General features: G+C 55.6%; 105 protein-coding genes and 1 riboswitch (1 of these 106 running past the window's edge). Of the genes, 54 read left to right on the forward strand and 51 right to left on the reverse strand.

Features of this window, described 5'->3' with window-relative positions; genetic code table 11:
• Window positions 1–1,577: the final stretch of a pyruvate carboxylase gene (locus EJ361_RS02740; RefSeq protein WP_126243804.1), read on the forward strand. 1,876 nt of this gene lie to the left of the window's left edge; the window shows 1,577 of its 3,453 coding nt (coding positions 1,877–3,453); its start codon lies off the left edge, out of view; the stop codon is at window positions 1,575–1,577.
• 455 nt (window positions 1,578–2,032) lie between these two features.
• Here the strand turns inward: EJ361_RS02740 and EJ361_RS02745 are convergent, their stop codons facing one another.
• Window positions 2,033–2,449, reverse strand: coding sequence for a nucleoside-diphosphate kinase (locus tag EJ361_RS02745; RefSeq protein ID WP_126243805.1), 417 nt, complete (start codon window positions 2,447–2,449; stop codon window positions 2,033–2,035).
• 182 nt (window positions 2,450–2,631) lie between these two features.
• On the opposite strand from EJ361_RS02745, the gene EJ361_RS02750 reads away from it, so the two are divergent.
• Window positions 2,632–3,636, forward strand: coding sequence for a DHH family phosphoesterase (locus tag EJ361_RS02750; RefSeq protein ID WP_126243806.1), 1,005 nt, complete (start codon window positions 2,632–2,634; stop codon window positions 3,634–3,636).
• A gap of 67 nt (window positions 3,637–3,703) precedes the next feature.
• Window positions 3,704–4,567: an FKBP-type peptidyl-prolyl cis-trans isomerase gene (locus tag EJ361_RS02755; protein ID WP_126243807.1), complete on the forward strand. Its 864-nt coding sequence runs from the start codon at window positions 3,704–3,706 to the stop codon at window positions 4,565–4,567.
• Between the two features lie 147 nt (window positions 4,568–4,714).
• On the opposite strand, the gene EJ361_RS02760 is transcribed toward EJ361_RS02755, so the two are convergent.
• Window positions 4,715–5,113: a thiol-disulfide oxidoreductase DCC family protein gene (locus EJ361_RS02760; protein ID WP_126243808.1), complete on the reverse strand. Its 399-nt coding sequence runs from the start codon at window positions 5,111–5,113 to the stop codon at window positions 4,715–4,717.
• Entirely contained in the window at window positions 5,113–6,453 is a 1,341-nt protein-coding gene (gene purB, locus EJ361_RS02765; protein WP_240646529.1) for an adenylosuccinate lyase, read from the reverse strand. The genes EJ361_RS02760 and purB overlap by 1 nt, the downstream gene beginning before the upstream one ends.
• A 92-nt stretch (window positions 6,454–6,545) precedes the next feature.
• Here purB and EJ361_RS02770 point away from each other — a divergent pair, with 92 nt between their 5' ends.
• Window positions 6,546–7,283 (forward strand): menaquinone biosynthetic enzyme MqnA/MqnD family protein, encoded by a 738-nt coding sequence (locus EJ361_RS02770; protein WP_126243809.1) that lies wholly within the window; start codon window positions 6,546–6,548, stop codon window positions 7,281–7,283.
• A 46-nt stretch (window positions 7,284–7,329) separates the two neighbouring features.
• Complete coding sequence (locus EJ361_RS02775; RefSeq protein ID WP_126243810.1) at window positions 7,330–7,983, forward strand: NADPH-dependent F420 reductase; 654 nt, start codon at window positions 7,330–7,332, stop codon at window positions 7,981–7,983.
• 2 nt (window positions 7,984–7,985) lie between these two features.
• Here the strand turns inward: EJ361_RS02775 and EJ361_RS02780 are convergent, their stop codons facing one another.
• The gene (locus tag EJ361_RS02780; protein WP_126243811.1) at window positions 7,986–9,212 is read right to left on the reverse strand and encodes a TCR/Tet family MFS transporter; all 1,227 of its coding nucleotides are present in this window, start codon (window positions 9,210–9,212) and stop codon (window positions 7,986–7,988) included.
• Window positions 9,213–9,345: 133 nt separating this feature from the next.
• On the opposite strand from EJ361_RS02780, the gene EJ361_RS02785 reads away from it, so the two are divergent.
• The gene (locus tag EJ361_RS02785) at window positions 9,346–9,507 is read left to right on the forward strand and encodes a DUF1328 domain-containing protein (protein WP_126243812.1); all 162 of its coding nucleotides are present in this window, start codon (window positions 9,346–9,348) and stop codon (window positions 9,505–9,507) included.
• Between the two features lie 2 nt (window positions 9,508–9,509).
• On the opposite strand, the gene recF is transcribed toward EJ361_RS02785, so the two are convergent.
• Window positions 9,510–10,598, reverse strand: coding sequence for a DNA replication/repair protein RecF (gene recF / locus EJ361_RS02790; protein ID WP_126243813.1), 1,089 nt, complete (start codon window positions 10,596–10,598; stop codon window positions 9,510–9,512).
• A gap of 120 nt (window positions 10,599–10,718) precedes the next feature.
• Here recF and pdhA point away from each other — a divergent pair, with 120 nt between their 5' ends.
• The 6 genes from pdhA (at window position 10,719) to EJ361_RS02820 (ending at window position 14,926) form a co-directional block, all read left to right on the forward strand.
• Window positions 10,719–11,729: a pyruvate dehydrogenase (acetyl-transferring) E1 component subunit alpha gene (gene pdhA / locus EJ361_RS02795; RefSeq protein ID WP_240646530.1), complete on the forward strand. Its 1,011-nt coding sequence runs from the start codon at window positions 10,719–10,721 to the stop codon at window positions 11,727–11,729.
• Between the two features lie 43 nt (window positions 11,730–11,772).
• Window positions 11,773–12,471: a tetratricopeptide repeat protein gene (locus EJ361_RS02800; protein ID WP_164714056.1), complete on the forward strand. Its 699-nt coding sequence runs from the start codon at window positions 11,773–11,775 to the stop codon at window positions 12,469–12,471.
• Window positions 12,472–12,479: 8 nt separating this feature from the next.
• The gene (ribH, locus tag EJ361_RS02805) at window positions 12,480–12,983 is read left to right on the forward strand and encodes a 6,7-dimethyl-8-ribityllumazine synthase (RefSeq protein ID WP_126243815.1); all 504 of its coding nucleotides are present in this window, start codon (window positions 12,480–12,482) and stop codon (window positions 12,981–12,983) included.
• A gap of 77 nt (window positions 12,984–13,060) precedes the next feature.
• Window positions 13,061–13,780: a (Fe-S)-binding protein gene (locus EJ361_RS02810; RefSeq protein WP_126243816.1), complete on the forward strand. Its 720-nt coding sequence runs from the start codon at window positions 13,061–13,063 to the stop codon at window positions 13,778–13,780.
• 24 nt (window positions 13,781–13,804) lie between these two features.
• Window positions 13,805–14,212 (forward strand): EVE domain-containing protein, encoded by a 408-nt coding sequence (locus EJ361_RS02815; protein WP_126243817.1) that lies wholly within the window; start codon window positions 13,805–13,807, stop codon window positions 14,210–14,212.
• Window positions 14,213–14,242: 30 nt separating this feature from the next.
• A complete protein-coding gene (locus tag EJ361_RS02820) occupies window positions 14,243–14,926 on the forward strand; it encodes an SIR2 family NAD-dependent protein deacylase (protein WP_126243818.1) in 684 nt (227 codons plus the stop codon).
• A gap of 145 nt (window positions 14,927–15,071) precedes the next feature.
• Here the strand turns inward: EJ361_RS02820 and EJ361_RS02825 are convergent, their stop codons facing one another.
• Complete coding sequence (locus EJ361_RS02825) at window positions 15,072–16,397, reverse strand: saccharopine dehydrogenase C-terminal domain-containing protein (RefSeq protein WP_126243819.1); 1,326 nt, start codon at window positions 16,395–16,397, stop codon at window positions 15,072–15,074.
• A 334-nt stretch (window positions 16,398–16,731) separates the two neighbouring features.
• Here EJ361_RS02825 and gyrA point away from each other — a divergent pair, with 334 nt between their 5' ends.
• From gyrA to EJ361_RS02845, 4 genes are all read left to right on the forward strand, one after another.
• Window positions 16,732–19,356 carry a DNA gyrase subunit A gene (gyrA, locus tag EJ361_RS02830; protein WP_126243820.1) on the forward strand — a complete coding sequence of 875 codons (2,625 nt, stop codon included), beginning with the start codon at window positions 16,732–16,734 and terminating at the stop codon, window positions 19,354–19,356.
• A 42-nt stretch (window positions 19,357–19,398) separates the two neighbouring features.
• On the forward strand, window positions 19,399–20,652 hold the full coding sequence (locus tag EJ361_RS02835) for a tetratricopeptide repeat protein (protein WP_126243821.1): 1,254 nt from the start codon (window positions 19,399–19,401) through the stop codon (window positions 20,650–20,652).
• Between the two features lie 307 nt (window positions 20,653–20,959).
• Window positions 20,960–21,277 carry a KGG domain-containing protein gene (locus EJ361_RS25720; protein ID WP_205686909.1) on the forward strand — a complete coding sequence of 106 codons (318 nt, stop codon included), beginning with the start codon at window positions 20,960–20,962 and terminating at the stop codon, window positions 21,275–21,277.
• Window positions 21,278–21,376: 99 nt separating this feature from the next.
• Window positions 21,377–22,333, forward strand: a complete 957-nt coding sequence (locus EJ361_RS02845) for an NADP-dependent oxidoreductase (RefSeq protein ID WP_126243822.1) — start codon at window positions 21,377–21,379, stop codon at window positions 22,331–22,333.
• 60 nt (window positions 22,334–22,393) lie between these two features.
• Here EJ361_RS02845 and EJ361_RS02850 read toward each other — a convergent pair whose 3' ends face one another.
• The gene (locus EJ361_RS02850) at window positions 22,394–22,741 is read right to left on the reverse strand and encodes an MmcQ/YjbR family DNA-binding protein (protein ID WP_126243823.1); all 348 of its coding nucleotides are present in this window, start codon (window positions 22,739–22,741) and stop codon (window positions 22,394–22,396) included.
• A gap of 473 nt (window positions 22,742–23,214) precedes the next feature.
• Between EJ361_RS02850 and EJ361_RS02855 the strand changes: the two genes are divergently transcribed.
• Genes EJ361_RS02855 through EJ361_RS02870 form a run of 4 tightly spaced genes read left to right on the forward strand, consistent with a single transcriptional unit; the run spans window position 23,215 to window position 25,934 of the window.
• Window positions 23,215–23,859: a flagellar basal body-associated FliL family protein gene (locus tag EJ361_RS02855; RefSeq protein ID WP_126243824.1), complete on the forward strand. Its 645-nt coding sequence runs from the start codon at window positions 23,215–23,217 to the stop codon at window positions 23,857–23,859.
• Entirely contained in the window at window positions 23,859–24,512 is a 654-nt protein-coding gene (locus EJ361_RS02860; protein ID WP_126243825.1) for a hypothetical protein, read from the forward strand. Before EJ361_RS02855 ends, EJ361_RS02860 begins: the two co-directional genes overlap by 1 nt.
• Window positions 24,485–25,291, forward strand: a complete 807-nt coding sequence (locus EJ361_RS02865) for a sensor histidine kinase (protein ID WP_126243826.1) — start codon at window positions 24,485–24,487, stop codon at window positions 25,289–25,291. The genes EJ361_RS02860 and EJ361_RS02865 overlap by 28 nt, the downstream gene beginning before the upstream one ends.
• Window positions 25,281–25,934, forward strand: coding sequence for a response regulator transcription factor (locus tag EJ361_RS02870; protein ID WP_126243827.1), 654 nt, complete (start codon window positions 25,281–25,283; stop codon window positions 25,932–25,934). Before EJ361_RS02865 ends, EJ361_RS02870 begins: the two co-directional genes overlap by 11 nt.
• A 193-nt stretch (window positions 25,935–26,127) precedes the next feature.
• Here the strand turns inward: EJ361_RS02870 and EJ361_RS02875 are convergent, their stop codons facing one another.
• From EJ361_RS02875 to EJ361_RS02885, 3 genes are all read right to left on the reverse strand, one after another.
• Window positions 26,128–26,580, reverse strand: a complete 453-nt coding sequence (locus EJ361_RS02875) for a DUF1842 domain-containing protein (protein WP_126243828.1) — start codon at window positions 26,578–26,580, stop codon at window positions 26,128–26,130.
• Between the two features lie 1,283 nt (window positions 26,581–27,863).
• Window positions 27,864–28,646 carry an acyl-CoA desaturase gene (locus EJ361_RS02880; protein ID WP_126243829.1) on the reverse strand — a complete coding sequence of 261 codons (783 nt, stop codon included), beginning with the start codon at window positions 28,644–28,646 and terminating at the stop codon, window positions 27,864–27,866.
• Window positions 28,647–28,779: 133 nt separating this feature from the next.
• Entirely contained in the window at window positions 28,780–30,396 is a 1,617-nt protein-coding gene (locus tag EJ361_RS02885; protein WP_126243830.1) for an ABC transporter substrate-binding protein, read from the reverse strand.
• 120 nt (window positions 30,397–30,516) lie between these two features.
• Between EJ361_RS02885 and EJ361_RS02890 the strand changes: the two genes are divergently transcribed.
• On the forward strand, window positions 30,517–32,148 hold the full coding sequence (locus tag EJ361_RS02890; RefSeq protein WP_164714057.1) for a M1 family metallopeptidase: 1,632 nt from the start codon (window positions 30,517–30,519) through the stop codon (window positions 32,146–32,148).
• 65 nt (window positions 32,149–32,213) lie between these two features.
• On the opposite strand, the gene EJ361_RS02895 is transcribed toward EJ361_RS02890, so the two are convergent.
• The 7 genes from EJ361_RS02895 to EJ361_RS02935 form a co-directional block, all read right to left on the reverse strand.
• The gene (locus EJ361_RS02895; RefSeq protein WP_205686910.1) at window positions 32,214–33,977 is read right to left on the reverse strand and encodes a RagB/SusD family nutrient uptake outer membrane protein; all 1,764 of its coding nucleotides are present in this window, start codon (window positions 33,975–33,977) and stop codon (window positions 32,214–32,216) included.
• A gap of 14 nt (window positions 33,978–33,991) precedes the next feature.
• The gene (locus EJ361_RS02900; protein ID WP_126243832.1) at window positions 33,992–37,273 is read right to left on the reverse strand and encodes a SusC/RagA family TonB-linked outer membrane protein; all 3,282 of its coding nucleotides are present in this window, start codon (window positions 37,271–37,273) and stop codon (window positions 33,992–33,994) included.
• Between the two features lie 727 nt (window positions 37,274–38,000).
• The gene (locus EJ361_RS02905) at window positions 38,001–39,182 is read right to left on the reverse strand and encodes an exo-beta-N-acetylmuramidase NamZ family protein (RefSeq protein ID WP_126243833.1); all 1,182 of its coding nucleotides are present in this window, start codon (window positions 39,180–39,182) and stop codon (window positions 38,001–38,003) included.
• Between the two features lie 74 nt (window positions 39,183–39,256).
• Entirely contained in the window at window positions 39,257–40,030 is a 774-nt protein-coding gene (locus tag EJ361_RS02910; protein WP_126243834.1) for a hypothetical protein, read from the reverse strand.
• Between the two features lie 683 nt (window positions 40,031–40,713).
• Complete coding sequence (locus EJ361_RS02920) at window positions 40,714–41,325, reverse strand: hypothetical protein (RefSeq protein WP_126243835.1); 612 nt, start codon at window positions 41,323–41,325, stop codon at window positions 40,714–40,716.
• A gap of 174 nt (window positions 41,326–41,499) precedes the next feature.
• Complete coding sequence (locus EJ361_RS25725) at window positions 41,500–42,561, reverse strand: response regulator transcription factor (RefSeq protein WP_240646531.1); 1,062 nt, start codon at window positions 42,559–42,561, stop codon at window positions 41,500–41,502.
• Window positions 42,558–44,057 (reverse strand): sensor histidine kinase, encoded by a 1,500-nt coding sequence (locus EJ361_RS02935; protein ID WP_126243836.1) that lies wholly within the window; start codon window positions 44,055–44,057, stop codon window positions 42,558–42,560. The genes EJ361_RS25725 and EJ361_RS02935 overlap by 4 nt, the downstream gene beginning before the upstream one ends.
• Before the next feature lie 197 nt (window positions 44,058–44,254).
• On the opposite strand from EJ361_RS02935, the gene EJ361_RS02940 reads away from it, so the two are divergent.
• Window positions 44,255–45,154 (forward strand): ABC transporter ATP-binding protein, encoded by a 900-nt coding sequence (locus EJ361_RS02940; protein ID WP_126243837.1) that lies wholly within the window; start codon window positions 44,255–44,257, stop codon window positions 45,152–45,154.
• A complete protein-coding gene (locus EJ361_RS02945) occupies window positions 45,148–48,312 on the forward strand; it encodes an ABC transporter permease/M1 family aminopeptidase (protein ID WP_126243838.1) in 3,165 nt (1,054 codons plus the stop codon). The genes EJ361_RS02940 and EJ361_RS02945 overlap by 7 nt, the downstream gene beginning before the upstream one ends.
• A 72-nt stretch (window positions 48,313–48,384) precedes the next feature.
• Here EJ361_RS02945 and EJ361_RS02950 read toward each other — a convergent pair whose 3' ends face one another.
• The gene (locus EJ361_RS02950) at window positions 48,385–48,654 is read right to left on the reverse strand and encodes a hypothetical protein (protein ID WP_126243839.1); all 270 of its coding nucleotides are present in this window, start codon (window positions 48,652–48,654) and stop codon (window positions 48,385–48,387) included.
• A 126-nt stretch (window positions 48,655–48,780) separates the two neighbouring features.
• Window positions 48,781–49,116, reverse strand: coding sequence for a hypothetical protein (locus EJ361_RS02955; RefSeq protein WP_126243840.1), 336 nt, complete (start codon window positions 49,114–49,116; stop codon window positions 48,781–48,783).
• 346 nt (window positions 49,117–49,462) lie between these two features.
• Between EJ361_RS02955 and leuC the strand changes: the two genes are divergently transcribed.
• From leuC to leuB, 4 genes are read left to right on the forward strand one after another with little or no spacing between them, the layout of a single operon-like run.
• Window positions 49,463–50,869, forward strand: a complete 1,407-nt coding sequence (leuC, locus tag EJ361_RS02960; RefSeq protein WP_126243841.1) for a 3-isopropylmalate dehydratase large subunit — start codon at window positions 49,463–49,465, stop codon at window positions 50,867–50,869.
• 31 nt (window positions 50,870–50,900) lie between these two features.
• Window positions 50,901–51,497, forward strand: coding sequence for a 3-isopropylmalate dehydratase small subunit (gene leuD, locus EJ361_RS02965; RefSeq protein ID WP_126243842.1), 597 nt, complete (start codon window positions 50,901–50,903; stop codon window positions 51,495–51,497).
• 29 nt (window positions 51,498–51,526) lie between these two features.
• On the forward strand, window positions 51,527–53,023 hold the full coding sequence (locus EJ361_RS02970; protein ID WP_164714058.1) for an alpha-isopropylmalate synthase regulatory domain-containing protein: 1,497 nt from the start codon (window positions 51,527–51,529) through the stop codon (window positions 53,021–53,023).
• A 15-nt stretch (window positions 53,024–53,038) separates the two neighbouring features.
• A complete protein-coding gene (leuB, locus tag EJ361_RS02975) occupies window positions 53,039–54,112 on the forward strand; it encodes a 3-isopropylmalate dehydrogenase (protein WP_126243844.1) in 1,074 nt (357 codons plus the stop codon).
• Window positions 54,113–54,184: 72 nt separating this feature from the next.
• On the opposite strand, the gene EJ361_RS02980 is transcribed toward leuB, so the two are convergent.
• The 5 genes from EJ361_RS02980 to EJ361_RS03000 all read right to left on the reverse strand — a co-directional run bounded on the left by EJ361_RS02980 (window position 54,185) and on the right by EJ361_RS03000 (window position 63,434).
• On the reverse strand, window positions 54,185–56,095 hold the full coding sequence (locus EJ361_RS02980; RefSeq protein ID WP_126243845.1) for a sensor histidine kinase: 1,911 nt from the start codon (window positions 56,093–56,095) through the stop codon (window positions 54,185–54,187).
• Between the two features lie 292 nt (window positions 56,096–56,387).
• A complete protein-coding gene (locus EJ361_RS02985; RefSeq protein WP_126243846.1) occupies window positions 56,388–57,191 on the reverse strand; it encodes an endonuclease/exonuclease/phosphatase family protein in 804 nt (267 codons plus the stop codon).
• A gap of 27 nt (window positions 57,192–57,218) precedes the next feature.
• Window positions 57,219–58,877, reverse strand: coding sequence for a RagB/SusD family nutrient uptake outer membrane protein (locus EJ361_RS02990; protein ID WP_205686911.1), 1,659 nt, complete (start codon window positions 58,875–58,877; stop codon window positions 57,219–57,221).
• 2 nt (window positions 58,878–58,879) lie between these two features.
• On the reverse strand, window positions 58,880–62,239 hold the full coding sequence (locus EJ361_RS02995; RefSeq protein WP_126243848.1) for a TonB-dependent receptor: 3,360 nt from the start codon (window positions 62,237–62,239) through the stop codon (window positions 58,880–58,882).
• A 58-nt stretch (window positions 62,240–62,297) separates the two neighbouring features.
• Window positions 62,298–63,434, reverse strand: coding sequence for a FecR family protein (locus EJ361_RS03000; protein ID WP_126243849.1), 1,137 nt, complete (start codon window positions 63,432–63,434; stop codon window positions 62,298–62,300).
• Window positions 63,435–63,608: 174 nt separating this feature from the next.
• On the opposite strand from EJ361_RS03000, the gene EJ361_RS03005 reads away from it, so the two are divergent.
• The gene (locus tag EJ361_RS03005) at window positions 63,609–64,199 is read left to right on the forward strand and encodes an RNA polymerase sigma factor (protein WP_126243850.1); all 591 of its coding nucleotides are present in this window, start codon (window positions 63,609–63,611) and stop codon (window positions 64,197–64,199) included.
• 13 nt (window positions 64,200–64,212) lie between these two features.
• On the opposite strand, the gene EJ361_RS03010 is transcribed toward EJ361_RS03005, so the two are convergent.
• Both EJ361_RS03010 and EJ361_RS03015 read right to left on the reverse strand, forming a co-directional pair.
• Window positions 64,213–65,922 carry an ArnT family glycosyltransferase gene (locus EJ361_RS03010; RefSeq protein ID WP_126243851.1) on the reverse strand — a complete coding sequence of 570 codons (1,710 nt, stop codon included), beginning with the start codon at window positions 65,920–65,922 and terminating at the stop codon, window positions 64,213–64,215.
• A complete protein-coding gene (locus tag EJ361_RS03015) occupies window positions 65,912–66,523 on the reverse strand; it encodes a phosphatase PAP2 family protein (RefSeq protein WP_126243852.1) in 612 nt (203 codons plus the stop codon). The genes EJ361_RS03010 and EJ361_RS03015 overlap by 11 nt, the downstream gene beginning before the upstream one ends.
• 209 nt (window positions 66,524–66,732) lie before the next feature.
• On the opposite strand from EJ361_RS03015, the gene EJ361_RS03020 reads away from it, so the two are divergent.
• Entirely contained in the window at window positions 66,733–67,215 is a 483-nt protein-coding gene (locus tag EJ361_RS03020) for a VOC family protein (protein ID WP_126243853.1), read from the forward strand.
• A gap of 133 nt (window positions 67,216–67,348) precedes the next feature.
• Here EJ361_RS03020 and EJ361_RS03025 read toward each other — a convergent pair whose 3' ends face one another.
• The 3 genes from EJ361_RS03025 to EJ361_RS03035 form a co-directional block, all read right to left on the reverse strand.
• Window positions 67,349–67,834 (reverse strand): MarR family winged helix-turn-helix transcriptional regulator, encoded by a 486-nt coding sequence (locus tag EJ361_RS03025; protein WP_126243854.1) that lies wholly within the window; start codon window positions 67,832–67,834, stop codon window positions 67,349–67,351.
• A 215-nt stretch (window positions 67,835–68,049) separates the two neighbouring features.
• Window positions 68,050–70,491, reverse strand: coding sequence for an outer membrane beta-barrel protein (locus tag EJ361_RS03030; RefSeq protein WP_126243855.1), 2,442 nt, complete (start codon window positions 70,489–70,491; stop codon window positions 68,050–68,052).
• A 463-nt stretch (window positions 70,492–70,954) separates the two neighbouring features.
• The gene (locus EJ361_RS03035) at window positions 70,955–72,088 is read right to left on the reverse strand and encodes an NAD(P)-dependent oxidoreductase (protein WP_317126918.1); all 1,134 of its coding nucleotides are present in this window, start codon (window positions 72,086–72,088) and stop codon (window positions 70,955–70,957) included.
• Between EJ361_RS03035 and EJ361_RS03040 the strand changes: the two genes are divergently transcribed.
• From EJ361_RS03040 to EJ361_RS03050, 3 genes are read left to right on the forward strand one after another with little or no spacing between them, the layout of a single operon-like run.
• Window positions 71,979–72,356: a winged helix-turn-helix transcriptional regulator gene (locus tag EJ361_RS03040; protein ID WP_126243857.1), complete on the forward strand. Its 378-nt coding sequence runs from the start codon at window positions 71,979–71,981 to the stop codon at window positions 72,354–72,356. The genes EJ361_RS03035 and EJ361_RS03040 overlap by 110 nt on opposite strands.
• On the forward strand, window positions 72,353–72,934 hold the full coding sequence (locus tag EJ361_RS03045; RefSeq protein ID WP_126243858.1) for a GrpB family protein: 582 nt from the start codon (window positions 72,353–72,355) through the stop codon (window positions 72,932–72,934). Before EJ361_RS03040 ends, EJ361_RS03045 begins: the two co-directional genes overlap by 4 nt.
• Before the next feature lie 60 nt (window positions 72,935–72,994).
• On the forward strand, window positions 72,995–73,807 hold the full coding sequence (locus EJ361_RS03050; protein WP_126243859.1) for a phytanoyl-CoA dioxygenase family protein: 813 nt from the start codon (window positions 72,995–72,997) through the stop codon (window positions 73,805–73,807).
• Between the two features lie 181 nt (window positions 73,808–73,988).
• Here the strand turns inward: EJ361_RS03050 and EJ361_RS03055 are convergent, their stop codons facing one another.
• Window positions 73,989–74,831 (reverse strand): AraC family transcriptional regulator, encoded by an 843-nt coding sequence (locus tag EJ361_RS03055; RefSeq protein WP_164714059.1) that lies wholly within the window; start codon window positions 74,829–74,831, stop codon window positions 73,989–73,991.
• An 85-nt stretch (window positions 74,832–74,916) separates the two neighbouring features.
• Between EJ361_RS03055 and EJ361_RS03060 the strand changes: the two genes are divergently transcribed.
• The 6 genes from EJ361_RS03060 (at window position 74,917) to EJ361_RS03085 (ending at window position 83,858) form a co-directional block, all read left to right on the forward strand.
• On the forward strand, window positions 74,917–75,852 hold the full coding sequence (locus tag EJ361_RS03060; RefSeq protein ID WP_126243861.1) for an NAD-dependent epimerase/dehydratase family protein: 936 nt from the start codon (window positions 74,917–74,919) through the stop codon (window positions 75,850–75,852).
• Between the two features lie 132 nt (window positions 75,853–75,984).
• The gene (locus EJ361_RS03065; RefSeq protein ID WP_126243862.1) at window positions 75,985–76,407 is read left to right on the forward strand and encodes a secondary thiamine-phosphate synthase enzyme YjbQ; all 423 of its coding nucleotides are present in this window, start codon (window positions 75,985–75,987) and stop codon (window positions 76,405–76,407) included.
• 15 nt (window positions 76,408–76,422) lie between these two features.
• On the forward strand, window positions 76,423–77,322 hold the full coding sequence (locus EJ361_RS03070; protein WP_126243863.1) for a DUF6929 family protein: 900 nt from the start codon (window positions 76,423–76,425) through the stop codon (window positions 77,320–77,322).
• 60 nt (window positions 77,323–77,382) lie between these two features.
• Window positions 77,383–77,799 carry a hypothetical protein gene (locus tag EJ361_RS03075; RefSeq protein ID WP_126243864.1) on the forward strand — a complete coding sequence of 139 codons (417 nt, stop codon included), beginning with the start codon at window positions 77,383–77,385 and terminating at the stop codon, window positions 77,797–77,799.
• A gap of 14 nt (window positions 77,800–77,813) precedes the next feature.
• Window positions 77,814–78,212 carry a VOC family protein gene (locus EJ361_RS03080; protein WP_126243865.1) on the forward strand — a complete coding sequence of 133 codons (399 nt, stop codon included), beginning with the start codon at window positions 77,814–77,816 and terminating at the stop codon, window positions 78,210–78,212.
• 354 nt (window positions 78,213–78,566) lie between these two features.
• A complete protein-coding gene (locus EJ361_RS03085; protein WP_126243866.1) occupies window positions 78,567–83,858 on the forward strand; it encodes a DUF7379 domain-containing protein in 5,292 nt (1,763 codons plus the stop codon).
• Here the strand turns inward: EJ361_RS03085 and EJ361_RS03090 are convergent.
• The 5 genes from EJ361_RS03090 to EJ361_RS03110 all read right to left on the reverse strand — a co-directional run bounded on the left by EJ361_RS03090 (window position 83,855) and on the right by EJ361_RS03110 (window position 87,802).
• Entirely contained in the window at window positions 83,855–84,271 is a 417-nt protein-coding gene (locus tag EJ361_RS03090; protein WP_126243867.1) for a DUF6157 family protein, read from the reverse strand. The genes EJ361_RS03085 and EJ361_RS03090 overlap by 4 nt on opposite strands.
• A gap of 87 nt (window positions 84,272–84,358) precedes the next feature.
• Complete coding sequence (locus EJ361_RS03095; RefSeq protein ID WP_126243868.1) at window positions 84,359–85,633, reverse strand: voltage-gated chloride channel family protein; 1,275 nt, start codon at window positions 85,631–85,633, stop codon at window positions 84,359–84,361.
• Window positions 85,634–85,669: 36 nt separating this feature from the next.
• A riboswitch (Fluoride riboswitch) is annotated at window positions 85,670–85,737 on the reverse strand.
• A gap of 93 nt (window positions 85,738–85,830) precedes the next feature.
• On the reverse strand, window positions 85,831–86,874 hold the full coding sequence (locus EJ361_RS03100; RefSeq protein ID WP_126243869.1) for an LLM class flavin-dependent oxidoreductase: 1,044 nt from the start codon (window positions 86,872–86,874) through the stop codon (window positions 85,831–85,833).
• Window positions 86,875–87,112: 238 nt separating this feature from the next.
• Window positions 87,113–87,547 carry a VOC family protein gene (locus EJ361_RS03105; RefSeq protein ID WP_126243870.1) on the reverse strand — a complete coding sequence of 145 codons (435 nt, stop codon included), beginning with the start codon at window positions 87,545–87,547 and terminating at the stop codon, window positions 87,113–87,115.
• Window positions 87,548–87,559: 12 nt separating this feature from the next.
• Window positions 87,560–87,802, reverse strand: coding sequence for a hypothetical protein (locus tag EJ361_RS03110; protein WP_126243871.1), 243 nt, complete (start codon window positions 87,800–87,802; stop codon window positions 87,560–87,562).
• Between the two features lie 109 nt (window positions 87,803–87,911).
• On the opposite strand from EJ361_RS03110, the gene EJ361_RS03115 reads away from it, so the two are divergent.
• Both EJ361_RS03115 and EJ361_RS03120 read left to right on the forward strand, forming a co-directional pair.
• Window positions 87,912–88,904: a GlxA family transcriptional regulator gene (locus EJ361_RS03115; RefSeq protein ID WP_126243872.1), complete on the forward strand. Its 993-nt coding sequence runs from the start codon at window positions 87,912–87,914 to the stop codon at window positions 88,902–88,904.
• 301 nt (window positions 88,905–89,205) lie between these two features.
• Window positions 89,206–90,096: an EamA family transporter gene (locus tag EJ361_RS03120; protein ID WP_126243873.1), complete on the forward strand. Its 891-nt coding sequence runs from the start codon at window positions 89,206–89,208 to the stop codon at window positions 90,094–90,096.
• Between the two features lie 109 nt (window positions 90,097–90,205).
• Here EJ361_RS03120 and EJ361_RS03125 read toward each other — a convergent pair whose 3' ends face one another.
• From EJ361_RS03125 to EJ361_RS03140, 4 genes are all read right to left on the reverse strand, one after another.
• A complete protein-coding gene (locus tag EJ361_RS03125; RefSeq protein WP_126243874.1) occupies window positions 90,206–91,249 on the reverse strand; it encodes an MlaD family protein in 1,044 nt (347 codons plus the stop codon).
• A gap of 3 nt (window positions 91,250–91,252) precedes the next feature.
• On the reverse strand, window positions 91,253–92,029 hold the full coding sequence (locus EJ361_RS03130; protein WP_126243875.1) for an ABC transporter ATP-binding protein: 777 nt from the start codon (window positions 92,027–92,029) through the stop codon (window positions 91,253–91,255).
• A 9-nt stretch (window positions 92,030–92,038) separates the two neighbouring features.
• On the reverse strand, window positions 92,039–92,830 hold the full coding sequence (locus EJ361_RS03135; protein ID WP_126243876.1) for an MlaE family ABC transporter permease: 792 nt from the start codon (window positions 92,828–92,830) through the stop codon (window positions 92,039–92,041).
• Window positions 92,831–92,915: 85 nt separating this feature from the next.
• Window positions 92,916–94,013, reverse strand: coding sequence for a Gfo/Idh/MocA family protein (locus tag EJ361_RS03140; protein ID WP_126243877.1), 1,098 nt, complete (start codon window positions 94,011–94,013; stop codon window positions 92,916–92,918).
• Between the two features lie 515 nt (window positions 94,014–94,528).
• On the opposite strand from EJ361_RS03140, the gene EJ361_RS03145 reads away from it, so the two are divergent.
• Window positions 94,529–95,149 (forward strand): peptidase associated/transthyretin-like domain-containing protein, encoded by a 621-nt coding sequence (locus EJ361_RS03145; protein ID WP_126243878.1) that lies wholly within the window; start codon window positions 94,529–94,531, stop codon window positions 95,147–95,149.
• A 20-nt stretch (window positions 95,150–95,169) separates the two neighbouring features.
• Window positions 95,170–95,859: a peptidase associated/transthyretin-like domain-containing protein gene (locus tag EJ361_RS03150; protein WP_126243879.1), complete on the forward strand. Its 690-nt coding sequence runs from the start codon at window positions 95,170–95,172 to the stop codon at window positions 95,857–95,859.
• 83 nt (window positions 95,860–95,942) lie between these two features.
• On the opposite strand, the gene EJ361_RS03155 is transcribed toward EJ361_RS03150, so the two are convergent.
• On the reverse strand, window positions 95,943–96,464 hold the full coding sequence (locus tag EJ361_RS03155) for a DinB family protein (RefSeq protein ID WP_126243880.1): 522 nt from the start codon (window positions 96,462–96,464) through the stop codon (window positions 95,943–95,945).
• A 157-nt stretch (window positions 96,465–96,621) separates the two neighbouring features.
• Between EJ361_RS03155 and EJ361_RS03160 the strand changes: the two genes are divergently transcribed.
• Window positions 96,622–97,146: a DinB family protein gene (locus EJ361_RS03160; RefSeq protein ID WP_126243881.1), complete on the forward strand. Its 525-nt coding sequence runs from the start codon at window positions 96,622–96,624 to the stop codon at window positions 97,144–97,146.
• Between the two features lie 274 nt (window positions 97,147–97,420).
• Window positions 97,421–98,398, forward strand: coding sequence for a GlxA family transcriptional regulator (locus tag EJ361_RS03165; RefSeq protein WP_126243882.1), 978 nt, complete (start codon window positions 97,421–97,423; stop codon window positions 98,396–98,398).
• On the opposite strand, the gene EJ361_RS03170 is transcribed toward EJ361_RS03165, so the two are convergent.
• Window positions 98,399–99,106, reverse strand: coding sequence for an HD domain-containing protein (locus EJ361_RS03170; RefSeq protein ID WP_126243883.1), 708 nt, complete (start codon window positions 99,104–99,106; stop codon window positions 98,399–98,401).
• A gap of 14 nt (window positions 99,107–99,120) precedes the next feature.
• Window positions 99,121–99,603: a hypothetical protein gene (locus EJ361_RS03175; RefSeq protein ID WP_126243884.1), complete on the reverse strand. Its 483-nt coding sequence runs from the start codon at window positions 99,601–99,603 to the stop codon at window positions 99,121–99,123.
• Window positions 99,604–99,971: 368 nt separating this feature from the next.
• Between EJ361_RS03175 and EJ361_RS03180 the strand changes: the two genes are divergently transcribed.
• The 8 genes from EJ361_RS03180 to EJ361_RS03215 all read left to right on the forward strand — a co-directional run bounded on the left by EJ361_RS03180 (window position 99,972) and on the right by EJ361_RS03215 (window position 108,098).
• Window positions 99,972–100,346: an HYC_CC_PP family protein gene (locus EJ361_RS03180; RefSeq protein WP_126243885.1), complete on the forward strand. Its 375-nt coding sequence runs from the start codon at window positions 99,972–99,974 to the stop codon at window positions 100,344–100,346.
• 70 nt (window positions 100,347–100,416) lie between these two features.
• Complete coding sequence (locus tag EJ361_RS03185) at window positions 100,417–100,752, forward strand: heavy-metal-associated domain-containing protein (protein ID WP_126243886.1); 336 nt, start codon at window positions 100,417–100,419, stop codon at window positions 100,750–100,752.
• Between the two features lie 16 nt (window positions 100,753–100,768).
• Window positions 100,769–102,064 (forward strand): efflux RND transporter permease subunit, encoded by a 1,296-nt coding sequence (locus EJ361_RS25980; RefSeq protein ID WP_126243887.1) that lies wholly within the window; start codon window positions 100,769–100,771, stop codon window positions 102,062–102,064.
• Entirely contained in the window at window positions 102,061–103,995 is a 1,935-nt protein-coding gene (locus tag EJ361_RS25985; protein WP_126243888.1) for an efflux RND transporter permease subunit, read from the forward strand. The genes EJ361_RS25980 and EJ361_RS25985 overlap by 4 nt, the downstream gene beginning before the upstream one ends.
• Window positions 103,946–105,205, forward strand: a complete 1,260-nt coding sequence (locus tag EJ361_RS03200; protein WP_126243889.1) for a TolC family protein — start codon at window positions 103,946–103,948, stop codon at window positions 105,203–105,205. Before EJ361_RS25985 ends, EJ361_RS03200 begins: the two co-directional genes overlap by 50 nt.
• Window positions 105,183–106,328: an efflux RND transporter periplasmic adaptor subunit gene (locus EJ361_RS03205; RefSeq protein ID WP_126243890.1), complete on the forward strand. Its 1,146-nt coding sequence runs from the start codon at window positions 105,183–105,185 to the stop codon at window positions 106,326–106,328. Before EJ361_RS03200 ends, EJ361_RS03205 begins: the two co-directional genes overlap by 23 nt.
• 10 nt (window positions 106,329–106,338) lie before the next feature.
• Window positions 106,339–107,532, forward strand: coding sequence for an efflux RND transporter periplasmic adaptor subunit (locus tag EJ361_RS03210; protein WP_126243891.1), 1,194 nt, complete (start codon window positions 106,339–106,341; stop codon window positions 107,530–107,532).
• Between the two features lie 44 nt (window positions 107,533–107,576).
• Window positions 107,577–108,098, forward strand: a complete 522-nt coding sequence (locus tag EJ361_RS03215; RefSeq protein ID WP_126243892.1) for a DUF3347 domain-containing protein — start codon at window positions 107,577–107,579, stop codon at window positions 108,096–108,098.
• Window positions 108,099–108,187: 89 nt separating this feature from the next.
• Here EJ361_RS03215 and EJ361_RS03220 read toward each other — a convergent pair whose 3' ends face one another.
• From EJ361_RS03220 to EJ361_RS03250, 7 genes are all read right to left on the reverse strand, one after another.
• Complete coding sequence (locus tag EJ361_RS03220; RefSeq protein ID WP_205686913.1) at window positions 108,188–108,637, reverse strand: SRPBCC family protein; 450 nt, start codon at window positions 108,635–108,637, stop codon at window positions 108,188–108,190.
• Window positions 108,638–108,671: 34 nt separating this feature from the next.
• Entirely contained in the window at window positions 108,672–108,986 is a 315-nt protein-coding gene (locus EJ361_RS03225; RefSeq protein ID WP_126243893.1) for an ArsR/SmtB family transcription factor, read from the reverse strand.
• Between the two features lie 148 nt (window positions 108,987–109,134).
• The gene (locus EJ361_RS03230) at window positions 109,135–109,359 is read right to left on the reverse strand and encodes a hypothetical protein (RefSeq protein WP_126243894.1); all 225 of its coding nucleotides are present in this window, start codon (window positions 109,357–109,359) and stop codon (window positions 109,135–109,137) included.
• A 25-nt stretch (window positions 109,360–109,384) separates the two neighbouring features.
• Complete coding sequence (locus EJ361_RS03235) at window positions 109,385–110,128, reverse strand: outer membrane beta-barrel protein (protein ID WP_126243895.1); 744 nt, start codon at window positions 110,126–110,128, stop codon at window positions 109,385–109,387.
• A 9-nt stretch (window positions 110,129–110,137) separates the two neighbouring features.
• Complete coding sequence (locus EJ361_RS03240; RefSeq protein WP_126243896.1) at window positions 110,138–111,208, reverse strand: PCMD domain-containing protein; 1,071 nt, start codon at window positions 111,206–111,208, stop codon at window positions 110,138–110,140.
• A gap of 117 nt (window positions 111,209–111,325) precedes the next feature.
• Entirely contained in the window at window positions 111,326–111,526 is a 201-nt protein-coding gene (locus tag EJ361_RS03245; RefSeq protein ID WP_126243897.1) for a YwbE family protein, read from the reverse strand.
• Between the two features lie 35 nt (window positions 111,527–111,561).
• Complete coding sequence (locus EJ361_RS03250; protein WP_164714060.1) at window positions 111,562–111,957, reverse strand: DUF779 domain-containing protein; 396 nt, start codon at window positions 111,955–111,957, stop codon at window positions 111,562–111,564.
• A gap of 232 nt (window positions 111,958–112,189) precedes the next feature.
• Here EJ361_RS03250 and EJ361_RS03255 point away from each other — a divergent pair, with 232 nt between their 5' ends.
• Window positions 112,190–113,107, forward strand: coding sequence for an AraC family transcriptional regulator (locus EJ361_RS03255; RefSeq protein ID WP_240646532.1), 918 nt, complete (start codon window positions 112,190–112,192; stop codon window positions 113,105–113,107).
• A gap of 140 nt (window positions 113,108–113,247) precedes the next feature.
• On the opposite strand, the gene EJ361_RS03260 is transcribed toward EJ361_RS03255, so the two are convergent.
• Together EJ361_RS03260 and EJ361_RS03265 are read right to left on the reverse strand one after the other, a co-directional pair.
• On the reverse strand, window positions 113,248–113,910 hold the full coding sequence (locus EJ361_RS03260; protein ID WP_126243899.1) for a hypothetical protein: 663 nt from the start codon (window positions 113,908–113,910) through the stop codon (window positions 113,248–113,250).
• Between the two features lie 4 nt (window positions 113,911–113,914).
• The gene (locus tag EJ361_RS03265; RefSeq protein ID WP_126243900.1) at window positions 113,915–114,382 is read right to left on the reverse strand and encodes a LexA family protein; all 468 of its coding nucleotides are present in this window, start codon (window positions 114,380–114,382) and stop codon (window positions 113,915–113,917) included.
• A gap of 185 nt (window positions 114,383–114,567) precedes the next feature.
• On the opposite strand from EJ361_RS03265, the gene EJ361_RS03270 reads away from it, so the two are divergent.
• Window positions 114,568–114,831 (forward strand): hypothetical protein, encoded by a 264-nt coding sequence (locus tag EJ361_RS03270; RefSeq protein WP_126243901.1) that lies wholly within the window; start codon window positions 114,568–114,570, stop codon window positions 114,829–114,831.
• Window positions 114,832–115,343 lie beyond the last annotated feature (512 nt).

The following is a 115,343-nucleotide window of genomic DNA, read 5'->3' on the forward strand; positions in this document are numbered from 1 at the left end:
GGTATTCCGCTTACCCGGAAAACCTCATCGCCAAATTCATCGAAAAAGCGGCGGAAAACGGGATCGACATCTTCCGCATCTTCGATTCCCTCAACGATATCGACGCCATGACGCCCTCCATCGGGTTCGTACGCAACAATACGACCTCCCTGGCACAGGCCGCCATCAGCTACACCGGCGATATACTGCACAAGGACAATAAAAAATATACGCTCGATTATTACGTTTCCCTCGCCAAACACCTCGAAGACGCCGGCGCTCACATGCTCTGCATCAAGGACATGGCCGGTCTCCTCAAGCCACAGGCCGCCACCGTGCTCGTTGGCGCCCTGAAAGACGCGGTGAAACTCCCGATCGTACTCCATACCCACGACACCGCCTCCGTTCAGGCCGCCACTTACCTGAAAGCCATCGAAGCCGGCGTTAACGCCGTGGATTGCGCCATCGCCTCCCTGAGCGGGCTCACCTCGCAGCCCAACCTCAACGCCATGGCCGCCATCCTCGAAGGCCACGAGAGAAGCCAGTTCATGAACCTGCCGTCCCTCAACGAATACAGCAACTACTGGGAAGACGTCCGCGAATACTATTATCCCTTCGAATCGGATATGAAAGCCGGTACCGCACAGGTCTACGAAAACGAAATCCCCGGCGGCCAATACTCCAACCTCCGCCAGCAGGCCGAATCCCTCGGGCTGGGCGACAAACTGGAGACCATCAAGCACAATTACGCCGTGGTGAACGACCTGTTCGGCGACATCGTGAAAGTGACCCCTAGCTCCAAAGTAGTAGGCGATATGGCACTGTTCATGACCGCCAACGGCCTTACCGCCGCCGATGTGCTCGACGAATCCCGCAACCTGGCGTTCCCCGCCAGCGTTCAGGGCTTCTTCAAGGGCGAGATCGGGCAGCCTTACCAGGGCTTCCCCGAGAAAATGCAAAAGATCGTGCTGAAAGGGCAGGAGCCCCTGAAAGGTAAACCCAACGCACATCTTGCACCGGTCGACTTCGATAAGGACTTTGCCGCTTTCCAGCTGAAATATCCCCTCGCCGAATTCCTCGATTACCTCAGCTATCACATGTTCCCGAAAGTATTCGAAGAATACTATCAGCATGCACAGGTATACGGCAACGTGGAAGCCATCCCCACACCGGCTTTCTTCTACGGGCTGAAACTGGGTGAGGAAATCCTCATCACGCTGGGCAAAGGCAAGACCATCATCGTAAAACTGCTCTACGTACTGCCGGCCGACGAAAGCGGCATGCGCACCGTAGTATTCGAACTGAACGGTTACGCCCGCCGCGTGCAGGTGCGAGACCGCTCCGTGAAGAGCGAAGTGCCCGCCAACAAAAAGGTCAGCAACACCGAACAGGAAGTAGGCGCGCCGCTGCAGGGCAAACTGTCGAAAATTCTGGTGAAAACCGGCGACTCCATCGGCGCCAACACCCCGCTGTTCATCATCGAAGCCATGAAAATGGAAACAACGGTGACGGCCACACGCGAATCTAAAGTGAAATCCGTCCTTCTGCGCGAAGGCACCATGGTACAGCAAGACGACCTGGTGGTGGAACTCGAATAATTTTGATTTTAAGATTGGTTATAGGCCTCCCGGGAACCGGGGGCCTTTTTTGTCGCCACGACCCGTCGCTTCAACAGGACAGATCGCTGCATCGACGAACGGAGGTGTTTTTACAGGCCGGCTTTCCCGCGCTTCCGGGGGCAGGTCGAGCGACTTTCAGACCGCCATCGTCATACATTGGCCCGAAGGCAGGGGTGATCACGGGTTCCCGATAGTGATGTATTATCCGTAAAATAAAGCACCCGCCGGCTGGCGGGAGCTTCTTTCATATACGGACTGCTGCTAACTGAGGGAATATAGTGATCCTGTCCAATACGGGTCGGTCAACAGGAAAGGGAAGTAAAAGCCCTGCGAAAATACGTCCGCCGGCAATCCCGGCCTACCGTATTAATACGCGAATTCAAAAAAAAGGCGGTACCGAGGTACCGCCTTTCGTTCGTTATTCCGGGGCCGGATTAGAACTTCTCCAGGCCGGAGAAGAAGAAATTACCTTCGATAGCCGCGTTTTCGTCGGAATCGGAGCCGTGAACGGCGTTACGGCCGATAGATTCTGCGTAGATCTTGCGGATGGTGCCTTCCTCAGCCTGGGCCGGGTTGGTGGCGCCGATCAGTTTGCGGAAATCTTCCACTGCGTTCTCTTTTTCGAGGATCGCCGCCACGATGTGGCCGCTGCTCATGAACTCAACCAGCTCGCCGTAGAAGGGGCGCTCTTTGTGCACAGCGTAGAATTCGCCGGCTTTCTCAGCGGAAAGGCGGGTCAGTTTCATTGCGGTAATGCGGAAGCCTGCAGCGCAGATCTTGTCCAGAATGCCGCCGATGTGCCCGTTTGCCACAGCGTCGGGCTTGATCATGGTGAAAGTTTTGTTGCTCATATTGGTAATTGGTCGTTATACGTGAGAAAATGCCTTTTTGCGCCGCAAAAGTAATCACATTTTGTTTACCCGTAAAAAATTTTGAAATTCTGGCGCAATTGGTGAACTTCGCACTTCATTTGCTTAAACGAAAATAACACGCCGCAAGGCAGTCGCAACCTTTAAAAATCATAGTTTTAGGAATGAAGCCGATCGAGGATATCAAGCCACTGCTGGAAAGCCCCAAGAAGGTGGTCATCACCATGCATCAAAAACCGGATGCCGACGCTATGGGCTCTTCCCTGGCCATGTATCACTACCTGCGGCGTAAGGGTCACGACGTAACGGTTATTTCTCCCACCAACTTTCCCGACTTCCTGAAATGGATGCCCGGATGTGACCAGGTGCTGGATTTCGAGTCGCAGAACGAAAAGGCCCTCAAAGCCATCGATGGCACCGAGATCCTTTTCTGCCTGGATTTCAACGCCATGAGCCGCACCCGTAACATGGAACCGGTTCTGGAAAAGCTGCAATGCGTGAAAGTCATCATAGACCATCACCTGGAGCCCCAGCCCGTATTCGATTTCGGCGTGAGCGACACTACCGCCGCCTCCACCGCCCAACTCGTGTACGAGATCATCTACCGCTTGGGCGACGAGCATTACATCGATAACGACATCGCCCAGTGCATTTACGCCGGCACCATGACCGACACCGGATCTTTCCGGTTCGCTTCTACCAGCGCCCGGGTCCACCGCATGGTGGCGGATTTGCTGGAACGGGGGCTCGAACATGAGTATATCCACCAGGCCATTTACGATAATTTCCTCGAAAACCGCCTCCGGTTCATCGGCCATAGCCTCCTGAACCGTATGGAAGTCTTCTACGAGACCAATACCGCCATCATGGCGATCCCCTACAGCGACCTGAAAAGGTTCGATTTGCAGACGGGAGACACGGAAGGACTGGTAAATTTCCTTTTATCCATCCAAGGCATTAAATTAGCGGCGCTGATCATCGACCGGAATTCCGAAGTGAAGCTGTCTTTCCGTTCCAAAGGCAACTTTGACGTCAACACCTTCGCCCGGAAATACTTCGAAGGCGGCGGCCATTTCAACGCCGCCGGCGGCAGAAGCGCCGATTCGCTCGATCGCACCGTTCAACGATTCATCCGTGCCATGCACGAAAACGAAGATATTTTGCAATAACATAGTCCGGACGGCACCCGGTAAGGGTTTCGGCCACAACACACGTTTCATAAACTCAATCGTAAAGATGAAAACAAACAATCTGTTACTTGTTGCGCTGGGAGGTCTTGCTCTGGCCAGCTGCGGTAAAAGCGGCCCGAGAAAAACCCCGGGTGGCATCGAGTTCATCGTTCCTAAAGAAGGTAAAGGTGACAAACTGAAAGAAGGCGATACCATCGTGGTTCACTTCTCCTCTTTCCTGAACGACTCCCTCATGATGTCGTCCCGCGAGCAGGCACCCACCGGTATGCCGCTGGTACTGCAGAAATCCCAGAACAAGTATGACCTCATGGACGGTTTCGCTATGCTGACCGAAGGCGACAGCGCCGTGTTCCTGCTGCCTGTTGATTCCATGCCGCAAATGCCTCCCATGGCTAAGAAAGGCGACGTAATGAAAGTTGCGTTCGTGGTAGAAACCAAGTATTCTTCCGCCAAACAAAACCAGAAAGACGAAAAGGAAATCGCTGAATACATCAAGAAGAACAACCTGAACACCCGCAAGTCTCCCAAAGGCGTCTACATCGCCGAGACGGTTGTTGGTACTGGCGCACAAGCCAAAGCCGGCGACGAAGTGAGCGTGAACTATACCGGTAAACTGCTTGACGGTACCAAGTTCGATTCCAATACCGACAGCACCCTGCGCCCCGGCATGCCGCTGGAGCCCCTGAAATTCAACGTAGGCGAAGGCCGCGTGATTCCGGGATGGGACGATGCGCTGGCCCAGCTGAAAGCTGGTTCCAAAGCCACCCTCGTTATCCCATCTTCCCTGGCTTACGGCCTGAACGGCTCCGGCCCCTTCATCAAGCCGAACAGCATCCTGGTGTTCGACGTGGAACTGCTCGACGTGAAACCCGCCGCAGCAGCACCCGTAGCTCCGGCTCCTTCCAAATAAGCAACAGCAATAGATTGCAGATATCGAAAGCCCGGCCATCGCACCGGGCTTTCCTGTTTCAGGGCAGTTTCAAAATTCACCCTGTTAGCAAAAATTAAAAAAGCCCTGTCCGAAAAAGACAGGGCTTTTATCTCGATAGATGATACGTCAAAGAAACTTCCCGCGAACCCGCGCATCCGGGACCATACAAACATCCATCTTCCCGAACCAGCGGTAGCGGTTCCGCGCGATCCAGTCGTACACCGCATCTCGCAGCATCCGCGGAACAATGACGAACACCCACAGCAGATTCCAGGGAAACCCCAGCCCGCGGGCTACCCGCAAAGCCGCCGAGCTCTTCACCCACGATTTCCCTCCGCGTATCAGCACAAAAGAATCCGTTTCCAGGGCGTCGATCCCATGCGTCCGCAAAAGCGACTGACCCGCTTCCGACTGCAAAGGCGCAAACCGGAAAAGGTCGCGCCGGTCGCGCCGGATCACGAAATTCACGCTGCCATTACAAAAATGGCAGACACCGTCGAACAATATGACGGCTTTGTCGTGCATTAGTGGATACCGGTATAGTTATGCGGCGTGATGGCTTTCAGCTCTTTTTTCAGGGCGGCCGTGATCTTCAGTCCGTCGATGAACTTGTGCATCGTTTTCTGCGTGATCTGTTCCCCGCCGCGCGTGAGCGCTTTCAGCGCTTCGTAAGGCTGGGGATAGTTTTCGCGGCGCAGCACGGTCTGGATGGCTTCGGCCACCACGGCCCAGTTGTGCTCCAGGTCTTCGTGGAGCCTGGCCGCGTTGAGGATGAGCTTGTTCAGCCCTTTGTCGAGGCTCTTCAGCGCCAGGAGGCTATGCGCGAAAGGAACGCCGATGTTGCGGAGAACAGTGGAATCCGTCAGATCGCGCTGCAGGCGCGAAATGGGCAGCTTGGCCGCCAGGTGTTCGAACAGGGCGTTGGCGATGCCCAGGTTGCCTTCGGCGTTCTCGAAATCGATGGGGTTCACTTTATGCGGCATGGCGGAGGAACCTACTTCGTTCTTCTTGATCTTCTGCTTGAAGTAATCCATCGAAATGTACGTCCACACATCGCGGGAGAAGTCGACCAGGATGTTGTTCACGCGTTTCAGCGTATCGAACTGGGCCGCAATATTATCGTAATGCTCGATCTGCGTGGTAAACTGCATACGTTGCAGACCGAGGGTGTTGTTCACGAATTTATTCCCGAATTTCTCCCAGTTTACCGCCGGGAACGCCACGTGGTGGGCGTTGAAGTTGCCGGTGGCTCCGCCGAACTTGGCGGCGAAGGGGATTTCTCCGAGGAGCTTCACCTGGCCTTCCAGGCGCTCCACGAACACCTGGATCTCTTTACCGAGAATGGTGGGGGAAGCGGGCTGGCCGTGGGTGCGGGCGAGCATGGGAACGGCTTTCCAGTCTTTGGCCAGCTTTTTCAGGTGGATGATGAGGTTGGAGATGGACGGGAGATATATATGCTCGATGGCTTCTTTCCAGAGCAGGGGCGTGGCGGTGTTGTTCACGTCCTGGGAAGTGAGGCCGAAATGCACCCATTCCAGTTTATCTTCCAGCCCGAGGCGTTTCAGTTCGTTTTTAAGGAAGTATTCCACCGCCTTTACGTCGTGATTCGTCACTTTTTCCGTGTCTTTCACCAGCTGGGCCTGCTCCACGGTGAAATCGCGGTAAACGGCGCGCAGGGCGGGAAGCTTGGCTTTGGGTAGGGTGAACAGCTTCTGTTCGGACAGGGCGATGAAATATTCCACCTCCACCTGTACACGGTACCGGATCAACGCAAATTCGGAAAAATAAGGGGCCAGTTCTTCGAGCTGACCTCTGTAACGCCCGTCTACCGGGGAAATAGCAGTTAAAGCTTGTAATTGCATCATGTTAATATTATCCTGTCAATAAAGCCCCCGGTTATCCCAAAGCAGGTAATTACGGGAATTACTTTAATTTAGCAGGCTCAAAATTACAGAAATTGGAACGGAAAGTAAAAGTAGCAGCAGTGAGTTATCTGAATACGAAGCCTTTATTATACGGATTCAGGGAACACCCGGTACTGCGGAACATGGAACTGACGGTGGATTACCCGGCAAAAATAGCCGGAGAACTGGTGGAAGGAACGGTGGACGTAGGGCTCGTTCCGGTAGCGATCATCCCGAAAATGAAGGAATCGCACATAATTTCCGATTTCTGCATCGGCGCGGAAGGCCCGGTAGCGTCCGTCTGCCTCTTCAGCGAAGTGCCCCTGCAGGATATCAAAAGAATATATCTCGATTACCAGAGCCGCACCTCCGTGGCGCTCCTCAAAGTGCTCGTGCGCGAATACTGGCGCCTGGACGTGGAGTTCGTGGAAACCACAGGCGATTACCAACACCTTATCACGGGTACGGACGCCGCCCTCGTTATCGGCGACCGCGCCCTTAGCCAGCGGCTGATCTCGTCTTTCATCTACGACCTGGCCGAACACTGGATCCGCTTCACCAGCCTGCCATTCGTGTTCGCAGCCTGGATCAGCAACAAACCGTTGGACATCAAGTTCATCCAGCAATTCAACGACGCCAACGCCATCGGCCTCAACAATATCCCCGCCGTGGTGGGTGAAAACACCTATGGCGCCTACGATCTGACCGTCTATTACACCAAAAACATCAGCTACCGCCTCACGCCCAGCAAGCGCCAGGGATTGACGCGTTTTTTAAGCTATCTGCAATAATCCCGCAGGATTTGCTTAAATTAGGATAGAAGCAAATCTGTTCGGTATGAAGATCGCCATCCTCGGGTCCGGCGACGTAGGCCTGACGCTGGCCGCCGCTTTTTCGGAGCGCGGCCACGCCGTGATGATCGGGACCCGGCACACGCAAAAGGAAGGTTTGCGGGATTGGCTCCAGGCCCATCCCGCCGCCCAATCAGGCACATACTCGGAAACCGCCGCCTTCGGGGAAGTTATCGTGCTTTGCACGGGGTGGACCGGCACCAAAGCCGCCATTGAAATGGCCGGTATCTGGAATTTCAAGAAAAAGATCGTGATCGACGTGACCAACCCGCTGGACGGGAAAGGGCCCGACGCGGCCGGGCGCCTGCACCTGGCCACCGGCCACGCCAAATCGGGCGGGGAGCAGGTACAGTCGTGGCTGCAGGACGCGCACGTCGTCAAAGCCCTCAATACCATCGGCAACACCCGGATGGTGGCGCCTTCGTACGAAGACGGCACCCCGGCCATGTTCATCGCCGGTAACGACGATCTGGCCAAGCTCGCCGTGACCGACATTCTTGGCCAGCTGGGCTGGAAAGACGTGGTGGATGTGGGAGAAATCCCTATGAGCCGGCACCTCGAATCCATGTGCGTGGTCTGGTGCGCATACGGCTTCCGGAATGGCAGCTGGAACCATGCCTTCGCCCTCCTCCGGAAATAACCTTACTGCTCCGCTGCCTTCGTATGCTTCCGGAATGCCCGGATAGCCAGCGCAGCGCCCAGCAGGGTGAGCGTCGCCGCCATGAAAAAGGGCGCGCCGGGGAGATGGACCGTTGCGCCTTCCTGCGTGCAGAAATGGAAAAGGCCCGTCATCAGCAGCGGCCCGATGATGTTCGTCAAACTGATCAAACTCGTAAACGTACCCTGCAGCTCGCCCTGCTCGTTGGCCGGCACCTGGTTGGAAACCACCCCTTGCAGGCTGGGGCCGAATATCCCGCCCAAACCGTACAGGCCCAGGATGGGGAACATCATCCAGCCCTCCGTGGCCAGCGCGAATAGCAGGAAGGAAACCCCGTAAATCAGCAGCCCGATATATACCGCCCGGTGGTAGCCCAACTTCGGCAACAAGATCCGGATCAGCCCGCCCTGCACGATGATGAGCATCAATCCCGCGAATGAAAGCGAATAGCCCACCATCTTTTCCGTCCATGTAAATACGAACATGGTATAATAGGTCCAATTGCTCTGGATGGCGTGCGTAGCGGTGTAAATCAGCACCACGGAGCCCAGCAGCGGATAAATGTACCGGTACCGCTTCATCTGCCGCAGCCCGCCCCAGGGGTTGGCGCGCGACCAGTCGAAAGCTCTGCGGTTCTCGGGCTTCAACGATTCGGGGAGGATGAAATAACCGTAGAGCGCATTCAGCAAAGAAAGCCCGGCCGTCAGGAAGAAAGGCGCCCTGATGCCCCAGGTATGACTCACCAGCCCGCCGATCACCGGCCCGAGCATAAAGCCGATGCCCACGGCCATGCCCAGCAGCCCGAAGTTCTGGGCGCGCTTTTCAGGGGTGCTGACGTCGGCGATGTAGGCGGAAGCGGCGGTCATGCTGGCGCCCGTGATCCCGATGAAGATCCGGCCTACGAACAGCCAGAAAATATTGGGCGCATAGGCCAGGAACAGGTAATCGATGCCCATGCCGGCCATAGACAGCAGCAGTACCGGCCGGCGGCCGTATTTATCCGAAAGCCCGCCCAGGATGGGGGCGAAGAAGAATTGCATGAAGGCATAGGCGAAAGTGAGCCATCCGCCATACCAGGCAGCATCGCTTTCGTTGCCGCCGATCAGTTGTTCGATCAGTTTGGGAACCACGGGCATGATGATCCCGAACCCGATAAAGTCGATGAGTAACGTAATGAAAATGAAGGTCAATGGCCCCGAGAATCGCCGCATTATGTGGTAAAATTTGCGCAAAACTACAGGAATCGGGATACGAAAGGGCCTCTAAATGACATATGGCATTCGTGGAATGATGTTTGCCGAACATTGTGTATAACATCATTGTTTCACTTTAAATCCCTTTATTATGTTACGTTGGGCAGTCATTTTCCTGATCATCGCCATTGTGGCGGCCATATTCGGGTTCGGCGGCATTGCGGCGGGCGCCGTGGGCATCGCCAAGATCCTTTTCTTCATATTCCTGGTATTGTTCCTGATATCCCTCATCAGCGGGCTTATCCGCCGGTAGGATCAGTTTTCCTGCATGGAGATCAGCTGGATGGCGTCGGGACAGGCGGCGAAGGCGTCTTTGAGGCGCTCGCCGTGGGTATCGGTGATGAAAACCTGCCCGTAATCGGGCTGCAGCACCAGTTGAATGAGCCGGGAAACCCGCTCCTGGTCCAGTTTTTCGAACACATCGTCGAGCAACAGGATGGGAGGGAAGCACTTGTGCGTCCGGATCGCCTCGTATTGTGCCAGCTTGAGCGCGAAAAGAAAGCTCTTGCGCTGGCCCTGCGAGGCGCTCGATTTCATGGGGTGCTCGTCCAGCAGGAACAGGAGATCGTCGCGATGAATGCCCTGGGTCGTCCGTTGCACCTGTTTGTCGCGCAGCCTGGACTGTGCCAGGAGCGTGGCCAGCGGCTGTTCCAGCAATTGGCTCTGGTAGCGGAAAGCCACGGTTTCATGGCTGCCGGCGAGGTAATCGTATCGTTCCTGGACCTGGTCGATGAACGCGGGCAGGAATGCCTTCCTTGCTTCGAACACGGGCGTGGCGTGCTGTACGAGCTGTTCGTCGAAGATGTCGAGCAGCGGATCGGGGCGCTGGACCATGGAGGCCATGGTTTTGAGCAGGGAGTTCCGTTGCTGGAGGATTTTATGGTAGGCGAGGAGATGATCGAGGTAACCGGGCACCAGCTGCGACAGCAACCCGTCGAGCCACTTGCGGCGGTCTTCGCTACCGCCAAGGATGATCTCCGCATCGTCCGGCGCGATCATGACGGCCGGGAAGTGACCGATATGACGGGAGAAGCGGTCGTACGGCTCATCGTTGAGCGCGATGTCCTTTTTCCCGTCTTTGACCGTACAGACGATCTTTTCGGGTTGGTCGTGGCGGACGAGCGACGCTTCCAGCCGGAAACCGTTCGTGGTGTACTGGACGTTCTGGCTTTCGATGGAGCTGAAATAGCTTTTGGTGAAGCAGAGATAATATATGGCGTCGAGCAGGTTGGTTTTGCCCGATCCGTTCCTGCCGGTGATGCCGACGATGCGGGAACTGAACCGGAAGGTGCGGTGCGAATAATTCTTGAATTGCGTGAGCGCTATGGAGGATATCGTCAACAAGCTGTCTGAATGGTTTGAACTGCCGGAATGCCGTCTGCCGCAAGGCGTTAAGACATCCTTCTGCAAAATTGCTTGAATTTGCAGATTTTCCTGTTATATTTGCGAACAAATTTAGAAATAGTGCAAACTTTAACAGACGTGAAAACGAAATTCACCAAAGAGACATATCTGTACTGGTACGAATTGATGCTGTTACTGCGTCGCTTCGAGGAGAAGTCAGGGCAATTATACGGAATGCAGAAGATACGCGGTTTCTGTCACCTGTACATAGGTCAGGAGGCGATTGCGGCAGGCGCTATGACGGCCACGAAACCCGGCGATAAATTTATTACGGCATATCGCGACCACGCTCTGGCGATCGCGAAAGGTATTTCGGCGAAGGCCTGCATGGCCGAGCTGTACGGTAAAGCAACCGGCTGCTCGAAAGGCAAAGGCGGATCGATGCACTTTTTCTCCAAGGAACACGGATTTTTCGGCGGTCACGGTATCGTGGGCGCACAAATCGGCACCGGCGCAGGCCTGGCATTCGCCGAGCAATACCTGGGCACAGACAATGTAGTGCTCGCATTTTTCGGAGACGGCGCCGCCCGCCAGGGTATGCTGCACGAAACCTTCAACATGGCCATGCTGTGGAAACTTCCCGTAATTTTCATTTGCGAGAATAACCACTACGCCATGGGTACTTCCGTTGAACGTACCTCCAACGTACTCGATATCTACAAACTGGCAGACGCTTACGAAATGCCCGCCGATTCTATCGACGGCATGAGCTGCGAAGCCGTTCACGAAGGCATCGCCCGCGCGGTGGCCCGCGGCCGTGAAGGCGGCGGACCGACCCTGCTGGAAATCAAAACCTACCGCTACCGCGGCCACTCCATGTCCGACCCGGCCAAATACCGCACCAAGGAAGAAGTGGAAGAATACAAACAGCGCGACCCCCTCACCATCGTGGAAGAAACGCTGCTGAAAAACAAATGGGCTACCGAAGCCGACATCGAAGCCATCGCGGAAAGAGTTAAACAGGAAGTGGAAGAATCCGTTCAATTCGCGGAAGAAAGCCCCTGGCCGTCTGACGACGAGCTGCTGAAAGATGTTTACGTCCAGCAAGACTATCCGTTCATCGTCGACTAAATCCATCCCTGTCTACCTATTATAGTTCATTATGCAAACAACCATGGCAGAAAATAAAAACACCAAACAGCCGGAAAAGGCGGTGAAAAACCAGGACTTCGACCTGCAGGCATCTGCAGACAGGGCTTCTGATTTCTACAGCAAGAACAAGAACGTCATCAACATCGCACTGCTGGCATTCGTGCTGGGCTTCGGCGGGTACTTCGCCTACAAGCGTTTCGTGAAAGCTCCGGCAGAAGTGAAAGCACAGGAAGCCATCTTCCAGGCGCAGCACTTCTTCGCAGCCGATTCCCTGAGCAAAGCGCTCAACGGTGACGGTAACAATTACGGTTTCCTCCAGGTGATCGATAAATACGGCAGCACCAAAGCCGGCAACCTCGCCCACTACTATGCTGGCGTTTGCCACGTTCGCCTCGGTGAATTCCAGAAAGGGATCGACCAGCTGAAACAATTCTCCAGCTCCGACATCGTGATCTCTTCCATCGCCAACGGCCTCATCGGAGACGCTTACATGGAACTGAACAACGCTGCGGACGCTGTTAGCTACTACAAAAAAGCAGGCGCTACCGATAACGAGATCACTTCGCCCATGTACCTCATGCGCGCAGGCCTGGCCCTCGAAAAAGCCAACAAGCCTGATGAAGCGATCGCCGTTTACCAACAAATCAAACAAAAATACCCCCGCACCAACGAAGGCCGTGAAATGGAGAAATACCTGGCAAGATTGGGCGTGGTGAAATAATCCGGGAAATGTCCGTACACAATCAGACTTTACTCAACAACACTGGCATTCTTCAACTGGAGGGTGCCAGTGTTGTTATTGTATCTACAGAATGGAACGATTTCGTCACCAACGAACTGGTGGCGGGTGCCGAACGTACGCTCACCGAGCAGAAAGTAAACTTCAGCACCTACATCGTGCCGGGGTCTTTTGAGCTGCCGTTCGCCTGCAAACAAATCTGGGAACAAACCCGCGGCACCGGCGCCCAGCCGTCTGCCATCATCGCCTTCGGATGCGTCATCCGCGGAGAAACCCCGCACTTCGATTACGTGTGCAAGGCCGTGACAGACGGGATCCTCGAACTGAACCTCGAGCTCCCCATCCCCGTGATCTTCGGCGTGCTCACCGTTAACACCGTAGAACAAGCCACTGACCGCCTCGGCGGCGCTCACGGCCATAAAGGGGAAGAAGGCGCGCTCACCGCCCTCAAGATGATCGGATTTCAGCGTCAACTGGCAAAAAGTGCCCGATAATAGCGAAGTTAACAGCAGCTTGAACTGCTTGCAGCCCTTAACTTTGTCTGCTCATTACCCAAACTGATACCACCAGCATGAACGTACATCTTTTCATACCGTGCTTCGTAGACCAGCTCTTTCCTGAAACCGCCTTCAACATGGTGAAAGTCCTGGAAAAACTCGGCTGCACCGTGCATTACAATACCGAACAAACCTGCTGCGGCCAGCCCGCCTTCAACGCAGGGTACCAGGACGAATGCCGGAGCGTGGCCACCAAGTTCCTCAAAGACTTTCACGTGTACGACTATATCGTGGCGCCCAGCGGATCCTGCACCGGCTTCGTACGGAATTACTACGGCAAACTGTTCGATAATTCCGCCGCACATAACGATGTAAAACTCCTCCGCAAAAACCTCTACGAATTCACTGAATTTCTCGTAGACGTGCTCGGCGTAACCGACATCGGCGCCACCCTCGAGGGCGTCGGCACCTATCACGATGCCTGCGGCGCCCTGCGCGAATGCGGCATCAAGGAAGGCCCCCGCAAACTCCTGGCCAACGTGAAAGGCCTCGAACTGCGCGAGATGAACGAATCGGAAACCTGCTGCGGATTCGGCGGCACCTTTGCCGTGAAATTCAAACCCATTTCCCTCGGAATGGGCGAACAGAAAGTGCACAATTCGACAGACACCGGTGCGGATTATCTCATCTCCACCGACCTTAGCTGCCTCATGCACCTCGACGGCTATATCCGTAAACACGGACAAAACATTAAAATCATGCACATCGCGGACGTACTGGCCAGTGGCTGGTAATCCGCGCCCATAAAGCGATTCGGAATGCAATATTGGTTAGTGAAATCGGAACCGTTCAAATATTCCTGGGACCAATTCGTGAAAGACAAGCAGACGTTCTGGGACGGCGTGCGCAACTACGCCGCCCGCAACAACCTCCGCTCCATGAAGAAAGGCGACCAGGTATTGTGGTACCACAGCAACGAAGGCCTCGAGATCGTCGGCATCGCCAAAGTGGTGAAAGAATCCTACCAGGACCCCACCACGCCCGATCCCGCCTGGCTCGCGGTAGACCTCGCACCGGTGAAAAAGCTCAAAAAGCCCGTCACCCTCGCGCAGATCAAAGCCGAAAAAAGTCTGGCGAACATGGACCTCATACGGCTCGGCCGCCTGTCGGTCGGAACGGTGAAACCCGAAGAATTCGAAAAAATCATGGAAATGGCAGGCATGTAAGCCTGTCATTTCTTATTAAACCCGAAAGATATGAAACCCAAACTGGTCGTGCTTTCCGGCGCAGGCATCAGCGCCGAGAGCGGTCTCCGCACCTTCCGCGATTCCGACGGCCTGTGGGAAGGGCACGACGTCTTCGAAGTGGCCTCGCCCACGGGCTGGGAGAACAATCCTTCCCTCGTCCAGGAATTCTACAACCTGCGCCGCAAAGACGTGCTGGCCGCTGTGCCCAACGCCGCACACAGCGGACTGGCACAGCTGGAGCAGTGGTACGATGTACGGGTGATCACCCAGAACATCGACGACTTGCACGAACGCGGCGGCTCCACGCGCGTGCTGCACCTGCACGGCGAAATCCTCAAAATGCGCAGCGTGTATGATGAAACCACGCTGTATGAGATCCGGGAAGACATTCAAATGGGGCAGCTGGCGCCCGACGGCGGACAGTTCCGGCCGCACGTGGTGTGGTTCGGGGAAGATGTGAGCATGATTCAGCCGGCGGTGCTGGAGATCGTACAGGCAGATGTGTTCGTGCTCATCGGCACCTCGCTGAATGTGTACCCCGCGGCGGGGCTGGTCAACTACCTGCGGGCGGATGTGCCGCGGTTCATTATCGACAAAAAAATCCCGCCGGTAAGCGATTCCCATAGCTGGACGCTGATCGAAAAACCGGCGACGGAAGGGGTGGCGGAACTGCTGGCTTTGCTGCAACCCTAAAAAAATAGCCGTCCCGGTACTACCGGGACGGCCCATACTTTCACTTGTTCAAAACTTCCTCTTCTAGGAGTAGTCATAGGAAAAATGACTTGAATCCCGGGATGAAAGCGGTTGCATCTTCGGCCTGTAAGTAATGTGTTTTTCCTCAATCGAAAGTTTCCTCGAACCTGATATCGAATTCCTCCAGTTCACGGAGGACGGGATTGTAGATGTCCGGCATAACGGGGATCTGCAGGCCTGTGAGGCTTACCTGGCCGGAGAGGACCAGTTTGGCCAGGATGCCGAGGGGCAGCCCTACCGTTTTTGCCATGGCGGTGCGCAGGTTATCTTCTCCCTGCACGATCATATAACTTGATAATTTAGTGCTCATGTTGCGCCGCTCGAACTCGATCTCGTGCAACATTACGATCATGTCTTTATCGGATGGCTCCATTCTCAGGCGGGCTTCGAGTACATGCTGCAAAACGCCCGCGTTGGTCTGTTCCCCTAAGTTAATCAAATCTCCGTTCAAAATGCCCAAAAATTTCAGCTGGCGGATCAGTTTGCTTTTGCTGCTGACGCCAAGGAACTGGGCAACGTTCTCTTCCGGGCTGAGCTGATCGTCTGCCGCCACGTTCTGCATGGCCCATGCGGAATAGGCGAGCTTGTCGGTCGGGCGTTTCTTCTTGTCGTCGGTAAGCCCGAGCCTGACCACCGCGTTCCAGCCTTCGCAGAAATCGGGGTAGCGGAGGGTGGCGCGCATGAAGGTGGGCACGTTGGAGAGGTTGTAGATATCGGTGTAGTTGAGGGAATCGCGGTTGGGATACCAGGCGAGTTTGCCGAGGCCGGGCACCTGGATGGTTTTGGACTGGTCGAACAGGTGTTCGTATTCCACTTCCTTCACTTTACCCTTTTCACGGTAAATGGCGCCGGAAGCGCCTGCCAGCACGATGTTCCGCGCATTCCAAGAGATCTTGTACTGCCAGGGGTTGTCGTTGCTTTCGGGGGAAATAAGCCCGCCGCAATAGGAGCGGAAGCAGGAGATCTGGCCGCCTTTCTTTTCGATCGACTGGATAAGTTTCATGGCAGACATATGATCGATCCCCGGGTCGAGCCCCATTTCATACATGAAGAGCAGGCCGGCCTGTTCAATTTCCTTTTCCAGTTTGCGGATTTCCGGGTCGATGTACGACGCGGTGAGGAGGTTCTTGCCGAATTGCAGGCAATCGCGCGCCACCGTGATGTGCAGGGCGGGCGGGAGCAGGGAAATGACGAGGTCGGTTTCCCGGACGAGGGGCTGGCGGACCGATGCGTCTTTCACATCGATCGCCGCTGCCGTGGCGTAATACGACTTTCCGATCTTGGATTTGATCAGCATGAGGTCGTTATCTACAACGGTGATATGCCATTTTTGCCGGGGCGCATTGGCCAGCAGGTAATCGATCAGTACGGTCGCTGACTTGCCGGCGCCAAACAATAGAACATGCTTCATAAGAGACTCTGGTGGTTAAAACTACCAAACGAAAACAATAATTTCCGGCGAATGTTCAGATAACCGCAGTTTTCCAGAACATTCGAATAATTGCTTCCGCTCGATTATAAGGGCTGATTTTCATAGGGTTATAAACAAATTGCTTGCCAATTTGTGATCGGCTGGTATATATCAATTTTAAGATATATAGAACATTTACCGGAGATGACGCGAAAGTAGGAATATTCCCTCATTTTTATTCACAATTAGCCCCCAAAGCACCGGAATCCGGCCTGAAATCGTTATATTTGCTCTTTATTTAAGGATACGGAAAAACCTGTAAACCAATAACATAATGATAGAGAACACGGACAATCAAGACAATCAAAAGGAAGGTAGAATTGTTCCGATCAACATTGAGGAGCAGATGAAGACGGCGTACATCGATTATTCGATGTCCGTGATCGTAGGCCGCGCGTTGCCGGACGTCAGGGATGGTTTCAAACCTGTTCACCGCCGCGTGCTGTTCGGCATGCATGAGCTGGGGAATACGCACAACAAGCCTTACAAGAAATCTGCCCGTGTTGTTGGGGACGTAATGGGTAAATATCACCCGCATGGTGACGCTTCCGTGTACGATACCATGGTACGTATGGCCCAGCCCTGGTCGCTCCGCTACATGCTGATCGACGGGCAGGGTAACTTCGGATCGATCGACGGCGACATGCCTGCGGCCATGCGTTATACCGAGGTGCGCCTGCAGAAGATCGCTGAAGCGATGCTGGAAGACCTCGAAAAAGACACCGTGGATTTCACGCTCAACTTCGACGACACCCTCGAAGAGCCTTTGGTGCTGCCCACCCGCATCCCGAACCTGCTCGCCAACGGCGCCAGCGGCATCGCGGTAGGGATGGCCACCAACATCATGCCCCACAACCTGTCCGAACTTGTAGACGGGCTCACGGCCATGATCGAGGACCGTGACATCACTACGGAAGAACTGATCAAACATATCAAAGCCCCCGACTTCCCGACGGGCGGTATCATATACGGTTTCGAAGGCGTTAAACAGGGCTTCGAGACCGGCCGCGGCAGGGTAGTAGTGCGCGGCAAGATCATGTCCGAAACGGCTAAAACCGGTAAGGAAAAACTCGTGATCTACGAACTGCCTTACCAGGTGAACAAAGCCGTGCTCCACCAGAAAATCGCACAGCTGGTCAACGATAAAGTGATCGAAGGCATTTCCGACGTGCGCGACGAGAGCGACCGCGAAGGCATGCGCCTGGTGATCGACCTCAAGCGCGAAGCGATCCCCAACGTCATCATCAACCAGCTGTACAAATACTCCGAGCTCCAGACTTCTTACGGCATCAACAACGTGGTACTCGTAAAAGGCCGGCCCCGGATCATGAACCTGCGCGACCTCCTGGCGGAATTCATCGAGTTCCGCCACGAAGTGGTGACCCGCCGCACGCAGTACGAACTGCGCGAAGCGGAAAAGAAAGCCCACATCCTCGCAGGTTATCTCATCGCCCTCGACCATCTCGACGAAGTGATCGCCCTCATCCGCAACTCGGCCACCCCCGATGTAGCGCGCGAAGGCCTCATGTCCAGCTTCGGGCTGAGCGAAATCCAGGCGAAAGCCATCCTGGAATTGCGCCTGCAAAGGTTGACAGGCATGGAACGCGACAAAATCCGTGAAGAATACGAAGAGATCATGCAACTCATCGGCCGGCTGAAGGAAATCCTCGGAGACGAAGGCCTCCGGATGCAAATCATCAAGACGGAACTGGAAGAAGTGAAAAAGAAATTCGGCGACGAAAGAAAGACCGAAATCCAGTACCTCGCAGCCGAAATGCGCATCGAAGATATCATCGCCGAGGAAGACGTGGTGATCACCATTTCCCACCTGGGTTACATCAAGCGCACCTCCGCATACGACTACCGCCAGCAGAAACGCGGCGGCCGCGGCGCCATGGGCGGCAAAACACGTGACGAAGATTATATCGAGCACCTGTTCGTAGCGTCTACCCACCACACCATGCTGTTCTTCACTGAAAAAGGCCGCTGCTACTGGCTCAAGGTATACGAAATCCCCGAAGGAGAAAAATCCGGCAAGGGCCGCGCCATCCAGAACCTCATCACCCTGCCGTCTGACGACAAGATCCGTGCGATCATCGACATTAAGGACCTGGGCGACAAAGAGTTCATCAACAGCCACTATATCGTGCTCTGCACCCGCAACGGCATCATCAAGAAAACCTTGCTGGAAGAGTTCAGCCGCCCGCGGACCAATGGCGTGAACGCCATTACGGTGAACGATGGCGACCAGCTGCTGGAAGCCAAGCTGACCAACGGTAACAGCGAAATCATGATGGCAGTGAAGAGCGGCCGCGCGATCCGCTTCCCTGAAAACACCGTGCGCGACACCGGTCGCGGCGCCATCGGGGTACGGGGTATCGAGGTCGATAACGAAAAAGACGAAGTGGTTGGTATGATTTGTGTTGATAAGGAAGACAAAACGAAAACCGTGCTGGTGGTATCCGAGAAAGGATTCGGCAAACGGACCGACATCGAGGAATACCGCATCACCAATCGCGGGGGTAAAGGGGTAAAAACTATCAGCATTACCGAAAAGACCGGCGCCCTCATCTCCATCGTGGACGTTACCGAAACAAACGACCTGATGATCACCTGCAAATCCGGCATCACCATCCGCATGGCGGTGGCTGACGTCCGCGAAGCAGGGCGCGCCACTCAGGGCGTAAGGCTCATCCGCATGGACGAATCCGACGAAATCGCCGCCGTAGCACGGCTCGACGAGCAGGAGGAAGACGAGATCGTTGAAAACGCCGAAGGCGTGGAAGGTGGTGAAGCAGGCGCGGAAGGTATTGCAGAAGATGCCGGATCAACCGGTGAAACGGCTGAAGGTGGTGAAGAAGCCGCTGGTGAAGCTGCTTCCGAACCCACTGAAGAATAAACCATTAACAATTAACGATAATTATTTAAAAACCTGAGCCACATGAAAAAAATATTTGTAACGCTTCTCTTTTGCGGCGCCGGATTTGCAGCCATGGCGCAGAAAGCAAAAGTGAACAGTGCAGATGAATACCTGAAAAGCGACAAAATCGACCAGGCGAAAGCTGATATCGAAGCGGCGCTCGCTCATGACAAGACCAAAAACGATGCACGTACCTGGTACGTAAAAGGCAAAATCTACGAAGCCCTTGCTACCAAGAACAAAAGCGCGGCCGACGCGGAAGTTGCTTTCGAAGCTTTCAAAAAAGCCCTCGAAATCAACCCCAAACTCCCGGAAGCCCTCCTGGAAATGAATAACCGCATGTTCAACGTGTACGCCACCATCGGCAACGCCGGTTATGGCAACCTGAACGATCAGAAATGGGACTCCTCTTTCATCTATTTCAAAAAAGCGGTAGAAGTACGCGACTACTACAACGGTAAAGACCTCGGCGGCTCCATCCCCACAGATACCGCCATGGTATTCTACGCCGGTTACGCCGCCCAACAGGCCGGTAAAAAGGACGACGCTTTCGAACTGCTCAAAAAAGCAGCCGAGCTCCAGTTCAAAACCGAACCCGCCCTGTACGTAGTACTGGCGCAGCAATACGAAGAACGCGGCGATAACGCCAACTGGCTCGGCACCATCGAAAAAGCGAAAGGCCTCTTCCCGGCAGACAAACGCTTTAACGACATGGAAATGCTCTACTATTCCAAAACCGGTAAAACGGACGACCTGTTGAGCATGCTCGAGAAAAAAGTGAACGAGAACCCCAGCGATTTCAGCCTCGTGCTGGATTACGCCATCCGTCTCGATAACGTAGCCAACCCGCGCGACGAGAAAGGCAACGATGTAGAGAAACCCGCCAACTACGACGCGCTCATGAACAAAGCGGAAGAAGCTTATAAAAAAGCACTGACCATCAAGGCAGACGATGCTACCGCCAACTTCCAGCTCGGCGCCCTTTACTTCAACCGCGCAGTAGCCAGCAACAAAGAGCTGAACTCCCTGAGCAGCAAGGAGCAAACCGGCCCCAAAGCGAAAGAACTGCAAACTAAAGTGCAAGGCCTCATGGACCAGTCGCTCCCGTACTTCGAGAAAGCCGACGCCGGTTTCACCGCCATGGGCAGCAAAATGGAAGCCAGCGACAAACGCACTTTCGAAAGCGCACTCTACGCACTCCAGAAAATCTACGCGATCAAAAACATGACCGATAAAGTAGAAACCGTGAAAAAGAAACTGGAAAACCTGAACTAATCAGGTCCCATTCCATAAATTAAAGGCAAGGGGCAACCCTTGCCTTTTTTTGTTGCCCACCGCTGCCGCACGTCCCAATCTGCCGCCATATTTCCACAGTCGTTTCCCTACGCAAACAAGTAAGTGATTTTCATGGGGTTGTAATAGCGTATTGTTAATCAGGCATTATCATTTTAACATCGATAATATGTATTCAGCAGGATGCATTGGCATGGTAATTCGCGTATGTGTTTGGAAAACATGTAACTAATTCCAATAACCATATCAAATCCTTACAATTATGGTCACACGAACAAAACCTACTGACATGCAGGAGCAACATCACGAAAACATGCTGATGAAAGACGCGAACAGGCAGGAGCGTTACGGAGAACAGGAATTTAACGACGATAATAACAACCAGCTGGAAGGATACGACGAAAACGAACCGAACACTACCGACCGCCGTCACCAGCGTGAAGCCGAAATGGCCGACGGAGATGCTGCCGCACATGGCGAAACGCCCAAAAGGACGCCCAGCAGAAGGGGATTTGCAGCTATGGACAAGGAAAAACAACGCCAGATCGCCAGTAAGGGTGGCAAGGCCTCGCATGGCGGCGGCCGTAAACCCAGCAAACCCCGCTGAGGCGGATAAGGACATTCAGAAGCGTGTGCCCGTCTGCGGTACACGCTTTTTTTATGCCCGGGCCGGCTTTTTGCGTAAATTGACATTCAATCATCTATTATGAAAGCTGTAGCAGTTAACCAGTTCAAAAGCAATCCAGCCGTAATGGACTTGCCTGTACCACCACTAAAAGCCGGCACCATCCGCATCCGCCTCGCCGCGGCGGGGCTCAACCCGTTCGACTGGAAGTTGGCAGACGGCATCCTCGAAAACCAGATGCCGCATGTATTCCCCATGATCCTCGGTACAGACGGGGCCGGTGTGGTGGAATCTGTCGGGGCGGGCGCAGACCGTTTTAAGGTGGGCGACCGGGTATATGGCCAGATGATCCATCCGCCGATCGGCGAAGGGTCGTATGCCGAAATGGTGACCGTTCCCGATTCGGCGGCCATCGCCGCAGCGCCGAAATCCATTGCGCTTTCTGACGCCGCGGCGCTGCCGACGGCGGGGATGACGGCGCTTCAGCTCCTGGACCGCTCGGGGCTGGCGGAAGGGCAAAAGCTACTGCTGGTGGGTGCAACGGGCGGCGTGGGCTCTTTCCTGACGCAAATCGCCAGGGCAAGGGGTATTTACGTCATCGCTACCGCATCTAATGAGGAATCGGCGGCGCGGATCAAACAGTTGGGGGCCACGGAAACGATCAATTACAAAACGGCTCCTGTGGAGGAGCAATTTCCCGGCGGGGCCGATGCGTTGATCGACCTGGTGAGCGATAAAGTGAATTTTGAAAAGATGCTGCCGCTGGTAAAGAAAGGCGGACATGTACATACCACGCAGTTTGTGGCGGATAAAGACCGCATCCATGCGCTCGGGCTGCGGGGCGGGAATTTCGAGACCCAAGGGACCCCGGCTTCACTCGATGCGCTCCGCGAACTGATCGATAGCGGGGGGCTTACCGTACCGGTGGAACGCCGGATCCCGCTCGACCAGGCACCCCAGGCTATCGCGGATAGCCGTGCGGCGAAGAGCAAGGGTAAGACCATCCTCCTCATCGACACTTCGCTGGATCAAGTCTGACGATATTATATCACGATCGCCGCTGTGGCCGGGTACAACCGGGCAGCGGCGGCGGTATTTTCAGCCGAGCTGTTCGCGGACCTTTTTGGGCAATCCTTTTACGACGAGGTCGTAGGAGTTGCGGGTCCATTCCAGGAGCAGCCGGTCCGGGATGGAGCCGTCGAGCAAAACGGTGTTCCAGTGCTTTTTATTCATATGATAGCCGGGTAGCACGCCTTCATATCTTTCCCGCAGTTCTTCCACCAATTCCGGATCACATTTCAGGTTGATGCTTTCGAATGATTCGATGTCGACCAAAGCGAACAGTTTACCCATGACGGTAAATACCAGCGTGGTTTCCCCGAAAGGAAATCCTTCGGCGGTGCCCGGAAGGGAAAGGCAGTATTCCTGGAGTTTTTCGAGATTCATGCCCACAATTTACTGAAAAACTCCGTTGTAAAGGAAAAGCGGGCCCCGGATAGGATTCCTTACATTCTCGATAAAACCATCACCTTGATTCATAACAAAATAGGTTCAACCAACGAACATTTTACATCAACCCAACTCACTGAGAATCAATATCTGCTTACAATTAAATGTTAAATAGCGGCCGTTTTGGATAGGAATGGTTAGGGTAGGAGTTGAAGTAACCCGGGTTAAGTTTTTAACATCCAGTGCGTTGACCGAGACAAGAAAATGCGTTATTGTTTCAGTATTAACCTTACATCCCCCTGAAAACAGCTTTTGGGAGAGCCGAAAAACGCCTGTGCGGAAAATCCGGTGCAACCGAAATTTACATGGGTGGATTCTCGGAATATGTGATGAAAAACGGTAATTTGGCTCGCCATGAAAACCGTAGGCTAATCCCGATTCCTTCCACTTTGCATGCAATAACAACCTATATGAGTACATTTAAATCCATCCTGATCCCAGCTATTACGCTGGCCGCCGGACTAGCGGCAGGTTACTGGTGGGCGCAATCCGGGAATCCCGGGGCCGCTGCCGGCAAACCCAATCCTGACGCTTCCCGGTTCGTATGCAATTCCTCGACGGATGTGCCGGAAAAAGACCTGTTGACGGTAGACACCGCGTTCAACATGATTGCCCGGTACGGTAAACGCCTTCCGCCGGACTCCGCCCAATCCCGAAGCATTTGGTTCTCAACGGAGCGAATCCACGCTTTACTTTGCGTCATGAAAAGGGATTCCATGAGCGGTGTCCGTTTTTATTACGCCAAGTACGCAAACGATTACCCGTCCAAACTGGATGAAGGCAGCATCGGTCACAACCCGATCAAGCCTTACTGGGGCCAAACCACGCTCGTGCTGGTTACCACGCGCGCCCAGGGCAAAAAGCACCTGGACCATATCAAAGTCAAGGAAGGTGGAAACGGCCGCCCGCACATCGGCATGATCCTGACCAGCCCTCCGCCAGACGATCCGGAAAACAACGGGGAACTCTGTCCGCCGCCTAAAAACTGCTTCTCGAAAGGCGCGTATTTCCTCGCTCCGAACGTCGACAGCACCAAAAAACACATTTACAACTAATGCATTATTTCACCGTCAACACGGTAGCCGAATGGATCTGCTTCCTCACCGCCCTTGTCTGCCTCCGGCACGACAAGGATCCGGTGTGGAGGCGGTTTCCGTTCTACCTTCTCCTTGTTTGCCTCGTCGAAACCGGCGGAATTTTCATGCGGACGGAACTGAAGATGCCCAATGCCCCGATCTACAACGGCTATATGCTCGCCGAATGTTTCGCAATGACTACATTCCTGTACCATCTTATTAAGCCCTATGGCATGAAAATCTGGGTGCCCCTGGCATGGGGCGCCATCTTCCTCACTGCTTGGCTCGCGGAATCGCTCGACGGCGACTTCGGGACGTATTCCCGGCAAACGGCCATCCTGCTTTCCATCGCCGTCGTAGTGGCCTGCCTGTATTATTTTTATCTCGTGTTGCGGGACGACCGGTACGTTCGCCTGGCCACCCATCCGCCGTTCTGGTGGGTGAGCGGGACGCTGATGTTTTACTTCGGCGGCATCGCCACCTACATCTTTTTCCAGTACCTACTGGAGGCTTCTTCGGTCGAGGGTATCCGGTTTTCCCTCAGGTATGTTATTTTTAAGGTCCTGAACGTACTGTTATACGGCAGCTGGACTTACGCTTTTATATGCAGGTACCGACAAACGAAATATTAACCCTGATCATCTGGGTGAGCGCCGTCTTCCTCATCGCTCCGCTGTTCCTCATCGTATATGTGAGCGTGTATAACGCCCGCAAAAAGAAGCACCTGGAAGAAACCGAGCGCATGCGGAACGCATTCAAAACGGAGCTTTTACAGACCCAGATGGAGGTGCAGGAGCAAACGCTCAAAACCATCGGCAACGATCTGCACGACAATATCAACCAGCTCCTCGGGCTGATGACCATCACTCTAAGCGCGGTAGACCTTTCCGACAAGGAAAAAGCGGCAGAGAAGATTTCCGCCGCAGAAGCCCTGGCGCGCCGGTCTATCCGCGAAATCCGCGCACTGTCGCGCCTCATGCATGGCGAAGAGCTCGTAGGCAAAGGGCTCCCGCATGCCATTTCGTTCGAGCTGGACTGGCTGGAAAAATCGGGCCGGTACCAGGTCCACCGGAAAGGCACGCTCAACGGCATGCCCAAACACCCTGAAACCGAGCTGTTTGTGTTCCGCATTTTCCAGGAAACGCTGCATAACATCATCCGCCATGCCCAGGCCACTTCGGTGACGGTGGAACAAGCCTGGGCGGATAACATCCTGACGCTCACGCTTATCGACGACGGCGCCGGTTTCGACGTAGAAGCCGCGCTTTCGAACCCCTCGGGCATGGGCCTCCAGAATATCCGCAAAAGAGCCGCCATGATAGGGGGCTCGGCCGTCATCAAATCCGTTCCCGGAAAGGGATCCTCCGTCACCATCACCGTTCCCCGTGCAAATCACAACCATGCAACATAAAACCATCCACATCGCTATCGTAGACGACCATACGCTGTTCCGCCAGGGGCTTACCAGCCTGCTGTCGGAATATCCCGATATCCGCGTTGCCTTCGAAGCCGCTCACGGCAATGAAATGAAAGAGCGCCTCGGGTCAACACCGCCGCCAGACGTGGTTTTGATGGACATCAACATGCCCGTCATGGACGGTTTCGAGTCCACCCAATGGCTCAAGCAGCATCACCCCGACGTGAAAGTACTGGCACTCAGCACTTTCGAAGACGATAAGCCCATCATTAAAATGCTGAAGAACGGCGCCGGCGGTTACCTTGTCAAGGAATCCCGCATCGCCGACGTGGTGCACGCCATCCGCACCATCCATGAGCAGGGCTATTTCCTCAACGAGCTGATTTCCGCGAAAATGCTCCGCAGCATTCAGGACAATCCCACGCCCGGCGCGTTGCAGGTACAACTGAGCGATAACGAGATCACTTTTCTCCGGCTTTGCTGTTCGGAATTGACTTACAAGGAGATCGCTTCGGAAATGAAGCTCAGTCCGCATACGATCGACAATTACCGACAGGAGCTGTTCGACCGCCTGGCGATCAAATCGCGCACGGGATTGGTGCTTTTCGCCATCAAAAACGAACTTTACGCGCCCTGATCCAGCAATCAGGCGTAAAACGGATATAAAAATCCCCGGTCTATCAACCAGACCGGGGATTCTTGTTTTCGATTCGGATGGAGTGAAGGAAACCGGCGCGGGAGAACCAGCGCCGGTGCATGTTTCATGTGTTACTTAGTGAAAACTGAAGGTAAATGGAATAGGGATCCTTAGGATGGCAAGACAATTAAGTTTAAACGACAGCTGCCAGCATCCTGGGTTCCATGAAACCAGCCGGCGCCCTGGCAACGGTAAGCCAGGTGCCGTCGGTTTCGTACTTGTACGTGCAGAAGCCTGATTTCCAGGCATTATCCAGTTCGAGAAAGATTTCCATGTTGGGCTGCGGGACCACGTTGCTGTAAGGCGGCGCCAGGTACGGCATACCCATGATAATCAAAACGTTGGGGAATTCCACAATGGGTGAGGCCGGCGAGGAGAAGTAGTAACCTTTCAGATAACTGAGGCCAAACGAATGGTGAAATGCACCGGATCGTAGTTGTCCGGTGCCGGTCAGCTGCTTTGTGAATTCATTGACAGTCAACGAAATGCGCAGCGCGGGGGCGCCGGATTGGGTTCCGCCGATATCGATATGGACGGAATACAGCCCGGGGGCGATGGGAGTGTCTGGTAAAATGGTCTTAAGCATACAGAGAAAAGCGAACGATCAAATTTCCAAAATGGCGGCCACCCCTGAAAGGTTGTTTTTCCCCTGGGCCGGGGGGATTTTCAGCCTTTTATAACTGGCACAGGGAGATTTGATTTTCAATGCATTACGGAATGACTCGCTGAATAAGGATATATTTCAGGTTCCTGGATACCGGATTTCAGCGCTGGAACGCGTCGCCATCCATTCGAAAATAATTTCGGGGGATGAGCAAATATTTACAAAATCCTAACCGCTCCGTCAACGGCAGAATGGGATCGCCGTTTTGCCGACATTGTCCTAAAAAGGAATAGCCTGCGGCCATCATAAATTAGAATATTTCCATTTTAAAATCGAATCAAAGGGGCGTTGCGCTATCCCAAATTCTTCAACTCACGAATCGAATAATTTCCAAATCCATGGAATCGGGATGCGTTTTACAGGCCAGGAATAATGATAAACTTGAAGGGGAGATTTCTCCGGGTATTCAATATGTTTTATTTAACATAATGTAAATTATAAAGCAATATAGGCAAATGACTGAATAGAAGTATTTGCTTATCAATATGTTATATTCTGCGGCTTTCTGCAAGAATCCGGTTAGACGGTCTCAAACTGTTCCAGGTACCTTTATTCGAACCCAACATCCCATAAATTCAGGAATCTGATCAAGTTTTGTGACAATTTGGAGGAAGGATCAGTTAGGAATTTTCCGAACTAGAATACTCATAATCAATCAGATCAATCCATTCAACTCATGAAAAACTGGAGAAGTTTTCCACGTCGAAAATGCGCGGGAGTATTGTCACATTTCGTCCGGAAACCCCTCGCCCGCCGATTTTTTAAGTTGAGGCCCCCTATCGATCGTTTCGCTTGGATTTTGCGCGAAAAATCGGGCACATCCAATTGGACATGCCCGTCCCCGGTGCTTTTGTTTTAATATGATATCATCCTATTCCACAAATCCCGCGATGTCAACTTCACCACCGCCTCCATCAATTTGTCAGGCTGCCCGATGCGGTCAAGAACACACGAAAGCCATTCGTCGCGGACCTGGAGGCTGAGGCGTTTTTCCGGAAGTTAATGGGGATTGTCGCGGGATGGGCCTTCGATTGCCCGAGGGAGCAGCTGGCGGTCCATACATACGTTCTGCGCATACAGGTCGGGCATGCACAGCCAAGCCGTGCTGAATTACCGATAAGGCTTAAAAAAGGTCGGCTGTTACGGGCATAAAAAAAGGCGACGGACATTTCCATCGCCTTTTTAATATTTTGAATATCAATTCCTTAAGCCGCACTGCGTTCTTTCTTCGGCACTGCGATCTTCGCCGTTGCCGTCTGGCGCAATTTGATAATGCCCAGGAAATCCATCGCGCGCATTACCGGGTAGGTAGGATCGAACTCGAACCATTTCTTCGCGAAATTGGCGCTGTCCTTATGCTTGTGGTGGTTGTTCTGGAACAGTTCGCCCAGCAGGAAAATACCCCAGGGCTCGGAGTTACGGGAATGATCGCCGTTGTCGAAATTACTGTAACCGTATTTGTGACCGCACCAGTTCACGATCGCACCCTGGATGGGGCCCATCAGGAAGTGGATCGGCAGCAGTAAATACCACCACCAGGCCGCGCCGGCGAAAATCACGTAAAACGCGATGTAGATCGCTATCCAGGTTAAACGGGTTGCACGGTGGTCACCGAATTTGTCCATACCATTCCAGATCGGCAGCGGATCTTTGGTAAACTGCTCTGCGGGCAGTTTGTCTCCCGATACAAAACCTGCATAGATTTCGCGGGTATGGATCATCATGTGCCAAACATCCTTAAAGAAATGCGGGCTGTGCGGATCGTGCTCCGTATCGCTGTATTCATGGTGCATACGGTGCATCACACCGTAAGCGCGGGGGATCAGGTAAGAAGAACCCTGGAAAAACCAGGTGCTGAAGTAAAACACGCGCTCCCAACCCTTGCTGGTATCGTACATCTGGTGAGATGCGTAACGGTGAAGGAAAAATGTATGGAAGAAGAGTGATAAAAACCAGTGTGAGAAGAAAAAGATCAATATCGCAGTCATGAACGCCTCAATTTTAGTGTTGAAAGTTGAAGGGCAAAGGTAACCCATTAATCCGGCCTAACCTAATAATCAAGCCCCCCTCCAAAAATTAACCCCTTCTTAATGAATATATTATTACATGATATATGCAGCCTTATTTTTCCCCGATCCGCACCCGCCGCAATTCCAATGTATTAAGCCCGTCGCTGCTGAGGCCCAGCACATTAGGCTGCCGGAACCGCATCACCATATCATAAAAAACCGGCACCACCGGCGCATCCGCCACAATCATCCGGTCCATCTCCTGGTACATTTTATACCTCACGGAATCGTCATTTTCCTGCAGCGCACGCTCGTACAACCTGTCGTACGCAGGATTGCCATATCGCGTATAATTCGGCGGCGCGGGATTCTTGCTGTAAAACATCGCCAAAAAGCTTTCCGCATCGGGATAATCCGCGATCCAGCTGGCGCGGAAAAACGGTACGGCCGATTTGGCCACCAGGTCTATCAACGGCCCCCGCTGCATCACTTCCACCTGCACTTTCACCCCCAGTTCCTGCAACTGCCGCGCGGCATAATCGGCCAGGTCGGCATACAACGGTATCGACACCAGCGTGATCACCGGCATCCCTTTCCCATTCGGGTACCCCGCCTCCGCCAGCAACTTCCGCGCCTGCGCAGGATCGTAATGATAACCCTTCACCGCCGCCGTATCGAAAGAGGGCAACCCTGCGGGCACAAATCCCGAAGTGGCCGGAATGCCCTTGCTGTTGCGCAAATAAGTCAGCATCTTCACCCGGTCGATCCCGTAATTCACCGCCTGCCGAACACGGAGATCGCGGAGGGGACTGCTTTTCACACCGGGTTTTCCGGGATCCATGACGATGCCGAAATATTCCGTGCTCAGGTACGGTGTTTTCATCATGACGATCTTCCCTTCCCACTCCTTTTTCAGTTCGCCCTGCCGGGTGATCACCTCATCCTTGAACGTGGCGTCTATTTCGTTGATGAAATCCAGCTGGCCCTGGCGGAACAGGAGGAATTCCGTGCCCTTGCTGTCTACGAACGATATCTGTACCGCGTCCAGGTACGGCAGGCGCCGCCCGTTTTCGTCGGTTTCGTGGTACCGGTGGTTTTTATGCAGTACCAGCGCCTGTCCTTCGTCCCAGAAAAAAAACCGGAACGGCCCCGTTCCCACAGGTTTTTTCCGGAAATCCTTCCCGTAATGCGCCACGATTTCCTGCGGCACCACGCTGCAATATTGCATGCTCAGGATGCCCATGATGGGTTGGAACGGCTGGAGCAGCCGAAGGCGGAAGGTGCTGTCGTCCAGCGCGGCGAACCCTGCTTCGGGGTCTACTTTCCCGTTGAACACCCAGGCGCCCGACGAAGCCGTGGCGGGGTCCATGATCCTGCGAAAACTGTACACCACGTCATGCGCCGTCATTTTCCGCCCAATTCCGCCCGGAAAAAGCGGATGGTCGTGGAAATGGACGTCGGTACGGAGATGAAAAACGTATTCTTTCCGGTCGGCCGAGACGTTCCAGCTTTTGGCGAGGGACGGGCGGATGCGGAGCGCGCTATCCGTTTCCACGAGCGTGTTGAACACCTGGCGCACGGCCCACATGATGGCCTGGTTCTTGGCGAAGGCGGGGTCCAGCGTGGGGATGCCGCCTTCCTGGTTGTACCGGAACACCATTTTCCCGCCGGAGCGGCGTTGGCCGCAGGCGCAGCCGATGATCAGCAGGAAGAGAATGGAATATCGCATAGTCGAAGGCAACAAGTTAATCAGATTTCGGGGGAATGACAAGGCCGGGTTGCCGCCTGTCAAAAAAATGCCGGACCGTCTCCCCCAACTGGATTATATTGCCGTTTAAACTTTACCTGTATGATGAGGCTGCTGCCTTTCCTGCTGACGTTGTTCACCGTTTCCAACGCTTTCAGCCAGCACAACCCACGTTTTACGCGGCAAGACACACTGCGCGGCACCCTCGGGCCGGAGCGCTCCTGGTGGGACGTAACGTTTTACGACCTGCAGGTCCGCGTCTTCCCCGACACCAAATCCATCGAAGGCACCAACGTGATCCATTACCGGGTAACGGGTGCGGCGGGCCGCATGCAGATCGACCTGCAGCAACCCATGGAGCTGAAAAAAGCGGTGCAGGACGGGAAGGAACTGACGTTTGTTCGGGAAGGCAATGCTTTCTTCATCGACATGCCGGCCCACCAGCCCAGGGGCCAGGTAAAAACCATCGCGCTTACGTTCGGCGGCAAGCCCCGCGAGGCGAAGAATGCGCCCTGGGACGGGGGGATCGTCTGGAAAACCGACTCCCTCGGCCGCCCCTGGATCGCCAGCGCCTGCCAGGGCCTCGGCGCCAGCGTGTTCTGGCCCAATAAAGACCATCAGTCCGAAGAGCCGGACAGCATGCGCATCGCCGTCACCGTGCCTGCGCAGCTCACCAATGTGTCTAACGGCCGCCTGCGTACCGTGAAAGACGGGCCGGAAGGTACCCGCACGTTCACCTGGTCCGTCGCCAACCCGATCAATAACTACGACGTAGCCCTCAACATCGGCCATTACGCGCATTTCTCCGATACTTTCAAAGGCGAGGCCGGCAGGCTGCCGCTCGATTTCTGGGTGCTGGATTATCACCTGTCTGCCGCTAAAAAACATTTCGGCGTCGTAAAGCCCATGATGCAGTGCTTCGAGCATTGGTTCGGCCCCTACCCTTTTTATGCTGACAGCTACAAACTCGTGGAAACGCCGCACCTGGGCATGGAGCACCAGAGCGCCGTGGCGTACGGGAACCAGTATAAAATGGGCTATCGCGGCAAAGACCTGTCCGGTTCCGGCTGGGGGCTGAAATGGGATTTCATTATCATCCACGAAACCGGTCACGAATGGTTTGGCAACAATATCACTACGAAAGATATTGCCGACATGTGGGTGCATGAGTCCTTCACCAACTATTCCGAAACGCTTTTCACCGAATGCCGCTATGGAAAGGAAGCCGGGAACGCCTACCTGCAAGGCATCCGCAAGAATATCGCCAACGATGTTCCCATTATCGGGCCCTATGGCGTAAATACCGAAGGTTCGGGGGATATGTACTATAAAGGCGCGAATATGCTGCATACCATCCGGCAGATCGTGGGCAACGACGAAAAATTCCGCCAGGTATTGCGCGGGCTTAACAAAACGTTCTGGCACCAGACGGTGACCACGGAACAGGTGGAGGATTTTATCAACAAAACGACCGGCATCAATTTCGATAAGGTTTTCGATCAGTATTTACGGCATACCCAGCCGCCCGTTTTCGAATACGACATCGCCGACGGACAGTTGAAATACCGTTGGGTGGCGGATGTAAAAGGGTTCGACATGCCGTTGCGCGTGAGCGCAGGTACCGGAAAACCGATCCTGCTGCAACCTACCGGCGAATGGAAGTCGATGCCGTTGAAAGACGCGTCCAAATTCACGATCGATCCGAATTTCTATATTCTGGTGAAGAAAAACTGATCATCACCTCGTAAAAAAAAGGCCGCACCATGGAAAGTGCGGCCTTTTGGCAAGCATATGCCTTGTTATTCCATCGTGGGATTGAAAGTGCCGCCCCAATTGTTGTTTTGCTGCAACTTTGTGTTACGGTCGAGTACGTCTTTCAGGATGGGAAAGAAATAGTACGTATCCGGCACGGAGGTCACTTTCACACCGGTGCGGGGCACCTGGAGGAGGCTGTATTTGAAGTTGGCTTCCGTCAGCTGGTTGGCGGTGGCTTTCACACGCGCTTCGCTGATCGGCATTTCCGAACCATCAGGATTGATGGCAATGGCTTCCACGCCCCACTTCGTAAGGCCATTCAGGCGGTTGAGCATGCGCAGCCTGCGGAGGTCCCAGAAGCGTTGGCCTTCGAAGCAAAGCTCGATGTTACGCTCGTCCAGGATGGCTTCCCGCATTTGATCGCGCGTGGTGGCGGTAATGCCGTAGTTGCCGTTCGTTCCCGGTTCGATGCCCGCGCGCTGGCGGATCTGCTTCAGGATGTCGAGCGCATCTGCCATGCGGCCTGTCTCGTTGGCGGTCTCGGCGTAATTGAGCATTACTTCCGCGAACCGCATCAGCACAAAATCCACATCGTACTGCTGCACTTCCGCCTGTTTGAGGCGCAGCAGGCTGTTCTTCAGAACAAAGAAGCCGGTGTAGCGGTCGAGGTTCGTGGAGTTGATCTGCGCTTTGGGGTTGATGCCATAATCGTCCAGTTCATGCGCCACGCCCAGTGCCGTATACTGGCGCTTATCCGCTTTCCCGGAAACGGCGTAGGGCTTGCCGTTCCACACAACAGATTTGTTGAAGCGGGGATCACGGTCTTTCCAGTAATTCTGGAGGAAATCGGCGTCCGATTTATAATACGCACCGGAATTGTCGTTGTATTTCTTACCATCCTTCATGGGGAACGTTTTCACGAACTCCCAGGTGGGCACGGCAAATGCAGGCCCGCGGCTTTCGGAACCGGGGCGAACGCCGTTGTCCCATTCCGAGGTTTTGTTCGGATATTGGTTCACCACGGCGAAAACGGTCTCGGTATTTTTCTCCTGCAGCGCGATGTTGCTATAATCCTCCACCAGTTCGAAGCCCAGCGCTTTCAGATCGTCGTACGCCTTTTTGTTGGCGGTATACGCTTCCGCCCAGTAAGCATTGTTCCAGGGATTGGAGGGGTTGAACTGCGGAGAGGCTTTATACAACAGCACTTTCGCTTTGAATGCGAGGGCGAAGGCGCCGTCGATCCGGCCATAGTCGGCCGAGGAAGTGGCGATTCTGGGCGGCAGTTTGGCGATGGCGTCGTCCAGGTCCTTGATGATAAGATCGAAGCATTCTTTGGTGGAGTTGCGTGGTGTATTGAGGTCGTCGGTTTCGCGGTCCTGCGGTTTGGTAATATAGGGTACGCCGCCATGGTACAACACCATGTCGAAATACGCGTATGCGCGCATGAAGAGCGCCTGGCCGAGGATCCTGTCTTTCACGTCCTGCTTCAGGCCGCCCGTCACCACTTTTGCAGCCGCTTCATTGATGAGCCGGATACGGTTGTAGTTCCAGCTTTTGAACTCGCCGTTCGTGATGGTCACGCGGTCGGGATAGAAGAAGATGCCCGCCATCTGTTCGCTCTTTTGTTCGAGCCCGGGGCTCCAGTTCCCGAACATGGGATAGATATTGGTGATGAAGGCGTTGGCCAGGTTCTCGTCGTTCCAAACCTGTTCGGGGCTATAGCCCTCCAGATCGTCTATCTCCAGTACTTTTTTGCAGGAGGCGAACATCCCGCCCAGCAATAGTATGCCTAATAATGTCTTTTTCATAATCATGCGTTTTACTAGAATCTGATGTCAGCTCCTACAGTGAAGGTTTTCATGAGAGGATAAGAATCGTAGTTCTTTTGTTCCGGATCATGAAACTCGTTCATGGGTGAAATAGCGAAAAGGTTGGTGCCGTTGAAATACAGCTGCGCGCTCGTGAGGCCGATGGTGCGAACCCAGCTCTTGGGCAGGCTGTATCCGAGGTTCAGCATCTTCATACGAAGGTAGGCGCCGCTGCGCATCCAGAAGTTGGTGGCCACGCTGCCGGACTCCTGCCAGTTGCTGCCTACAGGGCGTGGATATTTCGCGTCGGGATTCTCGGGCGTCCATACGTCGTCTGCCCAGATCGGGTAATACGGACGAACGCTGCCACCGTGCTGGCGCATCCCTGCACCTTCCTGGTTGCTGATCACGCGGTCGTAAGCGGTAACGCCCTGGAAGAACGTCTGCAACGCCCAGTTTTTGTAAGACAGGTTGAGGCCCAGACCAAAGTTCACGCGGGGCGTAGCGTTTTCGGAGAGCAGCTGCATGTCGTTGTTGTCGATTTTACCGTCGGGACCGGGCGCATAGTTTTCGCCGCGGATATCTTCGAACAGGATGGCGCCGAGGTAAGGATTACGGCCGTACTGTTTGAAACCTTTGGCCAGCAAACCATCCAGTTGCTCCTGTGTCCGGATGAGGCCGAGCGATCTCAGGCCAATGATCCTCGTTTCCGGCCGGCCGATACGCGATTCGAAGTTGCGCAGGCCGTTGGGCCCCAATGCGGCAATTTCATCATAAATATCCCAGCGGTCTTTTACATAACCCACATTGGCGTTGATGGAATAGTTGATCTTTCCGGAAGCGGCTTTGTCGCGCCATTCCAGCGTCAGCTCACCTCCTCTCCAGGAACGTGCTGCGTAGTTTTCGGGCGCCAGCGACTGGCCGTAGTTGTCCGGCACGCGCACCTGGCGGTAGCCGAGAATATCGGTTTCCTTGCGGACGAACACGTCTACCGTACCGTTGAAGCGGCCACGGAGGATGGTAAAGTCGATACCTGCGTTATAGGAAGCGGACTTCGCCCAGGTCAGGTTCGGGTTGGGCGTAGCGCCGGGAGCGATGCCCTGATAGAGGCGATCGCCAAACATATAGCCGCTGCCGTTCACGATCCGCTGGCGGAACGAGAAAGGCGAAATCCTGTTGCCGGCCGCGTCCAGGTCGTTGCCCGTTGTTCCGTAAGATGCGCGGACCTTCAGGTCGTCGAACGCGCGCGTGGCGTTTTTGAACCAGGTCTCTTCCGAAAGGCGCCATGCTGCAGAAACGGACGGGAAGAAGCCCCAACGGCTATTACTGGGGAAAAGCGTGTTACCGTCGTACCGGAATGAAAATTCGGCGATATAACGGCTGTCGTAGTTATAGTTCACGCGGCCGATCCAGGACTGGCGTGCGCCTACGGAGTCTTTACCGCTGGAATTGCGGAACTGCCGGTCGGTCGGATAGGCGATGAACTGATCATACGGCGTGATGGGATTCTCGGCGCGGGAATACGCGATGCTGCCACCGGTTTCCGACTGTTCGAATACCATCAGCGCATCGATGCCATGTTTGCCGAAGGTGCGGTTGTAATTCAGGAACCAGTTCAGCTGATAGCTCCACCAGGTGGAGATATTGTAATCCATGAAGGGCTGATTGGAGCTGAAGGTGAAGATGTTGGTCTTGTTCGGGTCTGGCGGAGCGGGAATGAAACGGTTGCCGTCAGGGTCTTTCGGATTGAACACGTAGTTCTTCTGGTACGTGAGGAAGCGCTTGCGCATGTAGTCTTCCGCCAGGTAGCTGCCCGTCACTTTCGTGGTCAGGCCTTTCACGTATTTGCCGAGATCGATGTCGATCCCGAGGATCGAGTTCAGCTGGCGGTTGCGCGTTTTGATATAGCGGTTGCCGATCACCTGATCGATCACGCTCCAGGCCTGCCAGCTGCCCATGGGCGTCTGCACCGGGTAATCGGTTACATAGTTGACGGGGGTACCGTCGGCCAGCGTATAAAACGGAAAAGTTTTGGGCCAGTTGAACGTTACCCGGTAAAGATCGGATACATCGAAGTCGTCGTCGCCGGTGAATGGCCAGTAGAAACGGTCGAGGTTCTGCTGGTTAGCGGCGATGTTCAGGTTGATCTTGATCGCATCCGATACTTTGGCGGTAACGTTGCTCCGGAGATTCACCTTGCTGTTGTCCAGGCTTTTGTAGGATCCTTTTTCTCCCCGGTAGCTTAACAGCGAGTAGTAGGTGATCTTTTCGCTTCCGCCTGCAACGCTGAGCGAGTGGCGGTGGCTGGAGGGATCGCGCCAGATGAAATCGTGAACGTTATAATGTTTGTCTTTGAAATAGTCGAACTCTTCCTGGCTGTTGGGGTTCGGAGTACCGCGGAATTCGGCCACACGGTTTTGATAGGTGAGCTCGTCTGCCGCGGTGGTTTTGTCTGACAGCAGTTCGCGGGTGGGGCGTGCGGTGGTGTAGTTGGTCTGGAAGCTGAACACGGGTTTACCGAGCGATCCTTTTTTGGTGGTCACCAGCACAACGCCGTTACCTGCGCGGGAGCCATAAACGGCAGCGGTAGCCGCGTCTTTGAGGAAGCTCATCTGGTCTACTTCCGCCGCCTCGAGCGCGTCGAACGCTTCCTTGTCGCGCACTACCCCGTCGATCACATAAAGTGGTTCGGCGAAAGCGCCGCGGATGCGGATACCTGCGGTAGAACCGGAGAGCCCGGAAGTATTGGTCACATTGACCCCGGGAGCGCGGCCGGCGAGGGTGTTGGAAAGATTGGCGGGCGCCATGTTCACCAGTTCCTCCGCGCGTACGGCAGTAACGGGACCGGTGAGGTTTACTTTTTTCTGGGTGCCGTACCCCACAACCACTAGCTCGTTGAGCCCTCTGGCGGAGGCGGTCATCACTACATCCAGCCGGGCCTGGGTGCCGACGGCGATTTCCTGGGTGTTGTAGCCCACGAATCGGAAGATGAGGACGGCTCCGTTGTCGGGCACGTTGAGGGAATACTCGCCGTTAACGTTGCTAACGGTGCCGGTAGCAGCACCTTTGATGGCGATGGTTACACCGGGCAATCCGCCGCCGGTTTCGTCTGTAACGCGGCCGGTGATCTTCCGGTCAAATGCAGCCGCTTCGTACGGAGCGCGGGCGATGCCCATGGAGGCGTAGCCCATCAGGAGGCAGACGGAAAGCGCCGCCGGGACAAGCCCGGCGATCCGCCGAACCGTCCGGTTACAGCCACTGTTGGGCTGCCGGGATTTCGATTGATGGAATAGCATATCGATTTGGTTTATGAAAAAGCAATGATGAACGGCTTTGATCCGCGCGCACAAGGGCGCAATCGGTTGCAGGCATGGCAGTCCCGATCGGCGCTATGCACGTCGTTTTTAGATATTGAAATGGAATCGGATTTCCCGGTTCGGGGAAAATCAGCCGGTTAACCGCAGCAACAGGCTACGGCACGCATGGCTCAATGTCCAATAAATGCATCATACTTTGGTCAGGTTTAATGCTTAAATAGAAATGGCATGTAAAAACGTTCGCCTGCCGGATGGATCCGTAAAAAACAATGTGTAATGCTTACTGTAAAAACCTTTTCACTGTGACGAATGCCCATACTTCGATTAGATTTTATTCGCTGTAAATAGTAAGTCGATAACCCAGGTGCCAGCGCACGAAAGCTATTTGAATGGAAATGAAAAATATGGTCAGACACGACGGGTGCTATATGCTCGATATACGGTTTCTCAAACCTGGCACGCCGTTGTGCGGTTGTAAATAGTGTTTCCCTGATGATGACGATCAGCCTTTGGTTTCTTCGTGTTCCTTACAAATATATTCTTAAAACTTTCTTTTCCTAACTTTTATTTAACAGATCCATATTATATTTTCTTCACTTTTATTAAAGTCACTAAAACTTCTATAAATTTTTTCACCAAGTTTCAATTCTGAAATATAAAAAGGCCCGTTTCCGGGCCTCATGAAAAGTTGGCGGTAATGACAGGATCAGGGGTATAACAGGTATTTCTTTCGCATCTGTTTGTATTGGCTTAAACCGGGCTCCCAGCTCTTGCGGATCTCCGCTTCCGACAAACCGGCTTCTATCTGCCTGCGGAATTCGCGCGTGCCCACCAGCCCGTCGATACTCCCGATCTGCGCACTTAAACTGCGGTCGAAGAACTTCGACTTATCGGGATAGGCTTTGTACAATTCGATCATCCAGCTGATATTAAGCTGCCCCCGCTTGCGCCAGGGCGATATGTCGAACGTACGCAGATCGAGCCCGTAACAGGTTTCGTTCTGATGCAGCGGCGTCTCGCTTTTTCCCGGGATGCTCACCGGCTTGAAGCTGAATTCATATTTCCCTTTCAGCTCCGGCGCCCCCAGCACGGTAAACGGCATATACGTGCCGCGGCCCTGGCTGAGCCGGGTACCTTCAAACATGCACAACGAAGGGTACAGGATGATCGACTGCTGGGTATTCAGGTTGGGCGACGGCGCCACGGGCAGCACGTAATCCATATCATGCCGGTAATTTTTCAGGGTTATGATCTTCAGGTTGCATTTTTTTTTGTTGCGCATCCATCCCTGCCCGTTGATCATGAGCGCAAACTCGCCGATGGTCATACCGTGCGTCATGGGAACGGGATACCGCCCGATCCCCGACTCCAGCGTCATATCCAGCACCGGCCCGTCTACAAACCCGTTGGGATTGGGCCTGTCGAGAATGATCAGCGTCTTCTTCGCATCGGCGCAGGCTTCCATGATCTCGCGGAGGGTATTGATGAGCGTATAAAACCGGCAGCCCACGTCCTGCAGATCGAACACCATCACATCGATGGCGGCCATCTGCGCGGGCGACGGCTTCCTGCGGTTGCCGTACAGCGATATAACGGGAATGCCTGTCTGCGGGTCTACCTCGTCTTTCACCGCCGCGCCGTTACTGGCGCTATTCCGGAAACCATGCTCCGGGCCGAAGATCGTTTTGATCATCACACCGCGCTTCAGTAAACTGTCTACAATGGGCTGATCGCCGATGATGGACGTCGGGTTGATCATCATGCCGACTTTCTTCCCTTTCAGCAGCGGCAGGTACGCTTCCACCTGGTCCGCCCCCGTCAGGATGGGCTGTTGGGCCTTCGCGGCCGACAATCCGGCAACGGCGATCAATACGAGTAAATACTTCATAAACGTGTTTTCGCTTTCCTTTCAGACAAACTTAACACTTACAACCGTTATCTACCGTCAAAAAGAACGGGTGGTCAGGGGAGCTCTTTCAGCCATTGTTCCGCGTAGGAACGGGCGGCTTTCACCGTTTCAGACCCGGCGCGGAAGCACAGCTTCCAATCGCGGCTCTTTTTCTCCAGTGCCGGATCTTCAAAAACCATTTTACTGCCTTTCTTCACCAGTTTCGCGTTGAAATCGATGTCGGAAGTGAGCGCCAGAAAGGCTTTCAGGCGGAGCTTGAGCATGCCTTCCAAGGTTCCGGGATAAGTTTCCCCGTACTTCGCCAGTTCGGCTTTGAACGCGGCCGTCGGGGGACCGGGCAGCTCACCTACCATGGATTGTACGTAAATCTTGTGCATTTTGTGCCTGGGGTCTTTCATCGCCGCCACGATGTCTTTCATCGCCTTGAGCGATTCTCCGTAACTTTCCTTGTACTCCGCATCGGCGGTTTCGTAGAGTTTCTCCAGCTCCTTCGTGTCTTTTTCGGCTTTACGGATGGCTAGTTTCAGTTTGGCGTTGCCGTCTTTCGGCGCGCCTTTTTCCCATTCTTCCACATAGGCATTTTTGTATTCCGGCGTGGAAACGTACGCTTTGATATAGTCGCCCATTTCTTTGACGGCCTGCGCGCGTTCTTCCGGCGGAATCTGTTTGCCTTTGTAAGCGCCGATGAGTTCGAGTTTTCCGGAAAGCAGGTTGCGGTCGATAGCCTTATGCGCATCTTCGTCCGTAACACCGAGGCGGGAGATGATGTTGCTGGCGCCGAACGCCAGGATGCCCGTGGCGAGCACGGCAATCGTTAATTTGATCATAACCGAAAAATGTTAGGGGTTACCAATATGCAAAAGTATCGCTACCGCTGCAGCCGGGATCGATGCAGCATTCGGACCGTCGCTTCCATCCGCCGAAGCGCATTTTCCGCATCCTGAAACGAAAAAGCCCATGCTCACAAAGACGACGAAGGCAGCCATGCCTCCGCCAACTTCATCGCCCGGGATGCCGAAGATGCTATGAAAACTCAGCTCGTTGCCCAAGGAGAATGCCCCACGAGCCCCGTTGCATCGGGGAATTTGCGCCAAAATTCGGACTTCGGGCGGCCGAGGCTTTCGCGGGACAACTGATCGAGCCGCGCTTCGGACGCTGCTTTACCGCTGGGGGGCATAGCCTCGGCAGCATGTGTTCGAGAAGTTCGCCCAAGAGTACCGGGAGAGTTACGGGCAGGATTTTGGGACGGCTTTCGTGGATGTGTTGCAGCATTGAGAAAGTTCGATCGTTTTCCTGCAAATCCCCATTACTAATCGCATGGCACATTATCGGTAATGGCCCTAATCCCTATACATTCTCACCTTCCGGTGAATGAACGCAAGTCCTCTGAACGTGATCTTGCCAGGCAGAATGGCTGCGCCCCAAAAGCGAAGATAATGGCCAATTCTCCCCGCTTAGCCAGGCTTATCCTGCAATTTCAGTAGCAGCCCCATTCCTGTGCATTCCCCTATCAGGCGATTTTATACAAAAGCCCGGTAAACGAGATCATAACAAGCACGGTAATCACCGCCCCGAACGCAAAGATGGTGAAAGATTCCCGCTTGATTTTCGCCATCATAACTGAATCAACGATCGTTTCCGGATAGTTCGTTCTTTTCAGGAAGTGAATGCTTGCGATATGCGCGAATACACTCAGGATCGACAACGTATAATATGGGATAAAGAATAACTTGGACGGGAATTCCACTGCCACGTTCGCGGCGAAGTAAAAGTCGGTTTCAATATGCCATTGATAGCGTGCCATCATGACCGCGGCTACGTGATTGATGAGGAATAAGGCCAGATAGCCCCCACTGAGCACCTGCACCTTAACGGCAACAGGTTGCCGCCTGAAACCTTTTTTTGCGACGAGGGTGGCGCCGCTGACGATCTGCGAAGCAACACAGGCCAGCAGCAGTATTTCCACCGGAGGAAAGCGGTACAGTTCCCGGAAAATTTCCATCACCCTGATATGCACTTGCGGCCCCGCCAGCGCGAAAAGATGATTGGTGAAATGCAGTAACAGGAAGATTGCAATGATCAATCCGGATGCCCGGTGAAATTTCTGGAGCGCCGTTGCCATAGGTGTTGTGGTTTCAAGTTGCAGGATGAAGGTATCAATCCCTCAGCGAATTCCGGCTTGTGCAAAAATTCGTCCTAAACGTAACGAAGGTACGCAACACATGCTATGCATAGAAATGAATGTTGCTTTCTTCCGCCAAAATACCTGAAAACCGGTATGCACGAACAGTCTCGCTCATTGCAGCAGCAGCTTCACCACATGCCGGTAATTCTTCCCCAAAGGCAATTGCTTTCCCGATTTCAACTGGATCACGTTCCCTTCTATCAAGCGAACAAATTTTCGGTTAAGGATGAAAGATTTATGAATGCGAATGAACGTCTCTGAAGGCAACTGTTCCCCGAAACTGGACAGCGTCCTCGGCGTGAGAATGAATCGCTCTGCCTCCCATATCTTCACATAATTGCCCAGGCTTTCCAGGTATTGCACTTGCTCCAGTTCCACCTGGACCCATTTCCGATCGCTTTTCACGAATAACCGCGAAATATCTTCAAAACCACCCGATGGACCCGTTGACGATGCCTGAGAAGGAATGGATAATGGATCGTGCGGTGTTCCGGATGTTCCAGCCGTCCTGGAAATTCCAGATGCTCCGGGCGTCCATGATGTGCCCCGTGGTCCGGGTGACCCTGATGTCCCTTGCGATCCGGGTGCCCCTGTTGATCCTGGTGATCCCAATGGCTCGTTCGCTCCGGGCTGCGGGTGCTGGGACGAATGCCGTAAACCCGGATGTATAGGCGCGTCCGGCGGCGGCGAACAGGATGTACCCGGCGCCCCGGTCGAATCCGGTGACGGAGGCGCCTGCCCCACTGGCGGCAATGTTGGCGGATGAGACCGTTGCCCCTGCTGGGCCCGTTGCTGGTTTTCCCCTTCTGCCCACAACCTGAAAATACTTTGCGCCCGGTTCACCGCTTTCAGGAAACGGTCGAACCGGAAAGGCTTCAGCAGGTAATCGCAGACTTCCAGCTCGTACCCTTCCAATGCATGTTCTTCAAATGCCGACGTAATGATCACCAGCGGCCGGTGCTGCAACGTGCGCAGGAAATCCAGCCCGCTGAGCCGCGGCATCCGGATGTCCAGGAAAATCAGGTCTACCGGCCGGCGGTTCAGGAACGCCAGCGCCTCCGTGGCCAGGTAACACTGCCCCACGATCTCCAGGTCAGGGACATCACGGGCGTATTGCAGGATCACGTCGTGTGCCAGGGGCTCGTCGTCTACGATGAGGCATTGCAGGCTCATGAGAAATCAATGATAAGTTCCGCGATAAATGTATGATTTTTTGCGCCGGTTTCGATCGAATGGTGCCCGGGATATAAAAGCCCCAGCCGCCGCCGCAAATTAGCAAGCCCTATGCCCGGGGGGCCCTCCGGCACGGAAACGAACGAGTTCTCGCACCGGAACCGCAACTGCGCTTCATCACAATACAACGAAATATGCAAATGCGCCGCCTCCGCAGCAGGCTCCACCCCATGCTTGAAAGCATTCTCCACCAGCACCGCCAGCAACAACGGTGATATCTGCTTGCCCTGCACCCGGATATCCCGCTCGAAACGGATATCCGCCCGGCGCTTCAACCGAATCTCCGCCAACGCAATGTAATTCTCCAGGTACCGGACTTCCTCCTCCACCTCTACCGCCTCTTCTTTGCCCCGGTAAATCACATACCGCATCAGTTCCGACAATTGCAGGATGCTTTCCGGCGTCCTGTCTGACTGGGTAAGGCTCAGGGCATAGAGGTTATTGAGCGTATTGAAAAAGAAATGCGGGTTCAACTGTTGTTTCAGCAAATCCAGCTCCGCCTGCGCTTTCTCTTTCTCCAACGCCGCGATCTGGCTGTTTTGCCGCCCCCACTGGATCGCCACCACCAGCGGCAGGCTGATGAGCATGATCATGATCGCCGCGAACGCATTTTCCAGAACGAACGGATTGGATGGAAAAACCCCGCCCAGCAATCGGTTCACCGGCAACCACAGCAACAGTTGCGCGATCACCGGGTACAACAACGCCGCCGTTGCCAGCACGCCCCCCGCGTACAGCAAAATCCCGTAACGCTTCAGGACCCTGGCCACCAGCACCCGGCTGTTGATGTAAAAGAACAGGTACCCGCAGGCGTACATCACGCAGAATTGCAGGGCGAACGACCAAAAACTCCACCAATGCCGGAAAAGCGCAGGCAAACTGAACTCGAACCCGATCAGCAAGAATCCCTCTTCGTTATACCGGGGATCATCCATACTGGAAACCGCCATGGCCGCCAGCGTAAGTGCGATCAGCACGATCGTGAACAGCACCGCCCGCTCCAGGCTGATCCGCCGCCACCAGCCACTTACCCCGCCGCTTTTGCGCAGGCAGGCTTGCAAAAGCACCGCCACTTCGATCACCATCGTACCCATCGCCGCCGTGGCAAAACATCCGCCGGGTATATCCGGCAGCCGGAGACTTTCCATCCCCAACACATTCAACCACAACCAAACGACAAATACAAGCCCCCAGGCACTTATACGCCGCCATAGCGCGGTACTTTCCGCCCATCGTCCCCGCAGGGCCACGTATAGCCATACAGGTAGCTGACAGATCGCCACCAGCCCATATATCATTCCATACTCCGCCCAACCGCCGCCGGCAGCCCCCAACGTATAGACGGCCGCTATCCAGGCGAACCACCCCGCCAGCAACCACAGCTCCAGCCCGCGCATCCCGGCCAGTACGTTTTCGTGCCTCTTTTTCGTTTTCATACGGGTTAAAAGAAATCAATCCGGGGAATCTGGACAAAATTTAATGACGAACGACCCTGTTTTCGTGATGTAAGTTCGCCGGTCCGGAAATCATGGTTTATACACCATTCGTCATGGTCCAGGAAGTGTACGGCATATCGAATTGCCGGTGAAAAATACCAGCGATAATTTGCCATCAAATCAAAAAACGAACCCGCATGTCTCGTCTCCACATTCACCGACTCTGCAAAAAATATGGCAGTCTTACCGCGCTCAACGGGCTATCGCTCTCCATCCCCAACGGCATGTTCGGCCTGCTGGGCCCCAACGGCGCCGGCAAATCGACCCTCATGCGCACCCTCGCCACCCTGCAGCCGCCAGACGAAGGACAAATCCTGTTCGACGGAACCGACATCCTCCGCAACCCCGATTTCCTCCGCAGCCAGCTGGGCTACCTTCCGCAGGATTTCGGCGTCTATCCCCGTGTTTCCGCCATTTCCCTCCTCCACCACCTCGCCATATTAAAAGGTATCCTTCACCCCGGGGAGCGCCGCGAACAGGTGGACGCACTCCTGCATCAAACACATTTGTATCACGTCCGGAAACGCGCCGTGAGCAGCTTCTCCGGCGGTATGCGCCAGCGTTTCGGCATTGCACAGGCCTTGCTGGGCAACCCGCAGCTCCTGATCGCCGACGAGCCCACCGCAGGCCTCGATCCGCTGGAACGGAACCGTTTCCACGACCTGCTCAGCGAAGTCGGCGAACAGATCGTCGTCATTCTCAGCACGCATATCGTGGAAGATGTGCACGACCTCTGCCAGGACATGGCCATACTCGCCGCCGGCAACATCATCCTCCGCGGTAAACCTTCACAACTGACCGAATCGATCCGCGGCCGCATCTGGCGAAAATCGGTGGAACATAACGCCATAGCGGCCCACCAGTCGGCCTGGAACGTAGTTTCCGTAAGGCTTTCCGGGGGTAAAAAACAGGTATTCGTATTGTCTGACAGCGACCCCGGGCAAGGCTTCGAGCCCATCGAGCCCGGCCTGGAACTGGTTTATTTCACCGCCCTCAACGGCGCCGCGCGCCCGGAAAAGGAGACAGCCGTATGTTAACGAAACTCCTCGCTTTCGAGACCGCCTATCACTTCCGGCAATCCGCCTGGTGGCTGGCAGCCGCGGCTTTCCTGGGACTGGGCATGGTGACCGTCCGCGGGAATTTCGGCGGTGACGAAGTGCATCGCAACGCCCCTTACGCCATCACGGTGGTGGTCGCATTATTATCGCTTTGCTCGGTGTTCGCCGCAACGGTTTTCAGTGCCGGGGCACTGCTGCGCGATAAAACGTTCCGGATGGACGCGCTCGTTTTTTCCACGGCCATCGGGAAGGCCAGGTACTTTAGCGTGAAGTTCGGCGGACTGTTCATTGCCGTTTTCACGTTGCTGTGCCTCGCCGCCACAGGGATCTGGCTGGGCAGCCTGACGCTGGAACCTTCCATGCGCGGGCCTTTCCATTTACATCATTACTTGCAGCCTTTGCTGGTTTTCGGTTTGCCGAACGTCCTGTTTACCTGCGGGATCCTGTTCGCACTGGCGATGCGCACCTGGAACCCTAAAATGGTGTATGCCGGCGGAGTGTTGCTATATATTCTGTACCTGACGGCCTCCATCGCCGCAGGATCGCCGCTGCTGGCGGGTTCCAACGGCACCGGGCAAAGCCTGGGCGCGATTCTCTCCGACCCTTACGGCCTGGCGCCCTTTTTTGGTGGAACGCGCTACTGGACAGACGTTCAACGGAATACCGAGCTGTATCCCCTATCCGGCGCGCTGTTGGTTAACCGCGGACTGTGGGCGCTGCTGAGCGCGGGCCTGATATGGGTCGTGTACCGGCGATTCCGTTTATCCGCCGCCAATACCGTTTCGAAAGCCGAACCGGCGCAGGAGCAGGAAACGACCTTCGCAACCACTTACGCAACCGCCTACACGCAAACATCCGGTGTAAGATATTGGATGTCCGCTTTCCGTGCGCGGCTGGGGCTGGAAGTGCGCGCCGTTTGCCTGCACGTGCCGTTCCTGTTGATGATGGGACTATGGGCTTTTTACATGTTCGTGGAGCTGGACGGATCGCTGCGTGGGTTATATGGTATACAAACCATTCCCGGCAGCGGACAGATCGCGCAGCACCTGCTTTCCGTGCGGCCGGCGATTTTGCTGATCATTTTTTATGCCGCGGAACTGGTGTTTGCCGAGCGGGCCAGCCGGATAGACGGCATCATCGGCAGTACGCCATTGCCTTCGGGGATATTGTGGGCGGGGAAAGCCGCGGCGCTGGCTGTAATGGCCGTTTCGATCGTGACGGTGAATGTGGTGACGGGGATCGTGGTGCAAGGGATACACGGCGTTTTCCCTGTTCGACCGGGAATTTACGCATCGCTGTACTGGTACGCCGCGCTGCCGCTGGCGCTGCATGGTGTGCTGGCCATTTTCGTACTGACGGTGGTGAGAAGGAAGTTCGCGGGCATGATGATTTGCCTCATCGTGATATTGCCCGTGCTGTTCGGATCGCGTTTCGGGACGGAGCATCCCATGCTGCGGTTTGCGCTGCCACAGCATTTCAAATGGTCGGACATGGACGGATTCGGACGGGGAGCATTGGCCCATGGTTGGTGGATGTTGTATTGGGGGGCGCTGGCAGCGTTGATGGGCGTATTGTCCGTCCGCGCCTGGCAGCATGGCGTGAAAGGCTGGTTCCGGGGATGGAATACCGCCGGGGCCGGTGCGCTCCTGGCTTCCCTGGTGGTTTTCATGGCCTCGGGGGTTTACATCCATCGGCAGATGCATGCGCCTTCGGCCTGGCAAAGCGATGCGGACGCTGAAAAATGGCAGGCGGATTATGAGACGGCCGTAGCTCCCCTACAACCCATATTTCTCCCCGATATCACGTCCATCAACACCCGAATAGACCTCTTCCCCGAAACCGGCAGATACACCGTAATGGGTGAATACATCATCCGGAATAATACGGCCGGAATGATCGATACGCTGTTAGCCGGCGTTAGTCCGGAAATACGCTCGTGGAACATTTCCATCGACAAAGCACAAAGTATCGGAAAAAACGATCTATTGCATATACAAAGATTCATATTGCAAAAACCGTTGCGCCCGGGCGATTCCATGCGCGTACGCTTCCAGCTGGAAGCCGACCGTTCGGGCTTCGTGCCTTACAACAGCGAACACTCCGTGGCGCGCAACGGCAGCTACATCGAGCTGGACAAGCAACTCCCCTACTTCGGCTACAACGCCGGCTACACCCTCTCCGACCGCCAAACCCGTGCAAGGTTCCATCTTCCTGAGACTGCCGCCACCGCGCTGCCCGATACGCAATATCATCGCATCCTGTACACAACTACCATTTCCACAGCAGCCGATCAAACCGCCCTGGCACCCGGCCAGCTGACGCGCCGTTGGCAAAAGGATAACCGTGCGTATTTTGAGTATGCGACGAATGGCCCGGCGCCTGAAGGTCTTGCCATCAGCTCCGCCCGCTATGCCGAAAAAACGGTGCAGCACCGGGGCCGCAATATCACGGTGTATTATCATCCCGGCCATTCCGTCAACGTTCCCGCCATCCTGGAAGGCATGCAGGCCGCGCTGGATTATTGCGAGACGAATTACGCCGCCTATCCCGCCAAAACCCTTACCCTGGCTGAAATCCCCGCGTACCCCGGTGCCGCCACCGCTTACCCGACGCTCATCTTCGCGAAAGAAGCCGTGCTGTTTACCGCGGATTATAGCGATACATCCAAAATAAACCACGCTTTCGCCACCGCTGCGCACGAAACCGCGCACCAATGGTGGGCAGGCCTGCTAACACCGCAAGGCGATTCGTCGTACAAATTCCTCACGGAAACCATGGCCAAACACATTGAAGGCCGTGTGCTGGAACAGCGCTTCGGCCGGGACAAACACCTGCAATACCTCGCCGCCGACAAGCAATATTATTTCGGTATGCGCTCCGGCAAAGAGCTTCCGCTCGTGCGCTCGGCAGACCAAAACTGGGTGCATTATCAGAAAGGCGCCCTCGCCATGGATACGCTCACGCAGCTCATGGGCGAAGCGCGCGTGAACGCGGGTATGCGGGAGCTTTTTCAACGGCATTCCCCGCCGAATGGAAGACCTACCGCGGAAATGTTACTGCAGATTTGGGAAAGAGGGGCCGATTTGAAGGAAAAGGGGATGTTGGAACGGTGGTTCCGGAAGGTGGGGGAATTGTGAACATCCAAAAACTATCACGGGGCGCATTCAGACATCTACAGCAAGTGACACAAGCCTCCAAACATGCATGCATTATGCCCACATCAATCTTAATTTCCAAAAATGGAAAGACTTGCGTACTGTGTATACACCACGCAAGTCGTTTAAGGTATAAAGTGCGTCCTCCAACACGCCCATTTTCCCCATAACCTTTAGCATGTAGGTTTGATTCACTTGCTGTTGACTTAGCACCAACCGTTCCAATTCCACCCTTACTTCCGGAACGTCCTTTTCTTTTGTGCGGATATCATCACAACCACCTAGTACGATCCAACAAATTAGTAATCTAGTGAAATTCTTCATGCTCTCGATTTTTCAACTATTGTGTTATTCTCCGGATCTATCCCCCTGCGGTTCTACCCAGGGCGCCAACCGCCATTCATCCGTCCCGGAGCGCCGTAAGCGCTTAGCTGCCGCCAGCAAACAATTCTATTCCTCCATCGCTAACAGCAAATCCTGCAAATCGCCATTAAGTACGGCGCCATCGCTTGCCGAAGTCAATTGAAATACTTCACGTTTCTCATTTAGGTAAGTTGAACCATCGAGTACGCCGAAAACATGAGATAAGGTATCTACCTGCACTTGGCGGATAAATAACAAGAAAGTATCTCGATCAGCTGCGGATAATGTATCGTATAATTTTCTTACTGCCATCCATAACGGATCAGTGGCGATTATTTCGTTGCTCAGCATATCCTTATATTGCTGGATCCCACTTTCAATTGACGTATTTCTTACTGCGGTTACAAACGCTGATGCTTTCATATATGGTTCAGTTTAATAAAGGATCCCACAATCAACGCAGACCTTTCAATACTTGTTTCCGGGGAAGTACGCCCGGGTAACACTACCGACGGAGCAGGAGGATCGTTCTAATCATTTGGTTAGGAATGTCTTCCCAAAATAGGGATATTATAATTATCAATACTATTGGCCGACAAAATCATGACAAAATACACAGCCCCCCCCCTGCCCCATTCCGCGCCATTCCCGCCTTCAATCCTCACCGCAATGTCAAATCCCCGCCACGATTAGACCATCCGCAGAAATAATCGAGAAAATGTAAATATTTTTTAACAATTTTACAGTTACATTACATAAATCGTAAAAAATGAGCCAACAACCCGCTACATTATTTGACAAAGTATGGGATGCGCATGTAGTCCGGAAAATCGAAGACGGGCCGGATGTGTTTTTCATCGACCGGCACTTTATCCACGAAGTTACCAGCCCCGTGGCTTTCCTTGGGCTCGAAAACCGCAAACTGCAGGTGATGTTCCCCAACAAAACCTTCGCCACCGCGGACCACAACACTCCAACCATTAACCAGCACCTCCCGGTACAGGACCCCCTGTCGGCCAACCAGCTGAAGGCACTGGAAACCAACTCCGCCAAATACGGCATCTCCCACTGGGGCCTCGGTAACCCGAAAAACGGGATCGTGCACGTGGTAGGCCCCGAAAACGGGATCACCCTCCCCGGCATGACCATCGTCTGCGGAGATTCCCACACCTCCACCCACGGAGCATTTGGCGCCATCGCTTTCGGCATCGGCACCTCCGAAGTGGAAATGGTACTCTCCTCCCAGTGTATCATGCAGCCCAAACCGAAGAAAATGCTCATCAACGTAAACGGCAAACTCGGTAAAGGCGTAACCCCTAAAGACGCTGTCCTCTATATCATCTCCCAACTCACCGCAGCAGGCGCCACCGGCTATTTCATCGAATACGCCGGCGAAGTGTTCCGCGAAATGAGCATGGAAGGAAGAATGACGGTCTGCAACATGTCCATCGAAATGGGCGCCCGCGGCGGCATGATCGCGCCGGACGAAACTACCTTCGCCTATATCAAAGGCCGCGAAAAAGCACCGCAGGGCGAAGCCTGGGACAAAGCCCTCGCTTACTGGAAAACGCTTACAACCGACGAAGGCGCTACGTTCGACGTGGTATACGATTACCAGGCGGCCGACATCGAGCCGCAGATCACTTACGGCACCAATCCCGGTATGGGCATAGGCATCTCGCAACGCATCCCCACGGCGGCGAAAGCAGGCGGCAGCAAAGCCAGCTATGAGAAATCGCTCGATTACATGGGCTTCCATGAAAACGACGCCATGCTCGGCAAAAAGATCGATTATGTGTTCATCGGCTCCTGCACCAACGGCCGCATCGAAGATTTCCGCGCCTTCGCTTCCATCGTGAAAGGCCGCAAGAAAGCCGATCACGTTACCGCCTGGATCGTTCCCGGTTCCCACATCGTGGAAGCCCAGATCCGCGAAGAAGGGATTTACGACATCCTGACCGAAGCCGGCTTCCAGCTGCGCCAACCCGGATGCTCTGCATGCCTGGCCATGAACGACGACAAGATCCCCGCAGGCAAGTACGCCGTGAGCACCAGCAACCGCAACTTCGAAGGCCGCCAGGGCCCCGGAGCGCGCACCCTGCTCGCTTCCCCCCTCGTAGCTGCCGCAGCGGCCGTTACCGGCGTGGTGACCGACCCGAGAGACCTGATCGCTTAACTTCCTTCCAAACCACAGAGACTATCTAAAAATGGCATACGATAAATTCACCGTTCTCACCAGCACCGCAGTGCCCCTGCCCATCGAGAACGTAGACACCGACCAGATCATCCCCGCGCGCTTCCTCAAAGCCACCGAGCGCAAAGGTTTCGGCGATAACCTGTTCCGCGACTGGCGGTATAACGGAGACGATTCCCCGAAGCAGGACTTCGTCCTCAACAACCCGATCTATTCCGGTAAAATCCTCGTGGCCGGCAAGAACTTCGGCAGCGGCAGCTCCCGCGAGCACGCAGCCTGGGCCATTTACGACTACGGGTTCCGTTGCGTAGTGTCCAGCTTCTTCGCCGACATCTTCAAAAACAACTCCCTCAACATCGGCATCCTCCCCGTTCAGGTAAGCCCGGAATTCCTCGACAAAATCTTCCTCGCCATCGAGGCAGACGCCAAAGCCGAAATCACCGTAGACCTGGACAAGCAACTGATCACCATCGCCGCCACCGGCGAAAGCGAATCGTTCGCCATTAACAGCTACAAAAAACATAACCTCATGAACGGTTATGACGATATCGATTATTTACAGGCGATGAAGGACGAAATCCGGACGTTCGCCGACAAAAGCATATACTAGCAATGCCCGCCCAGCGATATCTTGAGATCATGGACACCACGCTTCGCGACGGCGAGCAAACGAGCGGCGTCTCTTTTTCCCCTTCGGAAAAACTGACCATCGCCCAGCTGCTGCTGACGGAAGTGAAGGCAGACCGCATCGAAGTGGCTTCGGCGCGCGTGTCTGACGGGGAAATGGCCGCCGTGAAAGCCATCACCAAATGGGCGAAGGCCAACAAGCTGCTCGAGCGCGTGGAAGTGCTCACGTTCGTGGACGGAGACGTGTCTATCCAATGGATGCAGGAAACCGGCGCGAAAGTAATGAACCTCCTCACCAAAGGTTCCCTCAACCACCTCACGCATCAACTCAAAAAGAAACCCGAGCAGCATTTCGCCGATATCGCCGAAGTGATCGCCAAAGCGAAAAAGAAAGGCCTCATCGTGAACGTGTACCTCGAAGACTGGAGCAACGGCATGCGCCATTCCCGCGATTACGTGTTCCAGTACCTCGATTTCATCGCCACACAACCCGTCAAACGCGTGATGCTGCCCGATACGCTGGGCATCCTCACACCCGATGAGTCGTATCAATACCTCACCGAAATCGTGGAACGCTATCCCAAACTGCACTTCGATTTCCATGCGCATAACGATTACGACCTGGGCACCGCCAACGTCTTAGAAGGCGTGAAAGCCGGCGTGCACGGCATCCACCTCACCATCAACGGCATGGGCGAACGAGCGGGCAACGCGCCCCTCGCCAGCGCCATCGCCGTGCTGAACGATTTCATGCCCGGCGTCAAAACCAGCGTGGCCGAAAAATCGCTCTACGGCGTGAGCAAACTCGTGGAAACGTTCTCCGGCATCCGCGTTCCCGCCAATAAACCTGTGGTAGGCGAAAACGTCTTCACCCAAACGGCCGGCATCCATGCCGACGGCGACAAGAAAAACAAACTTTACTTCAGCGATCTCATGCCCGAACGCTTCGGCCGCCAGCGTAAATACGCCCTGGGCAAAACGAGCGGGAAAGCCAATATCGAGAACAACCTCCAGCAGCTGGGCATCCGGCTGTCTGAACCCGATCTGAAGAAAGTGACGCAGAAGATCATCGAACTGGGCGATAAGAAAGAAATGGTGACACAGGCAGACCTGCCCTACATCATCTCCGACATCCTCGACAGCAACACCATCGAACAGAAGGTGCATATCGAAGATTATGTGCTCACCCACGCCAAGCACCTCAAACCCTCCGCCACACTGCGCATCAGCGTTCATGGCGAGAGTTATGAAGAACACGCGCAGGGCGACGGGCAGTACGATGCTTTCATGAACGCGCTGAAAAAAGTCTATAAAAAACGGAAAGAAGAACTGCCGCAGCTGACCGATTACACCGTGCGCATCCCGCCCGGCGGTAAAACGGACGCACTCTGCGAAACCGTCATCACCTGGCAGGTTACCGGGCAGCGGGAATTCAAGACCCGCGGGCTCGACAGCGATCAGACCGTTTCCGCCATCAAGGCCACGCAAAAAATGCTGAACTTACTTTAAACCCATCACAACCGAATGGCAACAAAGCATATATTAATCGTTCCCGGAGACGGGATCGGGCAGGAAGTAACTGCCGAAGGCAAGAAAGTACTGGACAGGATCGCCGCGAAGTTCGGCCATACTTTTACTTACGACGACGCACTGGTGGGCCACGCAGCCATCGAAGCCACCGGCGACCCGCTGCCGGCAGTAACCCTGGAGAAGATGCACAAGGCAGACGCCGTGCTCTTCGGCGCCGTAGGCCATCCCAAATACGACAACGATCCCTCCGCCAAAGTACGCCCCGAACAGGGATTGCTCAAAATGCGCAAGGAACTCGGCCTTTACGCCAACCTGCGCCCCATCAAACTGTTCGACGAGCTGCTGGAAGCTTCCAGCATCAAACCGGAAATTCTCCGCGGCGCGGATATCCTCTTCTTCCGGGAGCTGACCGGCGACATCTACTTCGGTGAAAAAGGCCGTAAAAACAATGGCGACACCGCATACGACATCGCCGAATACAGCCGTTTCGAAGTGGAGCGCATCGCCCGGAAAGCTTTCGAAGCCGCCCGCACCCGCCGCAAAAAACTCTGCTCCGTAGATAAAGCGAACGTAATTGAAACTTCCCGCCTCTGGCGCGAAGTAATCCAGAAAATCGCGCCGGAATACCCCGACGTGGAAGTGGAACACCAGTTCGTGGACGCCACCGCCATGCTGCTCATCAAAGACCCGAAACGTTTCGACGTGGTGGTGACCGCCAACCTGTTCGGCGACATCCTCACCGACGAAGCATCGCAGATCGCAGGGTCCATGGGCATGCTCGCCTCCGCCTCCATCGGCGACGGCACGGGCGTATACGAGCCCATCCACGGCTCTGCGCACGACATCACCGGAAAAGGCGTCGCCAACCCGCTCGCCTCCATCCTTTCCGCCGCCCTCCTGCTCGACATTTCGTTCGGCATGAAAGCGGAATCGGACGCGGTGATCGAAGCGGTAGACAAAGTGCTGAAAGCTGGTTTCCGCACCGGAGACATCGCCGATGCGAAAACGCCCAAAGAGAAAATCCTGGGTACCGCCGCCATGGGCGACCAGGTGCTGGCGCAACTGTAATCGAATTTTTTTGGAAATATCGTCCCGCACGGAGGCTTCGGCTTTTGTGCGGGATTTTTTTTGTTGGAAGGGTTATACCGCCACCGTTTTCCCGGTAGATATATTCCGCGGCAGTGCAAAATAAAAGGTGGTGCCGATGCCGGGCTCGCTTTCCGCCCAGATGCGGCCATGCATGCGCTCGAGCATGTCCTGGCTGATGATCATGGCGATGCCGGCGCCTTTAAGGCCGTCTTTCGTGGCCATGCTTTTCTGATCGGGATGGAATATTTTATGGATTTCCGCTTCGCTGAGCTCCTTGCCGTAGTTGGTGATCGCGGTAACGAGGCTGTCTCCCTCCGCGTAAGCGCGCACCACGATGGGTTTGCCTTTTGCGGCATATTTGGTGGCGTTGTTGAGGATATTGCGGCAGATGAAACCGAGCATGTTCTTTTCCGCGAACACTTCCTGTCCTTCCAGGCTTTCGTCCAGCACCAGGTGCACTTTCTTTTCTTCCTGCGCCAGGCTGTAAAAACGGTTGGCATCCCGCATAACATCCTCCAGCTTAAACGATTCCGACTGGAATTTCCCGCCCTTGCGCTTGGCACTGATCCAGGACAGGAGCCCTTCCATGAAGCGGATACTGTCTTCCGAGGTTTTCTTCAGACTGGCCATCATTCCCTCGATTTCCTGCGGCGTAAGGTCATGCGCCATTTCGAACAGTTGCGAAATAGTGATGATGCTGGAGAACGGCGCCCGCAAGTCGTGCGCCATTACGGAAATGAGCATGCTGTGGAATTGGTCCCAATCTTCCAGCTCGCGGTTGCGCTCTTCGGTCTTCTCCCGCAGCTCCTGCTGGATACGCGCCATTTTCCGGGTCTGCGACTGGGACCGGTACAGGAAGAACAGCAGCCCGCCGGTTACGATCGTCAGCAATATCAACAGGTAAATCGTCCGTTTCTGGGCCGCCTGGTGCGCCTGCGATTCCCGGAGATTGCGCTCGTTGAGCACATAATCGAAATAAGTGAATCCGGAAGACTGCAATTCGGTGGCAGCTTCCGCGTTCTGCGCCAGTGCCATCTGCGCATAGTGCAGCGCCAGGGCGGTGTCTCCCCGGGCTTCCGCAAGGCTCATCAATTCCGGTAGCAGGAGGCTGGCTACGTAAGAGAATTTCTGCCGCTGCGCGATCTCGAACCCCTCGGTAAAATGCTGCATCGCCAATGTACTGTCGCCCCCGGCTTCCAGGATCATCTTGCCGATATCGTGGTGGAGGAACGACACGAAATTGAGGTTCCCTTTGTTGTCCGCATCCGCCAGCAGCGCCAGGAAATCTTGCAGCCCCTCGTTTCCGCCTCCTGCATTTATCAGTCTTTTCGCCTCCAGCTGATGGCAGTAATTGAGCATCACCTCATCCTTCCATTTTTCCGCGCAACGCCGTGCCAGCACGAGCATGGAGTCTCTCTGGCGCTTGGTGAGCGTAGTATCGATATCGATGAGATTGAGCAGGGCGATGGAGCGGATGCTGTCTTTGGGTGCCGAGCGCGCTACCCGTTCCGCTTCATATAATTTGGCGACGCATTTGGCATAGTTACCGTCGAAAATGAAGTTAATGGCGATATTATTAAGCAACAGCGATACCCTGACGCTATCCCCCATTTTCCGGTATAACCGTAACGCGTCGTTATTGTAACGCGAGGAAAGATAGTTGTTGCGGGTCATGAAATAAACGCCTTTGCCCGTGAGCGCCGCGGCGATGCCGCGTTCGTACCCATGGCGTTCGGCGATGCCCATGGCCTGGTTGGTGTAATATAAAACACTGTCCCATTGCCGGTAATGGTAATAATCAGCCAGTTCGGCCAGCGCATCTGTATACGCCAGGCTATCCTGGATGGTAAGAAGCGATTGCTGCAGTTGCCGGATGTGCCTGAGCTGACCGAAGCTCCTGGCGGAGCATAGCACTGTCAAGACACCACACAACCATAAAGCCCGGAAGCGTCGGTAATGCATATGAGTTCGTTTCCATCGGTGAAGGGGCCTTCGTTCATTGATTATTCGGTTTCGTCTGTCAGTAGGTTATATTCATCGTTCCGGAAATGCGTCGGGGCCCTTTTGGTTACTGTTACAACCCCGTAAATCAAAAGGGATGCCAGAATTTCAGAACCAGCCATGGATAAGGGTTTTCAACATCCAGCGCGGCCCTTCCCTACACAAAAATAAAGATTTCGCGCATAAAAAAACGACATCGCCGCCGGGTAAGGGCGGGATGTCGTTTTCGGGGCATGATTTCCGTTACGTGCGGTTATTTCACGATCCACTCGGCTACAACGGCCAGGTGGTCTGAGGGGTAAGGTTCGTTGATCACTTCGGAGCGTACCGGCGCCCATCCGCTTTTCTTCGTAGCCAGCACGAAATCGATCACCCTTTTGGGGTTGATGACGGGGATCGTGTAGCCGCAATCGGTACAGGAAGGCCGGTATTTCTCCAGCAATGTGGCAAATGCATTGGTGGATGGCGTGGTATTGAGGTCGCCGGAAAGTACCAGCGGCAGGGCCAGCGTGTCCGCCAGGCGGTTCAGGGCCGCCACCTGTTCATCCCGGTTGGCAGGAGTACTAACATCCAGGTGGGTACTGCCGATGGTGAGCTTCTTCCCGTTCCGGAAAGTGATGTCGGCAAGGGCTACCACCCGGTCTTCCGCAGCGGGGTTCGACGTTTCGGGCAGCCTGACCGTCCGCCCGTTCCGCAGCGGGTACTTCGACAGGATGGCTACGCCGTATTCACCGCCGTCGTGGTCGATGGCTTTACCGAAATACACCTGCATACCCGTTTTTTGGGCCAGCAGGGCCGCCTGGTCGATGTTACCGGAGCGCTGGGTACGCACGTCCACTTCCTGCAGGGCCAGCACATCGGGCTGCTGGGCCCGCACCACGTCGGCGATGGCGTCTGCGTCGACGACGCCGGGTTTGGTGGGCGGGTTGCAGTGGTGGATGTTGTACGTCATGACACGGAGCGTATCGCCCGTAGCGGCGGGCTTCGGCCCGGGGGCGGCCTGCGGGCCGTTTTGCGCGCAGGCTGCCAGGATGAATGCAGACAGTATGAATTTCATGTTATGCGGTCTTTTTTGTCAGAAAGATCATTCCCAGCCCGGGTTCTGCGGCGCCAGGTTCGGGTTCCGCTGAATTTGTAACAGGGGAACGGGGAAGCGGTAATGCTTCGGCGCCACGAATTGGCGGCCGCTCATCACAATGATGTACCCTTCGGCGTCGGTCTTGAAATTAGCGACGTGGGAAGGCACCAGCGCGAGGGATTTCTTCATCCCCTTCACGTCTGCCGCCAGCTTGTCCCCTTCTTTCCACCGCACCATATCGTACCAGCGGCCACCTTCGCGCGCCAGTTCTATGCGGCGCTCGCGGCGGATCTCCGTGCGCAGGTCCAGCCCGTTGGCCGCCAGGAACGACAGCGTCATGGGCATCATGCCCACCCTTTCGCGGAGCTTGTTGATGGAAATATCGATATCGCCCTGGGTGAGCTTGCCCAGCTCGAAGCGTGCCTCCGCCCAGGTGAGCAGCACTTCGGCATACCGCAACACGTGAATATCGTTGGCATCGCGGGTAACGAGAGCCACTGCGGGGATTTCCACGTATTTGGTGTAATAATACCCGGTGATCGTCACACAACCCTGTTTGTCGGCCAGGAACTTCGGCGCGGTGAAGGTGGTGATATCGGTATTCTGCGGATTGCCATCGCGCTTGCCGCCCCATTTGGAGCCCGGCGCCAGGATGGTCATCTTCATGCGGGGATCGCGGTTTTCGAAGATATCGGCATAGGTATCTTCCCTGTAGGTGGGCGATTGCGTGATGGGAAGCCCGTCTGCACAGAGATATGCATCTACCAGCGACTTCGTCGGGTTGTAGCGGCTCGACTGGTCGGGCACCTGCGTTTCGCGGCTGATGTTGTGCATGCTCACGTCCAGCAGGTTAATGCGGGCGATGATCGTTTCCTTGTTGGCGCCGTTGGCGAGTTTTCCTTTCCAGGTGAAGAAATTGTAATAATCTTCTGCCGGCCGGCCGGTGGAATAGAGCTGGTACACGTTCATGTCCATCACCCGTTTGGCGGCGTCTTCCGCATCGGCGAACCGGTCGTCATACAGCGCCATGCGGGCTTTGAGGGCCAGCGCGGCGCCTTTGTTCATGCGGCCGAGTTTCGGGCCGGTCATGATAGCCGATTGCATGAGGCCGGCGGCTTCTTCCAGCTCGCTGAGGATGAAATCGACGATCTCCTTTTTGGAATTCCTCGGGCCGTAGAGCTCCGTAATGTTCAAAGGCTCCGTTACCAGCGGCAGGTCGCCGAAGTACATCACCAGGTTCATGTACATGTACGCACGGATGGTTTTGGCCTCACCCACCAGTTGGTTCAGCGTAGCTTCGGGCACGCCTTTGGCACGGTGATAGTTGGCCAGGAAAGCGTTGCAGTCGCGGATGCCGGAGTATTGGGACACCCATTCGGCGTTTACCGACGACAGATCGGAATCGTAGTTGCCGCTTCCGAAAATGCGGTATGCGTCGCCCGTGGAGGAATTGATGGAGTTGTCGCCCATCTGGTCCATGGCGATGGTATTGTTATTCTTCACGTTGGCGTAGAGCGCGTTGATGGCCAGCGTCAGCTGCTCTTCGTTCTGCCAGAACGTTTCGTCGGAAATCGCGTCCTGCGGGTTTCGGTCCAGGAAATCCTTGCGGCAACCGGTGGCAGTGATAAGCAGGATGGCGGATATGCTGAGAAAAATCCTTTTCATGATCATTTGAAATTGACATTTAAACCAAATACGAACGTCTTCACCTGCGGATAATAACCGCCGAGGGTAAGGGGCGTTTCGGGATCGTATCCATAGAAGAAGTCTGTTTTCGTGAACAGGTTATCGGCGGAGCAATAGAACCGGATCTTTTCCGCGCGGATGCGGCGGGTCAGGTGGCCGGGCAGCGTATATCCCACCTGCACGTTCTTCAGGCGGAGGTACGATGCGTTTTCCAGCCAGAAGGTAGACAGCTGCTGGTTGTACGTGTAGCCGTAGGCGAGGCGTGGATAGGTAGCGTCGGTGTTCTGCGGCGTCCAGCGGTCGAGGTGGATTTCCTGCGGGTTGGAGCTTTCGTTGATGAAAGCGTGACGGGCCGCGCCGGAAATGAATCCATCCGCCTTGCCTACGCCCTGCAGGAAGAAGCTCAGGTCGATCCCCTTATAGCCCACGTTCCCTTTGAAACCATAGGTGTACCGGGGAATGGAGTTGCCGATCACTTCGCGGTCGGCCGCCGGGGTAATTTCACCGTCTCCGTTCAGATCGCGGTAGATGAGGTCGCCGGGCTGCATGGGGAAGCTCTTGTTATACGGGAACAACGGCGTGTATTTGCCGGTAACGTCGTCGTATTTGAAGTCAGACACCTGCGAAATGCGTTCGGCCACATACCCGTAATACGCGTCGATGGGGTAACCCACCATGCGGATGCGCTCTCCGGGCGTGCTGGGGGCGTTGCCGAGGCTCACCACCTTATTGCGGACGTCGGAGATATTGAAGTTGGCGCCGTACGACCAGTCGTTCACCCGGTCTTGCCAGCCGGCCATGAATTCCCATCCCTGGTTGCGCACTTTACCGGCGTTCTGTGCCGGGTACGAACCGCGCAGACCGAGCACGTCGGGCAGGGGCACTTTCAGGAGGATGTCGTTGGTATTATTGATGAAGTAATCCGCCGTAACGGTGAGCCGGTTATTCAGCATGGCCAGATCGATGCCCACGTCCTGCTTCACGACGGATTCCCAGGTGAGCAGTTCGTTGGGAACGCCCGTCTGGCGGTAGCCTACGGTCAGTACGTTGCCGATAGGCATGGTGGCAACGGAGTTGATGATGGACAGGTAAGCGAAATCGTCTCCCACCTTGTCGTTCCCCTGCGTACCGTACGACAGGCGCACTTTACCGAAATTGATGACGTGTTTCAGCCTTTCGAAGAAGGGCTCGTTGGAAAACACCCATCCGGCGGAACCGGAGAAGAACCAGTTCCAGCGCACCGGCCCGGCGAAGCGGGTGGAGCCGTCGTACCGGAAGTTCCCTTCCAGCAGGTATTTATCGTTGTACACATAGTTCAAACGGCCGAAGAGCGATTGCAGCGCGTTTTGCGCGGCGTCCGAATTATTTAGCTGGTTGAGGGTGCCGAGGTTGATGGATCCCACTTCCTGCGTAGGCAGGTTAGTGCGGGTGGCGCTGAAGTTGCGGCTCACATTTTCTTCCGCAGACGCGGCCAACATGCCTTTCAGGTAATGACCGCCGTGGAAGGTTTTCTCGTATTCGGCCATCCCGATGATCGTCTGGTACAATCCGGTATAGTCGCGGTTGTCGATCTTGTTGGGATAGTTGGATTGATAGATGAGCGAATTATCTACCGGGCTGTAATAGTTGATGGTTTTGGAGAAGATCTCGCGGAAGGAGTTGTACTTCACGAGGCCGTACTGCGCACGCAGCCGGAACTCCTTCGTAATGTTCAGCGTACCCTGCAAGTTGGCGGTGATCTCCTGCGACGCGAATCTATTGGTTCCTCCGTCTGTCGTAATGGCGATCGGGTTCTGCGAACCGCCGTGGTATCCCCAGCTGCCGTTGGTGAAACGTACGGGAATGAGCGGGGAAATCTGGTGGGCGGAATAAAGCGGGCCCGCGTTGAAGTCCACACCCGCGCTGGAACCGCTGTTCAGCCGGTCTACGTAACCGATGTTGGCATCCAGCTGGAGGATGTCGAATACGGTCGTGTTCACGCGCAGGCGCACGTTGTGGCGCTTGGCGGAGAAGTTGTCGCCCGTTACGAGGCCGCCCTGTTTCAAATACGAATAGGACAGATAATAACTGGTATTATTGGCGCCGCCGGAAAGGTTGAGCATGTGGCTCTGCTGCGGGGCGCTGGATTTGTAGATTTCGTCGATCCAGTTGGTATTGGCGAAATAGTTGGGATCGGAGCCGTTGCGGGCGGTTTCGATCTGCGCGTCGGTAAACGTGGGATTCTGCCCTGCGTTCACTTTGGCTTCGTTCTGCAAGGTCATGTAATCCACGGAACCGAGGAATTTCGGCAATGCGGTCGGCGTCTGGAGACCGAAATAATTGGCATACGTGAGCGAAGGTTTGGCGTTGCCTTTTCCTTTTTTGGTAGTCACGAGGATGACGCCGTTGGCGCCGCGCACCCCGTAAATGGAGGAAGAGGCCGCGTCTTTGAGCACGGTGACCGTTTCGATATCGTCTGGGTTGAGGATGTTCAGGTTGCCGCCGGGGATACCGTCTACCACCACGAGCGGATCGGGATCGTTGAGCGTCCCGATGCCGCGGATGCGGATTTTGGTAGTGTTATCGCCTCCGCCGGGAAGCGCGGATGCGCTCTGGAAGGTAACGCCGGGCATGGTGCCCTGCAGCGCCGCCGTGGGCGAAGTAACCGGGCGGCCGGCGAAATCTTCGCTGGTAACGGTGCTCACCGCGCCGGTGAGGTTCGCTTTCTTCTGGGTGCCGTAGCCTACTACCACTACTGCGTCGAGCGCGGTGGTGGAGGGTTTGATGGACAAGGAGAAGGAGCTGCGCCCGTCGGCCGTGAATGCCACGTCTTCATACCCCATCATTTTCACCACCAGCTTATCCCCTTCCGAAGCGGCGATGCGGAATTCGCCTTTTTCGTTGGTGATGACGGATTGATTGGTGGTCTGGTTCCAGACACGGGCGCCGGGAACGGGAGCGCCTTTTTCGTCGGTCACCTTTCCACCGATATCGGCCTTCTCGACCGATTTGCGCTGCACCACGATGGTGTTCTGGTTAATGGTGTAAGTCAGCGGCTGGCCTTCGAAACACTTGGCCAGTACCGTTTCGATGTCGGCATTGCGGACGTGTACCGAAACGGGCAATGCATCTTCGAGCATTTCGGTGTTAAAAAGGAAATTGTAACCTGCCTGCGCCTTGATCTGGCGGAAGATTTCGCGGAGCGTGGTCCTGTCTTCCGACAGCGTGATCTTCTGCGCATAGGCGGCCGCGGCGGCCTGCAGGGACAGGAACAGCACCAGGGCCGCCGTGATACGGATCACCCTGCGGGCCTTTCCGGGCAATAGCTGTCGCTTCCCCGGGGTGGAGACGTGAGATTTCATACGTTTACAGATTGTTCTTAGTAGTTAAAGCTGGTTGACGCGTGTATATTGAATTTTGCTAGTTCATGACTTGAATGGTGTTGCCTTCCACGCGGAACTGCACGGTGCCGGTGAGGGAAAGCATATGCAGCACATCCTGCACGTTTTTGAAACGGGAAATGGAGCCGGCGAATGAAATCGTGGTGCCCGGATCGCGGAAGCGCACGTCCACATCATACCAGCGGGAAATTTTCCGCATGATGGACGGCAGCGGCTCGTCGTTGAAAACGAACATCCCGTTCTTCCAGGCCATGGCCTGTTCCAGGTCTGCGCTGCGCACCTGGATCCGCTGCCCTTCCGTGAACCGGCCCTGCTGCCCTGGCTTCAGCACCACGGCGGCTCCGCCGCCGCTGAGGCGCACCTTGCCTTCGAGCAGGGTAGTCTGGATAGCGGGCTCGTCGGCATACGCCATTACGTTGAAATGTGTCCCGAGCACGTCCACCTCCAGGCCGCGGGCTTTGACGCGGAAAGGCTGGCGCTCGTTGCGGGCCACTTCGAAATAGGCTTCACCGTCCAGCTCCACGGTCCGTTCCGGACCATCGAAAACAGCCGGGAATCGCAGCCGGGAAGCCGCATTGAGCCAGATGCGGGTACCGTCCGGGAGAGTAAGGTCGTATTGCCCGCCGCGCGGAATGGCGATGGTATGGAAAACAGGCTCCGCCGGCACTTCGCCATCGCCGGAATAGATGATTTGTCCATCGGCGGTTTTCTGCACGAGGGCGCCGCCTTGCCGGGCGATCTGGCCGGAACCGGCATCTCCCAGGGCAATTTCGCTGCCGTCGCCCAGGATGAGCACGGCTTTATTGGAACCGGGAACGATATGCTGCTGGACAGAATCCACCGCAACGGTTTTATCTGCGAGCGGTGCATTTCGTTGATGAGGCCGAAGGAGGAAGAAAGCGGCCCCTGCGGCAAGGAGCACCGCGGCAGCGGCGGCGAGCTTTTTCCAGGGGAATAGGCGTTTGACCTTTTCTTCGCGGGAAATGGAATCCTGCAGGCGGGCGTAGACAGACTCCTGCTGGAGCGCATCGTCCCACTGGCCGTCCACCCATTCAAAGTCATCCTTATACGACCGCAGGAGTTCCTGCTCCCGGGGGGTACATTCTCCCCGGAGCGACTTTTCGTACAGTGCGATGAATTCGTTTTTCGATAACATAGATGGCCTGCTTTCCTATATAGAGCCGTTTATCCATCCGCACACACATACTTTTTGAAAAAATTGTATTTTGCCGTCATCGGGAATCATTGCCGCGGGAAGACTGCTCATCCATCACCCTCATTCATAATTATTTAACGCGGGCTTTTTTAATTATTCGACCAACTTTGGGGCATGAACACGATCGATGCGAATGCGGCGGATGCCGTTTTGTGGCTGGGAGTAAGGCAACACGACAGGAGGGCGTACAGGATACTGTTCGACCGCTACGGCGGCGCGCTTTACCGTTCGGCCTTCCGCCTGCTGCAAGACCGGGAAGCGAGCGAGACCGTAGCGCACGACATTTTCCTCAATCTCTGGCTGAAGCGGGAAACCCTCCAGATCCGGGACTTCCGTTCCTATATCATGACCGCCACCCGGTATCATGTCTATAAAGCCCTCCGCGCCAGGGCCGCATCACCGGAAACAACTGTAGAAACAGATATTATGGAAGGAATTTCCGGCAGTATCGTGAACGGCGCCGAAGAAAAATTGGCGGAATTGCGGGTGAGGGAACTCATCGGGCGGCATATGAACGATCTTCCCAAACGTTGCCGCGAAATATTTTTACTGAGCCGGGAACAACATCTTACCAACCAGGAAATCGCGGAAAGACTGAACATTTCCCGCCGCAGCGTGGAAAACCAGATCACTTTCGCCCTGCGCCATCTGCGCATGCATATGAAGGGATACAGCCTCCTCGTGGCCGTGCTCCTCGATGTCTGATCTTCACATTCCCCTATCTACGTAAAAGATACAAACCGAAATGCTGCACGTCTTTTTGCCGCGTGCGCGCATTTACCTGCTTGATGCTAAGCTTGCTGACATGGATATGCCCGAAAGTCTGCACGGGGCTCAGGCCCGATCCCGCCATGGCGTTTACGTCGGCGAACAGCAGTAAGGGGCCGCCCGTCAAATGCGACGTATCGCCCAGCTGATGGATCGTTTGAAGGGGCGAACGGAGATAAAAATCCAGCGCATGGTTGTATTCGCCGGTTTGCAACTGCACGACCTTCGCGGCGGGGAATTGCCGGTTAGCCACGAAAGCCGCTTCGCTGCCGGATTGGTATTTCAATAAAGCCGGATAGAAAACGAGGTTGAGATAAAAATTCACCAGCACGGCCGCCACCATCGTCCGCACGAGCAAATACTGCACGGATTCGCTTTTCTTCAGCAACGGCCGCAGGCGCGCCATGACCACAATCCCTCCTATCACCAGCACCAGCAACGCCGGCGTTTGTCCGGGCCGGAACAGCAGGTGGATGGCGATTGCCGCCACGGGCAGCAGGATCGTGAAAACGGTCTGCGTGATGCGGATGAACTTCCTCCCACCTTCCGTCCGGCCGTTCAGCACATACTGCGCCGTCAAAATGGCGAAAAACGGGAAGAGGATATTGAGATAATGCGGCAGCTGGAATTTCGATAGCGAAAACACGATAAAGCAAGGCAACGCGCCTGCCACCGTTAGCCATTCCGTTTGAGAAACGCGCGTCCATCCCTTCCTGATTTTATTCACCACCGCCGCATACAGCAGTACCGACCAGGGTAAAAACGCCCATAAGACCGTGTGCAGGTAAAAAGCAGGATCGCCCTTTCCCTTGATGGGCCCGGTATTGAGGAAGCGCCCGAACTGGCTGTCCCAAAAGAAAAACCGGATGCCCGAGACGCCCGTTCTGCCGAAAACCGTTTTTTCCGGGTGCGCGTCGAACTGGACGTAGAGGCAATACAATTCGGGAAGTATGAAGAGGAACGTGAGTGCTGCGGCGATCATCCAGCGGAAATGAAAAAGTGCCCGCCAGTCCTTTTTGATGATCAATTCCCCGCCGATCGCCCCTGCGATGGGAATGAGCGCGAACGGCCCTTTGGTCATGACCGCTACGGCAGCGAACAACGCGCCCGCTGCCAGGTGCCCGAATCCCTTCCCCGACCGTGCCCTGTAAAAATGGAACACACTGGCGATAATGGCGCCCGTGAGGTATGGTTCCGCACGCACATCGGTGTTGGAAATGACGGTATGCCCGGCCGTCAGTAATATCGCCGTGGCCCACCACGCTACCTCACCGTTGTACAGCGATTTCGCCAGGCGGTACGTATAAATCGCGCCCATCATGAGAAACAGGACGGCCGGCAATTTATAGGCCCAGGTCGCATACCCGAAAAGTTGAAAGGAAAACGCGGCCATCCAGAACGGGAAGTGCGGCTTGTCGAGCCAATCCCTCCCTTCCGCGAACAAACGGATGTAATCGTTGTGTTGCGCCATGGTTTTGGCGATGGACGCGTACAGCGCCCCGTCCGGCCCCATGACTGTCACGAACATCCCGCTGAAATTGACGAGCACGGCCAACGCCATCAGCAGCCTGAAATCCATACCGTTCGCCCCTGAAATTTCCTGTAAACCGGTACGTTTCGCGCGAACGGGAAACGTGCTGCCAGTGAAACTATAATCCATATTCCGGTTGCATTTGGTAATGGACGCGGCGCGATTCGCGCACGAACCAGCGGTCGAAGAAATAGGCGCACGCCGCGCCTACGGCAGCTCCGTATACGGCGCCGGCGATGATATCGAACGGGAAATGTTTGCCAACATATATCTGGGCGTAGCCAACCGCGAAGGCCCACAACCACAGGAGGTTCCAGCGCTTTCCTTCCAAACGGCACACCGCCATGAACCAGAAAGTGGCCAGGCCGAAGTGGTTGGATGCGTGCGACGATGGAAGGGAAAATTGTCCGCCACAATCGATCAATCCCCGGATCTTCCCCTGCAAATCCGGGTCAAAACACGGCCTGATCCGCGCGAACAAAGGTTTCAGGATGCTGGCGCTGCCGTAATCGGTAATCGCGAAGCAGACAATGGTCATGAGGATGAATTGTGCGGCGTATTTCCGCTGGTGGCGCAGGACCCAGTACAGTACGAATGCGTACAGCGGGATCCAGGTGAGGGCATTGCGCAGCAGCTTCATACCTCCGTCCAGCAAAGGAGACGACGCATCGGCATGAATGAATGTGAAAAGCGTTTTATCCAACGCGTCCATCAATTCCAGGATATTCATATTCGGCAGGATTGGGTGACAGTTCCTGCGTAAGGTAGGCCGCCCATATTACCGGAAAATCAAGGGAATATTATGATAGCATTATGTAGTGGCGGAGGTGCATCTTGTCGCAATTCGCCCATAGTTTGTCGCGTTTGCACAGGGTTTGCTGTCGGGAATCTGACTAGGTTTGTAGTGTTGTTATTCCTCAACGCTTAAAACCTGATATTATGCAAAAGATCACTCCCTGTTTATGGTTCAACTTCAATGCCGACGAGGCGCTGGCTTTCTATGAAACCGTGTTCCCGGATTTCAAGATGTTGAGCAAGAGTCATTATGGTGAATGGGGAGGCCCCAATGCCGGGAAGCTCCTGACGGCGGAATTCGAGCTGTTCGGGTCCCGGTTCCAGGCACTGAATGCCGGGCCTCAATTTCCTTTCACGGAAGCGATATCCCTGAGCATCCGGTGCAAGGGGCAGGAAGAGGTGGACCGTTATTGGGATAAATTAACGGCTGACGGCGGCCAGGAAAGCATGTGCGGCTGGCTGAAAGATAAGTTCGGGCTTTCATGGCAGGTGGTGCCGGAAGAATTGACGAAACTGATGTCTGACCCCAACAAGGAACGCGCTACCCGTGCAGCCCAGGCGATGATGAAGCAGAAAAAGATCGTGATCAGGGAGATCCAGGAAGCGGTGGATGCGGTGCCGGCCTGATATGAACCGGATTACCGGCCTCGCAGCTTTTCCCAGGATGCCGTAGATGCCTGACACCAATCGGGTAATTGGACCCGCAGGAGTTTTCAGACACTGGACGGATGCAAACCGGGCTCCTGGTACTGATGCCTGTTTAACCCTCTCCGGACAGGCCTTCCCGGATGCGTTGATACATGCTTTTATCGTCTAGCGCGATCTCCAGGTCTCCCAGGATGCGGAGCAGATCGCCGGAAGACTGCTGCAACCATTTGCGGTTTTCTTCCCGGATGACTTGCAGCATAGGCCCGATGCGTTTGTACATGTTTTTGCCACCGGCGCTGAGCGAAAGCAGGCGCCGGCGGGCATCACGCGGATCGGGCGAAGCTTTCATCAGGCCGTGTTCCAGCATTTGGTCTGCCAGTTGCACAACGGCGGGATGGCTGATTTGCAGGGCATCCGAAATCTCGGTGATCCCCATTGTTTTCTTCCGGCTGAGTAGTTCCAGGATCAGGAACCACCGCGCTTCGAAATCCAGGGAAGATTCCCTGTAAATCCGGCTGACATCCTGGGACAGGCGCTCTCCCAGCCTTTTCAGGCGGGTCGCCAATGCAAGTTCTTCCAGTTCGTGGACGATATTCATGCCTTAAAAATATCCCTTTTTAGGGGTTACGACAGTATTTTCCAAAAATTCCTGTGCGGCTCCCGCGGCGGAATGTCGTACCATATGCCCGGAACCGGCAGCGCCGGCTCCGGGATGTCGTTTCATGATAACGTGATGGATGTGCACTGCGCAAATAAACATGCCGACCGGTAGCTGAATTTTGGTGAATCCATGCCTGCGGCTGCAAGCCATGCTCAATTCGCGCGACGCTTCTCTTCTTCCGCCCCACCAGTCCGCCGGCGTGGCCCGCCCTGCTGCTGGCCACCGAAGCGGTAGTTAAATGTCATCGTCAGCACCCGCGTGTCCCGGAACTGGCGAAAAGCTTCCGAATAGCCGGTCAGTTTCGTGAACGCTTTCACCCGTCCGGTCAGGAAAACGTCGCTCAGATTCAGTTTGAGCGACCCTTTCCGCTCCCAGAACTGTCGCTGGGCGCCAATACCGAGCTGCCAGTTGCTGGCGATATCCAGGAACCCGTACCAGTTGCGGCTTTGGAAATTGCCGTTCACCTCCATCGTTGTTTTAGGATCGAGGGTGATCGTATTGCTCGTGTTGAAATTGAACACCACCCGGCCTTCATTCAGCTCAGTATCAACCAGCTTCCCGCGGTAAAGCCCGTAATATGCCACCACCGTATTGCTGCTGTTCAGCCATTTGATGGAATTCACCGGCACACCTACCGTCAAATGGTAATAATCATACCGCGCGAGGTTACGGTTCGTCTGCAATACGGTGTTCGGCTCCACGTCGGGCGCCAGCACGGAGAGCACGTTGTCCTTCGTTCGGCTGTAGCCGGCTTTGGCAGTATAGATTTCGCGGAAAGCGTACACCAGCTCATAAGACGCCGTGATCTCAGGCCGAAGCGCGGGGTTCCCGGTCGAAGATGTCAGCGGGTCCAGGAAAACGCGGAAAGGATTGAGCTCGCGGTACGAAGGCCGCTCGATGCGCCGGCTCAGGGTAACGCCCACGTCGTGCCGGTCATTGAATTTGTACCCCAGGTATCCGCTGGGAAAAAGTTGTACATAGTCGCGGTCGAAGGTTTCTTCATGAATCACCTGGCGGCCATTGGCAAGGGTTTGCTCTAACCGCAGACCAAACTGGCAGCTTAACTTCTTCCTGTTTCCGGAGCCGTTGAGATAGGCCGCGTTGATGTTCTCCTTGTATATGAACCGGTTGCTCTTTCCTTCGTCCAGTTTATACCCGCCATCGCTGCGGTCGAAAAAGCGTACATCGTTATCGGTACGCACCCAGCTGCTTTTGATACCGCCTTCCAGCTTCATCCCCCATCTTTTTATGGGGTGAACGTAGTCCACTTTTACGGAGTAGATGTCGAGCCGGCCGCCCAGATCCCCGAACAGCAGAAAATCCTGCCGCGCGGGGGCATTGTCCGCATCCAGGTAGGCAGTTCGATAGTTCTGGTACTCCCAACTGGTATACCGCGCATAGTCGAGATCCGACGTTAATTCACGGCCGGCGGTATCCAACTGGCGACGGAAATTGAGATTGAAGCTGTAGTTACGGCGGTGGAGATTGTTGTTCCCCAGGGTGTTGAACCGCCCCGCGGGCGATTGGGCGGCGTCGAACGACTGCGCCTTGCTGTCCGAACGGACGATCCCGTCATTGATAACCGCGTTGGCAGCGAAGCCGAGCGTGGTACGGGAATTCGGCTGATAATCCATGCCGCCGCGGGCGTTATGTGTATTGAACCGGAATCCGAAAAAGTTATCGTAGTCGTTGCCGCCGGTTTCCGCGCCTTCTTTGGTGAAGAATTTCCGGTGGATGTTGAGATCGTTGTAATCGCGGCGATGGCCCAAATTATAGGATGCGAAATAATTGAGCGGACCTTTGCGATGGTTGATACTCAGCGAGGGATTGACCTTTGCATACACACCCTGGCCAAGGCTGAGCCCCACCGTGCCGTTGGTGCCGTTGTTCCTGCCTTTTTTAAGCCGGATATCGATGATACCCGCGTTGCCGGCAGCATCATATTTCGCGGAGGGATTGGTGATGAGATCGATCCGGTCTATCTGCGCGGCATTGAGGCTTCGCAGGTAAGTGGCGAGGTCTTGTCCGGACATGGGCACCTGTTTCCCATCGATCATTACCAGCACACCCTGGCGGCCTCTCATGGCGATGTTGTCATTTTGATCGACCGTGATACCCGGGGCTTTCTCGAGCACTTCCAGCGCATGGCTACCCGCCGCCGAGATGGAGCCGGCAACATTCAGTACGGTTTTGTCGTACTGCTGTTGTACCAAAGGTTTCCGGGCCACCACGTTCGCTTCGTGGAGCTGCCGGGCAGCGGCCTCCAGCCTGATTTCCCCGAGATCGGTCGCGGTGGAATGCACGATCTCGGCAGACAGGTACCGGTGGTAAGCCAGGTGCTGTATCGCCACCTGGTATTTGCCGGCACGGACGCCCGGAATACGGAAATTCCCCTGCTTATCGGCATATTCCATCTTCACCAGTTTCTTATCGGCAGCATTCAGCAACTGCACGATCACCTCTTCCGGCCGGAAACCTTCGCCGCCGGAAACCTTCCCGCGGATGTCTCCACCGGCCTGCGCCAGCAATCCTGCCGGCCAGGCTATCGTTAAACTTAAAATAATGCGAACCAATAGTAAAGGAAAACGCTTCATCGGGGAACAGATTTTGGGTAATGTTTCCACGAAATTCCGCCGATTCCATCACGCTTCCAACCGATTTTATGTAAGTGCTTACCATTATTTACGACCTGTCCGGTTCCGGACATTCCCGTCACCGGTCTTCACATATTTTCCGCCGCCATTTACCGCTACCTTCGGCTTCCCCCAACCCCCGTTTTGCGCTTCCGGACCCACCTTCCACCGCTCCCAGTCAGCATTTCAGCCTCCCGGCCCCAGGTCTCCCCCCATCGCCCACTGTCCCATTCTTCCCGGAAAGCACCTCATCCCCGACCGGAACTGCGTTTTTCGATTTTATAGATGAACGGTATTTAATGCCTCCCGAAACTGGCCGAAACCGGCCGAAAGTAATCTGGCCATACCCCAAAAAACCAGGAAGGCGGCGATACCTGCCATTCCGGATAACGACCGCCTTCCCGGGCGAAGCGAAGCCCAAACATCAAACCCGCAAAACCTTGATCATCGCCGACAATTCTTCGTCTGCCAGCCCCATGTCCGCCGCGCGACGGAACATCCCCGCCAGGTAATCCGGGAAAGCGCTGTTGATGCCCGCATCTCTGGCCTGCTCCTGTATCCTCGCCGATGCATCTACGGAAATACTCAGCGGACTTTCTGTTTTGACAAAGCGATTCTCATGCACCAGTTGCCCTTCGTACTTGATAAATTCCCCGAAAGTGCTGAGGATCCCTGTCAGCAGTCCCGCGTACTTATCAACCGGGAATCCGGCATGTTCCATGATCCGCGCGCCATGGAAAAAGCCCATCAGCGTTCCGTAAATCCCTGAAAGCGTGGCCAGGTCTACCGACGATGCCAATCCCGCTCTTTCTCCCAGCCATTCCGGCGCGCCGGCGAAAGTTTTCAGTACCGGGAGCGCCGCTTCCCAGGCCGTTTTTTTACCGGAAATATATAAAGGCGTGTCTTCCCGTCCCATTTGTTGCGGCGCAGCCTGGATGGCGCCATCGAGGTACCCGGCGCCAAGGGCTTCCGTCCAGGCTTCCAGGCGTTCGGCTTCGGCAGGACTGCCGCTCGTCAATTGCACGAGTACTTTTCCTTTCCAGTCCGCGGTTTCGGTCCGGGCGAGGATGGCGTTTGCAGCGGCGTAATCATGCACGCACATTACGATCACGTTTCCAGAGTTCACGGCTTCTTCGGGCGTTGCGGCCACTTTCGCACCCGCTTCGGCGAGGGGAACAGACTTATCGGCACTGCGATTCCAGACCGTAACGCCGTAACCTTGTGCCAGGAGCAATTTCGCAAGTGTGGCGCCCATCATGCCGAGGCCCAGTACCGCCGCGGATTTTTCATTGTGTTGTTTCATCATTCTTTTGTTTTGCTGGAACAAAGGTGCGGCGCAACGGGAAGGCGGACAATAACGGAAAAAAGATTCGGTAGGGATAAAAAGTTCCCTATGGCGGCAAAAGTTCATTCCCGAAAAAGGCCTACCTTTCCCGAAAGGAATGATCATGTACGAACGGAAAATTTTGGAGAACCTGGATTGCGGCGTCAATGTAGCCAACAAGATCGTTGGCGGTAAATGGCGTGCCTGTATCATCGATTCGATTTCGCGGGGCATCAGCAGGCCCAGCGGAATACAGCGCGAAATTCCTGAAGCGCCGGCGCGGGTGATCCAGATGCACCTCCGCGAGCTGGAAGCCCTCCAGGTGATCCGGAAAGAAACTTCGGGCGGGTTCCCCCTGAAAACGGAATACTTCCTCACGGATTTCGGGCGCTCGGTTCTGCCGCTTATCGCCGCGATGGACGCCTGGGGCAATGCGAACAAGGCATTTGTCCAGGAAATGTCGGCGGCCATGACGGAAGAAGCGCTCAATGCGCCATCATGAAAGTCATCATCGCACCATATGACCCACTCTGGCCCGGCGCGTTTCTGGAGCAGCAGCGCCTCATCTCGGAGGCGCTCGGGCACCTGTTCCCCGTTATCGACCATATCGGCAGTACATCCGTGCCCGGGCTCGCCGCCAAACCGATGATCGATATCCTCGTGGGTGTTGCGTCAGACGAATTGCTCGATGCAACGATCGAACCGATGAACCGCCGCGGATATACCTACTTCCGGAAATACGAACCTTCCATGCCCTACCGCCGCTTCTTCGCGCTGCTGGGCATGCCGCCCGGCGAATCGGCGCCCTGGCTGGTAGATATCGGCGATCCTTTCGTGACCGGCGGCCCCATCCCGTCGCTCGTCAACATCCACATCATGGTCAAAAACACCTGGCATTGGAAAAGGCACCTGGCGATGCGGGACTTCCTGCGGTCGCACCCCGATGTAGCCGATGCCTATGCCGCACTCAAGATCGGGCTCTCCGCCCGGGAGTTCGGCGACACCAACGAATACAACGCCGCGAAAGATGCCTTCATGAAATCCGTTGAGCAGCGCGCCCTCGCCTGGTGGAAAGGCTGATTCCCCGCTTTGTTGTTCCCTTCCCGGCAATTGTGTAAATTAGATGGTAAACCATGCCATATGCCGCAACCCAATCTTCCCTTATCAGACGCCGATATCCGGCATTTCATCACGGAAGGCTACGTTCGCCTCAACCAGGCATTCCCGCGTGAACTGGCGCTGGAAGTGCAGGATATTTTATGGAAGGAAATGAACCTCCGCCCGGATGCGCCCGCGCAATGGAAAGCGCCTGTGGTCTGGCTGGGCGAGTTTTCGCAGGAACCTTTCGTTCAGGCCGCCAACACGCCCGTGCTGCATGCCGCGTTCGACCAGCTCATCGGCCCCGGCCGCTGGGTGCCCCGCCAAAGCATTGGCACCTTTCCCGTTCGATTTCCGGGCAATGAGGACGCGGGCGACGATGGCTGGCATGTGGACGTGAGCTTCCCCGGCCGCGAAGCCGCCAGCGATCCGGGAAATTTCTTCAAGTGGAAATCCAACCTCCACTCCAAAAACCGCGCATTACTGATGCTGTTCCTCTTCTCCGACATCGGTGAAAACGACGCTCCCACCCGCATCCGCGCAGGTTCCCATCTCGATGTGGCCAAACTCCTTCGTCCGCATGGCGACAAAGGACTCACGGCCCTGCAGATCGCCGAAAAACTGGGCGGTACCGGCCACCGGAAAGAAGCCCTCGCAACCGGCGAAGCCGGCACCGTATATCTTTGCCACCCGTTTCTCGTTCATGCGGCACAAAGGCACCGCGGCACACAGCCCAGGTTCCTCGCGCAACCCGGCTTGTTTCCCAAACAACCGTTTTCGCTGTTCAACAAAGCAGGAACTTACAACGCCGTAGAATCCGCCATCAGACTGGGCATCGGGCTGGATAAAGAATAGCGGTTAAAAAATATTTTTATGGAACGGACGCGTGATTGCATCATCCTGAAGCTACCAAATCCGGATCTATCACGAAAACGGATACACGCTGGCAGACACGATCCTGGCCGGAAATGAAAAAACCTTTGTCTACAATGGTGATGCCTGTTATGCCATCTGTTATATCGGTGCTGATGAGTTGTCAATCCTCCGGAATCCAGCTCGTGCAGAAACTGCCGTTGCTATTCATTTTCAGGAATTCTTTCGGCGGCGCGCCGGTGTAATGTTTGAAATCCTTGATGAGGTGGCTCTGGTCGTGGTAACCGAACCGCTCGATGAGGAAAAACCAGTCCGGTTTCTGCGAAGGGTGCTCCAGCAACCAGTTCACGACGGCTTTGAAGCGCAGGAACCGGATCAGTTCCTTGGGCGAGTACCCGCCATATTTCCGGAATCGCTGCTGAACGGCGCGCTCGGTTATATCCCATTGTTCCGCGATCACTTTTACCGGGTTGAGCGCCGGGTTCCGGATGGCGTCGAGGTTTTCGAGGAGGGGAACAGACGCCGGCTCCGAAGGCGCCACGGCTTGCAGTATCATTTTTTCCGCAGCGGCGGCACGTTCCATCGGGTCGGAATACCGGGCGAGGGACGCATGCATCGCCTCCAGCCAGGCGGCCGTTTGCGCGAAGCGGGGATCGTCTGCCGCCGACAGATCCATATCGTCGGGAGAAATGCCCAGCAGGCGATAAAAACCGTCGAGCACGAAAGGCAACACCAAAATATCGGTACCGCCGGGGCGTTCGTAAGTGAGCAGCCGGCGAAGGGGGCCCAGGATCATGATGTCGTCCATCGTTTGCTGCAGGGCCTCCGAACGGTCGAACGTATAGCGTAACGGCTCTCCAAAACTGAATATCAGCAACATCTCCAGGTTGGGTGACAAATGAAACACTTCAGCAGCGGCATTCTCCGGCGCCCTGATGGCGTAAAGCGGCTGCAGTACGTCTTTCAACCTTTCATCCCTGTCATATTTCATTCCGTATATATCCATGGCGTTCGTTTTCTTACAATTTCCGGCGGGGCGCCGGTGGTAAGTTTGCATCATCAAACCGATAACAAAAGTAAAACATTCTACCATGGCATTACATACGCTCCTCGGCGCCAACGGCACCATCGCCTCCGCCCTCCTCCCCGTGCTCCAGGCCGAAGGCCAGCAGGTCCGCCTCGTTTCGCGGAACCCGAAACCCGTTTCCGGAACGGAATCCATTGCCGCCGATGTTCTCGATTACGAACAGGTGCTCCATGCGGTGAAGGGATCGGATATCGTGTATATGCTCGTCGGCATCCAGTACAATGCTTCGATCTGGGAGCGCGACTGGCCCGTGATCATGCGCAACGTCATCAACGCCTGTAAAGCCGCCAATGCCAGGCTCATTTTCTTCGATAATGCCTACATGTACGGAAAAGTGGACGGCGATATCACCGAAACCACGCCTTACCGCCCCGTTAGCCGCAAGGGTAAAGTGCGCGCCGGCGTAGCCAGGATGCTCGAAACCGAAATGCAAACCGGCGCTTTAAAAGCCGTCATCGCCAGGGCGGTCGATTTTTACGGGCCCGGTGTTACCGACAAAAGCGCCGCCGGCGTGCTCGTGTTCGCCAACATGAAAAAGGGAAAAAAAGCGCAATGGTTCCTCAACGCCGACGTTCCCCGCTCCTACAATTATACCCCCGACGCCGCAAGGGCTTTGTATATGCTTTCCCAAAGCGGGGAAGCGTTCGGACAGATATGGCACCTGCCCAGCGTCAGCCCCGCACTCACCGGCCGGCAATTCATCCAGCTCGCCGCCAAAGAAATGGGCGCAAAAAACAGCGTGACCGTTTTGCCGAAATGGCTCCTCAAAGCCATTAGCTGGTTAAACCCCTTCATGCGCGAAATGCAGGAAATGAATTACCAGGACGCGTTCCCGTTCCGCTTCAGCTCCGCCAAATTCGAAAAGCATTTCCAATTCACACCCACCTCTTACGAAGCCGGTGTGAAAGCCACCGCCCGGTGGTACCTCGCGCAACCCTGACCCGGAGACATGAAAATCCGGCGGCAATGCCTATCTTGAGCGTTCATAAAACCTGTGAAAACGGATTGACCAACGTTTAAACAACAGGTGCGCACCGCCAAGCAGGACGATAGCGCTTTAAAACACCAGTCAATGAGAATGTACCAGGAAATGTTGCGGTTGCCGGGAAAACGCAGGGGCTTCCACCTTGTTACGGACGAAGTGCTCCGCGCGATACCGGCCATCCGGGAGATAAAAACAGGCATGCTGCAAGTATTCATCCAGCATACGTCTGCCTCGCTGACCGTGAACGAGAACGCCGACCCCACGGTGCGCCGCGATTTCGAGACGTTCTTCAACAAGGCCGTTCCGGAAAACGATCCCGATTACGAACACGACTACGAAGGTGCGGACGATATGCCGGCGCACCTCAAATCTTCCCTGCTGGGATGCTCCGTGCTGCTGCCCGTTCGCAATGGCCGGCCTGCTCTTGGTACCTGGCAGGGGATCTATCTCTGCGAACATCGCGACGAAGGCGGCCCCCGCAACCTGGTCATTACCCTCTGGGGCGAATAACCTATATTTGAAGATATGCTCGTTCAACCCACCATCAGCCTCCTCCGCGAACAGACCCTGTCCGATTTTCCTTCCGGCTCCGCACTCGCTTTTAAAGACGGACGGCTGTACCTCGTGGGAGACGATGCCCGCGAACTGCGCATCCTCGATACCCAATACAGGACTACCGGGTCCGTGACGCTGTTCTCCCATCCGCAGTACCGCATTCCCAAACCGGAGAAAGCCGACCTGGAATCGGCCGTGGTGCTGAAACACAAACAGGCGCAATACCTGGCAGCCTTCGGATCGGCCAGTCTGGAAACCCGCCGGCAGATATTGCTCGTGCCTTTGCCCTTCCGTACCAGCGACCATCCCGTCATCTACACCCATTACGCCGCCGATTTCCTCGACGCCATCAGCAGGCAATTGCACGATGTCAATATCGAAGGCGCCGCCATCGCCGCCAACAAGCTGGTGCTGGCGAACAGGGGGCATGAAGACAATCCGCATAATACCCTCATCATCGCCCGGCCGGATTGCTGGAACCCCGTGCACAACGACCCGCCTTTTTTCCAACACGTCAAATTACCGGAATCCAGCCAGGGATTCCGCGGCGTATCGGACCTGTGCTACATTCCCGGCCGCGACCTGCTCCTCCTTACCCTGACCACCGAAGCCACCGCCAGCACATACGACGATGGCATTATCGGCGACAGCTACCTGGCCGTGGTCCGCGAATACAGCAAAAAAATGCGGAACGGAACGGTGATGCCCGACGAAATGGTGAACCTGACGAGCGTATCGGCCGTATTCGCCGGACAAAAGATCGAGGGCATCTGCCTGGAAAAAAACCGCGCGGAAGGCCTGCTGCTCCACCTGGTGGCCGATAACGACGCGGGCAACAGCCATCTTTTCGCCATCAACGCCATACTGTAAAACACGCTTTGGCGGATACATCGCGGCAACTTACCTTTATAGTCTCAAACACAGTTCCTTATGCGCGACGTCAATCTCTCGAACCTTCCCATCGCCGCTGCCCCCTGGAAAGAAAACGCTTCCGAGGTGCTGTACCTTTTGCAACAGGTGTACCCGGACATGGACATCCTCCAGTCTGCCGAAATGGAACAACTGGCCGAGATGCGCGACGATGATGACCAGGAAGACGCGATGGATTACCTGGGACAGGCGCTCAGCGTGTATGGATATGCGTTATACAAGATCGATTCGCTGCAGGAAGAAAACTGGTACGCGATCCTTTCCACCGACGAAACGCCGCCCGAAGCGGCCGTGTACCAGGTGAGCGAAGAAGAGATGGACCAGGAAGGCATCGCCGAGGAAAGCCGGAAAACGTACGGCCGCCGCGAAGCCACGCTCTGCAAGCTCTTCGGCCATGAATGGGGCGATCAGTTCTAATAAAACCAGCAACCATGAACATTCTCCGGCTCGATCATTTGGTGCTTACCGTGGCAGACATAGACGCCACCTGCGCATTTTACACGGTGGTACTGGGCATGGAAACGACGATTTTCGGCGAGGGCCGGAAGGCCCTGCGTTTCGGGGACCAGCAGATCAACCTGCACCAGCGCGGGCAGGAAATTGAGCCCAAAGCCGAACATCCCCTCCCCGGCTCCGCCGACCTCTGTTTCATTACGGACACGCCGCTGGAAGCCGTAGTGCGCACGCTGGAACATCACAACGTTCCCATCATCGAAAAGGGTGTGATCCGCACCGGCGCCACCGGCCCCATCCGTTCCGTTTACTTCCGCGATCCTGACGGGAACCTGGTAGAAGTGAGCAATTATCTGAAATATGCTACCGCGCTGTAACGCACTCCCATCTCCTTCTCATTGCCTTCCGCGTCAAAGATATTGATCCATATTACGCTATACTGAAGCGCCGCCGCGGGCTGGCTTTCGGAAGCGCGCGACCTTGCATCGCCCAATGAAAAGAAATGCCTATTTTTACGGGAGTTACTACGAACAGTCAATACGCCCGATACCATGTCCCATCTCCCTATCGCCTGCATTTTTCCATGCGGCGCACGCCTTGTGAAATTGAATATCATTTCGAAGCACGATTCAACCCCACGGCAGCCTTCCCGGCATCGCCGGAAGCAGATAAACCGTCATAACCGATAAGTACACCCCAAAAAATATCCCGTTTACCGGAAAATTACGAACATGTCTATCAACGAATTGCAAATATACGGCACCCGCCGCCCCGCATCCGCCGATGTACCGGGGCTTTCCCATCTGGCCAGTTTCCAGCTCAGCGGCGCCGGGCGCGGCACGCAGGAAGAACACACAATCGCCGTAACGGAGGAACATATCCTCGCCATTACGCTCGACGACGATACCATCTGGTATTGCGACCCCGCGCAACTGGAATCGCTGTTTCCCGGAACGGCCGTCCAGCAGCGCGGCGGGACCGCGGTGTACCGGTTCCCCGACACACTAACCACCGACCTTCCCGAACGCGGCGCCATGCCTGTGCTGGCGGTCAAATTGCTGGAGGTTTTCGTCAAAAAAGCCGCTGCACCCGCCATCCGCGACCTCGCGGGCGTGCTGGAAGACCGGCAGACCGGCGGCCAATATGGCTTGCTGCTGGCCGGCGACGATCTTCTTTTGACAGCCGCATCGCTGGCGGAAGGGGAAACCGCCCCATACCTGCTTTTCATCCACGGCACGGCCTCCAGTTTCGCCGGCGCTTTCGGCGATCTGCGGGACACCGACACCTGGAAGCGCCTTCGCAACATGTACGGCTCGCGGATACTGGCTTATCAGCACCGGACGCTCACGCTGTCGCCCCTCCAGAACGCGACGGAGCTGGCCCAACTATTGCCCGACGGCGCCAACCTGCATATCGTGACGCATTCGCGCGGCGGGCTCCTGGGCGACGTCCTCGCCCGCTATTCCGCAGAAGGGAAAAAAGCAGGTTTCCATGCCGTCGAAACGGAATACCTGCGCAAACACGACCGTATGGCCGACCTTGCCGCCATCGCTTCCCTCGGCGAAATTTTCCAGCACAAAAATATCCGTATATCCAAAACAGTTAGAGTGGCATGCCCTGCCAGCGGTACATTGCTGGCATCGCGGCGGTTGGACCATTATTTCAACGTGATCCTGAACCTGTTGGGTCTCGCAACCGGCTTCCATCCCGTGTTCCAGGCGTTCAAAGCTTTGTTGGGCGCGCTGGTGGCCGCCAAGGGCGATCCGGAATCGTTGCCGGGGCTGGAAGCCCAGCAGCCTGCATCCCCTTTCATCCGCGCGCTGAATAATCCCGGGCCGGAAACGCTCATCGATTCGCCGCTATTCGTTATTTCCGGGATCAGCCGGATCAGTGCGGGCTGGCGCGGACTGGCGGCTATTTTGGGGAAACTGTATTTCCGTTCCGGGAACGACCTGGTGGTGGATACCGCTTCCATGTACAACGGCGCGCGCCGGGTGCCGCAGCAGGTGCAGTATTTCCTGGACCAGGGCGCGAACGCCAATCATTTCAATTATTTCTTCAACAACGGCTCCGCCTCGGCCCTCCTGATGGCCCTCCAGGCAGACGGAGAAGGTACGGTCGCGGGATTCAATACCGGCGCACAAATGGCCGGAGACGCGCTGCGGACCGGCGTAGCGGCGGGCGGGAAGCTCGTCCGCGACCAGGTTTCCGGCAACAGGCCGGTGGTGCTCCTCGTACCGGGGCTCCTGGGCAGTTGGCTGGGCAACGGTCAAAAAACGCTCTGGCCCGATTATGGAGAATTGCTGGAAGGCGGGCTCACAGAACTTTCCATGGAAAATACATCCATCGTGGCCGAAGCCCTCCCCGCTTCCGCCTACACCGAACTGGCCGATGCGCTCCTCACTTCCCACGACGTGCTGACTTTCCCTTACGACTGGCGCCGCTCGCCCGTGGAAACAGGCGCATTGCTCGCGGAAAAAGTGAACGTGCTCCTGCAAGCCGGGCTGCGCGTACAGATCCTCGCACATGGTACGGGCGGACTGCTCGTCCGCGAGCTGGCCTACCGCCATCCCGAAACCTGGAAAGCTTTGCGCACACAGGGAGGATGCAGTGCGTTGCTGCTGGGAAGTCCGCTGGGCGGCACTTACCGCATTCCGCAGATGCTGTTCGGGGAAGACGCGGTGATCCGTCAACTCGCGGGGCTCGATCTCCATCATTCCACTGCCGAGCTTACGGAAGTGTTTGCCGGGCTCCCCGGGCTGATGTGCCTCCTTCCCTTCTCCACGGCTATTGCCGACTATGCCGATCCCACATCGTGGGAAGCGTTGCGCATCGCGCTGAAACGTCCCGGATGGCCGGTGCCTTCCGGTGAACATCTCCGGCTTTTCGCGCAATACCGGGATGATGTACGAACTGGGATGGAACATGCAGATGCCAGCGGTATCGTGTTCATCGCCGGACAATCGCCCCCGGGGCGCCATACGCCAGACGGGCACCGCATCGAACGGGACGGACGGCTCACTTTTACCGGAACGCCGGCCGGCGACGGCAGCGCGCCCTGGGCCGACAGCATCCCGGCCTACCTGCAAAAAAACGGGCAGGTGTACTTTACGGACGTTCCTTACGGCGCCCTTCCCTGCGACAAGCGGCTCTTTACCGCCATCCGGGAGATCCTGGGCACGGGGGCCACGATGTTGTTGCGCACCGAACCGCCCGTTAGCAGGGGCATCGGGAAAAGCCAGCCCCAGAAAGCCATGCTGTCTTTCGGATTATCGCCCGAAAACCTGGAACGCTCCATGCTGGGGCTTCCGCAGGATACCGTTTACCGCGAAGGCGCGGTGCCCGTTACCATCACGCTCAGCAACGGCGACTGCAAATTTGCGGCGCACCCGGTGCTGGTGGGGCATTTCCTGAACGATGGCCTTTTTTCCGCCGAAAAATCCATCAACAGGTACCTGCAGGGCGAACTGGCGCGGAGGCATGGCCTGGGCCTGTATCCCGGCGAAACGGGCACAAGCGAAACGTTCATCGTGGAAAAGCCATCGCCGTTCAAAGGCGCCATCATCGCTGGTTTGGGAAAACAGGGGGAATTAACGCCCTGGCTTTTGGCGCAAACCGTGGAGAAATCCGTCCTGAAATATTTATCGATTTTCAATAGCCCGATCGCCGTTCCCGAATCCGTGGCTACGAACAAACGTACCGTGGGCATCAGCGCGCTGGCGATCGGTTGCGGATATGGCGGGTTGAGTATCGAGAGTTCCGTGCGCGCGCTGATCGCGGGCGTGCAGGCCGCGAACGATAAAATCCGCGATAATTACGACAACGCCATTACCGTCGGCGAAATAGAATTCATCGAAATGTACCGCGACCGGGCGATGAGCTGCTTTTTGGCCATCAACCACATCGCAGAAGAAGAAAAGCAGCAATTGCATATTCTGTGGAAGAACAGGACGATCGTAAAGCGCCCCGGCAGCAGGGAACGCATGCTGATCGACAATAACAGCGACTGGTGGACGCGCATCCAGGTGCGGCAGATGGAAGACGGCGACACGGGCGACGGGTCGGGCGCGCTGCGCTTTACCATGTCTACCGACGCGGCGCGGGAAGAAGAGCGCATCCTGCACATTTCGAGAAGCGGGCTTCAGTCTTTGCTCAATACCATGAGCGGACAAAACCGCTGGAACCCGCAGCTCGCCAAGTCCATGTTCGAAATGCTGATCCCCAACGATTTCAAGGAGCAGGTGAAACGGCAGCGCAACATCAACTGGATCGTAGACACCGAAACCGCCGCATACCCCTGGGAACTGCTGCAGGACGCACTTTCCGACGCCTTACCCCTCAGTGTGAACGCCGGCATGGTGCGCCAGCTCGCCACGCGCGACTACCGCATCCGCATCAATCCCGTAGTGTCCCGAACGGCGCTCATCGTGGCCGATCCCGATCTCAGGGAAGCATTCAGCCAGCTGCCGGGCGCCCGGCATGAGGGGGAGAAAGTGCAGCAGCTCCTCGAAGCGCAGGACTATAACACCTGGCCATTGCTTAACGCGTCAGACGCAGACATCCTTACTACCCTCTTCGCCCGCGACTACAAGATCATCCATCTTGCCGGCCACGGCGTATTCGACCCGGAAAACTATCTCAAAAGCGGCATGCTCATCGGGCCTGACGCCTGTCTCAACACGACCCATCTCCACCAAATCCCTACCGTTCCCGAGTTCGTATTCGTGAACTGCTGTTTCCTGGGCGAAATGGACAGCGGCGCAGAAGCCCGCTACCAGCAAAGATATCAGCTCGCTGCCAACTTCGGGACGCAACTGATCAATAACGGCGTCCGCGCCGTGATCGTGGCGGGATGGGCGGTAGACGACGCTGCCGCGCTCGATTTTACGGAGAAATTATATGGAGAATTATTCGAGGGAAATAATTTCGGGGATGCGGTGAAAGCCGCGCGCCGGCACATTTTCGATTTGCATGGCCACCGCACCAACACCTGGGGCGCATACCAGTGCTACGGCGACCCTTTTTATATCATGGAGCCCCGCGGCAATGCGCGGCAAACATACGGACAATTCCTCCTGGCAGACGATGCGGAGATCATGCTGTCGAACATCCTCAGCGCCCTCGACCTGGGAGATGGCGATCCGCAATACACGCTCCGCCAGGTGGAAGATATTTGCAGGCGGGTGGATGAAAACCATATCCGCACTTCCGCCATCACCGAGTTGGAAGCCTTGCTCTACGCGAGCCTCCGGCAATACGGCCCCGCGATTCAGCTATTTACCCAACTGCTGCAGGCCGAAGCCGCCAACTTCTCCGGCGCTACGGTGGAACGCTACTGCGCCGTACGGCTCGCGCATCTCATGCAGCAATACCAGTCGGACGCTGCGCTCAAAACCGACCCCGCGCAGCGGGAAACCTTCATCGCACAAACCGACCGCATCATCAGCGATATTGTTTTTCTGCGGAACATGGGCGCCACTTCGGAAAGGCTGCACCTGCTCGGCGGCGCATACAAACGGAAAGCCTACCTCAGCGAAGGCAAAGCGAAGAAAGCCGCGTACCGCGCATCCGCCGATTGTTACCGCGACGCTGCCGGCATGAACGCCAACAGCACAAAAACGTATAGCCTTTCCTGTTACTACCTGCTGCAAAACGCGCTGTTGCTCGCCGGCGCGCAGGGCCCGGCCAAAGAACTCGCCGGATCGGAACTGAAACAGGCGCTGGACGCGCATCGCCGACACCCCATCGATCTGCTCGACGGACAGGCTTACCGGCATCTTGTCACAGAAGGGCACCTGCTACTGGGGCTGCATCTGCTGCACCCCAACCCCCAATTTTTCCGGGAAGCGGAAACCGTTTACCAGTCGGCCATGCGGCAGCCGGCGCACCCGGTGATGAAGCAGGCGGATGCGGGCGTGTTCGAGTTTATAGACGATGTGTTGTCGCTCGCGGGCAAAAAACGGCTCGCCCGTGCTGAAAAAGCGCGGGAGGAATTGCGGCCGCTGCGGGAATTGATGCCCTAGGATCCCGCTTTCCTGGAGCGCATGGCTCTTGTGTGCTGGAGTGAAGGATCTTTACTGAAGCGGTCGTATTCCGGGGTGCCTTTGGCGTAGATGGCGATACGGCCCTGTTCGTCGTAATGGATGCCCCACCCATAACGTTTTCCCAGCGGGGACGCGCGGAGACAGGCGCGGCCCGTCTGGAAATATTCGGTTCGGGCGTCTTTGCGGGCCTGTCCGGCAAGGCCTTCCTTATCGGCGTACTGGTTGAAAATGATATCGTCGGAAGTATATTTATAGGGATGGGCGATGATCATATCGAACTGATAGGACGCTACGGTGATTTTGCCGCCTTTTGCCTGGGGGATTTCCCCTTCCGCCACCGGACAATCTTCCGCCACTTCGATAAATGTATTGATGTAATTGGTTGTTTTCATGGATGCATCGTTTGAAACGGGAATCAATCGGACTGAAATCTTTCTGGACATCAAAATTAAGTTTACGGCGCCGTTTGTTGAAATGAATTACTTCCAGCGCCCGAACTTCGGATGATGGATGCGTTGTGAGGAATATATACCCGCATGGCCGCTGCAAAAATACGCCGTGAGGCAAGCTGCGCCAAAGTACACTACATTGCCTGCGCCAAAAAGTTCGATGCCCATGAGCGTGCAGGCGATGGGCGTATTCGTAGCACCGGCAAACACGGCGATGAAGCCCAGGCCGGCGAGCAGGTCTACCGGCGCCCCGGTATACAGCGCAATGGTGTTGCCGAGCGTGGCCCCGATGAAAAAGAGCGGTGTCACTTCTCCCCCTTTGAACCCCATCCCCAGCGTCACCACGGTAAAAACGAGTTTCCACAGCCAGCTGAATTGGGCTACGCCGCCTTCCCTGAATGCGTTCACGATGGAAATGCCTGCCGGGTCCGGCGCGTGAACGCCTAATCCGATGTAATCCTCCGTTCCCGCGATAAAAACAAGTGCGATCACGATACAGCCGCCCACGAATGGCGTCAGCCAGGGCGTTTTCACGAATATTTTGCCGGATACATCTTTCAACGCATGCATGGCCCAGGAAAACAGCCGGCCGGCAAATCCGAACGCCGCGCCTGCAACGATCGTGATACCGAGCAACCACCCGTTGAACGCACCACCGAATTGGATGGCGTAATGGGTATGGGTAACGCCCCAGAGCTGGCAAACCTGGTCAGACAGGTACGCCGCAATGAAGCAGGGCACCAGGGCTTTGAAATCGCGCAATTTGCCGTTCCCGATCGCCAATACTTCCAGGGCAAATACCGCACCTGCGACAGGCGTTCCGAAAACCGCACCGAACCCGCCGGCGATCCCCATCATGAGTACGATCCGCGTATCTGCTTCGTCCAGCTTCATCCACCGGCCGATCCTCGACGCCAGGCTGCCGCCCATTTGAACGGCCGTTCCCTCGCGGCCGGCGGAGCCGCCGAACAGGTGGGTCACGAGCGTGGTGAGCAGCACGAGCGGCGTCATCCGCAAAGGCACGCCGCCACCGGGCTCATGGATTTCGTCGATAACGAGGTTGTTGCCTGCGCCGGAGTTTTTCCCTAAAAAATGATACAGGGCCCAGATGCCGATCCCCGCCAGCGGCAACAGGTACAGCAGCCAGGGATTTCCCCAGCGGGTTTCCGTTACGAGATCCAGCAAAATGAGGAAGACAGCCACGGCCGATCCGGTGAAAAGCGACACGAGCAGGGCGATGAGCGCAAAATAAACTAAATAAAACCTGGAGTAAAAAACGTCGATCGGAGAATTTGAATCGTTCATACCTACAAATAGTTTAATAACCGGCCGAAGCCGTCAATATTTGCAGGCGCCATCAGCTGCGAAGCAGCGGTTTGGGTCAGGAAGACACCATTTCCTGTTTTAATGGCTGCAAGGTAAGCAATAATTTCTTGCCTGTCAAGCGCAGCGCCGCCGTCCACGGATCGGCAGACGGCGGCGCATGGTTCCCTTTGATATTTTCAGGATGTCGTTTTGCCGAGTGCATCGCGCACGGCGGGCGCTACGCGCGTTCCGAACAACTCGATGCAGCGCAGCACTTTTTCCGGTTCGATATACCCTTTCACGAGCTGGCCGAGGAAACGGGTATGGCCGAAAAGCTGGTGCTGGTAGAGGATCTTGTCCACCACTTCCTGCACGCTGCCCACGAAGAGCGGGCCGTCGGGTAAACGGAGGTATTCGAATTGTTCGCGGGTGATGGGCTGCCAGCCGCGGTCGAGGCCCACGCGGTTCATGAGCGCCTCGTACGAAGGCCAGAATTCATCGGCGGCCTGGTCGGAATTTTCCGAGATATACATCTGGCTGTTGATACCGAATTGCAGTTTGGACAGGTCGTGCCCCGCTTCTTCCGCCGCTTTTTTATAGAGGTTCATGAAGGGAACGAACTGCGCAGGGCGCCCACCGAGGATGGCCACGATAAGCGGCAGCCCCAGCTTTCCGGCCCTGACGGCCGACGCAGGCGTACCGCCCGCGGCGATCCATACGGGCAGGGAAGGTTGATAGGGCCGGGGATATACGCCGCGGTTGGTGACCGGCGCGCGGTACTTCCCTTTCCAGGTAAGGGTTTCGTTTTCGTTGATCTCCAGCAGCATCTGGAGTTTTTCGATGAACAGCTGATCGTAGTCGCTCAGGCTGAACCCGAACAGCGGGAACGATTCCGTAAACGAGCCCCGGCCCGCCATGATCTCCGCACGGCCGCCGGAAATGAGATCCAGCGTGGCGAACTGCTGGAACGTGCGGACGGGGTCCGCCGAACTGAGCACCGTCACCGAACTGGTGAGCCGGATATGCTCCGTTACGGAAGCGATGCCGGCGAGGGCTACTTCCGGCGCGGAAATGATAAAGTCCGGGCGATGGTGCTCGCCCAGGGCGAACACGTCGAGTCCTGTCTGATCGGCCATGCGCGCTTCCGCGATGAGTTCCTGCATGGCGAGGAAGGATGCGCGGGCGCCGCCGCTCACACCTTCCGGTCTGATTTCTCCGAATGAGCTGATTCCTAATTCCATAGTTCCGGTTTGAGGTACAAAAATAGGTGAAACCCTCCAGCCCCCGCCCCCCGGTGACCTGCAGGTAAGTACATCCAGCCGGGTGGAATACGTACCCGATCGCAACAATATATTGAATATCAATTTATTATCTTTCAGCACATGTATAACACGTTCCCATCCGGCGGCATTACCCACAAAAAAGCCCCCCGGTTCCCGGGAGGCTTCGAAATTTCTTGTTGCGTTTCGTAAAGCGGAATTATTGCGGTTTGTGCTCCATCCCCACCATCCACTGAATGCCGAATTTATCCGTGCACATCCCGAAAAGCGGGCTCCAGAACGTGGGCGCCAGCGGCATGGTCACTTTTCCACCTTCGGAAAGACCATCGAATATTTTTCTGCTTTCGGCTTCATCGGCGGTGGTAAGCGAAACAAAGCTCGCATTGCCCTGGTTCACGGTGCCAAACGACGGCGGGCAGTCGCTCCCCATTAAAACGTTGTTGCCTACGGGCAAAGCTACATGCATCACCAGGTTGCCTTCTTCGGGTTTCGAGTCGTGCGCCGGGGAAGGCGGGGCATCCTTCATCCGCATGATGCCCGGAGGTGCAAAATCGCCGCCCAGCACGGATTTGTAATGCTCGAAAGCTTCCGCACAATTGCCGTTGAAGTTCAGATAAGGATTCATTGTTGCCATGTTGCAGTTTTTTTATGATTTGATAGATTGAGCGATAACATCTTCCAATACCTCCGCATGAAACCCGGACTTCTCCAGCAAGCCGATCACCGCCTGTGCATCCACCTCGGCGCCGTCGCGGCACACCCGGAGGATGCGGTCGCAATCTTCCAGGTCGAAGTTGGCGCGGCATCCTTCCAGCACTTCCGCAATGGCGGCCACCAACTGCCGGGCGATGGCTTCCGAAGCTACGTCTGTTTTGAATATTTCGATCATGCGGGGGATTTGATAACGCAAAAATAGCGGGCGATGTTCACAAATGTGGGGTGTAAAAAAGGCAAAATACGGGGTGGATTGCGCCAATTATTCTACTTATTTTTGACACATGAAGCACATCTCCATTCTCATTCCCAAAGGCGCCGTGGCGCTGGGCTGTATCGAAGGATCGTTCAGGGTGTTCACCCAGGCCAACGAATTTCTCCGCGCCGCTGGGGAAGAACCCATGTTCAACGTGCAGTTTGTAGGGATGACGGACCAGCCGCAGGTGTACGACCGCCTTTTCACCGTTCAGCCGGATACCCGGATCGCCGACCTCCGCAAAACCGACCTCATCATCATCCCCGCCGTGAACGGCGATATGGACGAGGTGATCGCGGACAACGAGGAATTCCTCCCCTGGATCCGCCAGCAGCACGCGCGCGGCGCGGAAGTGGCGAGCCTTTGCGTAGGGGCTTTCCTCCTCGCGGCGAGCGGATTGGTTGACGGCAAGAAATGCTCGACCCACTGGCTGTCGGAGCCCCTTTTCCGCGATATGTTCCCCAAAGTAGAACTCGTTCCCGACCGGATCATCACCGACGAACAGGGCACCTATTCCAGCGGTGGCGCCAACTCTTTCTATAACCTGCTGCTGCACCTCGTGGAAAAATTCACCTACCGCGATGTGGCGATCCTTTGCTCCAAGTATTTCGCCATCGAGATCGACCGCGACAGCCAGAGCGCATTCATCATGTTCAAAGGCCAGAAAGACCATCCAGACGATTCCGTGCGCGAGATTCAGTCTTACATCGAATCGAATTTCGCGGAGCGCATTACGGTCGACCAGCTCACATCGCACTTCGCGATCAGCCGGCGCAGCCTGGAACGGCGTTTCAAGAAAGCCACGCGCAACACCGTTACCGAATACATCCAGCGGGTGAAGATAGAAGCGGCGAAAAAAGGGTTCGAAACGAGCCGGAAAAATATCACGGAAGTGATGTTCGAAGTAGGCTATACCGACAACAAGGCTTTCCGGACGCTGTTCAAACGCACGACCGGCCTCTCGCCCGTGGAATACCGCAAAAAGTACAACCGCGAAGTGCCGTTGCCCGCGCGCAACTGACGCATTCCCGGTTTTTCTTTATATTGTAACCCGAAACCCTGGACACACATGCAATTTCAGTATCCATCCACTCCTCCTCCTGCCGTGCAGCTGTAACCACAGATGATTCACGGACGTTCGTAAAAAGCCGCACCATCCTTCGCGGCCCGCTTTGCTATTCCTCCCAGGGGTTGTCTGACACAGCTTTTCCCGCTACTGAACGGGCGTGAATGTTTTTGCACGCTCATTTCCCGTTCCGGCTTTCCGCCGGACGATTTCCTGTATCCGGGAACGCACGGCCGTTCCCCCAACCCGATCATCGATGACCAGATATATGTTCATGGTATTTGCCGGTGCGTGCAGCTACGGCATGTTGTCTACTTTCGTCAAACTCGCATACCGACAGGGTTTCGGCCCTGTCCACATCGCTTTTCTGCAGGCGCTCACGGGCATGTGCGTGCTGTGGGGCATTTCTCTTTTGAAGGAAAAATCGCGCTTCCGCATCCATATGCCGCTGCTGGCGACGGGCGCCGCCATCGGGCTGACGTCTTTCGTCTACTACGTTTCCGTGCAGTACATACCCGCGTCGCTCGCGATCGTTTTGCTGATGCAATTCGTGTGGATGGGGATTTTGTTCGACTGGCTGTTGTTCGGCCAACGGCCCGGCGGGCGGCATTGGCTGTGTGTGGGGCTCATTCTTGCGGGCACGTTTTTATCGTCCGGCGTATCGGCCGGCGCTCAATTTCCGGCCGGTTATTGGAAAGGCGTTGGCCTGTCGCTGTTGTCCGCTTTCTTCTATGCGGTGTTTATCGTCGCCAACAGCAAGGCCGGGCAGGACGTGCCCCCTGTGCGCAAAAGCGCCGTGATGATGACGGGCGCATCCCTGGCGATCTTCCTCGTCAATTGCAGGACGCTCGTGCCCATACCGTTCCCCGGCGCGGGGATTTTGCCATGGACGGCTTTCCTGGCGTTTTTCGGCACCATTCTGCCGCCATTGCTTTTTGCGAAAGGGATCCCGAAGATCGGCGCATCGATGAGCGCGCTGGTCATGTCTGCCGAATTGCCCGTGGCCGTGCTTTGCTCCAGCCTGCTGCTGCGCGAGGCGGTAAATCCGCTGCAATGGTGCGGTGTGGGGTTGATGCTCGCGGCCATGGCGTTGTTGCCGAAAACCGCCGTTAAGGCGGCGCTAAAGCAACCCGGGCAAACTGCCTGACCGCCCGCGAAATACCCGCTGCAAGCAATGCAGCTAAACGCTTTGTGGCCCGGAGGAACGTCTGGTCAGACCGTTCTCCCGGGCCACGAATGCGTATTGAAAATATGGGTTATTGCGCGGACAAGGAATCCTTCCGCGCGCGTTCCGCTTCTTTTTCCAGGCGTTTCTGTTCTTTGGCTTCCGCCTTGTCTCTCCGGCGGAAGAACCCGCGGAGCAGGAAGTTGTGCTGCAACGCTTCCATGTTCTCATCGAGCTTGTAGGTGCTGGATTGCAGGTTCCTGATCGTGGTTTTGAGGGATTGGGCCGTGGCTTCATCGTTCAGCAACATCCCGGCCGGCGTTTTACTGCTTTTCAGGTTATCGTTCACGCTGGCGCTCGCGGCCTGGAGGTTGTTCATCACGCTGTCTATCCCCTTCGACGCCGATTCGATCCTGCTCATCGACGAGCGCAGGTTCGAAAACACGATGGTATCCGTCACGAGATCGTTGGCCAGGGAACCCTTGCGCTGCAATTTCCCCGTGTAGTCGGTCAGGTTAGCGGTAATGCGGCGGGTGTTTTCCGTTGTGCGCTGCAATCCGGCGATGGCGCCCTTCAGATCGTTGTACACCGTGTCACTGGAAATCAACCGTCCCAAAGAACCTTCTCCGTCCGCGATCTTTTTGGTGATCGTTTTCAGGTTCCCGGTAATTTCCACGAGGCTTTTATTGTTGACCTGCAGCGTTTCGAGCAGCTCGTCGCTGCTGATGGCGGTCACCACCGCAATGGTATCCCCGTCTTCCACCGCCGGTACGCCGGCCGTTCCGCCAGACAGTGCGATGATCTTGTTGCCCACCAGCCCGTCGGAACTCACTTTGGCCACCACATCCTTATGAATGAATTCGCGGCTGCGCTTGTCGATCTCCATCCGCACCTGGATGCGGTCGTGCCCCAGGAAGCTGATGGATTTGATGGTGCCGACCTTCACGCCGGAATACCAGACGTTGTCTCCTTTGGCGAGGCCGCCGATGTCGTGAAACACGGCCACTACGCCGAGGCTGGACATGAATGTTTTTTTCTGTCCTCCCAGGATAAGGATTCCCGCAACGAAAATGAGCAATCCGATAAACACGAATATACCTACGATGACGCCTCTTTTTGTGCTTTTATCGTTCATGGCTTACTGAATAAAATTGTAATCATAAAATTCCCGGATCAGTTCATCACTGTTGTCGGAAAATACCGTATCAAAATCTCCCTGGCGGATGAATTTCCCTTCTTTCATCACGGCTATTTTATCGCCCGTGGCGCGGGCGCAGGTTAAGTCGTGCGTGATGATGATGGAGCTGGTCTTGAACCGTTTTTGTACTTCATTGATGAGCGTGTTGATCTCCGTGCAGGTAATGGGGTCCAGACCGGCCGTGGGCTCGTCGTACAGCATGATTTCCGGCCGCAGGATGAGCGTCCGCGCGATCCCGATGCGTTTTCGCTGGCCGCCCGACAATTCTGCCGGCATCTGGTTGATCGTTTGCGACAATCCTACCGCCTCGAGTACGATATCGACCAATCTGCGGCGCTGGTCGGCCGTCATTTTCGGGTCGTTCCGTTTGAGGGGGAATTCGAGGTTTTCGCCGACGGTCATACTGTCGTACAGCGCGCCGTTCTGGAAGCAAAACCCGAGTTTGAGGCGGAGCTCGCGCAGTTCTACGGTTCCCAGTTCGGGAACTTCCTGCCCCAAAACGTTGACCGTTCCTGCATCCGGTTTCAGCAGCCCGGCGATGATCTTGATCAGGACTGATTTTCCCGTTCCCGATCGCCCCAGCACTACGATGTTCTCGCCTTTGAACAGGTCGAGGTCTACGCCGCGCAGTACGTGGTTGGCCCCGAAAGATTTGTACAATCCCCGGATGCTGATGACGGTGTCATTCCAATCAATTTCTGGCGTAAATGGTTTCATATGCTGTGTTTACCGGATCGAGTTAACGATTTGCACGATCACGATCTCTTCGATAAAGATCAGGAACATGGATATCACCACTGCCACATTCGCCGCTTTCCCCACGCCCGTGGTGCCCTGCGAGGCGTTGAAGCCCTGGTAGCAGGATACGACGCCGATGGTAAATCCGAAACAGATGGATTTGAATAAGGACGAGGCCAGGTCGAGGAAGGAAATATTGGCGAAAGCCTTGTTGAAGAAGGCGGTGATGCTGGTTTGTTCGTTAAGGTGGATGTCGAGGAAAGAGCCCATCATACCCACGAGCGCCGTGTACGACATGAGGAGCGGCAGGCAGACGGTGCAGGCCAGGATGCGCGTCACCACGAGGTATTTGAACGGGTTGATGGCCGACACCTCCATGGCGTCTATCTGTTCGGTCACCTTCATGGACGCCAGTTCCGCCCCGATGCTGGAACCTACCTTGCCGGCACAGATGAGCGCGGTCACCAAAGGCGCCAGGGCGCGGATCACCGCGATGGAAATGAGGGAAGGCAACCACGACGTGGCACCGAACTCCGCCAGCGATGGGCGGCTTTGTTTCGTGAACACCAGGCCCGTGATGAAACCGGTGAGACTGATCAGCGCCAGCGATTTGTAGCCGACCATGAAACACTGGCGGATAAATTCCTGTACTTCCAGCGGCGGGCGCAGCACTTCGCGGAAAAAGCGGCTGATAAATCGGAAAATATCATAGACGCTTAAAAAGAAAGCATCTACCTTACTGGAAATGAGTGGCTTCTCCGGTTGATCGTTGGATTCCATGTGCTGCATTTAGTTCAATACTATTACAAATTCCGGTAAGGAATTGTTAACATTTGAATTTGGCAGGCAAATGTCATGCCCAAACTCATAACGGGACTGATTTCCCGGTTTTTGCGGAGATTTTCGCCGCTTCCAGGATGCGGACCACCATCACGTTGTTCTCCAGTGAATAGAGGCTCCAGGGCGCCACGGTCTCTTTCCCTTTCACTACCGCCGCCAGGTACACGAACGGATCGGTATAAACTTTCAATGCTTCCGGCGTCACTTTGGATTCCTGTGCGCGGCCGTTGGTGCCGCGGCGGATGAGCGTGGCCGCGTCAGGGGCAGACAGGGCTGCCTGGGTGCCGTAAATCTCCATGTCTTTGCGGTTGAACGTCCAGTTCCACGATGCCTGGATCACCGCCTGCGCACCGGGGTAATCCACGATGATGGTAGCGTCGTCGTCCACTTTCGGGTACACTTCCGGCTTGAACCGGCGGGTGACGGCGTTTACGGATACGGGAGACCGGTCCCGCATGAGAGCGGTCATGATATTGGCGCCATAGCACCCGAAATCGGTAAGCGCGCCGGCGCCGTTTAGCACCGGGTCGGTAAGCCAGGCCAGGAATTCGGGGCTGCACCCGATTTCTTTGGGGCCCTGGTGGCCGTGGTTGAAGCGCGCCATGCGGAGGGTGCCGGTGTAGTTGCTGTCGACCGCGAGCTGGAGGGTTTTGTGGACCGAGGGGTACCAGCTGGTTTCGTAATTGGTGAGCAGGTGGATGCGATGCTTCCGCGCCAGGGCTTCCATTTTTCGGGCATGGTCCAGGTTGGCCGCGAGCGGTTTTTCCACCATGACGTGGATGCCCCGGGGCGCGCAGGCTTCCGTGACTTCCAGGTGCGCGAATACCGACCCGAAAGCCAGTACGGCTTCCGGCTTCAGGGCGTCGAGCATGGCGGTGAGGTCCGTGTAAAACCGGTTGCGGGGGATGTTGTACTGGCGCGCGGCTTTTGCGGCCAGGGCGGTATCCGGTTCCCAGATGCCGGTTACTTCGATGTCCGGCTTGCCCGTTCTCCCGAGTATCCAGCCGGAATGGCCGTGTGATATACCCGCCACCGCCACGCGCAGCGGAGGCGCCTGGGCCCGGGTATCCGATATCAGGAGGAAAAAGAGGGCGGACAGGAAAAATATCGATCGGTGCTGCATGGTAGAACGGGTTTTTCCGCAGACAATATCTAAAAAATATGTAACATTCTTCCCTTCTCCCCGTTCAACATTCCGTGCGTCGTCCATTATTTCGTCATCCCTGCAACCGACCCTCATGTATCGCCTTCGTTTCCCGTATGTAGTTTTCACCATTCACCACCCATCGAAGTCGATATCCGGGATATGATGCAATTGCCCGAACGCTATAAAACGTTTGATACCATGAAATTGATCCTTACGCAAAGCAGCATGCGATGTTTCTTTCCCGCCGTCGTTACGGCAACCATGACGTTTTCCGCCTGCAAAGAATCGCCCGGTACGGTAAGCGGCGCAGTTCTGAACAGGTTTTCGGACATAAAGCCGTAGATGTGCCCATTGCAACGGGCAACAATACGGTCACGCGCATCGATATTGAAGATGTTTCGCTATGGCCCCGCATGTAATAAAAACCCGAACCTGTAAAACATACCTCCGTAACCATGCTTGAATTTTACCCAAAAAACAATGCCCGATCAATGACCTGGGCACTGATGGCAGCCGCGCTAATTTTCACCGCCTGCAAGAAATCGGACAGAGACCGGCCCGGCATCGTGGAAGGCGAAGTTGTGGACGTGGACACGGGGCTCCCGATAGCCGGTGTCACCGTCTGCCTCAATACCTGCCAGCGGGTGGGCGGCGATGCTTTCCATTGCGAAACAACACATGAAATGAAAACGGGCGCCGACGGAAAATACAGCCTTACTTTCCGGGGCCGGCGCTCGAAGAATTTCCGGCTGGAACTGGTGTCGAGCGATAGCATCCTTCCCTACACTTCCTACAATATCCAGCCCGGCCAGAAAACACGGATACGCCTGGAGGCCATACGCGCATTTCCCGCGAAGGTCAGACTCGTGATCCGGAAAAACGAAGCCCCGCAGCTGTACTGCAAAAACAGCATATTGCCCCCTGGGCCGCTGGATACGACGTTCAGCGTATGGGGCCCTAAAAACACGGATTTCATCCTTCATTTGGGGGCGCAGGATAAAACGGCCGGATTTGTCCGCGGCGTAAGGAAAATCATTCCCATCTTTCCCGGCAATTCGGAAACTACGCTTATTGTCATCGAAGACATGCTCCAATTGCCCAAACTCCAGTAAAATTTCAAAAACCGACTTGCATGAAAATCATGATACCGATCCTGGCTTCGATCGTTTTTTTGGGTGGAGCAGGATGTAAAAAGGCTGCAGACCTGAAGGCGACCGGCCATGTGGAAGGTCAGGTGATCGACCGGAATACCGGAAATCCCATCCCCGGTGCCAAATTGTATGTTTCTGGATGCAAAACCGGGTTCCTCGGCGGCAGCGGAGACTGCAACCAGCTGGCAACCGCCATTACCGACGCGGAAGGCAGGTACCGCATCACCTGGAACGGCGACGGATATTCCAACACTTTTTACCTGAGGGCCGCATATACAGACAGCGCCCAAATCGCGGACATGGGATACGGTACCCTCCTGACATTGGAAAAGAATAATTTCGTAACCATACACGGTTTCAAAGGCCGCAAAATGAATGTACGGGTGACGGTGAACAAAAACGAAGGCCGCCTGCTGCGGCTCCGTTATGGTACCACTTACCCTACACGTGGATGGCTTGGGCCCGGGGTGGCAGACACGACGTTTACCGTATGGGCGGTGCCCGGTAACAGCACGCCGCTCTGGATTGCCGCGCTGGACCAGCAGCAGGAAAACTACCACGGCATATCCGTCCTGATCCGCGTAGCACCGTGGACGGAAGCGGTACGGGACACTGCGTTCGCGATAGACGATATCCTGGCGCAGCCAAAACTGCCCCAGTTTCAGCCTTGACAGCTTACAGCCATAACGAAAGAAGCCCCCGCGCGGGGGCTTCTCCTGTTTCAGCAAGAAGTTCAGTTACATGGTGTAAACCATTAGATCATGGTGCGCTCCCAGAACGGAGGAGGCTCGATGCCCAGCGACCGCAGGTATACATACCCTTGTCCTCGGTGATGGTTCTCATTATCGAGGAAATAAAACCAGGCGCCCACCATCGGCTGCTCACCGTATCCGAATGCGTTCACCGTTTCCAGCCAGCGTTCCGGTGCGATCTGGGGCCATACGCGGTCGATCTCCGCGGTGATATCGTCCCAGAGCTGCAGCAGTTCCGCTTTGGTGGCCGGGGGCGTATAATCTTTCACACGGGCGGATACGCTTTCTGAGGTTGCCTCGTTCCAGTCGTTCGTCAAAAAGCCATTAGCGCCTTTTGCGGCGATCAGCGCCAGTTCCATGGCCATTACCGCGAAAGGGCGCATGCCGCCGATACTGTATTCATACAGCTCCTTTTCCGGGAATGCGTCGATCACGCGACGGGTAAGGGCGCGGTGGCCCTGCCAGTGTTTACGGATCTGTTCGGGCGTCATCGTGTTGGCCGTAGCCTGGATAGTGGTGCTCATATAAAGGTGATTTTTTGTTTGTGACACAAAGAAAACCAGGGGCTGTGACAACCCTATGTCAGCAGAAAAAAATCTTTTTTTACTTAAATCCTGCTGACACACTGTTGTCAAAACCCGGTCGGACATTTGTATCAACAAACACAAAAAACCAAATATCATGCAAACCTCCTTCGCTACCGCCGCCCTTTCCGTATCCACCCTGTTGCAGGATTTCGCCCAATATAACCTGTGGGCCAATACCACGCTCGCCAACTGGCTCCGCACCAAACCGGACGATAATATGGCCATAACGGTCCCTTCCAGCTTCAGCAGCATCCGCGCCACGTTGCTGCACATTTGGGCCACCGAGAATTACTGGCTGTCGATGATCTGCCAGCGGGAATATACACCCATCGATGCGGAGCATTACGACGGTGATTTCGATTCGATCATCGAAGGGCTGCTGGACACTTCGGAAAGGCTGGTGGCGTTTACCGATACGCTGGAAGACGATGCCGCAACGGGCGAGCTGTATTATGATTCGCCCTGGGTGAAGGGATTCCGCCCCCTCGTGCAATACGGGCTGCATGTTTTCAACCACAGTACTTACCACCGCGGGCAGATCGTGACCATCGGCCGTGGATTGGGATATAAGGATGCACCCATGACGGATTACAATTTCTATAATTTCTTCGCTAAATAAGGGTGCTTTTGCGCCAAGGGTACGGGGCGTTCCTGCGGAAGGGGCGCCCCGTCGTTTTATCGCCAACGGGGCGCAAACGTGCCGGTGCGACAAGTTGCAGGGGCATTTGTGACACGCCTATATTTCATACAATTATCTATCAATATCTTATTGAAAAACAACCATTCGCAACCCTCAAACATATTGGTGTCCGGGGGCCTTTCCATGCCAAAAAGAGGGGTGTTTTGTGACAGGGTAATCCTTTACCTTTACTGTCGTTAATGCACGAAACACCATGAAAACTGTATCACTGGTCATTTACGAAGAAGCCATCCTCTCGGCCATCGCTGGCGTGCTGGATGTGTTCGAAGGCGCGAATGCGCTATCGGTTCAGGCTGGCAAGGAGCCTCCTTTCAAAGTGGAGTTGGTGAGTGAGAAAGTGAAGCATATCCAGCTGAACGTACCTGCATTGTTTTTCTGTTACAAATCCATGGCCGATGTGAAGGAAACGGACCTGGTGATCGTTCCTGCGTTCCACGGCCGGCCGGACCAGGTGCTGCAAAAGAACGCAGGCATCGCGCCATGGCTGTCGGAAATGCGGAACCTCGGGGCCGAAGTGGCCAGTCTTTGCCTGGGCAGTTATTTCCTCGCGGAAGCCGGGCTGCTGAACGGCCGCACCTGTACCAGCCACTGGCAGGCGATCCCCGACATGCAGCAGCGGTACCCCGCCGCCAAGGTGCTGTCTGACAAGGTCATCACCGACGAAGACGGGGTGTATACGAGCGGAGGGGCGTTTTCCAGCCTCAACCTCGTCTTGTACATGGTAGAGAAATTCTGTAACAAAGATATCGGGGTGATGCTCAGCAAGATGTTCTCCATCGACATCGACCGCGTCAACCAGGCGCATTTCATGGTATTCCAGGGCCAGCGCCGGCATGAAGACGACCAGATCCTCCGGGCCCAGGTCTTCATCGAAGAAAACTACCACCTCCCCATTTCCGTGGAGCAGATCGCGGAGCAAACCAGCATGAGCAAACGGAACTTCATCCGCAGGTTCAAAAATGCCACCAACAATACCCCCCTCGAATACCTCCAGCGCGTGAAGATCGAATCCGCCAAAAAAGCCCTCGAAAGCAACGCGCAAAATATCAGCACGCTCATGTACGACGTGGGTTACAACGATCTGAAGACCTTCCGTTCCGTATTCAAGAAAGTAACGGGCCTCACTCCCCAGGAATACCGCAGGAAGTATTGCCGTACCGCTGTGGCGTAATCAGGTAAAATCATTCATTCCATCCTGCTGGCCGTTCCATTCGCGGTAGAACTGTTCGAGGTAACGTTCCATGAAAACATGGCGTTCTTCGGCGAGGGCTTTGCCCGTGGCGGTATTCATCCGGTCTTTGAGCAACAGCAATTTTTCGTAGAAATGATTGATGGTCGGGGAAGCGGACGTTTTGTACGCTTCCTTCGTCATATGCATATCCGGCGCAATGGCCGGATCGTACAGCGCGCGATTGCGGAAACCGCCGTAATTGAACGCCCGCGCAATACCGACTGCCCCCAGGGCATCCAGCCGGTCGGCATCCTGCACCACGGCCAGCTCGGCAGACCAGTACGTCCGCGCTTCGTTGCCGCCTTTGAAGGAAATGTGCCGGATGATCTGGGTAACGGGAACGATAATATCCTCCCCTACCTGCAGGCTCCGCAGAAATGCCGCAGCCTTCGCCGGCCCGATCTCTTCGTCGCCATCGTGGAACTTCGAATCCGCAATATCGTGCAGCAGCGCCCCCAGCTCCACGATGAGCGGGTTTACTTCTTCATGCCTGGCGATCTGGCGCGCAGATTGCCAAACGCGGTGGATGTGCCACCAGTCGTGCCCGCCTTCGGCTTCGGCCAGTTCCTGTTTAACGTATTGTACGGTTGCGTCGATGATCGCGGTGTGGGAGGTATGGTGCAAAGTCGTTATAGCTGAAGAATTCATTTTTGGCAATGCTATTATTTACTTTCTCTTAATTCCCTTATTTTTTCCAGTTGAATAACGTCGACTTTATCTTTGGGGCGATCTATCACTTTCTTATTCTGAATAAGGTGATTAATATGCAAAAAAGGTACTTTTACTGTTCCCAGGTCGGCAATTGACGCCATTTCAAAACATTTATCGAAACTTAGATCCTCCAACCCCTTCATTTCGGTCATAATATCCAACTCGATACCTGTTCCAATCCTAAAACTGGTCCAATCAGGAACAAACTGCATTGTTTCTACGAATGAGAATTCTGTCCCATAGCCAAGATCGGTAAATGTTTTCGCCAGGCGCTTCCTGTTTTCCAAAGTATCATCCAGCCAAATATCCAAATCATCGGTACTTCTGTTAAACCCATGGAATCGCGTCGCAAAACCACCGATCATGATATATCGTACGTTATTCTTGGCAAGTGTTTCCCAAAACTTCAACAATTCTTCGTTGAGAACATCCATGCAAGCTTTATTTATGGGTTATTTTTGCCTTTTTTAGAAGATTGTTTGTTCTCAGCATCTGCGTGAAGAGATACAATTTTTCGATATCAGGGCGATAAATATCCCTTAGCAGTCTTTCCCTTTCATCTTCCGTAATTACAACAACCCGATTCGAAGGGCGCGGATCTTCTTTCTTCAATTCCGACATATGAATTTCGTTTAACTCCAATATCAAATATAGCACTTTTGGGTCAGGTACCCTGCCGTCCGTCGAAATCACATTATATATTACATAAAAGTCCTGATCTGGGAACCCCATTTCCAGAAATATAAAACTTTGCAAAATTATGTAACGATAGTCCCGGACAGGCCGCCTATTTTTGTGGTGCATGAAGCAATTCCTCACACTCATACTGGCCCTGCTCTACATGAGCACTTCCACCGGCGCCACTTTCCACATGCACTACTGCGCGGAAAAGCTGGTGGACGTGAGCCTGTGGCATGATGAGGACACGCATGAATGCGGGGTTTCCTGCACCAAAAAGTGCTGTAAAGACGTTCACCTCACGATAAAGCTGGAGAAAGACCAGCAAATGTCGCCTAAGGTGGCCGTCGATATGCTGCCCCTGTCGCAGGCCGCCCTGTTCCCGGTTACTACCTTGCCGGTATATGAAATCCCCGCGCCGGCACCTCCGGCGGATCCCGCGCCACCTCCCCTGCCGCATGTTCCGGCACATATTCTCCACTGTCATTTCAGGATCTGATAGCGGTATCCCCCACCGTTTCGTATCAAGACCAACCTACCATTCCAACATCATTTCAAAACTGTTCATCATGAAAAAGATCCTCTCTTTCATAGCCCTTCCCTTGTCCCTGCTCGCCGCGCAAAACGCCGCCGGCCAATCCCTCAAGACCGACTCCTTCACCGTTTCCGGGAACTGCGGCATGTGTAAGAAACGTATCGAAAAAGCCGCGCAGGTAAACGGCGTGAGCAGCGCCGTGTGGGACGTAAAGTCAAAAACGATGACCGTAAAGTTCGATTCCGCCAGTGTGAAACCGGAAGATATCCGCAAAAAGATCGCGCGATCCGGGCACGACTCCGGTCCCTTCAAAGCCACCGATTCCATTTACCAGGCACTGCCCGGCTGCTGCCGGTACGAGCGTCACTAACCCATAACGCTTACTTATGATACACAGGATCATCGAATGGTCCGTCCGTAACCGTATCACCGTGTTGATACTGGCGGCCGTACTGTTCGGGTGGGGCTGGTACGCCGTGAAAACGAACCCGGTAGATGCCATCCCCGACCTCTCGGAAAACCAGGTGATCGTTTTCACCGAATGGATGGGCCGCGGCCCCCAGCTCGTGGAAGACCAGGTCACCTACCCGCTCGTCACCAACCTCCAGGGCCTGCCGAAAATCAAATACGTGCGCGGCTCCTCCATGTTCGGCATGAGCTTCATCTATGTCATTTTTGAAGACGACACCGATATCTACTGGGCCCGCGAACGCGTGCTCGAACGCCTCGGCACCGCCACCCGCACCCTGCCCGAAGGCGTAAGCCCGCAACTGGGGCCAGACGGCACCGGCGTAGGGCACATCCTCTGGTATACGCTCGACGCGCCGGGGATGGACCTCGGCGAGCAACGGGCGCTGCAGGACTGGTACATCAAATTCGCGCTGCAAAACGTGAAGGGCGTGAGCGAGATCGCCTCGTTCGGCGGGTTCCAGCCGCAATACCAGGTTACGGCCGATCCCAATAAACTGCTCTATTACGGCCTTACGCCGGCAGACGTCATCGCCGCCGTGCGCGCCAACAACAATGAATCCGGCGGCCGGAAATTCGAAATGAGCGACATCGGGTACATCATCAAAACCACCGGCTATCTCTCTTCCATCGCTGAAATCGAACAGATCGCCGTAAAAACCGTGAACGGCGTACCGGTAAGGGTGGCAGACGTGGCCACCGTGCAGATGACAGGCGAACCGCGGCTCGGCATCTTCGACCAGGACGGCGAAGGCGAGCGTGTAGGCGGCATCGTGGTGATGCGATATGGCGAAAACGCCGCCGGGGTCATAGACCGGGTGAAGGAACAGATGAAGGAAGTATCCCGCGGATTGCCCGCCAATGTGAAGTTCGATATCGTGTACGACCGCGGCGAGCTCATCCGGGAATCCATCAGCTCCATCAAACACACGCTGATCGAAGAAATGATCGTGGTGTCGCTCGTAGTGCTCATCTTCCTGTTCCACTGGCGCAGTGCGCTCAGCATCCTCATCCAGATCCCCATCACGCTCGCGGCCAGCTTCATTCTGCTCAACGCTTTCGGGATTTCGTCGAACATCATGTCGTTGACGGGCATCGCCCTGGCCATCGGTGTGATCGTAGACAACGGGATCATCATGAGCGAAAATGCGTACAAACATTTATCCGAACGGTATGCGCAATGGCAAGCCGAACAAAAAATTGAGTCAACATGAACTTCATAAAACGCTTATTCCGCCGCCAGCCTTCCTGGATCAGCGAGGAAGAGCGGCTGGACATCATCGCCAAGTCGGGCAAGCAGGTGTCTCGCGGGGTATTTTTCGCCACCGTGATCATCATCACCTCTTTCCTCCCCGTGTTTTTGCTCACGGGGCAGGAAGGCAAGCTGTTCCACCCGCTGGCGTTCACCAAAACCTTCATCATGATCGTGGACGCGCTGCTGGTCATCACCCTGGCGCCGGCCCTCATTTCCATCTTCATGAAAGGCAAATTCCGGCCAGACAGCGCCCATCCCGTCACCCGCACGCTCGAAAGGATGTACGAACCCGTTATCCGCATGGTCCTCAAATGGCGGAAAACGACGCTGGCCGTCAACATCGCCGCCCTCGTGATCGCCATCCCGCTGCTGAAAAGCCTCGGTACGGAATTCATGCCGCCGCTCGACGAGCAAAGCATCCTTTTCATGCCCGTTACATTGCCTGATATTTCCAATACCGAAGCCAGGCGCATCCTCCAGGTGCAGGACCGGCTCATCAAATCGGTACCGGAGGTGGACAAGGTACTGGGCAAGGCGGGACGGGCGTCTACCGCTACCGACAACTCCCCCGTCAGCATGATCGAAACCATCATCATGCTCAAACCGCGGACGGAATGGCGGGAAGGGAAAAAGAAGGAAGACATCATCCGCGAACTGGACAGTCTTTTACAAATCCCCGGCGTTGTCAACGGTTGGACGCAACCCATCATCAACCGCATCAACATGCTTTCTACCGGTATCCGGACGGATGTGGGCATCAAGGTGTACGGCCAGCAGCTGGACACGATCGCCAGCGTATCCGAACGGGTGCGCAAAGCGCTGGAAGGCACGCCGGGCGTGTCTGACCTGTACGTGGAGCCGGTGACAGGCGGTAAATATCTCGGGGTGAACATCCGCCGGGCCGACCTGGCGCGTTACGGCCTCAGCGCCGACGCGGTGAACCAGACCGTGGAAACCGCGCTGGGCGGCGCGCCCATCGGCACCACCATCGAAGGACGGCGGCGGTTCTCCATCAGTTTACGGCTGGCGCAGGATTTCCGCAACAGCCTCGAACAGGTCCGCCGTATCCCGCTGGGCTCTCCCGCTTTCGGGGAAGTGCCGCTGAGCGCGGTGGCGGATGTGGTGCTGGAAGACGGGCCGCCGATGATCACGTCCGACAACGCCATGCTGCGCGGCGCCGTGCTGTTCAACGTACGGGGCCGTGATCTGGGAAGCACTGTCGAAGACGCCATGAAACAGCTCCGTTCGCAGGAGGGCTTGCTGCCGCAGGGGTATTACCTGGAATGGAGCGGGCAATACGAGAACCTCGTGCGCGGACAGCGCACCCTGCTCTGGATCGCGCCCATCGTGCTGGTGATCATCTTCGCATCGCTGTATTTCGCCTTCAAATCTGTCCGCGAAGCGTTCCTCAGCCTTATCACCGTGCCTTTCGCCCTCATCGGCGGCGCTTACATGATCTGGATCTGGGGCGCCAACCTCTCGGTAGCCGTGGCGGTCGGGTTCATCGCCCTGTTCGGGATCGCCGTGGAAACGGGGATCGTGATGGTGATCTACCTGAACGATGCCATGAACCGACTCGTAGCCCTCAAAGGCAACAGTTCCGCCACCATCACCAAGCAGGACCTCCGCGAATACGTGATCCACGGCGCCGCCAAGCGTTTACGGCCCAAACTCATGACCGTATGCGTATCGCTCTTCGGCCTCGTGCCCGTGCTCTGGGCCGGCGGCGTAGGCACCGATGTGATGCAGCCAATTGTATTACCGATGATCGGTGGCGTGCTGACCAGCTCTACGCACATTTTGCTGGTAACGCCACTCATCTTCCTAATGACGAAAGAATATGAATTACGTAAATACGGCAAGCTGGAAATCCATCCTGGCGGCCATTAACATACTCCTGCTGCCCTTTGCGGCGGCGGCGCAAACGCTGCCGCTGGACAGTATCCTGGCGCGCATCGAGGGCAATAACCTGCTGCTGAAAAGCTACGCGCAAAAGGCCGAAGGCTTCCGCCACAGTGCAAACGCCGCCATGGCCTGGATGGCGCCCATGGCCGGTGCAGGCACTTTCATGACCCCGTATCCTGGGCAAATGGTGATGGACGGGCGCGATAAAGGCAGCCTCATGATCCAGCTGGAACAGGACATTCCCAACCCCGCAAAGCAACAGGCTAAAAAGCGGTTCATCGCCTCGCAGGGCAACGCCGAAACGGCCGCCCGGGGCGTAACGCTCAACGAATTGCGCGCCACTGCCCGGAAACTGTATTACGGCTGGGTGATCTCCGAAAGGAAGCAGCAGTTACTCCGACGGAATGAAAAGATCATGCAGATGATGCTGGAGATCGAAAAACTGCGGTATCCGTATAACCAGTCGCAACTCGGCAACAGCTTCCGTGCGGAAGCCAAACTCGAAGAAAACGCCAACATGCTGCGCATGGAAGCAGGGACCGTGCTGAAATCCATGACCTGGCTGAACAGTTTGATGAACCGGCCCGGCATGACCGAATTCAGTGTGGATACCGCCTGGGAACCGGGTTTCGCCCCGGCGATGCACGACACCGCTTCCATCGCCGCCGCACGGCAGGATATCCGGAAGATGGAAGAAGGCATCCGTACCATGCAGCTCGGCATCCGCTCCATGCAGGCGGAAAAGAAACCCGATTTCAGGATCCGGTTCGATCATATGCTGCCGCTGGCCAGCGGAATGCCGAAAGCGTACAGCGTAATGGGGATGCTGAGTATTCCGATAGCGCCCTGGTCGCGGGGGATGTATCGATCCGAAATCAAATCCATGGAGCAGAATATCGCGGCGATGGAAAACGAGCGCAGCGCGATGCTGCAGGAAACGCAGGGCATGCTCTACGGCATGCTGGCGGAAATCCGGCAGATGGACCGCCGCATCGAATCCATGGAGCGCGTGATCGTTCCCTCCCTCCGCAAAGCCCTCGACGCCAACTTCGCCGCCTACCAGGAAAACCGCCTGCAACTCCCCACCGTGATAGACGCCTGGGAAGCACTGACGATGACCGAAACCGGCGTGCTCGACGAAAAATTGAAACGTTACGAAATGATCGTGGAATATGAAAAAGCGCTTTACCGTTAATATACTCACCGCGCTGACTGCCCTGCTCTTCGCAGCCTGCAGCGCCGCGCCGGTGGAAGAGAAACAGTCCTCCGCAAAAACGCGCGATTCCCTCCCGCTGCTGTTCCCGAAACCGCAAACGAGGATCGTGGTGATGGAGGCGCCCGGCACCGTGCGCTACGACAGCCGCAACCGCGCCATCCTGCCCTCGCGCGTGGCCGGCCGTATCGAAAAACTGCACGTCCGCTATAATTACCAGCCCGTCCGCAAAGGACAGCTCATCCTCGAAATTTACGCGCCCGAGCTCGTAGCCGCGCAACGGGAATTGCTGTCTGTCAGCAACGATCCGGCGATGAAGGAGCTCGCAATGCGCAAACTCGCGCTCATGGGGATGCCGGGAACGCTCGCTGCCGAAGTGCTCCGCACCCGCCAGGTGCGCGTCTCCATCCCGTTGTACAGTAACGCAGACGGCTATATCCTGGAAGAACCGCTGGCCGCAGCGGCCGCCGAACCTTCCACCGCCGCTCCCGCCCCATCGTCGGGCGGCGACGCGATGGGCAACATGGGCGCCGCCGCACCGGTGGCCGCATCCGCAGCTCCTGCGCCTACCCGATCGCCCGTGATGCTGCGCGAAGGGCAATACGTTTCCGCCGGACAAAACCTGTTTTCCATCTACAAAACCGGCCGCATGATCGCGGAATTCGCGCTGCCGGCCGATGTAGCCTCGGCAGTTGGGCCCGGCAGCCGGGTACTGGTTTCGGGGAACGGGATGCAGGGCGAACTGAAAAGCGCCGCCATCGATCTGCTGGAACCACTGTACGCCAATGGCGGGAAGTTCAGTCGCGCCAGGGTATACCTCAGCGGCAACTATCCCGCCGGGCAACTGCTTACCGCTTACATTCCCGTGCTGTTCCGCGAAGGATCGTGGGTGCCGGCTTCGGCGATCGTGATGCTGGGGCGGGATAACGTGGTATTCCGGAAAGAAGGCGCAGATTACCGTGCCGTTCCCGTTCGCATCGGCGCCAGGGCCGGCGGGCTGGTCCAGCTGTTCGACGCAGTATCGGGTATCGCCGCAAACGCAGCGTACATCGCCGACAGCGAAGGTTTCATCAAGCCGGACGCCCATCCATCATCACATCCATAACCGAAAACATATGGAAAGAAGACATTTTCTCAGATCGCTCGCCGTGGCCGCCGCCGCGCCTGCCGTATGGCTCGCAGCATGCGGCACCGCGGAAAAAAAAGGCGCCGCCGCGCAGCAGACATATACCTGCCCCATGCACCCGCAGGTAGTGCAGAACGCGCCGGGCACCTGCCCCATTTGCGCGATGGACCTCGTACCGTTCGATAAAAACAGTACCAGTACGTCGCTCCAGCTGATGGACAGCCAGGTCAAACTCGCCAACATCACCACTGCGGCCGCCGGCGCAGGCATGTTCACGCAAACTCGGAGCCTGAACGCGCGCCTCATGCCCGATCCGCAACGGACCGGCATCATTTCCGCACGCATCGCCGGGCGGATAGACAAACTGTTTGTCCGCGAAACGGGCGTGCGCATCAAAAAGGGACAGGCATTGTATGCCGTGTATTCCGAAGAACTGGCGACGCTGCAATCCGAATATCTCCTGGCGGCAGCGCAAACCCGCAAATTCCCTGAAGACGCGCGTTTCAAGCAGATCGCCGAAGGCGCGGAACTGAAACTCGAACGGTATGGGCAAAGCGAAAACGCCATCGGCAAACTGCTGCAGGAAGGCAAGCCCCAACCGCTGGTCACTTTTTATGCCGGACAGGACGGGCTTGTTACCGAACTTGCCGTCACGGAAGGACAGTACATCGCCGAAGGCGGCACGGTTTTGCAGGTAGAAGACTACCGTCGTTTGTGGGTGGAAGCGGACATTTATCCGTCGGAAGCCGGGCTGCTGAAAACCGGTCAAACGTTGCAGGTGATCGTTCCCGGATGGGAAAACGACCCCCGGAGCATGCAGGCCGAGTTCGTCTATCCCGCGCTGCAAACCGGCCGGCAAACCCTCCAGCTCCGCGGCTCCGTTTCCAACCCGGACGCGCGCTGGCAACCGGGAATGGCCGCCACGGTACTGCTGCCGGTGGCGTCGCGCAGTGAAACGATGCAACTGCCTGTCGACGCCGTGATCCGCAACGGGGCGGCTGCGCACATCTGGATCGAAAAGCCGAAGAACACCTTCACGCCGCGCAAAGTGAAGACCGGCCTGGAAACCAGCCGATCCATCGAGATCACGGAAGGCTTGCAGGATGGCGAGAAAGTGGTAATTACGGGCGCTTATCTGCTGTACAGCGAATTCGTGCTCAAAAGAGGCAAACAGCCCGTTTAGAAAAAAAAGCATCATATTCATCACATAAAAAACACCTGAACAGCATGAAACAATGGATCCTTCCCGCCGCAATGGCTTTCCTCGCGGCCTGCGGCGGAAACAACAATCCCCAGCAGGAAAAGGAGAATACCGCGGAAAAAGCCGCGCCGGCCACCGCCACCGTGGCGCTGAAGAACGACGCGCTGAACGCCGTGCTCGAACATTACGAAAAACTCACTGACGCCCTCATGAAAGGCGATGCCGCCGCCGCTAAAGTATCCGCCGCCGCCATCGAAACCGGCGCCTCCGCAGCAGACCCTTCGGGCAAGCTCGCGGAAGCCGCGCAGAAAATCGGCGCAGCCAGCGATATCGAGGCCCAGCGCGGTGCCTATTCAGCGTTCAACAATACTTTTATCGGACTGGTAAAATCTACCGGCATGAGCAGCGGAGAACTGCACGTGGAATTCTGTCCTATGGCGCTCGATAACACCGGCGCCCGCTGGCTCAGCCGCTCGAAGGAAATCCGCAACCCTTATTTCGGCGATGCCATGCTGACGTGTGGAAGTGTGGAAGAAACCCTGCAATAAGATACCATGTTGATAACCGGCCAAGTGTCCGGTGTAAATGAGAAAGCCGGCCCGTGGGCCGGCTATTCTTTTTTTCAACTGCAAGTGTTTTACGCTGCTTGCTGGAGAAATTCCGGCAATGCGCGATCGAGGAAATCGCCCCAGCCGCCCATGAAGCTGCTGCGTACGAACGAAGGATGATCCTGCGGGAAGCTTTCCAGCCCCGTATGCGTCAGTTTCAGCCGTGTTCCGCCGTTTTCGGGGAACAGTTCCCAGGTCACTTCCGAATTACCCGGAAAGCCCTCATAGCGCCAGGTGTAAGCGATCTTTCGCTGCGGCACCACTTCGGTGACCACGCAAAGGTGCCGGAACAGGGTTTCGTCGCAGAAGCAATCGAAGGAAAATTCCGTTCCCTTTTCTACCTTGAAACCTTTTGTGTCAAAATACCATACCCGCATTTTATCGGGGTCTGTGATGGCATCCCAGACTTTCTGCGGCGTTGCCGGATAAGTGCGCTCCACGATCAGTGGCTCCGGTTTGATGAGAGATTCCGTTTTCATACGCTTATGTGTTTAGATTTTAGAAAGGTGCTGATTATCGATCGGGCTCGTTGGCCAGGAAATCGCCCAGGGCATCGAGCTTCTCGTTCCAGAAAGCTTCGTAGCGGGCGGTCCAGTCGCGCACTTCGCGCAGCGGCCGCAGGTCTGCGTGGCAATACCGTTCCCGCCCCTGCTGTTTGATGACGATAAGCCCGCATTCGGTGAGGATGCGGATGTGTTTGGACACGGCCGGCCGGCTGATGGGGAAATGTTCCGCCACCGCGTTCAAATGCCGTGGTGCCCCCGCCAGCAGCTGGATGATCTCCCTGCGCGTGGGGTCGGATATCGCCTGGAATACGTCTCTTCTCATAATTTTCGGATCGTTATGTAACCAATCGGTTACAAATATAGGTAACCATTCGGTTACGCAAAAATTTATTTTCAATCGGGGGCAAAAAAAAAGCGCATACATGTGAGTGTATGCGCTTTTCCGGACATCGGCAAACAACGGAATATCGTTAACTGCCGGTAGCCCTGCCGGTCATTTCTATGGCTGTACCAATTTCCTTCGTTTCCTGCGTTTCATTATCTGCTCCTTCTTCAAACCAGTGCGTAGCACCTTCATTGTCTTCTTTCCTCACAAGGTAGAGACTTTTCCACGGCAGCGAAACGAGGAAGAGGTTTTCTTCCTCCAGCGAGACCGGGATGTCGTGGCTCCTGTAACGGATGTGAAATGTGTTCATAAACGAATATATACAATCCCTGTGCCTAGATGCGGTATGCTACGCCAAGCGTAACATAAATATTATACATCGGAAAATCCATTCCCCTGAAATCCGACGGAAAAACCGGTCTCAATCCCCAATTCAGGTTGCCCGTCACACGGAGTTTTTTTCCGACGCGGCGCTCGGCCCCGCCTTGCAACCCCACGTCAAAACGGCGCATGTCAGTACCGAAATCGAATTCCGCCTGGGAAACTGCCACTTTTTCACCCAGCGATCCGCCATTCCGGATGTACCCGTCGCTCACGTTGCCATGGAAATTGGCGCTGAAGAGCCAGGCCATGTAGGTACCCAGGTTGAACCGCCATTTATCGTTCGGCATATAAATGGCGCTGATGGGGAAAGACACGTACGCATTGCGCACCGTTGTCTTGTTCTTGCCCGTAAACGCACCTTCGAACTCGCTCTTGCCGGAACCATCGTCCATCGTGATCATCGTATGGAAATACATCACCTCGTCTTTCACGGTCATGCCTTTATAATCAAGCTTCACGCCCGCCGCTGCACCCCATTTGTGCGTCGCGGATGGGCGCCACGAAAGTTCGTAGCCCAGGGAGGGACTAAACTCCGGACGGTAGGAATCTACTTTGCGGATCGTGTTCGGAAATCCCACGGGAGCGGTGCCCCCGATATTGAAGCCCGCCTGTATGCGGTGTTCCAGGTGAATTTGCGCCTGCGCGCGGGCGCCGAAGGCCAATATCGAAATGAGAAATATATTGCGGATGTTCATGTTACTGTTTTACTGGATGATGGCAAGACTGTCGATCACAAGCCGGCTGCCGATGGCGCCGCGGTACTGGTCTCCGTCTTTACTGGACGAGGCCACGATGGCCATCATCATGTCTCTTTCCGATTTGCGGCCCGGGATGTAATTGAAAGGAATATTGAAATGCGTCCAGTTGCCGCGGCCGGAACCGTCGGGCAATTGGGCAACGGCCACAATGCGGTCCGACGTGTGGATGTTGGTGGCATCCAGCCGGGTGCGGCCGGTGTACAACACGGCGTAGATCGCGCAGGAATCTGTATATCCGGGCACGGGGTTGCCCGCTTTGTCCTGGTAGGTGGCGCCGGGCGTATATTTGTAATGCCCGGTGAAGCGTGTAGCCTTTCCCGCGAATGGCTGCCCGAATTGTGTGGCCTTCAGCGGCTCGAGGAAAGCGCTGTTGATGTCGAAATTCCCCAGGAACAGCGATCCCGCAAAGAGCTTGATGCCTACGATCCCGGAAAGCGTAGTGCCTTTCAGCGTTACGAGCTCCGCGGCATGCGTCCCGTCTTTGGAATCGTCGGTAGAACGTAACGGGTAACCGCTGGGCTGCTTGGGAACGCCGCTCAGGGCCACGCCCGGGTTGCCGGACGACCAAACCTGCTCGCCTTCGGATTCAACAGGATACTGGTAATTATCTACATCTTGCACGAGCCATTTCTCGAACGACCATTTCCATTCCCCGATGGAAACCACTTCCACGGTGTACTGCTTGCGGTTTTCGCCGCTGGCGGAGGAAACCGTGTACACGACTTCTTTGGTGAAGTGGATGGAATCGCCGGAGGCGGGAGAAACGGTGGCGCCGGCCGACAGGGTGATGCGGGGCGCAATGCCGCTTTCAAATGCTTCGGGCTCCAGGTAGAGGAGGATTTTCCGGTTCGATTGGTCGATGAAAATATCACCTGTAAGGAGCGAATCCGGGACGGTAAATGTCTCGATATCCGCTTCCGGATTGGGAGGTTCCGGTTTGATGCATGCCTGCAGCAGCGCGAAGGCGGAAATAGCTGCGACGCTGCGCAAGAGGACGTAAGGGCTGATGTGGGTCATATTGGTATAATGCCTAAAGATAGTGGAATGTTTCAGAAACGGAAGACCCGCCAGGTAAGTGACGGGCCGAATCCGGTGTAAGACAGCAGCATGGATTCCGTTGCGGACAAACAACGTTCAGTATACGATTTCCACAACCCGGCCTACCTGCCCGTCTTCCAGCCTGACCTTGATACCTCTGGAGTGGTATGCGGCGGAGGTGAGCAGGTCTTGAACGATACCGTATGTCACTTTTCCGCTGCGCTGGTCTTTCTTCAGTACGATGCCGACCTCGAGGCCGGGTGTGATATTTTTCCTGTATTGCGCGTCTTCCCTCATGCTTGTTTGGAGATTTTCGCGCGAAGGTACGAAAATCAGCCCCAGTTGCCGCTATAACCGAACAGGTAACTGAACATGTGGGGATCGACGGACCTTTCGCGCCGCGCCGCTTTGCGGGACAGCAGGAAGCGGACGTTGCCCGGCGCTTCCAGTGAACCGGGATTGGTTTTCCCCTTTTCCACGTGCAGCACGAAATGCACATTATCTTCCACCACGCAAGAGGCGGGCTGAATGTATGCGGGGCAGCCTTCCACCAGGCCCAGCGGAAAATGCGCTTCCCCCCGCCGCCTTTCATTGCCTTGCACGCAACGGGGAACGAAGCCGTCTGCACAACTGCCGCTGATCCGGAATTCTAGCGGACCGTGCTGCGATACGAGTTGCCGGATTAATTGCACAGCCGGCCTGGCGGCTACGATCCTGGCGTCAATCATAATGGGCAAATTTTTCAAAAAATCCGTGCTGATGTCCCTCATAGGGTCTGCTGTATGCATTCGAACATCATGATGCTAAATTGATTTAAAAAAAATATAATCCGGGAAACGTTCGTACTGATTAATAGCACGATCGTACCTGACTTCCTCCCTCATTCGGGATTTATTCCTTATTTTGAATAAGTTATGTATCGCTATGGCCCGCAAACACCTGTTAGAGCATATTGAGTTAATGCCCACCAGAATGTTGAAAACGCTGGTAGAAAACCGGCGTGTTTTCAATTTGAACAACTGTGAGCTGAACGTATTCGAATGTTTTGAGACCGCATACGCCGTACCCATGCAGTTCAACGAATTTATCATCACCAGTATGGTCCGCGGCAGGAAGGTCATGCATCTGCCCAACCAGCCCGGTTTCGATTATCTCCCCGGCGAAACCGTCATTTATCCCGCGAACGAAAAAATGGAGATCGATTTTCCGGAAGCATCGTTAGACAATCCTACGCAATGCATCGCGCTGGCCATAGATGCGCTGTACGTCCGCGGCACGATCGATTATCTCAACAGCTACTACCAATCGCCCGACGAGCGGCGTTCCTGGCGGTTGCAGTTCAACCAGTACCATTTCGAGAACGACGATGAGATCAGCGCGCTCATCAACAAACTGATCCGCATTTGCTGCAGTGCAGACAACAGTAAGAACATCTATGCCGATCTCAATCTGAAAGAGCTGCTGATCCGCCTCATGCAAAGCCAGCACCTCACGCAGGTTATGACAGAATCGGCCGTGAGCAACAACCATAGCCGCCAGCACTTCGTCCTCAACTACATCCGCGAGCACCTTACCGAGCGCATTTCGGTAGACACCCTCAGCAAGAAAGCCTACCTGAGCCGCAATCTTTTCTTCCGCTGGTTCCGTGAACAATTCGGCATCACACCGCTGGAATACGTCAACCGCGAGCGCATCACGCTCGCCAAGCGGCTCCTCTCCCAGCCCGATACGAGCGTGAGCGAAGTGAGCGAGCGCTGCGGGTTTGCGGACGTCAATTATTTCATCCGCATGTTCAAAAAAGTAGAAGGCATCACGCCCAAAACTTACCAGACCATCAGTTCCGACCATTTCCGCATCATGGCCGGCAAGCCGCTGTAATGGCAAAAAAAAACCAGGCCCCTGTGAGCAGGGGCCGGCGGATTGCTTCCATATTAATCATTACACATTCTGCTTGTTGAAATAGGCCGGGGTCCGGCGCTTCCCGGGCGCGGCACCGTATTTTCCCCGGCCTTTGTCTTTTACTTTTCCTGCAAATAGCCTTTCAACCATTTGCCCGCCTGTATGCGGTCGTCTTCCCCCGCCGCGCCGAAGATCAGCGTGAGGCCCCAGGCGCGCCCGCCGAGCTGGAACAGGGGATTTTTTTCATCGGCCCGCCATACCGCATACCGACCGGTACGGAACAGCAGGCGGCAATCCCACGTGAAATAGTACGGCTGATCGGCCGGCGGCGTGATGGTGACTTCGTATTTTTTGTAATGGGAAACGGCATGGTCTTTCACGAGCTGGCGGCCGTAAGTATCGCCCGGCATCACGTGGCGCTTGCCCGCGCCCGCTTTGGGCGGCTGGTACAGGTGTTCCTGGAACAGGTTGAACCAGAGGCGCTGCACCTGGTGGATGTATTGCAGGAACCCGGCTTTAGGCACGCCTTCGAACTGGACGAGCCAGCGGTGGAGGGTGGCGGGCTTGAGGTACACACGCACGCCCTGCCAGTCTTTATAACTGACGCCCGTGTTCACATACCGGGAGAACCCCAGCTTCCAGAGGCGCTGCGGATCGATGGGGATGGGCGAGAGTTCGGGCAACAGCTGCGGCATGGCGGCGAAATGTTCGCTGCGGATCTGCATGACCTTGCCGTTACGGTAAAACAGGCCACCCAATGCTATTTCTTCCAGCGCTATCATGGCATTATCTTTTACGCAGCCGCATTTCTTTCCGGTCGATCACCACCTGCGCCACCACGCCCCAGACCTGGAAGGCGTCGGTATCCCGGATCACAATGGGGTCGTACATGGCGTTTTCGGGATAAAGCATCCAGCCGGTGGAGGATTTTACGAGGGTCTTGACGGTGAATTCGCCGTTGAGGACGGCCACTACAACGTCGTTAGGCATAGGTTTGAGGGACCGGTCTACGACCAGGTAGCTCCTGTCGGGCACATGCGCGTCTGTCATGGAATGACCGTCTACCCGCACGATGAAAACGGATGGTTTGTTCATGCCCAGCAGGTTGACGAGGTCGATTTCCTCTTCCATGTAGTCTTGCGCGGGCGAAGGGAATCCCGCTTTCAGCGGGGTCCAGATAAAGGGCACGCTTATCTCTCCGGTGGCTCGGACGGCGTAAAAGGAAAGGCCGTTCCGCTGGTTAACTGCATACATGTATTACTAATATTTTTAGCAATATTAACTAAAGATATTAGCACAAATGATGGGTAGCGACCCAACAATAAAAGTTATGTTAAAGAACAGCCGTATATCACACAAAAGTGCTACCTTGACCATTCGCCATCGCATAGGAAAACCAGCAAGACCATCCCAACCCGAGAACTGAAAAACCGAACATCATGCAATCACGTATTCTGTACATCGCGCCAAGCGGCCCACTCTGTTTTATCGACTACCTCACGGTCGCCGAAGGTAGAGCAGTGCTGGACAAGCTGAGGAATACGATGGACATTTCCCGGCTCACGCAAATGGTGTATGAATTCCGGCTCGTGAGAATGATGAAAGACAGGATCGTCGGCATCGACCGGCTGTTTCTACCGCGGTTCGACCGCAGGCTGATCGAGATATTCCTGGACAGTTGCTGTCCTGCCCACACAATCTAACAATATCCCCGCCCACAGGAATCCCATGGCAACGGATACGATAACTGCCCTGGGAATACAGGTGGATGTCTGACGGCGCCTGCAGCCCATAGGCCACGCGCACGGGTGTGCCGTCTTCCATTTTGGACAGGCGTTTCACCGTGGAGGGAACCGGGCTTCCATCGCGGCCGGACCGGAGCCCGGGCGCAGCAGCCGTTGCTGCTCCACGCGGTAGATGCGGTCCTTCTTCTCATGGAAACTATCTTAGCCCTGCCCGTTGGAAACAAATTACAGGATCGGCAGCGATGCGGCGATGCCGTGGATATCGATGATGGAGAACAACCGGTTGCGGCTGCGGTTGCGCCACGCAATTTTGATATAATTCATCCACATCAGGAGAGGATTTACGGGAGCGCCGCATACAGGTTGCCATATATCGGTATGCAGTACGGGCGCGGGTTTCGCACAACCCCGACCAGGAAGGATGTCCGCATTCGGACCGGCCCCGGCCGGCCGCGGGCGTTTCCGGGCAG

This window comes from Chitinophaga rhizosphaerae, assembly GCF_003958645.1.
GTDB classification, from domain to species: domain Bacteria; phylum Bacteroidota; class Bacteroidia; order Chitinophagales; family Chitinophagaceae; genus Chitinophaga; species Chitinophaga rhizosphaerae.

Excerpts from the sequence above, each read along its gene's own strand:
- EJ361_RS02745 (WP_126243805.1), bottom strand. The coding sequence starts at position 2,449 with ATGAGCAACAAAACTTTCACCATGATCAAGCCCGACGCTGTGGCAAAC.
- EJ361_RS02750 (WP_126243806.1), top strand. The coding sequence starts at position 2,632 with ATGAAGCCGATCGAGGATATCAAGCCACTGCTGGAAAGCCCCAAGAAG.
- EJ361_RS02755 (WP_126243807.1), top strand. The coding sequence starts at position 3,704 with ATGAAAACAAACAATCTGTTACTTGTTGCGCTGGGAGGTCTTGCTCTG.
- EJ361_RS02760 (WP_126243808.1), bottom strand. The coding sequence starts at position 5,113 with ATGCACGACAAAGCCGTCATATTGTTCGACGGTGTCTGCCATTTTTGT.
- purB (WP_240646529.1), bottom strand. The coding sequence starts at position 6,453 with ATGATGCAATTACAAGCTTTAACTGCTATTTCCCCGGTAGACGGGCGT.
- EJ361_RS02775 (WP_126243810.1), top strand. The coding sequence starts at position 7,330 with ATGAAGATCGCCATCCTCGGGTCCGGCGACGTAGGCCTGACGCTGGCC.
- EJ361_RS02780 (WP_126243811.1), bottom strand. The coding sequence starts at position 9,212 with ATGCGGCGATTCTCGGGGCCATTGACCTTCATTTTCATTACGTTACTC.
- EJ361_RS02785 (WP_126243812.1), top strand. The coding sequence starts at position 9,346 with ATGTTACGTTGGGCAGTCATTTTCCTGATCATCGCCATTGTGGCGGCC.
- EJ361_RS02800 (WP_164714056.1), top strand. The coding sequence starts at position 11,773 with ATGGCAGAAAATAAAAACACCAAACAGCCGGAAAAGGCGGTGAAAAAC.
- ribH (WP_126243815.1), top strand. The coding sequence starts at position 12,480 with ATGTCCGTACACAATCAGACTTTACTCAACAACACTGGCATTCTTCAA.
- EJ361_RS02810 (WP_126243816.1), top strand. The coding sequence starts at position 13,061 with ATGAACGTACATCTTTTCATACCGTGCTTCGTAGACCAGCTCTTTCCT.
- EJ361_RS02815 (WP_126243817.1), top strand. The coding sequence starts at position 13,805 with ATGCAATATTGGTTAGTGAAATCGGAACCGTTCAAATATTCCTGGGAC.
- EJ361_RS02820 (WP_126243818.1), top strand. The coding sequence starts at position 14,243 with ATGAAACCCAAACTGGTCGTGCTTTCCGGCGCAGGCATCAGCGCCGAG.
- EJ361_RS02825 (WP_126243819.1), bottom strand. The coding sequence starts at position 16,397 with ATGAAGCATGTTCTATTGTTTGGCGCCGGCAAGTCAGCGACCGTACTG.
- gyrA (WP_126243820.1), top strand. The coding sequence starts at position 16,732 with ATGATAGAGAACACGGACAATCAAGACAATCAAAAGGAAGGTAGAATT.
- EJ361_RS02835 (WP_126243821.1), top strand. The coding sequence starts at position 19,399 with ATGAAAAAAATATTTGTAACGCTTCTCTTTTGCGGCGCCGGATTTGCA.
- EJ361_RS25720 (WP_205686909.1), top strand. The coding sequence starts at position 20,960 with ATGCAGGAGCAACATCACGAAAACATGCTGATGAAAGACGCGAACAGG.
- EJ361_RS02845 (WP_126243822.1), top strand. The coding sequence starts at position 21,377 with ATGAAAGCTGTAGCAGTTAACCAGTTCAAAAGCAATCCAGCCGTAATG.
- EJ361_RS02850 (WP_126243823.1), bottom strand. The coding sequence starts at position 22,741 with ATGAATCTCGAAAAACTCCAGGAATACTGCCTTTCCCTTCCGGGCACC.
- EJ361_RS02855 (WP_126243824.1), top strand. The coding sequence starts at position 23,215 with ATGAGTACATTTAAATCCATCCTGATCCCAGCTATTACGCTGGCCGCC.
- EJ361_RS02860 (WP_126243825.1), top strand. The coding sequence starts at position 23,859 with ATGCATTATTTCACCGTCAACACGGTAGCCGAATGGATCTGCTTCCTC.
- EJ361_RS02865 (WP_126243826.1), top strand. The coding sequence starts at position 24,485 with ATGCAGGTACCGACAAACGAAATATTAACCCTGATCATCTGGGTGAGC.
- EJ361_RS02870 (WP_126243827.1), top strand. The coding sequence starts at position 25,281 with ATGCAACATAAAACCATCCACATCGCTATCGTAGACGACCATACGCTG.
- EJ361_RS02875 (WP_126243828.1), bottom strand. The coding sequence starts at position 26,580 with ATGCTTAAGACCATTTTACCAGACACTCCCATCGCCCCCGGGCTGTAT.
- EJ361_RS02880 (WP_126243829.1), bottom strand. The coding sequence starts at position 28,646 with ATGACTGCGATATTGATCTTTTTCTTCTCACACTGGTTTTTATCACTC.
- EJ361_RS02885 (WP_126243830.1), bottom strand. The coding sequence starts at position 30,396 with ATGCGATATTCCATTCTCTTCCTGCTGATCATCGGCTGCGCCTGCGGC.
- EJ361_RS02890 (WP_164714057.1), top strand. The coding sequence starts at position 30,517 with ATGATGAGGCTGCTGCCTTTCCTGCTGACGTTGTTCACCGTTTCCAAC.
- EJ361_RS02895 (WP_205686910.1), bottom strand. The coding sequence starts at position 33,977 with ATGAAAAAGACATTATTAGGCATACTATTGCTGGGCGGGATGTTCGCC.
- EJ361_RS02900 (WP_126243832.1), bottom strand. The coding sequence starts at position 37,273 with ATGCTATTCCATCAATCGAAATCCCGGCAGCCCAACAGTGGCTGTAAC.
- EJ361_RS02905 (WP_126243833.1), bottom strand. The coding sequence starts at position 39,182 with ATGAAGTATTTACTCGTATTGATCGCCGTTGCCGGATTGTCGGCCGCG.
- EJ361_RS02910 (WP_126243834.1), bottom strand. The coding sequence starts at position 40,030 with ATGATCAAATTAACGATTGCCGTGCTCGCCACGGGCATCCTGGCGTTC.
- EJ361_RS02920 (WP_126243835.1), bottom strand. The coding sequence starts at position 41,325 with ATGGCAACGGCGCTCCAGAAATTTCACCGGGCATCCGGATTGATCATT.
- EJ361_RS25725 (WP_240646531.1), bottom strand. The coding sequence starts at position 42,561 with ATGAGCCTGCAATGCCTCATCGTAGACGACGAGCCCCTGGCACACGAC.
- EJ361_RS02935 (WP_126243836.1), bottom strand. The coding sequence starts at position 44,057 with ATGAAAACGAAAAAGAGGCACGAAAACGTACTGGCCGGGATGCGCGGG.
- EJ361_RS02940 (WP_126243837.1), top strand. The coding sequence starts at position 44,255 with ATGTCTCGTCTCCACATTCACCGACTCTGCAAAAAATATGGCAGTCTT.
- EJ361_RS02945 (WP_126243838.1), top strand. The coding sequence starts at position 45,148 with ATGTTAACGAAACTCCTCGCTTTCGAGACCGCCTATCACTTCCGGCAA.
- EJ361_RS02950 (WP_126243839.1), bottom strand. The coding sequence starts at position 48,654 with ATGAAGAATTTCACTAGATTACTAATTTGTTGGATCGTACTAGGTGGT.
- EJ361_RS02955 (WP_126243840.1), bottom strand. The coding sequence starts at position 49,116 with ATGAAAGCATCAGCGTTTGTAACCGCAGTAAGAAATACGTCAATTGAA.
- leuC (WP_126243841.1), top strand. The coding sequence starts at position 49,463 with ATGAGCCAACAACCCGCTACATTATTTGACAAAGTATGGGATGCGCAT.
- leuD (WP_126243842.1), top strand. The coding sequence starts at position 50,901 with ATGGCATACGATAAATTCACCGTTCTCACCAGCACCGCAGTGCCCCTG.
- EJ361_RS02970 (WP_164714058.1), top strand. The coding sequence starts at position 51,527 with ATGGACACCACGCTTCGCGACGGCGAGCAAACGAGCGGCGTCTCTTTT.
- leuB (WP_126243844.1), top strand. The coding sequence starts at position 53,039 with ATGGCAACAAAGCATATATTAATCGTTCCCGGAGACGGGATCGGGCAG.
- EJ361_RS02980 (WP_126243845.1), bottom strand. The coding sequence starts at position 56,095 with ATGCATTACCGACGCTTCCGGGCTTTATGGTTGTGTGGTGTCTTGACA.
- EJ361_RS02985 (WP_126243846.1), bottom strand. The coding sequence starts at position 57,191 with ATGAAATTCATACTGTCTGCATTCATCCTGGCAGCCTGCGCGCAAAAC.
- EJ361_RS02990 (WP_205686911.1), bottom strand. The coding sequence starts at position 58,877 with ATGAAAAGGATTTTTCTCAGCATATCCGCCATCCTGCTTATCACTGCC.
- EJ361_RS02995 (WP_126243848.1), bottom strand. The coding sequence starts at position 62,239 with ATGAAATCTCACGTCTCCACCCCGGGGAAGCGACAGCTATTGCCCGGA.
- EJ361_RS03000 (WP_126243849.1), bottom strand. The coding sequence starts at position 63,434 with ATGTTATCGAAAAACGAATTCATCGCACTGTACGAAAAGTCGCTCCGG.
- EJ361_RS03005 (WP_126243850.1), top strand. The coding sequence starts at position 63,609 with ATGAACACGATCGATGCGAATGCGGCGGATGCCGTTTTGTGGCTGGGA.
- EJ361_RS03010 (WP_126243851.1), bottom strand. The coding sequence starts at position 65,922 with ATGGATTATAGTTTCACTGGCAGCACGTTTCCCGTTCGCGCGAAACGT.
- EJ361_RS03015 (WP_126243852.1), bottom strand. The coding sequence starts at position 66,523 with ATGAATATCCTGGAATTGATGGACGCGTTGGATAAAACGCTTTTCACA.
- EJ361_RS03020 (WP_126243853.1), top strand. The coding sequence starts at position 66,733 with ATGCAAAAGATCACTCCCTGTTTATGGTTCAACTTCAATGCCGACGAG.
- EJ361_RS03025 (WP_126243854.1), bottom strand. The coding sequence starts at position 67,834 with ATGAATATCGTCCACGAACTGGAAGAACTTGCATTGGCGACCCGCCTG.
- EJ361_RS03030 (WP_126243855.1), bottom strand. The coding sequence starts at position 70,491 with ATGAAGCGTTTTCCTTTACTATTGGTTCGCATTATTTTAAGTTTAACG.
- EJ361_RS03040 (WP_126243857.1), top strand. The coding sequence starts at position 71,979 with ATGTACGAACGGAAAATTTTGGAGAACCTGGATTGCGGCGTCAATGTA.
- EJ361_RS03035 (WP_317126918.1), bottom strand. The coding sequence starts at position 72,088 with ATGCCCCGCGAAATCGAATCGATGATACAGGCACGCCATTTACCGCCA.
- EJ361_RS03045 (WP_126243858.1), top strand. The coding sequence starts at position 72,353 with ATGAAAGTCATCATCGCACCATATGACCCACTCTGGCCCGGCGCGTTT.
- EJ361_RS03050 (WP_126243859.1), top strand. The coding sequence starts at position 72,995 with ATGCCGCAACCCAATCTTCCCTTATCAGACGCCGATATCCGGCATTTC.
- EJ361_RS03055 (WP_164714059.1), bottom strand. The coding sequence starts at position 74,831 with ATGGATATATACGGAATGAAATATGACAGGGATGAAAGGTTGAAAGAC.
- EJ361_RS03060 (WP_126243861.1), top strand. The coding sequence starts at position 74,917 with ATGGCATTACATACGCTCCTCGGCGCCAACGGCACCATCGCCTCCGCC.
- EJ361_RS03065 (WP_126243862.1), top strand. The coding sequence starts at position 75,985 with ATGAGAATGTACCAGGAAATGTTGCGGTTGCCGGGAAAACGCAGGGGC.
- EJ361_RS03070 (WP_126243863.1), top strand. The coding sequence starts at position 76,423 with ATGCTCGTTCAACCCACCATCAGCCTCCTCCGCGAACAGACCCTGTCC.
- EJ361_RS03075 (WP_126243864.1), top strand. The coding sequence starts at position 77,383 with ATGCGCGACGTCAATCTCTCGAACCTTCCCATCGCCGCTGCCCCCTGG.
- EJ361_RS03080 (WP_126243865.1), top strand. The coding sequence starts at position 77,814 with ATGAACATTCTCCGGCTCGATCATTTGGTGCTTACCGTGGCAGACATA.
- EJ361_RS03085 (WP_126243866.1), top strand. The coding sequence starts at position 78,567 with ATGTCTATCAACGAATTGCAAATATACGGCACCCGCCGCCCCGCATCC.
- EJ361_RS03090 (WP_126243867.1), bottom strand. The coding sequence starts at position 84,271 with ATGAAAACAACCAATTACATCAATACATTTATCGAAGTGGCGGAAGAT.
- EJ361_RS03095 (WP_126243868.1), bottom strand. The coding sequence starts at position 85,633 with ATGAACGATTCAAATTCTCCGATCGACGTTTTTTACTCCAGGTTTTAT.
- EJ361_RS03100 (WP_126243869.1), bottom strand. The coding sequence starts at position 86,874 with ATGGAATTAGGAATCAGCTCATTCGGAGAAATCAGACCGGAAGGTGTG.
- EJ361_RS03105 (WP_126243870.1), bottom strand. The coding sequence starts at position 87,547 with ATGGCAACAATGAATCCTTATCTGAACTTCAACGGCAATTGTGCGGAA.
- EJ361_RS03110 (WP_126243871.1), bottom strand. The coding sequence starts at position 87,802 with ATGATCGAAATATTCAAAACAGACGTAGCTTCGGAAGCCATCGCCCGG.
- EJ361_RS03115 (WP_126243872.1), top strand. The coding sequence starts at position 87,912 with ATGAAGCACATCTCCATTCTCATTCCCAAAGGCGCCGTGGCGCTGGGC.
- EJ361_RS03120 (WP_126243873.1), top strand. The coding sequence starts at position 89,206 with ATGACCAGATATATGTTCATGGTATTTGCCGGTGCGTGCAGCTACGGC.
- EJ361_RS03125 (WP_126243874.1), bottom strand. The coding sequence starts at position 91,249 with ATGAACGATAAAAGCACAAAAAGAGGCGTCATCGTAGGTATATTCGTG.
- EJ361_RS03130 (WP_126243875.1), bottom strand. The coding sequence starts at position 92,029 with ATGAAACCATTTACGCCAGAAATTGATTGGAATGACACCGTCATCAGC.
- EJ361_RS03135 (WP_126243876.1), bottom strand. The coding sequence starts at position 92,830 with ATGGAATCCAACGATCAACCGGAGAAGCCACTCATTTCCAGTAAGGTA.
- EJ361_RS03140 (WP_126243877.1), bottom strand. The coding sequence starts at position 94,013 with ATGCAGCACCGATCGATATTTTTCCTGTCCGCCCTCTTTTTCCTCCTG.
- EJ361_RS03145 (WP_126243878.1), top strand. The coding sequence starts at position 94,529 with ATGACCTGGGCACTGATGGCAGCCGCGCTAATTTTCACCGCCTGCAAG.
- EJ361_RS03150 (WP_126243879.1), top strand. The coding sequence starts at position 95,170 with ATGAAAATCATGATACCGATCCTGGCTTCGATCGTTTTTTTGGGTGGA.
- EJ361_RS03155 (WP_126243880.1), bottom strand. The coding sequence starts at position 96,464 with ATGAGCACCACTATCCAGGCTACGGCCAACACGATGACGCCCGAACAG.
- EJ361_RS03160 (WP_126243881.1), top strand. The coding sequence starts at position 96,622 with ATGCAAACCTCCTTCGCTACCGCCGCCCTTTCCGTATCCACCCTGTTG.
- EJ361_RS03165 (WP_126243882.1), top strand. The coding sequence starts at position 97,421 with ATGAAAACTGTATCACTGGTCATTTACGAAGAAGCCATCCTCTCGGCC.
- EJ361_RS03170 (WP_126243883.1), bottom strand. The coding sequence starts at position 99,106 with ATGAATTCTTCAGCTATAACGACTTTGCACCATACCTCCCACACCGCG.
- EJ361_RS03175 (WP_126243884.1), bottom strand. The coding sequence starts at position 99,603 with ATGGATGTTCTCAACGAAGAATTGTTGAAGTTTTGGGAAACACTTGCC.
- EJ361_RS03180 (WP_126243885.1), top strand. The coding sequence starts at position 99,972 with ATGAAGCAATTCCTCACACTCATACTGGCCCTGCTCTACATGAGCACT.
- EJ361_RS03185 (WP_126243886.1), top strand. The coding sequence starts at position 100,417 with ATGAAAAAGATCCTCTCTTTCATAGCCCTTCCCTTGTCCCTGCTCGCC.
- EJ361_RS25980 (WP_126243887.1), top strand. The coding sequence starts at position 100,769 with ATGATACACAGGATCATCGAATGGTCCGTCCGTAACCGTATCACCGTG.
- EJ361_RS25985 (WP_126243888.1), top strand. The coding sequence starts at position 102,061 with ATGAACTTCATAAAACGCTTATTCCGCCGCCAGCCTTCCTGGATCAGC.
- EJ361_RS03200 (WP_126243889.1), top strand. The coding sequence starts at position 103,946 with ATGAATTACGTAAATACGGCAAGCTGGAAATCCATCCTGGCGGCCATT.
- EJ361_RS03205 (WP_126243890.1), top strand. The coding sequence starts at position 105,183 with ATGAAAAAGCGCTTTACCGTTAATATACTCACCGCGCTGACTGCCCTG.
- EJ361_RS03210 (WP_126243891.1), top strand. The coding sequence starts at position 106,339 with ATGGAAAGAAGACATTTTCTCAGATCGCTCGCCGTGGCCGCCGCCGCG.
- EJ361_RS03215 (WP_126243892.1), top strand. The coding sequence starts at position 107,577 with ATGAAACAATGGATCCTTCCCGCCGCAATGGCTTTCCTCGCGGCCTGC.
- EJ361_RS03220 (WP_205686913.1), bottom strand. The coding sequence starts at position 108,637 with ATGAAAACGGAATCTCTCATCAAACCGGAGCCACTGATCGTGGAGCGC.
- EJ361_RS03225 (WP_126243893.1), bottom strand. The coding sequence starts at position 108,986 with ATGAGAAGAGACGTATTCCAGGCGATATCCGACCCCACGCGCAGGGAG.
- EJ361_RS03230 (WP_126243894.1), bottom strand. The coding sequence starts at position 109,359 with ATGAACACATTTCACATCCGTTACAGGAGCCACGACATCCCGGTCTCG.
- EJ361_RS03235 (WP_126243895.1), bottom strand. The coding sequence starts at position 110,128 with ATGAACATCCGCAATATATTTCTCATTTCGATATTGGCCTTCGGCGCC.
- EJ361_RS03240 (WP_126243896.1), bottom strand. The coding sequence starts at position 111,208 with ATGACCCACATCAGCCCTTACGTCCTCTTGCGCAGCGTCGCAGCTATT.
- EJ361_RS03245 (WP_126243897.1), bottom strand. The coding sequence starts at position 111,526 with ATGAGGGAAGACGCGCAATACAGGAAAAATATCACACCCGGCCTCGAG.
- EJ361_RS03250 (WP_164714060.1), bottom strand. The coding sequence starts at position 111,957 with ATGATTGACGCCAGGATCGTAGCCGCCAGGCCGGCTGTGCAATTAATC.
- EJ361_RS03255 (WP_240646532.1), top strand. The coding sequence starts at position 112,190 with ATGCCCACCAGAATGTTGAAAACGCTGGTAGAAAACCGGCGTGTTTTC.
- EJ361_RS03260 (WP_126243899.1), bottom strand. The coding sequence starts at position 113,910 with ATGATAGCGCTGGAAGAAATAGCATTGGGTGGCCTGTTTTACCGTAAC.
- EJ361_RS03265 (WP_126243900.1), bottom strand. The coding sequence starts at position 114,382 with ATGTATGCAGTTAACCAGCGGAACGGCCTTTCCTTTTACGCCGTCCGA.
- EJ361_RS03270 (WP_126243901.1), top strand. The coding sequence starts at position 114,568 with ATGCAATCACGTATTCTGTACATCGCGCCAAGCGGCCCACTCTGTTTT.